Source organism: Solibacillus sp. FSL R7-0682 (assembly GCF_038005985.1).
In the GTDB taxonomy this organism is placed as follows: domain Bacteria; phylum Bacillota; class Bacilli; order Bacillales_A; family Planococcaceae; genus Solibacillus.
Genome location: NZ_JBBOUI010000001.1, coordinates 1,641,131 through 1,756,473, shown reverse-complemented (window position 1 = coordinate 1,756,473; position 115,343 = coordinate 1,641,131). Strand labels below are relative to the sequence as shown.

At 37.3% G+C, this 115,343-nt stretch carries 131 protein-coding genes and 5 pseudogenes (2 of these 136 running past the window's edge); 14 read left to right on the top strand and 122 right to left on the bottom strand.

The genetic code is table 11. The features are described 5' to 3' along the window. Nucleotides 1-713, bottom strand: partial view of a YhgE/Pip domain-containing protein gene (locus MKZ17_RS09010; RefSeq protein ID WP_340723405.1) — the 5' portion only. 442 nt of this gene lie to the left of the window's left edge; the window shows 713 of its 1,155 coding nt (coding positions 1-713); the start codon lies at nt 711-713; its stop codon lies beyond the left edge, outside the window. 351 nt (nt 714-1,064) lie between these two features. On the opposite strand from MKZ17_RS09010, the gene MKZ17_RS09005 reads away from it, so the two are divergent. Then, on the top strand, nt 1,065-1,475 hold the full coding sequence (locus MKZ17_RS09005; RefSeq protein ID WP_340723404.1) for a GNAT family N-acetyltransferase: 411 nt from the start codon (nt 1,065-1,067) through the stop codon (nt 1,473-1,475). A gap of 52 nt (nt 1,476-1,527) precedes the next feature. Here the strand turns inward: MKZ17_RS09005 and MKZ17_RS09000 are convergent, their stop codons facing one another. The 6 genes from MKZ17_RS09000 to MKZ17_RS08975 form a co-directional block, all read right to left on the bottom strand. Further along, the gene (locus MKZ17_RS09000; protein ID WP_340723403.1) at nt 1,528-2,004 is read right to left on the bottom strand and encodes a GNAT family N-acetyltransferase; all 477 of its coding nucleotides are present in this window, start codon (nt 2,002-2,004) and stop codon (nt 1,528-1,530) included. Between the two features lie 370 nt (nt 2,005-2,374). Beyond that, entirely contained in the window at nt 2,375-2,863 is a 489-nt protein-coding gene (locus tag MKZ17_RS08995) for a chemotaxis protein CheW (RefSeq protein WP_340723402.1), read from the bottom strand. Between the two features lie 11 nt (nt 2,864-2,874). After that, on the bottom strand, nt 2,875-3,984 hold the full coding sequence (locus tag MKZ17_RS08990; RefSeq protein WP_340723401.1) for a M20/M25/M40 family metallo-hydrolase: 1,110 nt from the start codon (nt 3,982-3,984) through the stop codon (nt 2,875-2,877). A 50-nt stretch (nt 3,985-4,034) separates the two neighbouring features. Beyond that, entirely contained in the window at nt 4,035-5,024 is a 990-nt protein-coding gene (locus MKZ17_RS08985) for a hypothetical protein (RefSeq protein WP_340725527.1), read from the bottom strand. 57 nt (nt 5,025-5,081) lie between these two features. Next, nucleotides 5,082-5,771, bottom strand: coding sequence for an AIM24 family protein (locus tag MKZ17_RS08980; RefSeq protein WP_340723400.1), 690 nt, complete (start codon nt 5,769-5,771; stop codon nt 5,082-5,084). A 75-nt stretch (nt 5,772-5,846) separates the two neighbouring features. Next, nucleotides 5,847-6,572, bottom strand: coding sequence for an AAA family ATPase (locus MKZ17_RS08975; RefSeq protein WP_340723399.1), 726 nt, complete (start codon nt 6,570-6,572; stop codon nt 5,847-5,849). A 114-nt stretch (nt 6,573-6,686) separates the two neighbouring features. On the opposite strand from MKZ17_RS08975, the gene MKZ17_RS08970 reads away from it, so the two are divergent. The 3 genes from MKZ17_RS08970 to MKZ17_RS08960 all read left to right on the top strand — a co-directional run bounded on the left by MKZ17_RS08970 (nt 6,687) and on the right by MKZ17_RS08960 (nt 9,598). Further along, nucleotides 6,687-7,073 (top strand): general stress protein, encoded by a 387-nt coding sequence (locus tag MKZ17_RS08970; RefSeq protein ID WP_340723398.1) that lies wholly within the window; start codon nt 6,687-6,689, stop codon nt 7,071-7,073. A gap of 209 nt (nt 7,074-7,282) precedes the next feature. Continuing rightward, entirely contained in the window at nt 7,283-8,947 is a 1,665-nt protein-coding gene (locus MKZ17_RS08965; protein ID WP_340723397.1) for an FAD-dependent oxidoreductase, read from the top strand. A 156-nt stretch (nt 8,948-9,103) separates the two neighbouring features. Then, the gene (locus MKZ17_RS08960; RefSeq protein WP_340723396.1) at nt 9,104-9,598 is read left to right on the top strand and encodes a pyridoxamine 5'-phosphate oxidase family protein; all 495 of its coding nucleotides are present in this window, start codon (nt 9,104-9,106) and stop codon (nt 9,596-9,598) included. A 58-nt stretch (nt 9,599-9,656) separates the two neighbouring features. On the opposite strand, the gene MKZ17_RS08955 is transcribed toward MKZ17_RS08960, so the two are convergent. From MKZ17_RS08955 to mce, 3 genes are all read right to left on the bottom strand, one after another. Then, a complete protein-coding gene (locus MKZ17_RS08955; protein ID WP_340723395.1) occupies nt 9,657-10,373 on the bottom strand; it encodes a class I SAM-dependent methyltransferase in 717 nt (238 codons plus the stop codon). Between the two features lie 87 nt (nt 10,374-10,460). Then, a complete protein-coding gene (locus tag MKZ17_RS08950) occupies nt 10,461-12,008 on the bottom strand; it encodes an acyl-CoA carboxylase subunit beta (RefSeq protein WP_340725526.1) in 1,548 nt (515 codons plus the stop codon). Between the two features lie 14 nt (nt 12,009-12,022). Then, on the bottom strand, nt 12,023-12,436 hold the full coding sequence (mce, locus tag MKZ17_RS08945; RefSeq protein ID WP_340723394.1) for a methylmalonyl-CoA epimerase: 414 nt from the start codon (nt 12,434-12,436) through the stop codon (nt 12,023-12,025). Between the two features lie 244 nt (nt 12,437-12,680). Between mce and prli42 the strand changes: the two genes are divergently transcribed. Continuing rightward, complete coding sequence (prli42, locus tag MKZ17_RS08940; RefSeq protein WP_008404197.1) at nt 12,681-12,776, top strand: stressosome-associated protein Prli42; 96 nt, start codon at nt 12,681-12,683, stop codon at nt 12,774-12,776. 27 nt (nt 12,777-12,803) lie between these two features. Here prli42 and MKZ17_RS08935 read toward each other — a convergent pair whose 3' ends face one another. The 10 genes from MKZ17_RS08935 to MKZ17_RS08890 all read right to left on the bottom strand — a co-directional run bounded on the left by MKZ17_RS08935 (nt 12,804) and on the right by MKZ17_RS08890 (nt 25,376). Next, complete coding sequence (locus MKZ17_RS08935; protein ID WP_340723393.1) at nt 12,804-13,769, bottom strand: aromatic acid exporter family protein; 966 nt, start codon at nt 13,767-13,769, stop codon at nt 12,804-12,806. Between the two features lie 74 nt (nt 13,770-13,843). Further along, nucleotides 13,844-14,284, bottom strand: coding sequence for a BrxA/BrxB family bacilliredoxin (locus MKZ17_RS08930; protein ID WP_340723392.1), 441 nt, complete (start codon nt 14,282-14,284; stop codon nt 13,844-13,846). An 83-nt stretch (nt 14,285-14,367) separates the two neighbouring features. Next, entirely contained in the window at nt 14,368-15,453 is a 1,086-nt protein-coding gene (gene meaB, locus MKZ17_RS08925; protein WP_340723391.1) for a methylmalonyl Co-A mutase-associated GTPase MeaB, read from the bottom strand. Then, nucleotides 15,453-17,603: a methylmalonyl-CoA mutase gene (scpA, locus tag MKZ17_RS08920; RefSeq protein ID WP_340723390.1), complete on the bottom strand. Its 2,151-nt coding sequence runs from the start codon at nt 17,601-17,603 to the stop codon at nt 15,453-15,455. Before scpA ends, meaB begins: the two co-directional genes overlap by 1 nt. Then, the gene (locus MKZ17_RS08915; protein ID WP_340723389.1) at nt 17,600-19,291 is read right to left on the bottom strand and encodes a methylmalonyl-CoA mutase family protein; all 1,692 of its coding nucleotides are present in this window, start codon (nt 19,289-19,291) and stop codon (nt 17,600-17,602) included. Before MKZ17_RS08915 ends, scpA begins: the two co-directional genes overlap by 4 nt. Before the next feature lie 120 nt (nt 19,292-19,411). Further along, entirely contained in the window at nt 19,412-20,737 is a 1,326-nt protein-coding gene (locus MKZ17_RS08910; protein ID WP_340723388.1) for a dihydrolipoamide acetyltransferase family protein, read from the bottom strand. Between the two features lie 18 nt (nt 20,738-20,755). After that, the gene (locus MKZ17_RS08905) at nt 20,756-21,739 is read right to left on the bottom strand and encodes an alpha-ketoacid dehydrogenase subunit beta (protein ID WP_340723387.1); all 984 of its coding nucleotides are present in this window, start codon (nt 21,737-21,739) and stop codon (nt 20,756-20,758) included. Beyond that, nucleotides 21,739-22,749 carry a thiamine pyrophosphate-dependent dehydrogenase E1 component subunit alpha gene (locus MKZ17_RS08900; protein ID WP_340723386.1) on the bottom strand — a complete coding sequence of 337 codons (1,011 nt, stop codon included), beginning with the start codon at nt 22,747-22,749 and terminating at the stop codon, nt 21,739-21,741. The genes MKZ17_RS08905 and MKZ17_RS08900 overlap by 1 nt, the downstream gene beginning before the upstream one ends. A 76-nt stretch (nt 22,750-22,825) precedes the next feature. After that, nucleotides 22,826-24,238: a dihydrolipoyl dehydrogenase gene (gene lpdA, locus MKZ17_RS08895; RefSeq protein WP_340723385.1), complete on the bottom strand. Its 1,413-nt coding sequence runs from the start codon at nt 24,236-24,238 to the stop codon at nt 22,826-22,828. A gap of 43 nt (nt 24,239-24,281) precedes the next feature. Next, the gene (locus MKZ17_RS08890) at nt 24,282-25,376 is read right to left on the bottom strand and encodes a Leu/Phe/Val dehydrogenase (protein WP_340723384.1); all 1,095 of its coding nucleotides are present in this window, start codon (nt 25,374-25,376) and stop codon (nt 24,282-24,284) included. 369 nt (nt 25,377-25,745) lie between these two features. Between MKZ17_RS08890 and MKZ17_RS08885 the strand changes: the two genes are divergently transcribed. Beyond that, the gene (locus tag MKZ17_RS08885; protein WP_340723383.1) at nt 25,746-25,979 is read left to right on the top strand and encodes a DUF2627 domain-containing protein; all 234 of its coding nucleotides are present in this window, start codon (nt 25,746-25,748) and stop codon (nt 25,977-25,979) included. A gap of 90 nt (nt 25,980-26,069) precedes the next feature. On the opposite strand, the gene MKZ17_RS08880 is transcribed toward MKZ17_RS08885, so the two are convergent. The 12 genes and pseudogenes from MKZ17_RS08880 to ahrC form a co-directional block, all read right to left on the bottom strand. Beyond that, the gene (locus MKZ17_RS08880) at nt 26,070-26,810 is read right to left on the bottom strand and encodes a glycerophosphodiester phosphodiesterase (RefSeq protein WP_340723382.1); all 741 of its coding nucleotides are present in this window, start codon (nt 26,808-26,810) and stop codon (nt 26,070-26,072) included. Further along, nucleotides 26,810-28,381, bottom strand: coding sequence for a DUF342 domain-containing protein (locus MKZ17_RS08875; RefSeq protein WP_340723381.1), 1,572 nt, complete (start codon nt 28,379-28,381; stop codon nt 26,810-26,812). The genes MKZ17_RS08880 and MKZ17_RS08875 overlap by 1 nt, the downstream gene beginning before the upstream one ends. 121 nt (nt 28,382-28,502) lie before the next feature. Beyond that, a complete protein-coding gene (locus MKZ17_RS08870) occupies nt 28,503-28,901 on the bottom strand; it encodes a hypothetical protein (protein ID WP_340723380.1) in 399 nt (132 codons plus the stop codon). 384 nt (nt 28,902-29,285) lie between these two features. After that, on the bottom strand, nt 29,286-29,663 hold the full coding sequence (locus MKZ17_RS08865; RefSeq protein ID WP_340723379.1) for a PH domain-containing protein: 378 nt from the start codon (nt 29,661-29,663) through the stop codon (nt 29,286-29,288). Nucleotides 29,664-29,757: 94 nt separating this feature from the next. Continuing rightward, on the bottom strand, nt 29,758-30,111 hold the full coding sequence (locus MKZ17_RS08860) for a hypothetical protein (protein WP_340723378.1): 354 nt from the start codon (nt 30,109-30,111) through the stop codon (nt 29,758-29,760). Between the two features lie 221 nt (nt 30,112-30,332). Beyond that, nucleotides 30,333-31,598 carry an erythromycin esterase family protein gene (locus tag MKZ17_RS08855; protein ID WP_340723377.1) on the bottom strand — a complete coding sequence of 422 codons (1,266 nt, stop codon included), beginning with the start codon at nt 31,596-31,598 and terminating at the stop codon, nt 30,333-30,335. A 28-nt stretch (nt 31,599-31,626) separates the two neighbouring features. Beyond that, nucleotides 31,627-31,725 (bottom strand): annotated as a pseudogene (locus MKZ17_RS20580) (DUF2812 domain-containing protein); the annotation flags it as partial. Nucleotides 31,726-31,779: 54 nt separating this feature from the next. Beyond that, entirely contained in the window at nt 31,780-32,334 is a 555-nt protein-coding gene (locus MKZ17_RS08850; RefSeq protein WP_340723376.1) for a hypothetical protein, read from the bottom strand. 441 nt (nt 32,335-32,775) lie between these two features. After that, complete coding sequence (gene spo0A / locus MKZ17_RS08845) at nt 32,776-33,567, bottom strand: sporulation transcription factor Spo0A (protein WP_340723375.1); 792 nt, start codon at nt 33,565-33,567, stop codon at nt 32,776-32,778. 359 nt (nt 33,568-33,926) lie between these two features. Next, entirely contained in the window at nt 33,927-34,853 is a 927-nt protein-coding gene (locus tag MKZ17_RS08840) for a SpoIVB peptidase S55 domain-containing protein (protein ID WP_340723374.1), read from the bottom strand. A gap of 118 nt (nt 34,854-34,971) precedes the next feature. After that, a complete protein-coding gene (recN, locus tag MKZ17_RS08835) occupies nt 34,972-36,666 on the bottom strand; it encodes a DNA repair protein RecN (protein WP_340723373.1) in 1,695 nt (564 codons plus the stop codon). A gap of 16 nt (nt 36,667-36,682) precedes the next feature. Then, nucleotides 36,683-37,132, bottom strand: a complete 450-nt coding sequence (gene ahrC, locus MKZ17_RS08830) for a transcriptional regulator AhrC/ArgR (RefSeq protein ID WP_340723372.1) — start codon at nt 37,130-37,132, stop codon at nt 36,683-36,685. 318 nt (nt 37,133-37,450) lie between these two features. Here ahrC and psiE point away from each other — a divergent pair, with 318 nt between their 5' ends. Continuing rightward, on the top strand, nt 37,451-37,888 hold the full coding sequence (psiE, locus tag MKZ17_RS08825) for a phosphate-starvation-inducible protein PsiE (protein WP_340723371.1): 438 nt from the start codon (nt 37,451-37,453) through the stop codon (nt 37,886-37,888). Nucleotides 37,889-38,034: 146 nt separating this feature from the next. Here the strand turns inward: psiE and MKZ17_RS08820 are convergent, their stop codons facing one another. The 50 genes from MKZ17_RS08820 to MKZ17_RS08575 all read right to left on the bottom strand — a co-directional run bounded on the left by MKZ17_RS08820 (nt 38,035) and on the right by MKZ17_RS08575 (nt 85,047). Next, nucleotides 38,035-38,853 carry a TlyA family RNA methyltransferase gene (locus MKZ17_RS08820; RefSeq protein ID WP_340723370.1) on the bottom strand — a complete coding sequence of 273 codons (819 nt, stop codon included), beginning with the start codon at nt 38,851-38,853 and terminating at the stop codon, nt 38,035-38,037. A 6-nt stretch (nt 38,854-38,859) separates the two neighbouring features. Then, entirely contained in the window at nt 38,860-40,755 is a 1,896-nt protein-coding gene (gene dxs / locus MKZ17_RS08815) for a 1-deoxy-D-xylulose-5-phosphate synthase (RefSeq protein ID WP_340723369.1), read from the bottom strand. Between the two features lie 89 nt (nt 40,756-40,844). Then, nucleotides 40,845-41,729, bottom strand: a complete 885-nt coding sequence (locus MKZ17_RS08810) for a polyprenyl synthetase family protein (RefSeq protein WP_340723368.1) — start codon at nt 41,727-41,729, stop codon at nt 40,845-40,847. A gap of 6 nt (nt 41,730-41,735) precedes the next feature. Next, on the bottom strand, nt 41,736-41,960 hold the full coding sequence (gene xseB / locus MKZ17_RS08805) for an exodeoxyribonuclease VII small subunit (protein ID WP_340723367.1): 225 nt from the start codon (nt 41,958-41,960) through the stop codon (nt 41,736-41,738). Then, nucleotides 41,960-43,315 carry an exodeoxyribonuclease VII large subunit gene (gene xseA, locus MKZ17_RS08800; protein ID WP_340723366.1) on the bottom strand — a complete coding sequence of 452 codons (1,356 nt, stop codon included), beginning with the start codon at nt 43,313-43,315 and terminating at the stop codon, nt 41,960-41,962. Before xseA ends, xseB begins: the two co-directional genes overlap by 1 nt. Nucleotides 43,316-43,496: 181 nt before the next feature. Continuing rightward, nucleotides 43,497-44,360 (bottom strand): bifunctional methylenetetrahydrofolate dehydrogenase/methenyltetrahydrofolate cyclohydrolase FolD, encoded by an 864-nt coding sequence (folD, locus tag MKZ17_RS08795; protein ID WP_340723365.1) that lies wholly within the window; start codon nt 44,358-44,360, stop codon nt 43,497-43,499. Between the two features lie 119 nt (nt 44,361-44,479). Next, nucleotides 44,480-44,866 (bottom strand): transcription antitermination factor NusB, encoded by a 387-nt coding sequence (gene nusB, locus MKZ17_RS08790; protein ID WP_340723364.1) that lies wholly within the window; start codon nt 44,864-44,866, stop codon nt 44,480-44,482. A 471-nt stretch (nt 44,867-45,337) separates the two neighbouring features. Next, the gene (glpK, locus tag MKZ17_RS08785; RefSeq protein ID WP_340723363.1) at nt 45,338-46,828 is read right to left on the bottom strand and encodes a glycerol kinase GlpK; all 1,491 of its coding nucleotides are present in this window, start codon (nt 46,826-46,828) and stop codon (nt 45,338-45,340) included. Next, entirely contained in the window at nt 46,828-47,637 is an 810-nt protein-coding gene (locus MKZ17_RS08780; protein ID WP_340723362.1) for an MIP/aquaporin family protein, read from the bottom strand. Before MKZ17_RS08780 ends, glpK begins: the two co-directional genes overlap by 1 nt. A 17-nt stretch (nt 47,638-47,654) precedes the next feature. Next, entirely contained in the window at nt 47,655-49,292 is a 1,638-nt protein-coding gene (locus tag MKZ17_RS08775; protein WP_340723361.1) for a glycerol-3-phosphate dehydrogenase/oxidase, read from the bottom strand. Nucleotides 49,293-49,425: 133 nt separating this feature from the next. Further along, on the bottom strand, nt 49,426-49,830 hold the full coding sequence (locus tag MKZ17_RS08770; protein WP_340723360.1) for an Asp23/Gls24 family envelope stress response protein: 405 nt from the start codon (nt 49,828-49,830) through the stop codon (nt 49,426-49,428). A 128-nt stretch (nt 49,831-49,958) separates the two neighbouring features. Continuing rightward, complete coding sequence (locus tag MKZ17_RS08765) at nt 49,959-51,038, bottom strand: mechanosensitive ion channel family protein (protein ID WP_340723359.1); 1,080 nt, start codon at nt 51,036-51,038, stop codon at nt 49,959-49,961. A gap of 216 nt (nt 51,039-51,254) precedes the next feature. Next, nucleotides 51,255-52,388: a M20 family metallopeptidase gene (locus tag MKZ17_RS08760; protein ID WP_340723358.1), complete on the bottom strand. Its 1,134-nt coding sequence runs from the start codon at nt 52,386-52,388 to the stop codon at nt 51,255-51,257. A 65-nt stretch (nt 52,389-52,453) separates the two neighbouring features. Next, a complete protein-coding gene (locus MKZ17_RS08755; RefSeq protein WP_340723357.1) occupies nt 52,454-53,458 on the bottom strand; it encodes an ABC transporter ATP-binding protein in 1,005 nt (334 codons plus the stop codon). After that, nucleotides 53,455-54,441, bottom strand: coding sequence for an ABC transporter ATP-binding protein (locus tag MKZ17_RS08750; RefSeq protein WP_340723356.1), 987 nt, complete (start codon nt 54,439-54,441; stop codon nt 53,455-53,457). Before MKZ17_RS08750 ends, MKZ17_RS08755 begins: the two co-directional genes overlap by 4 nt. A gap of 12 nt (nt 54,442-54,453) precedes the next feature. Then, nucleotides 54,454-55,374 (bottom strand): ABC transporter permease, encoded by a 921-nt coding sequence (locus tag MKZ17_RS08745; protein ID WP_340723355.1) that lies wholly within the window; start codon nt 55,372-55,374, stop codon nt 54,454-54,456. A 13-nt stretch (nt 55,375-55,387) separates the two neighbouring features. Further along, complete coding sequence (locus MKZ17_RS08740) at nt 55,388-56,302, bottom strand: ABC transporter permease (protein ID WP_340723354.1); 915 nt, start codon at nt 56,300-56,302, stop codon at nt 55,388-55,390. 60 nt (nt 56,303-56,362) lie between these two features. Next, complete coding sequence (locus tag MKZ17_RS08735) at nt 56,363-57,919, bottom strand: ABC transporter substrate-binding protein (protein WP_340723353.1); 1,557 nt, start codon at nt 57,917-57,919, stop codon at nt 56,363-56,365. Between the two features lie 247 nt (nt 57,920-58,166). Continuing rightward, complete coding sequence (locus MKZ17_RS08730; RefSeq protein ID WP_340723352.1) at nt 58,167-59,468, bottom strand: NCS2 family permease; 1,302 nt, start codon at nt 59,466-59,468, stop codon at nt 58,167-58,169. Nucleotides 59,469-59,667: 199 nt separating this feature from the next. Then, nucleotides 59,668-60,138 carry a hypothetical protein gene (locus MKZ17_RS08725; protein ID WP_340723351.1) on the bottom strand — a complete coding sequence of 157 codons (471 nt, stop codon included), beginning with the start codon at nt 60,136-60,138 and terminating at the stop codon, nt 59,668-59,670. Between the two features lie 25 nt (nt 60,139-60,163). Further along, nucleotides 60,164-60,382 (bottom strand): hypothetical protein, encoded by a 219-nt coding sequence (locus MKZ17_RS08720; protein WP_340723350.1) that lies wholly within the window; start codon nt 60,380-60,382, stop codon nt 60,164-60,166. 277 nt (nt 60,383-60,659) lie between these two features. Further along, nucleotides 60,660-62,018, bottom strand: coding sequence for an acetyl-CoA carboxylase biotin carboxylase subunit (accC, locus tag MKZ17_RS08715; protein ID WP_340723349.1), 1,359 nt, complete (start codon nt 62,016-62,018; stop codon nt 60,660-60,662). A 15-nt stretch (nt 62,019-62,033) separates the two neighbouring features. After that, the gene (gene accB / locus MKZ17_RS08710) at nt 62,034-62,534 is read right to left on the bottom strand and encodes an acetyl-CoA carboxylase biotin carboxyl carrier protein (protein ID WP_340723348.1); all 501 of its coding nucleotides are present in this window, start codon (nt 62,532-62,534) and stop codon (nt 62,034-62,036) included. 189 nt (nt 62,535-62,723) lie between these two features. Beyond that, entirely contained in the window at nt 62,724-63,260 is a 537-nt protein-coding gene (locus MKZ17_RS08705) for a SpoIIIAH-like family protein (protein WP_340723347.1), read from the bottom strand. Then, nucleotides 63,257-63,637 (bottom strand): hypothetical protein, encoded by a 381-nt coding sequence (locus tag MKZ17_RS08700; RefSeq protein ID WP_340723346.1) that lies wholly within the window; start codon nt 63,635-63,637, stop codon nt 63,257-63,259. Before MKZ17_RS08700 ends, MKZ17_RS08705 begins: the two co-directional genes overlap by 4 nt. Nucleotides 63,638-63,702: 65 nt before the next feature. Continuing rightward, nucleotides 63,703-63,837 (bottom strand): hypothetical protein, encoded by a 135-nt coding sequence (locus MKZ17_RS08695; RefSeq protein ID WP_340723345.1) that lies wholly within the window; start codon nt 63,835-63,837, stop codon nt 63,703-63,705. Then, entirely contained in the window at nt 63,834-64,745 is a 912-nt protein-coding gene (locus MKZ17_RS08690; RefSeq protein WP_340723344.1) for a stage III sporulation protein AE, read from the bottom strand. The genes MKZ17_RS08695 and MKZ17_RS08690 overlap by 4 nt, the downstream gene beginning before the upstream one ends. Nucleotides 64,746-64,747: 2 nt before the next feature. Then, nucleotides 64,748-65,122, bottom strand: coding sequence for a pyruvate formate-lyase (locus MKZ17_RS08685; protein ID WP_340723343.1), 375 nt, complete (start codon nt 65,120-65,122; stop codon nt 64,748-64,750). Next, a complete protein-coding gene (locus tag MKZ17_RS08680; RefSeq protein WP_340723342.1) occupies nt 65,123-65,332 on the bottom strand; it encodes a stage III sporulation protein AC in 210 nt (69 codons plus the stop codon). It abuts the gene before it with no gap. Between the two features lie 178 nt (nt 65,333-65,510). Beyond that, nucleotides 65,511-66,212, bottom strand: a complete 702-nt coding sequence (locus tag MKZ17_RS08675) for an SRPBCC domain-containing protein (protein ID WP_340723341.1) — start codon at nt 66,210-66,212, stop codon at nt 65,511-65,513. Then, nucleotides 66,199-66,525: a metalloregulator ArsR/SmtB family transcription factor gene (locus MKZ17_RS08670; RefSeq protein WP_340723340.1), complete on the bottom strand. Its 327-nt coding sequence runs from the start codon at nt 66,523-66,525 to the stop codon at nt 66,199-66,201. The genes MKZ17_RS08675 and MKZ17_RS08670 overlap by 14 nt, the downstream gene beginning before the upstream one ends. 147 nt (nt 66,526-66,672) lie before the next feature. Continuing rightward, on the bottom strand, nt 66,673-67,686 hold the full coding sequence (locus MKZ17_RS08665; RefSeq protein ID WP_340723339.1) for an NAD(P)H-dependent flavin oxidoreductase: 1,014 nt from the start codon (nt 67,684-67,686) through the stop codon (nt 66,673-66,675). Nucleotides 67,687-67,862: 176 nt separating this feature from the next. Continuing rightward, the gene (locus tag MKZ17_RS08660) at nt 67,863-68,687 is read right to left on the bottom strand and encodes a sugar phosphate isomerase/epimerase family protein (protein WP_340723338.1); all 825 of its coding nucleotides are present in this window, start codon (nt 68,685-68,687) and stop codon (nt 67,863-67,865) included. A gap of 22 nt (nt 68,688-68,709) precedes the next feature. Continuing rightward, entirely contained in the window at nt 68,710-70,473 is a 1,764-nt protein-coding gene (locus tag MKZ17_RS08655) for a thiamine pyrophosphate-binding protein (protein ID WP_340723337.1), read from the bottom strand. A 12-nt stretch (nt 70,474-70,485) separates the two neighbouring features. After that, nucleotides 70,486-71,913, bottom strand: coding sequence for an aldehyde dehydrogenase family protein (locus tag MKZ17_RS08650; protein WP_340723336.1), 1,428 nt, complete (start codon nt 71,911-71,913; stop codon nt 70,486-70,488). A gap of 87 nt (nt 71,914-72,000) precedes the next feature. Further along, nucleotides 72,001-72,957, bottom strand: coding sequence for a hydroxymethylglutaryl-CoA lyase (locus MKZ17_RS08645; protein WP_340723335.1), 957 nt, complete (start codon nt 72,955-72,957; stop codon nt 72,001-72,003). Beyond that, nucleotides 72,958-74,163 carry a CaiB/BaiF CoA transferase family protein gene (locus tag MKZ17_RS08640; RefSeq protein WP_340723334.1) on the bottom strand — a complete coding sequence of 402 codons (1,206 nt, stop codon included), beginning with the start codon at nt 74,161-74,163 and terminating at the stop codon, nt 72,958-72,960. Nucleotides 74,164-74,207: 44 nt separating this feature from the next. Further along, nucleotides 74,208-75,491, bottom strand: coding sequence for a TRAP transporter large permease (locus MKZ17_RS08635; protein ID WP_340723333.1), 1,284 nt, complete (start codon nt 75,489-75,491; stop codon nt 74,208-74,210). A 19-nt stretch (nt 75,492-75,510) separates the two neighbouring features. After that, entirely contained in the window at nt 75,511-75,987 is a 477-nt protein-coding gene (locus tag MKZ17_RS08630; protein ID WP_340723332.1) for a TRAP transporter small permease, read from the bottom strand. A 66-nt stretch (nt 75,988-76,053) separates the two neighbouring features. Next, the gene (locus MKZ17_RS08625; RefSeq protein WP_340723331.1) at nt 76,054-77,106 is read right to left on the bottom strand and encodes a TRAP transporter substrate-binding protein; all 1,053 of its coding nucleotides are present in this window, start codon (nt 77,104-77,106) and stop codon (nt 76,054-76,056) included. Nucleotides 77,107-77,189: 83 nt separating this feature from the next. After that, nucleotides 77,190-78,017: an MBL fold metallo-hydrolase gene (locus MKZ17_RS08620; protein WP_340723330.1), complete on the bottom strand. Its 828-nt coding sequence runs from the start codon at nt 78,015-78,017 to the stop codon at nt 77,190-77,192. Beyond that, a complete protein-coding gene (locus MKZ17_RS08615) occupies nt 78,004-79,035 on the bottom strand; it encodes a LacI family DNA-binding transcriptional regulator (protein WP_340723329.1) in 1,032 nt (343 codons plus the stop codon). The genes MKZ17_RS08620 and MKZ17_RS08615 overlap by 14 nt, the downstream gene beginning before the upstream one ends. Nucleotides 79,036-79,056: 21 nt before the next feature. Next, on the bottom strand, nt 79,057-80,061 hold the full coding sequence (locus MKZ17_RS08610) for a zinc-dependent alcohol dehydrogenase (RefSeq protein ID WP_340723328.1): 1,005 nt from the start codon (nt 80,059-80,061) through the stop codon (nt 79,057-79,059). A gap of 578 nt (nt 80,062-80,639) precedes the next feature. Beyond that, a complete protein-coding gene (locus MKZ17_RS08605) occupies nt 80,640-81,062 on the bottom strand; it encodes a hypothetical protein (protein WP_340723327.1) in 423 nt (140 codons plus the stop codon). Between the two features lie 11 nt (nt 81,063-81,073). After that, the gene (locus tag MKZ17_RS08600) at nt 81,074-81,490 is read right to left on the bottom strand and encodes a tetratricopeptide repeat protein (RefSeq protein WP_340723326.1); all 417 of its coding nucleotides are present in this window, start codon (nt 81,488-81,490) and stop codon (nt 81,074-81,076) included. 20 nt (nt 81,491-81,510) lie between these two features. After that, a complete protein-coding gene (locus tag MKZ17_RS08595; protein WP_340723325.1) occupies nt 81,511-82,362 on the bottom strand; it encodes a pre-toxin TG domain-containing protein in 852 nt (283 codons plus the stop codon). A 228-nt stretch (nt 82,363-82,590) separates the two neighbouring features. Beyond that, nucleotides 82,591-82,932, bottom strand: coding sequence for a hypothetical protein (locus MKZ17_RS08590; protein WP_340723324.1), 342 nt, complete (start codon nt 82,930-82,932; stop codon nt 82,591-82,593). A 748-nt stretch (nt 82,933-83,680) separates the two neighbouring features. Then, the gene (locus MKZ17_RS08585; protein WP_340723323.1) at nt 83,681-83,962 is read right to left on the bottom strand and encodes a hypothetical protein; all 282 of its coding nucleotides are present in this window, start codon (nt 83,960-83,962) and stop codon (nt 83,681-83,683) included. Nucleotides 83,963-84,079: 117 nt separating this feature from the next. Further along, on the bottom strand, nt 84,080-84,562 hold the full coding sequence (locus MKZ17_RS08580; RefSeq protein WP_107897757.1) for an antitoxin YezG family protein: 483 nt from the start codon (nt 84,560-84,562) through the stop codon (nt 84,080-84,082). A gap of 2 nt (nt 84,563-84,564) precedes the next feature. Next, nucleotides 84,565-85,047 (bottom strand): DNA/RNA non-specific endonuclease, encoded by a 483-nt coding sequence (locus tag MKZ17_RS08575; protein ID WP_340725525.1) that lies wholly within the window; start codon nt 85,045-85,047, stop codon nt 84,565-84,567. A gap of 334 nt (nt 85,048-85,381) precedes the next feature. Between MKZ17_RS08575 and MKZ17_RS08570 the strand changes: the two genes are divergently transcribed. Next, nucleotides 85,382-85,621 (top strand): hypothetical protein, encoded by a 240-nt coding sequence (locus tag MKZ17_RS08570; RefSeq protein ID WP_340723322.1) that lies wholly within the window; start codon nt 85,382-85,384, stop codon nt 85,619-85,621. Here the strand turns inward: MKZ17_RS08570 and MKZ17_RS08565 are convergent. After that, nucleotides 85,613-85,738: pseudogene (locus tag MKZ17_RS08565) on the bottom strand (recombinase family protein); the annotation flags it as partial. The gene MKZ17_RS08570 and the pseudogene MKZ17_RS08565 sit on opposite strands and share 9 nt — an antisense overlap. A gap of 181 nt (nt 85,739-85,919) precedes the next feature. Here MKZ17_RS08565 and MKZ17_RS08560 point away from each other — a divergent pair. After that, nucleotides 85,920-86,093: a helix-turn-helix domain-containing protein gene (locus MKZ17_RS08560; protein WP_340725524.1), complete on the top strand. Its 174-nt coding sequence runs from the start codon at nt 85,920-85,922 to the stop codon at nt 86,091-86,093. Nucleotides 86,094-86,395: 302 nt separating this feature from the next. On the opposite strand, the gene MKZ17_RS08555 is transcribed toward MKZ17_RS08560, so the two are convergent. The 18 genes from MKZ17_RS08555 to imm48 all read right to left on the bottom strand — a co-directional run bounded on the left by MKZ17_RS08555 (nt 86,396) and on the right by imm48 (nt 97,880). After that, on the bottom strand, nt 86,396-86,812 hold the full coding sequence (locus MKZ17_RS08555) for an immunity 70 family protein (protein ID WP_340723321.1): 417 nt from the start codon (nt 86,810-86,812) through the stop codon (nt 86,396-86,398). Nucleotides 86,813-86,825: 13 nt separating this feature from the next. Further along, the gene (locus MKZ17_RS08550; protein WP_340723320.1) at nt 86,826-87,626 is read right to left on the bottom strand and encodes a pre-toxin TG domain-containing protein; all 801 of its coding nucleotides are present in this window, start codon (nt 87,624-87,626) and stop codon (nt 86,826-86,828) included. Between the two features lie 153 nt (nt 87,627-87,779). After that, nucleotides 87,780-87,956, bottom strand: coding sequence for a hypothetical protein (locus MKZ17_RS08545; RefSeq protein WP_340723319.1), 177 nt, complete (start codon nt 87,954-87,956; stop codon nt 87,780-87,782). A gap of 400 nt (nt 87,957-88,356) precedes the next feature. Further along, a complete protein-coding gene (locus MKZ17_RS08540; RefSeq protein ID WP_340723318.1) occupies nt 88,357-88,785 on the bottom strand; it encodes an SMI1/KNR4 family protein in 429 nt (142 codons plus the stop codon). 1 nt (nt 88,786) lies between these two features. Next, nucleotides 88,787-89,848, bottom strand: coding sequence for a pre-toxin TG domain-containing protein (locus MKZ17_RS08535; protein WP_340723317.1), 1,062 nt, complete (start codon nt 89,846-89,848; stop codon nt 88,787-88,789). A 46-nt stretch (nt 89,849-89,894) separates the two neighbouring features. Beyond that, on the bottom strand, nt 89,895-90,104 hold the full coding sequence (locus tag MKZ17_RS08530) for a hypothetical protein (RefSeq protein ID WP_340723316.1): 210 nt from the start codon (nt 90,102-90,104) through the stop codon (nt 89,895-89,897). After that, nucleotides 90,104-90,235 carry a hypothetical protein gene (locus tag MKZ17_RS08525; protein ID WP_340723315.1) on the bottom strand — a complete coding sequence of 44 codons (132 nt, stop codon included), beginning with the start codon at nt 90,233-90,235 and terminating at the stop codon, nt 90,104-90,106. The genes MKZ17_RS08530 and MKZ17_RS08525 overlap by 1 nt, the downstream gene beginning before the upstream one ends. 509 nt (nt 90,236-90,744) lie before the next feature. Beyond that, a complete protein-coding gene (locus MKZ17_RS08520; protein WP_340723314.1) occupies nt 90,745-91,065 on the bottom strand; it encodes an immunity protein Imm33 domain-containing protein in 321 nt (106 codons plus the stop codon). Continuing rightward, nucleotides 91,062-91,592, bottom strand: a complete 531-nt coding sequence (locus MKZ17_RS08515) for an ankyrin repeat domain-containing protein (protein ID WP_340723313.1) — start codon at nt 91,590-91,592, stop codon at nt 91,062-91,064. The genes MKZ17_RS08520 and MKZ17_RS08515 overlap by 4 nt, the downstream gene beginning before the upstream one ends. A gap of 16 nt (nt 91,593-91,608) precedes the next feature. Continuing rightward, nucleotides 91,609-92,316, bottom strand: a complete 708-nt coding sequence (locus MKZ17_RS08510; RefSeq protein ID WP_340723312.1) for a GH-E family nuclease — start codon at nt 92,314-92,316, stop codon at nt 91,609-91,611. Nucleotides 92,317-92,355: 39 nt separating this feature from the next. Beyond that, complete coding sequence (locus tag MKZ17_RS08505) at nt 92,356-92,904, bottom strand: T6SS immunity protein Tdi1 domain-containing protein (protein WP_340723311.1); 549 nt, start codon at nt 92,902-92,904, stop codon at nt 92,356-92,358. Nucleotides 92,905-92,920: 16 nt separating this feature from the next. Then, the gene (locus MKZ17_RS08500) at nt 92,921-93,838 is read right to left on the bottom strand and encodes a polymorphic toxin type 15 domain-containing protein (protein ID WP_340723310.1); all 918 of its coding nucleotides are present in this window, start codon (nt 93,836-93,838) and stop codon (nt 92,921-92,923) included. 153 nt (nt 93,839-93,991) lie between these two features. Then, nucleotides 93,992-95,221, bottom strand: coding sequence for a PoNi-like cognate immunity protein (locus tag MKZ17_RS08495; protein ID WP_340723309.1), 1,230 nt, complete (start codon nt 95,219-95,221; stop codon nt 93,992-93,994). A 170-nt stretch (nt 95,222-95,391) separates the two neighbouring features. Beyond that, nucleotides 95,392-95,853, bottom strand: a complete 462-nt coding sequence (locus MKZ17_RS08490) for an Imm30 family immunity protein (RefSeq protein WP_340723308.1) — start codon at nt 95,851-95,853, stop codon at nt 95,392-95,394. A gap of 14 nt (nt 95,854-95,867) precedes the next feature. Then, on the bottom strand, nt 95,868-96,866 hold the full coding sequence (locus MKZ17_RS08485; RefSeq protein ID WP_340723307.1) for a pre-toxin TG domain-containing protein: 999 nt from the start codon (nt 96,864-96,866) through the stop codon (nt 95,868-95,870). A 17-nt stretch (nt 96,867-96,883) separates the two neighbouring features. After that, complete coding sequence (locus MKZ17_RS08480; protein ID WP_340723295.1) at nt 96,884-97,123, bottom strand: hypothetical protein; 240 nt, start codon at nt 97,121-97,123, stop codon at nt 96,884-96,886. After that, nucleotides 97,123-97,503: a hypothetical protein gene (locus MKZ17_RS08475; RefSeq protein ID WP_340723306.1), complete on the bottom strand. Its 381-nt coding sequence runs from the start codon at nt 97,501-97,503 to the stop codon at nt 97,123-97,125. The genes MKZ17_RS08480 and MKZ17_RS08475 overlap by 1 nt, the downstream gene beginning before the upstream one ends. A 284-nt stretch (nt 97,504-97,787) precedes the next feature. Next, the gene (gene imm48 / locus MKZ17_RS08470; protein ID WP_340723305.1) at nt 97,788-97,880 is read right to left on the bottom strand and encodes an Imm48 family immunity protein; all 93 of its coding nucleotides are present in this window, start codon (nt 97,878-97,880) and stop codon (nt 97,788-97,790) included. Here imm48 and MKZ17_RS08465 point away from each other — a divergent pair. The 5 genes from MKZ17_RS08465 (at nt 97,842) to MKZ17_RS20575 (ending at nt 100,886) form a co-directional block, all read left to right on the top strand. Beyond that, complete coding sequence (locus MKZ17_RS08465) at nt 97,842-98,189, top strand: hypothetical protein (RefSeq protein WP_340725591.1); 348 nt, start codon at nt 97,842-97,844, stop codon at nt 98,187-98,189. The two genes, imm48 and MKZ17_RS08465, sit on opposite strands and share 39 nt — an antisense overlap. 72 nt (nt 98,190-98,261) lie before the next feature. Continuing rightward, the gene (locus MKZ17_RS08460; RefSeq protein ID WP_340722996.1) at nt 98,262-98,456 is read left to right on the top strand and encodes a hypothetical protein; all 195 of its coding nucleotides are present in this window, start codon (nt 98,262-98,264) and stop codon (nt 98,454-98,456) included. Further along, nucleotides 98,453-98,806 carry an IS66 family insertion sequence element accessory protein TnpB gene (tnpB, locus tag MKZ17_RS08455; RefSeq protein ID WP_340722997.1) on the top strand — a complete coding sequence of 118 codons (354 nt, stop codon included), beginning with the start codon at nt 98,453-98,455 and terminating at the stop codon, nt 98,804-98,806. Before MKZ17_RS08460 ends, tnpB begins: the two co-directional genes overlap by 4 nt. A gap of 65 nt (nt 98,807-98,871) precedes the next feature. Further along, complete coding sequence (gene tnpC / locus MKZ17_RS08450; protein WP_445326942.1) at nt 98,872-100,419, top strand: IS66 family transposase; 1,548 nt, start codon at nt 98,872-98,874, stop codon at nt 100,417-100,419. Then, nucleotides 100,407-100,886, top strand: a complete 480-nt coding sequence (locus MKZ17_RS20575; protein WP_445326905.1) for a Mu transposase domain-containing protein — start codon at nt 100,407-100,409, stop codon at nt 100,884-100,886. Before tnpC ends, MKZ17_RS20575 begins: the two co-directional genes overlap by 13 nt. Before the next feature lie 103 nt (nt 100,887-100,989). Here the strand turns inward: MKZ17_RS20575 and MKZ17_RS08445 are convergent, their stop codons facing one another. The 21 genes and pseudogenes from MKZ17_RS08445 to MKZ17_RS08350 all read right to left on the bottom strand — a co-directional run. After that, nucleotides 100,990-101,424 (bottom strand): SMI1/KNR4 family protein, encoded by a 435-nt coding sequence (locus tag MKZ17_RS08445; RefSeq protein ID WP_340723304.1) that lies wholly within the window; start codon nt 101,422-101,424, stop codon nt 100,990-100,992. 25 nt (nt 101,425-101,449) lie between these two features. Then, on the bottom strand, nt 101,450-102,247 hold the full coding sequence (locus tag MKZ17_RS08440) for an HNH/ENDO VII family nuclease (protein WP_340723303.1): 798 nt from the start codon (nt 102,245-102,247) through the stop codon (nt 101,450-101,452). 201 nt (nt 102,248-102,448) lie between these two features. After that, the gene (locus tag MKZ17_RS08435) at nt 102,449-102,583 is read right to left on the bottom strand and encodes a hypothetical protein (RefSeq protein ID WP_340723302.1); all 135 of its coding nucleotides are present in this window, start codon (nt 102,581-102,583) and stop codon (nt 102,449-102,451) included. Nucleotides 102,584-102,797: 214 nt separating this feature from the next. Further along, nucleotides 102,798-103,934: a suppressor of fused domain protein gene (locus MKZ17_RS08430; RefSeq protein WP_340723301.1), complete on the bottom strand. Its 1,137-nt coding sequence runs from the start codon at nt 103,932-103,934 to the stop codon at nt 102,798-102,800. A 7-nt stretch (nt 103,935-103,941) separates the two neighbouring features. Further along, complete coding sequence (locus MKZ17_RS08425) at nt 103,942-104,259, bottom strand: AHH domain-containing protein (protein ID WP_340723300.1); 318 nt, start codon at nt 104,257-104,259, stop codon at nt 103,942-103,944. Continuing rightward, nucleotides 104,256-104,564, bottom strand: coding sequence for a hypothetical protein (locus MKZ17_RS08420; protein WP_340723299.1), 309 nt, complete (start codon nt 104,562-104,564; stop codon nt 104,256-104,258). Before MKZ17_RS08420 ends, MKZ17_RS08425 begins: the two co-directional genes overlap by 4 nt. 10 nt (nt 104,565-104,574) lie before the next feature. Continuing rightward, a pseudogene (locus tag MKZ17_RS20570) lies at nt 104,575-104,667 on the bottom strand (hypothetical protein); the annotation flags it as partial. A gap of 135 nt (nt 104,668-104,802) precedes the next feature. Continuing rightward, nucleotides 104,803-105,188 (bottom strand): annotated as a pseudogene (locus MKZ17_RS08415) (hypothetical protein); the annotation flags it as partial. Nucleotides 105,189-105,255: 67 nt separating this feature from the next. Then, a complete protein-coding gene (locus MKZ17_RS08410) occupies nt 105,256-105,480 on the bottom strand; it encodes a hypothetical protein (RefSeq protein WP_340723298.1) in 225 nt (74 codons plus the stop codon). A 525-nt stretch (nt 105,481-106,005) separates the two neighbouring features. Continuing rightward, entirely contained in the window at nt 106,006-106,488 is a 483-nt protein-coding gene (locus tag MKZ17_RS08405; protein WP_340723297.1) for an antitoxin YezG family protein, read from the bottom strand. Continuing rightward, nucleotides 106,481-107,587, bottom strand: a complete 1,107-nt coding sequence (locus tag MKZ17_RS08400; RefSeq protein ID WP_340723296.1) for a DNA/RNA non-specific endonuclease — start codon at nt 107,585-107,587, stop codon at nt 106,481-106,483. Before MKZ17_RS08400 ends, MKZ17_RS08405 begins: the two co-directional genes overlap by 8 nt. A gap of 17 nt (nt 107,588-107,604) precedes the next feature. Next, nucleotides 107,605-107,844 carry a hypothetical protein gene (locus MKZ17_RS08395; protein WP_340723295.1) on the bottom strand — a complete coding sequence of 80 codons (240 nt, stop codon included), beginning with the start codon at nt 107,842-107,844 and terminating at the stop codon, nt 107,605-107,607. Then, nucleotides 107,844-108,002, bottom strand: coding sequence for a hypothetical protein (locus MKZ17_RS08390; protein WP_340723294.1), 159 nt, complete (start codon nt 108,000-108,002; stop codon nt 107,844-107,846). Before MKZ17_RS08390 ends, MKZ17_RS08395 begins: the two co-directional genes overlap by 1 nt. A gap of 192 nt (nt 108,003-108,194) precedes the next feature. Continuing rightward, nucleotides 108,195-108,900: pseudogene (locus MKZ17_RS20565) on the bottom strand (SMI1/KNR4 family protein). A gap of 271 nt (nt 108,901-109,171) precedes the next feature. After that, a complete protein-coding gene (locus MKZ17_RS08380) occupies nt 109,172-109,846 on the bottom strand; it encodes a hypothetical protein (RefSeq protein ID WP_340723292.1) in 675 nt (224 codons plus the stop codon). Continuing rightward, a complete protein-coding gene (locus MKZ17_RS08375) occupies nt 109,843-111,126 on the bottom strand; it encodes a pre-toxin TG domain-containing protein (protein ID WP_340723291.1) in 1,284 nt (427 codons plus the stop codon). The genes MKZ17_RS08380 and MKZ17_RS08375 overlap by 4 nt, the downstream gene beginning before the upstream one ends. Next, a complete protein-coding gene (locus MKZ17_RS08370; protein WP_340723290.1) occupies nt 111,126-112,670 on the bottom strand; it encodes a contractile injection system protein, VgrG/Pvc8 family in 1,545 nt (514 codons plus the stop codon). The genes MKZ17_RS08375 and MKZ17_RS08370 overlap by 1 nt, the downstream gene beginning before the upstream one ends. 37 nt (nt 112,671-112,707) lie before the next feature. Next, nucleotides 112,708-113,115 carry a DUF4280 domain-containing protein gene (locus MKZ17_RS08365; protein ID WP_340723289.1) on the bottom strand — a complete coding sequence of 136 codons (408 nt, stop codon included), beginning with the start codon at nt 113,113-113,115 and terminating at the stop codon, nt 112,708-112,710. 64 nt (nt 113,116-113,179) lie between these two features. After that, nucleotides 113,180-113,761, bottom strand: coding sequence for a serine protease (locus MKZ17_RS08360; RefSeq protein ID WP_340725523.1), 582 nt, complete (start codon nt 113,759-113,761; stop codon nt 113,180-113,182). Further along, the gene (locus tag MKZ17_RS08355; RefSeq protein ID WP_340723288.1) at nt 113,758-114,891 is read right to left on the bottom strand and encodes a pentapeptide repeat-containing protein; all 1,134 of its coding nucleotides are present in this window, start codon (nt 114,889-114,891) and stop codon (nt 113,758-113,760) included. The genes MKZ17_RS08360 and MKZ17_RS08355 overlap by 4 nt, the downstream gene beginning before the upstream one ends. Before the next feature lie 47 nt (nt 114,892-114,938). Then, nucleotides 114,939-115,343 carry the final stretch of a hypothetical protein gene (locus tag MKZ17_RS08350; RefSeq protein WP_340723287.1) on the bottom strand. The gene runs 1,020 nt beyond the window's last position, so only the last 405 of its 1,425 coding nucleotides appear in the window; its start codon lies beyond the right edge, outside the window; the stop codon is at nt 114,939-114,941.

The following is a 115,343-nucleotide window of genomic DNA, read 5'->3' as shown; positions in this document are numbered from 1 at the left end:
ATTAATGCTACTAATTGTACATATATGAATAGTTTTGTCTTGCTTGCTTTTCCTCGATTTGCTTTAAAAGATCCTACTAATTGCATACCGGCAATCATTGCACCGACATAGCTTGCCATTGTTAAAAACATTGGAAGCATATTGTTGTGCATCCCATCCGGCACATCATTCATAATGACATAGTTACCTATATAACTCGTTTCAATTTGTTTGGCCATCTCGGCAGCCTGCTCTTCTGGAACATTTACATTCATTAAAATCCCTTGTGCTGTTTGCTGTGAAAAATTAGCACTTAATTGGTTATTTATTTCCCCTACAATCGAACTCATCGCAGACGGTACCATTGTTGCAGTCGCTTCATTTACCGTAAAATCAAGACTTGCTGATTGACCACTTTGTGCATTGGCAGTGAAATTTTCTGGAATATGAATTACAAGCGCTAGCTTATTTTTTTCTAATTCCTTTAGTGCTTCACTATTTGATAGTTCGGATTCTATTGTTTTAAATGGTAGACTTTCACTTAACTGCTCCGCTATTTGACTTCCTGTTTTTCCATTATCATCATTGACAATGGCAATTTTTAATTCATCCATATTGCCTGGTAACGCTGTGTAACCCGGTAGAAATATGCCTAGCATGGCGATTGCATAAAATATCCCCATAAAAATTGATGCAATTGCACCCTTTGACCTTAAAAACTGTGTAAATTTCACTAATAATGCTCCTTCATGTTAACATTCGTAAAAGTACTTTGAACAAAGTACTTCGTGTTAAGCATAATACAATATTAATATAATAAAAGTCAAAAAAATGCACACACTAATTTTTAAATAAGGAACGAAAGATCTTTAAACCAGAATACTATTATTATTTAACAAAGTAGGTTTTTTGGAAGAAGGAAATACTGATTTAAATGTTTAATTCATAATTAAAAGGAGGAATAAAATTGATACAGCAGAACGAGTTAACTATAAGACTAATGAATCATCATGACTTTCATTTAATGGCTAAATGATGAGAGGGTATTAAAATTCTATGAAGAGCCACCTACGGATTTAGATAGAGTGAATCGAAAGTATGGCCCAAGAGTTGATGGTGAGCATTATGTAACACCTTGTATAATTGAATACAGAGATAATCCAATAGGTTATATGCAATATTATGAGATACAGGAAACTGAATTAATTACATATGGTTATAAGGACGAGCAAAATATTTACGGAATAGACCAGTTTATCGGTGAAACGGAGTTATGGGGTAAAGGAATAGGAACAAAAATGATACAACTAATGTTAAATTACCTTTGTGAGAATGGGGCTTCAAAGGTTGTATTAGAGGTCAAAAGCAATAATTGTAGAGCAATATCAAGCTATACAAAATGTGGTTTTAAGAGAATCAAAGAACTAAACAACGATCTAGTTTTAATGGAATGGATAGACCCTTCTAATTCAACAAAATGGCAATTAATAGAATAAGAAAGAGCCTCCTATTCCGCAATACAGCACCCTTTCACGGAGTAACGGGAAATTAAAGTTGCAATACGGTTATTGGCTCATTGTCACAGATTTCTCCATTATCTCGAAAACCAAAGCTTTCATAAAGCTTTTTAGCTGCGATGTTATCTGTTCCATATGGAATCCAGCAGTAGCTTGCAGGACCTGCTGGAAAGGTACGTATAAATTCCAAGATTTTTTCCATAGCTTCCCGACCGTAACCCTTGTTCTGATATTGCTTGTCAATCATAAGTCGTAAAATGCAATAACTATCATCTACGATTGACGGGAGTTCATATCCAGTATTTCCATAAGTTAGCATAACAAAACCGACTGGCTGTTCATCCGCGTATATAGCAAAAGGAAATGGGTGTCCCCCATTGGTTGCAAGAACATAGCACAAGGCTACACTTGACAGATTGGACGCAACGAAGCGGCGTTGATCTTCTGAAACTTCCAGGTTAAATATTGCGCGTCGGTTTTCTAATGTAATTTTTCTAAGCTCAATCATGTATGATCCCCCTATTAAAGATGACGCCCTTAATATTAACAGATAATGGAATTATATTGAATGAAATTTTTTACTGTTGTCAAATGAAAAAAACGAGAGTGGGACATAAGTAGAAATCTTTTGTATTTAGCGGAATTTGGATAATAAAAATAAACTTTATTTGAATTGGTTGAAATGAAGGGCGACTCCGGCGGGCAGCACGACGCCTGAGACTACAGGCTCAGGCCGTGCCCGTGGAAAGCGACCGGGAACGAAATTCAAATTTACACGCATCAAAAAAATACAACTTTTCTCCTCACCTCAAAGAAAAATTGTATTTTTATTTTATCACGGCTTCATTTAAAGTTTGCGTCATTAAATGATGGTAGATTTACTTTGCTATTTCTTCCTGCTCATTTTCCAACATTTTGTACAGGTAATCGATAATTTCCCGAATCCCTTCTAGTGAGTTCACTAAAATAACTGGATCTACACAAGAAATCATACGGTCTTCTAAATTTGCAACAGCTGTGAAATATTGTGTTTTTGAGTAATTGACTAAACCTAGTTGCTTTAAGTCATTTTCAGCAATATCAAGAATTTCTTTTGCCTCTCCTACAAGTAAAGCATAGTTGATGACATCTGTTGATAAAACAATAACCTTCGATTCGTTTCCACTAGTTGGTCGATTATATAAAATTCGTTGGAAATCGATGACTGGTGTTAATTCGTTACGAATTCTAGTAAAGCCTAATAAATATTCTGGTAAATGTGGAATGGGGGTAACGCGTTCTAATTTTTCAATTGACACAACTTGATCAACTGGAACCGCATATTCTTCATTTCCACAAGTAAATACTACTGCTTTTTCAAAACCCATATGGTCACCTCTTATTTGACTGTTTGAATAATAATTGCTTCTAATAAATCAGCTAATTTTTCTAGTTCCTCAATTGGCATTCTTTCATTAGTCGTATGAATTTCTTCATACCCTACGGATAAATTTACTGTTGGAATACCAAAGCCAGCAATCACATTTGCATCACTACCGCCACCTGAAATACCTAATTGTGGTGTACGATTAACTGCTTCTACTGCAGCCTTGGCAACTTGTACTACCTTGTCTTCTTCCGTAACTCGGAAGCCTGGATACATAAGCTTCACTTCAACTTCAGCACGGCCCCCATTTTCTTTTGCTACACGCTCAAAAGTTTCCTTCATGTGCGCTGTTTGAGCCTGTAATTTTGCTTCATCAATCGAACGGGCTTCCGCAATAATTGTTACTTCATCACAAACGATATTTGTTGCCTGGCCGCCTTCAAAGCGACCGATATTAGCCGTCGTTTCTTCATCTAAACGACCAAGTTTCATTTGTGCTATTGCTTTTGCGGCTAATGTAATGGCAGAAATACCCTTTTCCGGCGCTACACCTGCGTGTGCTTTCTTCCCAATTACTTTTGTAAATACTTTCGCTTGGAATGGAGCAGCTACGACAATGCCACCAACTTTTCCATCACTATCAACAGCGAATCCGTATTTAGCAATAATTTTTGATGGATCTAATTCCTTCGCTCCAACTAATCCACTTTCCTCACCTGCTGTAATAACAAACTGGATTGTTCCGTGCTGTATATTTTTCTCTTTCACTCGTCGTGCCATTTCAAATAAGGCTGCCATTCCTGCCTTATCATCTGCACCTAAAATCGTTGTACCATCTGAGTAAATATAGCCGTCTTCACGAATTTCAGGCTTAATTCCCTTTCCTGGGACAACTGTATCCATATGTACAGTGAAGTATATTGGCTCAATTGACGCATCCCCATGTAATGTCGCAATAATATTTCCCGCGCCATGCCCATTACGAGTATGTGCATCATCTTGGTATACTTCAAAGCCCATTTCTTCTAACTTTTCGACCAAAATTGGGGCGATGATTTCCTCGTGCTTTGTTTCCGAATCAATTTGAACAAGCTCTAAAAACTCTTCTACTAAACGACTCATCTATGAAAAACTCCTTTAGAAATAACAAATTTACGCTTTATTTTACTCCTCTATTTTTGAAAAAACAATGAAATGTCATTTGCTCCTAAAATTTCTTCTTTTTCTTTTACTAATTCCTTCTCCTTACGTAATGTAAGACTTAGTTTTTGTTGCAGCTCTTGGATTGTATTATTAACATCGTCTTGAACTCTTGAAATTTGATTAATTGATGTTAAAATTTTCGAGTGAATTGACCAATCAGTGAAAATATTATCGAAGAAATAATCGGTAAACTTCACAAATCCATCTATATCAATTTGCAAAGCTCCGTGACGTATTTCCTTTATGTCCAATAGTTCATTACTAAAACGTTGCAAGGCCATTTGCGCACGATGCAAATAACCATTGGATTCGTCCAATTTCCCTTGCTTCAACGCTGTTACCATGAAGCCTCCCCCTAAAAATGTATCCCATGTGGAATAGGATTCTGCCTCATGCAGTGCGTAGCCAGCATCGGTTAACGCACTTAAAGCGATGCGTCCTGCTTCAATTGCTTCATGAATCTCCTTAATGAGCTGTTTAAATAACAGCTCCTGTTCAGCAATAGCAGTTAACTTTTCCGCTAATTGTGGCGCATGTTGCATAACATAAAATTGCTTTTTATTTTCGATACGCTTCAACTCTTGTTCGACGAAAGGCTCATGAATCGCATTAAGCTTTTGGAGTATATCAACTAAATCATCCTGTAAATCCTCTAAAGTTAATTGAGCTTCCACAAGTTTTAATTCTTTTACTGCCACAACATCTAACTGTTGTTCAATTAATGCATCTTTCTTTCCTGTCCATTCTCGAAATAAATTCACAAATGAAAAGCCCTCAAGCTTATTTAATTCTTTTTGAGCGTATTTTATATCAAGCTGGTAACGTTCAATGTCACGCTCAGCATGAACGATTAAACGTTCCACCGTCTCTTTTTTCGTCTTTAATTTTTCAGCCTCCATTAATTGTAATCGATAGCTTTCCGTTTGCGCCTGTAATTGTTGCCATTCCAATGATAACACCTCTTTCACACAAAATATTCCGACTAGTCAATCCACTAATTTAGGCTCTTTTGTAAATCAACTTTTTTCAAAATAAACTTCTTCAAACGGTTGAATGATGACAAACCCTTCACCCGAAAAAGCCATTTGAATTGATTCACTACTGCCTCTACCAATTAAAGTACGAAACGTAATATCCGTTACAAATTCAGGCTGTAAATTGCCGCTCCATGCAACCGTTGCATTTGGATCGGTATATACCGGTTCCCCAGGCTCTACGAGTAATGTTAATGGCTCAAAATGAGTTGTAATCGCCACTTTACCTTTCCCTTTAAGCGTTACATTAAATAAACCGCCTGATAGTATCCCTGCCATTTTCCGCATGAGCTTAATATCCCAATCAATCGACTTTTCAAAGGCGAGTAAATCATTTCCGTTTACACAAAGACTTTCGTTATACAACTCAAAAATAGTAACCTTTTTTCCTTGGTCAGCTAAATAAAGGCGTCCTTCCCCCTTCGCACGCATTAAAGATGTCCCTTCACCAGTTAATGCCTTCTTGAACATTTTCGACATCCCATGCTCGAGCATCCGCTCACGTTCAAATTTAATATTTCCTACATAGGCAATCATAGAACCCATTTTTGCCCATACTTCACCGTTTAAGTTCACCTCAAGCACGCGCTCCGTTTCTAACTCAAAAAAGTCATTCTCCATCTGATCTTGCTGGGTAGTTTTTACAAATTCACTTAACGAATAATTTCCCATGTGCTAACGCCCCCTTTATACAGATATACGAGTGGAGCGTGGAATTTGATTCGAAATTTTCTAAATTTATAGTTATTATTCTTCAAATAACTCCTTAAGCATTTTATCTCGGTGCTGTAAAAAATAAGAAGTTACTTGATAATGCTCGGTTTGTTCATAGGTCACTTGTTCAATGCCTCGCTCATCAAATTGGTAAATGACTGCATCAGGATAACCAAGTAATATCGGTGAATGAGTAGCGATAATAAACTGTACATTCTCCTCCTTTACTAAGTCATGGATCAGTGTTAAAAATGCAAGCTGACGCATTGGAGAAAGTGCTGCTTCTGGCTCGTCTAGCAAATAAATCGCATTGCCATTAAAACGGTGTTGAAATAAAGAAAAAAAAGATTCCCCGTGAGACTGATGATGTAGTGACTTACCTCCATATGCTTTATAACCGGTTAAGTCCACCTCATCAATGTGAGAGGCAAATTGATAAAAAGTTTCTGCTCGGAGAAAAAAGCCGTTCGTTACTTTTGGCCACCAAGATAGCTTTACGTAGTCCCCAAGGGCCGAATCAGATTTATGTACTTCATAAGCTCGGAAATTTTGTGTACTCCCTCCCGCTGGATTAAAGCCGATATTTTCAGCAATTGCTTCGAGTAATGTCGATTTACCTGCACCATTTTCACCAACAAAAAACGTAACTGCCGCATCTAAATTAAGCTCCTCCATACTCCTTACAAAGGGGATGGAAAATGGATAATCCACATAGTTTAAAATTTGATCTTTCTTTAGCCTTACAGATTTTAAAAACATTCTTATCCTCCATACGGTTTTTCCTTTATTTTACCATGGAGCGTACTTCGATTAACTACCCAATCCCTTTAAAATCCATTAAAATGATTAAAAGCATATAAGGATGTGAAAAAAATGGAATATCGACGTGAAATTGCATTTGTGTTTTCTATTGAAGAAGCGATCGAAAAACTAAACATCATCAGGGGGCATGGCTTTTCTGAGTTTGACATTCACATTTTTTCAAAGGACATTCGCCCATTGCAATCAATAAAAATGAATACAGATATTCACATTCATGTAGCAGGTAACTTTCTCGATCAATTGCTTAGTATCTTACTAAATCAAAATATTTATGAAATCAGTTTACGTAATATGAATCTCTCTTCCGAAGAGATGAGACATTATGGACACGGCATTGAACAAGGTGGCATCTTTATTATTGCGCAACACGATTACCCGCTGGATAAGGAACCGAAGAAAGCAAACGTTGCATGGAAAGTTTCCAATGTGACGGATTAACAACTACTAAATACAGCTTTTCTATAACTATTATGCGTTCAAAAAAGGGGCGCATTTTTTTATTTCCAACGCAATAATTGTGCAACTGTCCGTTAAAATATTGAAACACTTTTGAGAAAAAGAGCATGAATTAACTAGTTGAATAATATGATAGTTGCGATAGCTTTAAAAAAATGGAAATTTATTATTCAAGAAGGAGGTCATAAATAATGCGTTGGAATTATGAATATGACGTCGTAGTTATCGGTTCAGGAGCATCAGGGTTTGCAGCGGCAATTACCGCTAAAAATGAAGGTTTAACCACCCTTTTAATCGAAAAAGAAAAGCATTTTGGTGGTGCATCCGCCCTATCTGGAGGTGGGGTGTGGATTCCTAACAATCGTTATTTAGTAGAGGCCGGTGTTTTTGATTCCTATGAAGAGGCAAAAAAGTATTTAGATGCAACAGTTGGAAATATTGTAAGCGATGACATAAAGGAAACCTACTTAAAAAAAGGCGTGGAAATGCTTGATTATATGCATGATTTAAGTCAACACATGCGCTTTTCTTACGCAAAAAATTATTCAGATTATTATCCTACTTTAGCAGGTGGGAAAGGAACTGGTCGTTCCATTGAGCCTCTCATAATTGATCTAAATAAATTAGGCGATTGGAAGAATTTATTGCTTAAACCGACGATTGATACAAAAGGTTTCGTCATGACCGGACAGGATTTTGTAAAGGTAAATATGATTACACGAACGATGGCGGGTAAAGCACGATCCCTAACATTAGGCTGGAGACTAGTCAAGCACTTATTACTAAAAAGGAATTATGCAGCATTAGGACAAGCACTAATTGCTCGGTTGGCCTTAACATATAAGGAATTAAATGGTGAGCTTTGGATTGAAACGCCGTTCGTTGATTTTGTTTACGAAGAGGATAAGGTCACTGGAATTAAAGCGATCAAAGATGGGAAGGAAATTTTGATTAAAGCGACTAACGGGGTTATTTTTAGCTCAGGTGGTTTCTCCAGAAATCAAAAGCTTCGTGAACGTTTTTTACCTGCTCCGCAGAAGACGGAATGGACAAGCTCCCCTGTTGGTCAAACAGGTGATATTATTTCTCCATTTGAAAAACTTGATGCAAAATTTGGCTTAATGGACCGGGTATGGGGTGCTCCGTCGATTATCGACCATGAAGGAAGACCATTTTTCTTAGTAGCGGATCGTGGGATTCCGAATATGATTATTACGGATCAAAATGGAAATCGTTATGTTAATGAACCAACCCCTTACCATGAATTTGTCGATAAAATGTATGAGCATAACGAAAAAACAGGTGGAAAAGCCATTACATCCTGGATTATTTTAGATGCTCGAACGAAAAAACGCTATCTTTTTGCTGGACTGTTCCCAATGCAGGACTTCCCTAAGCCATATTACGAACACCAAATCGTCTATACCGCGCAAACCGTAAGTGAACTGGAAGAAAAATTAAACATACCTGCAGGCAATCTAGTAAAAACAATCGAGCGCTTCAATGAATTTGCACGAAATGGGAAAGATTTAGATTTCCATCGAGGGGAAACGCCTCATGATACGTATTATGGCGACCCAACATTAAATAATCCAAACTTACTCGAATTAAATCATCCTCCGTTTTATGCATTAAAAGTGTATCCCGGTGATATTGGGACAAAAGGTGGTGTCGTCATTGATAAGGACGCACAGGTTATACGGGAGGATGGAACAGCGATTGAGGGTGTGTATGCATGTGGAAACTGCTCAGCTTCGATTATGGGACAATCTTACCCAGGACCAGGTGCCACGTTAGGACCGGGTATGACGTTTGGCTATTTAGCTGCACTACATTGTAAAAATAAAAAAAATTAATGAAATCATAGTTCAGCATCCCGATAGTTTTCCTAGTCGGGATTTTTATTATGCATAAGAAACGATTAATACAGGAAAATCATAGACCGTATATAAATTCCATGTTTAAATATTCCCCATTCGTGAAATAGTTGAATAGAAAAGGAGTGATCCACAATGAATCATGAATCAAATTCAGCCGCCTTTGAAACATTAAAAAAAATTATTGAAAATGCAAAGGTAGCAATGCTTGTTACTATTAATGACGAAGGGAAACTAGTGTCTCGCCCTATGCAACTACAGGAAGTAGAATTTGATGGGGATTTATGGTTTTTAACAGCCAAAAATACCGAGAAATATGATGAAATTAAGCATAACGATGAAGTTAACGTTATTATTGCCGACAAATCCTACGCCTCATTAAGTGGTAATGCGGAAATTGTTGACGATATAGAGCGAAAGAAGAAATATTGGAATAAAGCATATGAAAAGATGTTTGGCATGGACTATACAGACCCTAACCTTACATTAATTAAAGTTCATATCGATTCAGCAGAATATTGGGATACAGGTGCAACTATAAAATCAGTTGTAAACATGGTGAAAAAAATAGTTGGTAATGAAGACCATGCAAATTCCAATAGTAGTACAAATCAAACTTTAGATATGTAACAAGCATAGTAAAAACAGCCTTTCTTATGCATAAAGGCTGTTTTTTAATGTTAGGCGATTATTTTATACAATGAAAAATGAATGAATTTGATGTGTTTGTTGCGCGTTCAAACTGCGCATCTCCATAGTTTACAATGTCTGAAAACCCAACTTGAGTTAATGAATGATGTAATGCTTCTTCTGTTCGAAATTTTAACTGCATTTTAACTTGGTCTAAAATCTCATTTGTAGTAGCATTTTTTACGGTTTCATAGAAGGTAAAGACCCCATCTACATAGTCTTCATAGTGAGTAAGTATTTTTAGAGATTCCCCACTTTTTTCATCTACTACGTAATCTGGTGTCGTATCAAGCTGCCAGCTTTCCCAAACTTTTGTAAGGGGGTTCCGAGTATCAAATATAAAGTGTCCTCCCGGCTTTAGAGAATTATAGACATCAAAGATTACTTTTTCCCAGCTTTCATCGGTCAGAAATACTTGTGCAACGTTGGCTGTCATAATAACAGTATCAAAGCTATTCGATTGTAAATACGTACTATCACCAACAACCCATTCCACCTGTTCGTCAAATCCTTTTGTTTTTGCAATTTCTATTGCTTCTTCATTTGGATCAACGGCTGTAATTTGATAACCCGCTTCGGCAAAATACCTTGTTAAACGACCAGTACCACATCCTAAATCAGCCAACTTTTTTACATTTATTCGTTCTAAAAGCGCTAAAAAGAATTCATCATATTTACTAAAACTGTTCACTTGGTCATATACAGAAGGAATCATAACTTTTCCTACTTTCTTTTTAGATTGAATCCATACTAGGCAGAAAAAGCGTACAATAAGTATTCCTTACTGTACGCCTTGTAAAAATCAAAGTGGAATATTGCCGTGTTTTTTGTATGGGCGATCTTCCTGCTTTGTTGATAGCATATCTAATGCTTGAATTAATTTAATACGTGTTTCACGTGGGTCGATTACATCATCTACCATACCACGTGATGCTGCCACATAAGGGTTTGCGAATTTTTCTTTGTATTCTTCAATTTTGGCGGCACGTGTTGCTTCTGGATCTGCTGATTTTGCAATTTCACCTGCATGGATAATGTTTGCTGCACCTGCTGCACCCATTACCGCGATTTCAGCGTTCGGCCATGCAAATACTAAGTCAGCACCAATTGCTTTTGAGTTTAACGCAACATATGCCCCACCATATGCTTTTCGTAAAATAACTGTAATTTTCGGTACAGTTGCTTCTGAATAAGCATAAAGGATTTTTGCACCGTGACGGATAATACCACCATGCTCCTGCTTAACTCCTGGGAAGAATCCAGATACATCCTCAAATGTAATTACAGGTACGTTAAATGCATCACATGTACGTACGAAACGTGCTAGCTTGTCAGAAGAGTCGATATCAAGTCCACCTGCTAGGAATTTCGGTTGGTTACAAACTAATCCAACTGATTCTCCAGCAATACGAGCAAATCCTACTACGATGTTTTTCGCAAACTCTTTTTGAACTTCCATGAACGAGCCTTCATCTACTACTTGTTCTACAACTTTACGCACATCATAAGATTTTGTTTGGTCGATTGGCACAACATCCACTAACTCTGAACGGTAGTTGTCGCCTTCTGGAGCTAGTTGCTTCGGTGCTTTTTCTTTGTTGTTTTGTGGTAGGTAAGAAAGTAATTGCTGAATTTGAGCAATTGCCGCCTCTTCGTTTTCAGCGCGGAAGTGTGCATTACCCGAAATAGCATTATGCACTTTTGACCCACCTAAGCCTTCAGAAGAAATCTTTTCACCTGTTACGGTTTCAATAACTTTTGGTCCAGTGATGAACATTTGAGATGTTTTGTCGACCATTAAAATAAAGTCTGTAATTGCTGGTGAATATACCGCGCCGCCTGCACATGGCCCCATAATAACTGAGATTTGTGGAATCACACCAGAGTAAATCGAGTTACGATAGAAAATATGACCATAGCCGTCTAATGAAAGTACGCCTTCTTGAATACGTGCACCGCCAGAATCGTTAATTCCGATAAATGGTGTTCCGTTTTTAGCTGCTAAATCCATGACTGCTGCAATTTTTTTGGCGTGCATTTCCCCAAGTGCACCACCAAATACAGTGAAGTCCTGAGCGAATAAGTAAATGTTACGACCATTAATTTTACCAAAACCAGTGACAACACCATCACCAGGTCCTTCTAATTTTTCCATACCAAAGTCTACAGTACGGTGTGTGATGAATGGGTTAATTTCAACGAATGTACCTTCATCTAATAACATTTCGATACGCTCACGAGCTGTCATTTTACCCTTTTCATGTTGCTTTTCAATTCGTGAATCGCCACCACCTAGTTGGATTAATTCCTTACGATCATAAAGCTCATTGATTTTGTCAAACATATCCATTGTAACTGTCATTATTATTTGTCCCCTTTTTTGCTTTTATCACATAATTCATAAAGTACACCATACGAGTCCTTTGGATGTAAAAACGCTACTTCCGCACCACCAGCCCCAGGACCTGGCTCGTCAGATAATAAACGAACACCCTTTTCACGAAGTTCTGCCATGCGCTCACGAATCCCCGTTACGCCAAATGCAACATGGTGAATACCTTCTCCTCGTTTTTCTAAAAAGCCATGAATTGCACTTTTTTCACTCATTGGCTCTAATAGTTCAATTTTCACGTTACCAGCATCAATAAATGCTACCTTCACTTGCTGTGACTCTACTTCTTCTACTTTTAACAATTTTAAGCCTAACGTTTCTGTGTAGTATGTAATCCGTTCTTCTATATTGCGGACTGCGATACCAATGTGATCTACTTTTTCCACGATTATGACTCCCCTAATAAAAATTTAATAATTTCGAAAATGTACGAATATTTTGCTAAGGCAAAAATCCAGGTCCGAATACGGCTTTGGGCTTTTACAAAATGCTTTTACCGAATTTGTGACATCCGTCGGAGACATTTTGCTTCCTTTGGTAAATAGACATGCCTTTCAGAAGTAAAATGTACTTGAGAATTCCTTGAGATTTGATAAACTAGTACTAGTTCACCATGAAGGAGCGAAAAAAATGAGCAACAAAAAGTTTCAGAAAATAGTCGTTTACTCAATGGTTGTGATTATGTTAATCTCAACTGTTGCAATGGGTGTCGCAGCAATCATGTAGCGGATGTTAAATTTTAACATCCGTTTTTTATTTCAATCCTCTAAATCCTCTAAACGATTGTTTAATTACTAGATATTCATCCATCTCTTCAATAAACTGATACATCGCTGCCATCGCTAAAAAGGTTTCATGATCTTTAGGCAATGGCATCTTTGCAAACTCGTCTTTTACGTTGTCCAACTTCTCTAAGAAATGATTGGCGGTATTGCCAGAGTGAACATGCTCACTTACATCTTCTAAAAAAGCCGCTATTAATGGTGCTTGTTCGGTCATTACAGGCAAAGCAGTAATTTTCGGTAGTACACGCTCAATTATTTCTAGCTGCTTTTCACGCATATCAAAATACACATAATAAATATTATCTTTACGCGTTAAGTGATTTTGTACATCTTGGAATGCGAGTGCCTTTGCAGCATCCAGCACCTTTGCCGCTTCAATTAGTTCCTTCCCATCCCACATCGTATCGCCATTTCGTAAATAACTGGCAATTTCTGCTAGTATTTTTTTGTATAAATGTTCGATTTTTTCACGATGATTATTTAGTTCCTTACTAATATCTGGCATATACATATTCACTATTAAGCCCATACCGAATCCAATTGCCATTAAAGCAATTTCATTTATAAATAAATCCACTGTAAAGTTTGCCGTTAAAAATATATGCATCATAATAACCGCACTTGAGACAAAGCCCTCTGCTACTCCAAGCGAGACAATTGTTGGAATAAAGAGCAATAAGACAATGCCTAATACAATTGGCGAATATCCGAATATTTCGAAAAATATGAATGCATATGTCATGCCGACAAGACTTGATATGATGCGTGTATACACAGCATGCACGGATTTGCGTTTTGTTGGTTGAATGCAGAGAATTGTTAAAATACCTGCTGCAGTAAAAAATTGTAGATCAAAATAGCTCGCGATCGCTATCGCAATAGAAGTGCCGAGCGCCGTTTTAAGTGTACGATAGCCGATTGAAAATTTCTTCATATCGGAAATACTCCCCATTTCATTAGGAGTGATTGGGGTTAAAAAACTAACCCCGCACACTAACAGTTAATCTCTTAAACTTCTTCGCAATATTCTTCGAAGTTGCCTTGTAAGTTTGTTACGACTGACATTGGGTCATGACCTTCGATTTCATAGCGACCTACTTCTGCTACTACTTGTCCATCTTTTAATAAAACAAATGATGGTGATGATGGGATATGATCTTCACCGAATAAGTAACGTGCAGCAGCAGTTGCTTCTTTGTCTTGTCCTGCAAATACTGTTACTAAATGGTCTGGACGCTTGTCATAGTGGACAGCTGCCCCTGCTGCTGGACGAGCGATACCGCCTGCACATCCACATACAGAATTGACCATTACTAATGTAGTTCCTTTACGTTCAAAGGCTGCCTCTACATCTTCTGGTGTGCGAAGCTGTTCGTAGCCTGCTGCTTCCATTTCTGCACGAGCAGTGTTTGTAATTTGTTGCATAAATAAATCATAGTCCATATTCATAAGCTTTTTAGCTCCTTTCAAAGTTCCCTATTATCATAGCAAGGTTACTTCCGAACTGCAAAGACCAGTGATTACAAAACCCGCTATTCTTTTTCGTCAAATAGCGCGTTTACACCTTGTGTGACAGTTAAGCGTCCATGAAGGATATCTTCTTCCAATGAACGGACTTGTTTTTTTCGCTCCGAATTTTGATAAAACGAGTCAATTAATTGGTCGGTAATCATTGAATGGAACCAGTCACGCGTTTGCTCATGGCGTCTAATTGACCAATAATTTGTATCCTTTCCCGTTTTTTCGAAATCCATTAGCATATTCCAAACATCATCAAGCCCTTTTTTCTCCAACGAAGAAACGGTTAAAGCTGTACTCATCCAGCCTGGTGTTGCTGGCTGTAAAAAATGAAGGATTTGCTTATATTCTTGCATCGTACGACGTGCAAAACGGACATTGTCACCATCCGCTTTATGCACAACGATACCGTCAGCAAGCTCCATAATTCCCTTCTTCATCCCTTGTAGCTCATCCCCTGCACCGGTTAATACAAGCAATAGGAAGAAATCGACCATACCGCGTACATATGTCTCACTCTGGCCAACACCTACTGTTTCTATTAAGATAACGTCATAGCCAGCCGCTTCACAAATAAGCATCGTTTCACGGGATTTTTTATGAACACCACCTAATGTACCAGCACTTGGCGATGGGCGAACAAACGCATTCGGTTGACGAACGAGCTCTTCCATCCGAGTTTTATCCCCTAAAATACTTCCACCTGACAAAGACGAACTTGGGTCGATTGCAAGGACCGCAACCCTTTTGCCCATTTTACAAAGCATCGTACCAAACGCCTCGATGAACGAACTTTTTCCAGCACCTGGTACCCCTGTTATACCAATACGAATACTGTTGCCTGTATAGGGCAATAGCTCCTGTAGTAATTTCTGAGCGTCCTCTTTATGTGCACTGTTCGAACTTTCAATGAGGGTAATTGCTTTTGCTAAGGAAGTGCGATCACCTACGCGCACTTCCTTCGCTAATTTCGAAATATCAAGATGATCCTGCTTTTTTTTACGGAATTTTTTCGGGTTTGAATAGCTCATACCATCATGACCACCCTTCACACCTTCCATGACAAATAAAGCGCTCTGCTCTTGACTCGCTTTCGTCATTATTCTGCCACTTCCTCGTAGCCAAGCTTTTTATAAATTTCTTCAATAATTCGCATCGCTGAAACTGGGATAACAGATCCTGGTCCAAAGATGGCAACCGCACCGGCTTCATATAAGAAATCATAATCTTGTGCTGGAATTACCCCTCCACAAATAACAATGATATCTTCACGTCCAAGCTTTTTAAGCTCTGCAACAAGTTCTGGTACTAATGTTTTGTGACCTGCCGCTAAGCTTGAAACGCCAACACAGTGCACGTCATTTTCATTAGCCATTTGCGCTGTTTCTTCTGGCGTCATGAATAATGGTGAAATGTCGACGTCAAACCCTAAGTCGGCATAGCCTGTTGCGACAACTTTTGCACCGCGGTCATGACCATCTTGACCCATTTTCGCTACGAGAATACGTGGACGTCGACCTTCAGCTTCTAAGAAGTCCTCAGTCATTTGCTTTACTTCTGAAATCATTTCGTCATCAGAGAAGTTTGCAGAATACACACCTGAAATTGAGCGAATGATTGCTTTATGTCGACCTGATACCGCTTCAATTGCATCAGAAATTTCACCTAATGAAGCACGCGCACGTGCCGCATCTACTGCGATAGCAAGTAAGTTTTCCGAACCATCCTGTGCGGCTTTTGTTAAGCGTGCTAAATGCTTTTGCACTTCTTGTTCGTCACGGTTTGCTTTCATTTTTTCAAGACGATCAATTTGAGCTTCACGTACGATCGCATTATCGATGTCTAAAATGTCTAACGGCTCTTCTTCTGTTAAACGATATTTGTTTACGCCAACAATTGTTTCTGTTTTTGAGTCGATTTTCGCTTGACGTTTTGCAGCAGCTTCTTCAACCTTCATTTTTGGAAGACCTGTTTCGATTGCTTTCGCCATTCCGCCAAGCTGTTCGATTTCCTCGATCAATGCCCATGCTTTTTCTGTTAATTCTTCTGTTAATTTTTCTACATAGTAAGAACCGCCCCATGGATCGATTACTTTCGTCATGCCTGTTTCTTCTTGTAGGAAAAGCTGTGTATTACGTGCAATACGAGCAGAGAAATCTGTCGGTAACGCAATCGCTTCGTCTAACGCATTCGTGTGAAGAGATTGGGTATGACCCATAGCTGCTGCGTTTGCTTCGATTAATGTACGTGTCACATTGTTGAATGGATCTTGCTCTGTTAAGGACCATCCAGACGTTTGTGAGTGGGTACGTAATGCTAATGTTTTTGGGTTTTTCGGATTGAACGTTGACATCATTTGCGCCCAAATACGACGTGCTGCACGCATTTTTGCAATTTCCATGTAGTAATTCATACCGATTGCCCAGAAGAATGATAAACGTGGTGCAAAGGCATCAATATCAATACCCGCCTTTAACCCTGTACGTACATATTCAAGCCCATCAGCTAATGTGTATGCAAGTTCGATATCATTTGTCGCACCAGCTTCTTGAATGTGGTATCCAGAAATTGAAATCGAATTGAATTTTGGCATGAATTTTGCCGTATATTCGAAAATATCCGCGATAATTTTCATCGACATCGCTGGTGGATAAATGTATGTGTTACGCACCATGTACTCTTTTAAAATGTCATTTTGGATTGTACCCGCTAATTTGTCAGGAGTTACACCTTGCTCTTCAGCAGCGACAATGTAGAATGCCAAAATTGGTAATACTGCGCCATTCATTGTCATCGAGACTGACATTTGATCAAGTGGAATCCCGTCAAATAAAATTTTCATATCCTCGATTGAGTCGATGGCTACCCCAGCTTTTCCGACATCACCCTTTACTCGTGGGTGATCCGAGTCATAGCCACGGTGTGTAGCTAAGTCGAAGGCAACTGATAAACCTTTTTGCCCCATCGCTAAGTTTCGACGATAAAAGGCATTTGATTCTTCCGCTGTAGAGAAACCCGCATACTGACGCACTGTCCAAGGACGCGCAACGTACATTGTTGGGTATGGTCCACGTGTATTTGGTGCAATACCAGCAACGTCTTTCGTATGCTTAGCATCTTTAATATCCTCTGCATTATAAACAGATTTCACTTCGATTCCTTCATTTGTCATAAATGAGCCTGTTGAAGTTAGTTGCTCTTGACTTAATACGTCTTCGATAACAACAGATTCAAAATTTGCTTTTATCATTGTTGTGCCCCCTTCACGCTCACGACTACATCATTTAGCTTTTGAACGATGTTTTGACCGGCAAAAATAAAGCCGTTTAAGCCTGCAGTAAGCCATGCTGCTTCTTCTTCTTTATATTTACCCGCAGCATCAAGTACGATGGAAGCCTTTTTCCCTTCAAGTAAGACTGGAATTAACGCTTTTGTGTCATCATCTGTCGCTGCCACTACTACGTAATTAAAATCTGTTTTATTTAACCAAGCTTTTGCTTCTTCAATTGTTTGGAAGCCATCCGTTTGCTCCGCGACAACACCTGCAGTAGCAAAGAAGCCTTGAACAAAATCTGCACGTGGCTTATAGTTTTTCAACTGACCATAAGTTAAAATCGCTGGTTTTAAACCTACTTGCTTGAAGCTTGTACGTAAATCTTCAAATGGAATCGCTAGACGCTTCACCTCAGCAAACTGAGCGTTTTCTTCAGTTGCTAGCTCATCCACGGGATTGGCATAAATATTTGTACCGATTAATGAATGTTTACGTGTTTCTACTGCTTTAATTCGAGTAGCATACACTTCCTCGATTTGTGCGTTAATTGCTGCATACGCCTCTAACCCACCTACGTTTTCTATTTCTAAAAATAATGCCCATGCCGCCTTCACGTAATCCGCTGTTAATGACTCAACGAAATATGAGCCACCTGCTGGATCAAGTACATTTAACACGTGAGACTCTTCCTTCGTAACGAGGGACACGTTACGAGCAATACGCACGGATTGATCTGTTTCTTTCGTTAAACAATCATGTGGATGAACCGTAATTACATCAGCTCCACCGATTGCCGCTGAGAAGGCCTCGTTGCCTGCGCGTAGTAGATTTACATAAACATCGAGTTTCGAAAAGCTTCGGACAGATGTTTCAACTACTACTGGGACAGCGCTTGCTTCATTGCCGAATCCTGAAGCAAACGCTTTCCATAACACTTTAAATGCGCGAATTTTTGCAACTTCTGTAAAGAACTGCGTATCTACTGCAAATTGAACAAAGAATTTGTTTTCAAATGCTTTATAGTCCTGTGTTTCCTTAACGAGTTGAGAAGCTTGTGCTAATGCAATCGCTAACTCCTGTACAACATTTGCTCCATCATTATGGAATGGGATTGTATTTGCTACGTACGTACGCACGTTAGGATAGTCTTTTAAGTCCACATTTTCTGGTGCAACGATGTAACCTTTAACATCATTACGTATTGATACATCAATTTTATTGAAAACGCTTAACAAAGTATCGTCAGTTGATTGGATTGTAATTTTAAATGAATGTTCAGAAAAATAACCCGCTAATTTTGTAATTACATCTTCAGTCCACTCAAATGATGTTGGGCTGTTTATTGTAATTACTTGATTCCCCCGCGCTAAGCTTTCCTCCATATTTTTAAAAAAGCTTTCTGCATTTGTTCCTACAATTTGCTGTGCAATTTCAAAGCTTGTTGAATTAGAAAGCGTACGGATTGTCGATACTTGCTTGTCTAATTGCTCCCCTAATTTTTCAATTAAGCTTTCCTGCGTATAAAGTGGTTCTAATGTGATATTTTCAATCGTCTTCGTAAAAAGTGATTCAAACGGCTTTCCTTTTAACGCTTTGATTGCCTGTTCTTGCCACTCTCCATAACTAGCCGATTGAAATTCGATTTCTTTCATATTAGTTGACATGTGGACGCTTACTAGCTTCCCCCCTTGTTATAGTTCTGTACTACATTCTACACGAGAATGTTCTGACAATAAAGAAAAAAAAACAACGGAAGCCTTTATTTACAGGCTTCCGAGAGGTTTTTAGTAGACTGACATCTTCTGTTTATCGACATTTTCGAGTATATTTTTGACACGAGATAAGAATTTACCACAAATAAGTCCGTCTAAAATTCTATGGTCTAATGACAAACATAAGTTCACCATATAACGTGGAGCAATCATATTCCCCTGTACTATTACAGGTCTTTTTACAATACTTTCCACTTGCAAAATGGCAGCTTGTGGATAATTGATAATTCCCATTGATTGGACAGATCCAAAAGAACCTGTGTTGTTTACCGTAAATGTTCCACCTTGCATATGTTCAAGTTTCAATTGACCGTTCCGAACAATTTGTGCATATTCATGGATTTCTTTCGCGATTCCCTTAATCGACTTTTCATCAACATTTTTGATTACTGGCACAAAAAGTGCGTCCTCCGTAGCGACAGCAATTGATAAATTAATATCCTTCTTTTGTATAATTTTATCTTCTGCCCAAACAGAGTTCATCATCGGGAACTCCTTTAACGCTTGAGAAACAGCCTTTAAGAAGAAGGCAAAGTAGGTTAAGTTAAACCCTTCCTTTTTCTTAAATTCCGATTTAATGCTATCACGATATTCTACAAGTTCTGTTACATCTACTTCCATCATCATCCATGCATGCGGAATTTCATGTGTGCTTCGTAGCATGTTTTTAGCAATCGCCTTTCGAACTTGTGTTACAGGAATTTCGATATCACCTGTTGCACTTTCAATCAATTGCTGTTGCTTATCTTCCAGTATTGCCGAAGAGGAAACTTTTGATTCCTGTTCTGTCTGCATAGACATTTCATTATTAGTGTTTACTTGTTTCATCGGCTTTCCAGCTGCAACGTATGCTTCAACATCCTTACGGGTAATACGATTTTCTGCACCCGTACCGACAATTTGTGATAAATCTACATCATGCTTTTCAGCTAACATCAATACGGCTGGTGAATAACGACCTCCTTTACGCTGAGGTCGTTCTGCTTTTTCCGTTAATTTTGTCGGTGGCGTTTGTTCTTGACGCTGTATACCTGCATTTAAAATTGCCGAGCTAACATTTGAACTTTTTGGAGCTGGTGCAGCTGGAATATTTGCCTCTTCAACTTCGATCGAGCATACAACAGCACCAACTGGCAATGTTTCTCCCTCAGTTGCAATAAATTCTTTAATAGTCCCTGTAAAGGATGACGGAATTTCCGCATTCACTTTATCAGTTGTTACTTCCGCAATTGGATCATATTTATTTACTTTATCGCCTACTTGCACAAGCCAACGTTCGATTTTCCCTTCCGTTACACTTTCTCCAAGCTGAGGCATGAGTATATTTTGAATCGTCATAAAAATCCCCCCTTATACTTAAAAGGCTGCTAATTCACGAATTGCTCGTTCTACTTTTTCAGGATTGATCATGAAAAACTTTTCCATCGTAGGTGCATAAGGCATTGCAGGTACATCTGGACCTGCTAAACGTTTAATCGGTGCATCTAATTCAAAGAGGCAATGCTCCGCGATAATCGCTGCAACTTCACTCATGATACTGCCTTCTTTATTGTCTTCTGTAATAAGAAGCACCTTTCCGGTTTTTTGTGCGGCCTCAATAATTGCTTCTTGATCTAATGGATAAACTGTACGTAAATCAAGAATATGTGTTTCAATCCCATCCTTTTCAAGGCGTTCCGCAGCTTGCAGCGCAAAGTGTACTGCGAGACCATACGTAATTACTGTTACATCGTCTCCAGCACGTTTAATGTCAGCTTTTCCAATCGGAAGTGTATAATCATCTGCCGGAACTTCCCCTTTAATTAAGCGATAGGCACGCTTATGCTCAAAAAACAATACCGGATCTGGGTCTCGAATCGCTGCTTTTAATAACCCTTTTGCATCATAAGGCGTTGATGGAATAACGATTTTCAATCCAGGTGTTCCAGCAAATAATGCTTCAACGGATTGGGAATGATATAGTGCCCCATGAATCCCTCCACCAAATGGAGCCCGGACTACAAGCGGACAGCTCCAATCATTATTTGTTCGATAACGTATTTTTGCCGCTTCTGAGACGATTTGGTTCACCGCTGGCATAATAAAATCAGCAAACTGCATTTCAGCAATTGGACGTAATCCATACATGGCAGCTCCAATAGCCACCCCTGCAATTGCACTTTCAGCTAAAGGCGTATCGAGTACTCGTGCTTCACCAAATTGGTCATACAAGCCCGTTGTCGCTTTGAATACGCCACCTTTACGTCCAACGTCTTCCCCGAGAATAAAGACACGTTCATCACGTTCCATTTCTTCTTTCATCGCTAAGTTAATCGCATCAATATAAGAAATTACCGCCATTACGCATCTTCTCCTTCCGCATAGACATATTTCAATGCATGTTCTGGTGGTGCATATGCGGCATTTTCCGCATAATCTGTTGCCTCATTTACCAATTCCATAATCTTTTCATTTACAGATTGTAGTAAAGCATCATCTGCAACACCTTGTTCTTTTAAATACGTCTCAAACAATAAAATTGGATCCTTCGCTTTGCCTTCAGCAATATCTTCTGCTGTTCGATATTGTCGGTCATCATCATCTGAGGAATGAGCTGTCAAACGAAATGTTACCGTTTCAATTAATGATGGCCCTTCTCCACTTCTTGCGCGATCTGCAGCCTCTTTAACCACACGATACACTTCTAATGGATTTTTACCATCAACTGTTACGCCAGGCATCCCATAGCCGATTGCTCGGTCTGACACTTTTGCACAGCCTAATTGCCGATCTACTGGAACCGAAATTGCATACTGATTATTTTCAACCATAATAATGACTGGTAATTTGTGTACTCCTGCGAAGTTTGCCCCTTCATGGAAATCTCCCTGATTGGATGAACCTTCCCCAAGTGTTACAAAGGTAATAAAATCCTTTTGTTGCATTTTCCCTGCTAACGCCACACCTACTGCATGAGGTACTTGTGTCGTAACCGGGGATGACCCTGTTAAGATGCGGTTTTTCTTTTGCCCAAAGTGACCTGGCATTTGTCGTCCACCTGAGTTTGGATCCTCTTCTTTTGCAAAGGCGGATAGCATTAAATCTTTTGCTGTCATGCCAAAATGCAAGACAACTCCCATATCCCGATAATACGGCGCAATATAATCTTTAGAATTGTCGAGAGCAAAGGCAGCACCCACTTGAGCCGCCTCTTGCCCTTGACAGGAAATCACGAATGGAATTTTCCCTGCGCGGTTTAATAACCACATACGCTCATCAATACGACGTGCTAGTAACATCGTTTCATACATTTTCATCACATCTTCATCAGATAACCCTAATTGTTGATGTGTTAGTTTTATTTCACTCATTTCATCAACCCCCATTTGTTTCAATTCATAACGATAAGTTGATTGAACCCCTTTGTATTATCGCTTTAAACTTCTATTAAAAGTGGATCGCTTTCCCATCGATCGCTAATGCCGCTTCACCGATTACCTCACTAAGTGATGGATGTAGATGGATCATTTGCCCGATTTCCCACGGCGAGGCATTTAAAAACAACCCTAGCGCTGCTTCTGAAATTAAATCTGTCGCATGCGGTCCAATTAAGTGAACCCCAATAACATCGTTGCTCGCTTCATCTGCAATCAGCTTTACAAAACCATCTGTCTCACCATAGACCATTGCTTTTCCGATTGCTTTAAATGGAAATGTTGCCGTTTTCACATGGTAGCCTTCCTTATTTGCCTGTGCCTCAGTTAGGCCAACACTCGCTACTTCAGGATGACTATAAACACCACGTGCAATATTGGCATACTTGATTGGGATTAATTGTTCTCCCGCAATATGTTCAATTGCCCGAATTCCTTCATGAGACGCAACATGTGCTAATTGCATCCCACCAATAACATCTCCTATTGCATAAATATGACTTTCCTTCGTTTGGAAGTATTCATTTACGTCAATAAAACCCGTCTCTGTAGAAATTTCCGTATTTTCAATCCCGATATTTTCTACATTTGCTTGGCGACCAATTGATAATAGTAAGGCTTCTGCAGTTATATTTTCTTTTTCGGATAATGTAACGGTTACATCTTTACCTACAGCTATTTCTTTTGCATCAAATGACACATTCGTAAAGATTTTAATTCCGCGTTTTTTTAGAAGCTTTTGCATTTCAGCTGAGATCGCCTCATCCTCTGTAGGCAATAGACGATCTCCTATTTCTAAAATCGTGACGTCTACATTAAAATCTGCTAGCATCGAAGCCCATTCTACCCCAATTACTCCTCCACCAATAATGATGATCGACTTCGGTAATTTCTCAATCGTTAAAAATTCATCTGAAGTAAATACTTTTTCCCCATCTACTTTTAAACCATCAAGATGACGTGGCCTTGAACCTGTAGCAATGACAACATTTTTCGGGATTAGCATCTCATTTTCAGTACCGTCATTCATTTCGACTGAAATCGTTCCGGGCATTGGTGAAAATATCGAAGGTCCTAAAATTCGGCCGTAGCCGTTGTATACATCGATGTTTCCTTTTTTCATCAAATGCTGCACACCATTATAGAGCTGTTCTACAACCGACTGCTTACGTTGCTGTACCGCACTGAAATTGATTTCAATGCCGTTGATTTCGATCCCAAACTCATTTGCACGTTTTGATTGTGTATATACTTCTGCACTGCGAAGCAATGCTTTTGTTGGGATACATCCAGCATGTAAGCAGGTGCCCCCAAGTTTATTTTTTTCTACGATGGCTGTTTTCAAGCCAAGCTGTGATGCACGAATGGCTGCAACATAGCCCCCTGTACCTCCACCTAAAATGACGACATCATATTCTTTTGCCATGCCAAACACCCCTTTTCATGCAATAGAAAGAACTTTTATGATTTTAACGACCATTTAATATGTTTTTTTCATTTTGTAAAAACTGACTTCGTGATTTTGCGACACGAGCAATTCGCTCCTCCGCTAAGCGGTTAGCTGCTACATACGTTGGAATATTTTCTTGCTTTGAAATTGCAAAGATTTTTTCTAGGCTTGTATAAATCGTTTCTACTCGCTTCATTGCACGATCACGATTGTAGCCGTATAATTCATCCGCTACGTTAATTACTCCACCAGCGTTAATTACGTAGTCTGGTGCATATACAATACCCATTTCATGCAATGCTTTACCATGTTTTGATTCAGCTAATTGGTTATTTGCTGATCCTGCAATTACTTTTACTTTTAACTTTGGTAATGTTTCATCGTTAATCACTGCACCAAGTGCACATGGAGAGAAAATATCAACTTCTTGTTCATATATTTCATTTGGCGCTACAGCAGTTGCACCAAAATCATTTACTACACGCTCTACTGCATTTGGATTGATATCCGTTACAATTAGGTTCGCACCTTCTTTATGCAAGTATTCACATAAAGTGTATGCTACATTGCCTAAGCCTTGTATCGCGACAGATTTCCCACGAAGTGAATCATCTCCGAAAGCTTCTTTTGCCGCGGCCTTCATCCCTAGAAATACGCCATATGCTGTTACCGGTGAAGGGTTGCCCGAACTTCCAAATGCCGGTGAAATGCCTGTAACATAATTGGTTTCTTCGTGAATTAAATCCATATCTGCAACTGTCGTACCAACATCCTCAGCTGTAATATATCGACCATTTAGCCCTTGAATAAAACGACCAAGCGCACGGAACATTTCTTCATTTTTATCTTTAAATGGATCTCCAATAATGACCGTTTTGCCGCCCCCTAAATTTAAGCCTGCTGCAGCATTTTTATAAGTCATTCCACGAGCTAGTCGAAGAGCATCTTCGATAGCGGCTTCTTCAGAGGCGTAAGTCCACATACGCGACCCACCTAGAGCTGGACCTAACGTTGTATCATGAATTGCTATAACCGCTTTTAAGCCAGATGCTTCATCTTGGCAAAATACTAATTGCTCAAAATCATATTTCTGCATGTACTTGAAAATTTCCATAATACTCTTCTCCTTTTACAAAGAAAGCGCTTACTTTCTCGTTTTAATTATTTTATTCTACTTAAAGATAAATAGATATTTAAAAATGAATAATTTATTATCTTTAAATTTACAATACTTTCAATTATTCAATCACGCAACTATAAATAGCTAATTTTGATTAAGTTGGAAAATTCGGATAATTTAATAGGTTAATTGAATAGATTTTCATATTTAGAAGCACTTATTTTTTATTGATATTATTATCTTAATAAAGCATTTCGACTAGTATTCGACATAATTCTATTGTTTTTTATTGGAATTTTTGGAGTTTCCTTGACTTTGAAGATGACAATTGTAAAATGAACTTAGTTGTAAGGAGGGTTTTGAATGGCACGTTTCGTTGCGTTTATTATTCTTGTTATTCCAGCAATTATGATGGCTGCCGGGATTAAGTTTATGCGCGATACACTTTTCGGTGTTCTCATTCCACCATTTCCATGGATTTGGTTGCAATTTGTCGTAGGGATTATTTTCTTCGTAGTAGCCTTTTTATTTTTTGCAGGCTTCTTATTACATAGGGATCGCAAGCGTGGAAAAGTCGCACAAAAATGGCAAAAGTAATTTGAAAAGACAGCCTTTCCGGTTCTTTACCGTAATCGCTGTCTTTTTTCGTTAGTAAAACCTAATCGTTTTCGGTCTTAGCTATTTTTTTCAAACCCCGCGGTTGAAATCCACTTTATATTTTTGAGCTTTACGAACTTTATCTGGATAATCAGTTATCCAGCCTAAAACTGCAGGATGAGGATTTGCAAGATAGGATTCGTTGCCCTTTATCCCATAAAAGCGGATTCCAATTTTTGCTTCATCACAACAGTTTAAATATTGTGGCTTATAATACTTTTTATGTGCATGTATTACATCAAAACAGTTCTGTTTGCTTACATTGTGCCAATCAAATTTCTTCGTAACTAAAATCGCTGTTTCAATATCAGGACGCACTTCTTTTACCGTTTTTAATAATGAAGTGTGAAATGATGAAATATGACTGTTTTCAGGTAATTCGATTGTTCGCATTGTTTGACGGAGTACATCATGATTTTCAAGTATCGACTCTTTTAATTCGATGTTTAATGCCATTTTTTCTTTAGTCGCCCATTGAATAAGTTGTTGAAATGACATCATTCGCTGACGCTGGAATATTCGTTCCCATCTTGAGCCTAAATTGTATTTCATCAACTCTTCAGCGGTACAATCTGAAACTAACTTCCTTATCCCGACTAATCGTTTTAAATCTAAATCATGAAAAACGACAAAAATAGCATCCTTTGAAATTTGAAGGTCAATTTCAATACCATCTGCTCCAAGAGCCTTTGCTTTCTCAAACGCTTTTAAAGTATTTTCAAGTGCATAGCCCGATGCACCGCGATGCGCAAAAATTGGAATATGTTTCATTATACGTTCAACTCTCCAAATTCTAATAAAAATCTTCCATTCGTCATTTTTGATAATATAGTAGACTTTTTACCAATTTGGATATATGTACCTGGGTATGCTTCCTTAGTAACTTGGATTTCTTCTTTTCCTACACTTCGCAAATCATTCATCAATTGCTTAATTTCCCTGTCTAAGTTTGCAGCTGATTCTTTATTAGCTACTAATCGTTGCTTTGTTTGTTCAAAGGCAGCTATTTGAGGCTTTGTTAAATTGTTAACGACCGGAAGTACACGATTAATTTGGGACTCTGAATGTAATATGTCATCTTGCATTGATTTTAATAAAGCAGCTTTCGTTTGAATAGCTTCAAGCCCTTCTGCTTTATTTACACTATTAATAATTAATTCTGTTCTTCTTTCTAAACGATTACCAGAAACTGCAGTTACAATCGTATTTTTCGCAATAGCTGTTCCACCGATAATTTTACCTTTTCGCTCGTCCACGAGAATTGACTGCGCATTTATATTTGAACCTAATGCATAAAAGCCAATATGGACATCGTTTCCAGCTACTAAATTCGCTTCATTTACATGCTTTACGAAAATGTTCCCACTTGCCTCTACTCGCGTTTGACCTAGGCCGAATATTCCTCCACGAATAAAGACGTCTCCTTCAATCGATTTAATTAATTTTGCACCTGAAACCCCTTCAGGACCTTCGATTGAGATATCCCCTTTAGCAATTACCGTAAATCCAGCTTGCACCGTTCCTCGAATTGAAATTGATCCAGCAAAATCAATATTTCCTGTCTCAACGCCCACATCACCATTAATCGGTAAATGATGATTAACTCCGACCATTCCTTGATTTTCTTCTAATACCCCACTAATTTTTGAGCGGATAACCGTTTTCCCATTCTCTTCTACTTCATAGGCAGATTTACGGTCATATTTTAACGGCATATCTCGACCACTTTGAGCCGCTACTAGCTCATCATGGACATTTCGCCCAGGAGTGCCTGGTTGTGCATGAATTTTTTCACCTAACCAAGCCCCTTCCTCAATTTCATAAATGAAGTTCATGTCATAGTAATCAGCTTTTCCATCTTCACGAATAACAGGCTTTCGCTCTGGAATTTGTAAGTACGTTATTTTAGCATCTTCTCCTTTAATAGGAGGCGTACCTTGTGCAATTAATATTGCTTTACCGCATACAATCGATTCTAGCTTAATGTCTAAAATACCGTGCTTTATATTATGTTCATTTAAATGCTTCATTACATCTCGTTGGAAAGACTGCGCATTCGATCGAATGTGCTCCTGTGTTTCATAGACAAATAATGAAGCTGACATTTTATCACGGGAAACTTCTAATGTCATAGGCGGTAACCAAATTCCTATTTCTACCGGTGCAGTAGAAACCTCTAATAAAACCTTTTTCAATACGGCGAAGTTCGTTAATTTAATGCGAGGATTTAAGCGTACAATTGCATCAAAATCTTTTAACAAAAAACCAGTCTGTAATGTTGTTAAATAAACTTTTCCATTCTGCTCTGTAATTTCAAAAAAACGATTTTCAAAAAGGACCACGCATATCCTCCTCCCCATACAATACAGTATATACAATATTTAGAATTTTGTTTAGCTAAATATTGAATACATTTTGTGATAATTAGCAAATATTTGTACTATTCAATAAATGTTCTGCCTATTAGAAATTACTATTTTCAATTTCTTTCTTAAGCATCTGCTGTAACTTTATCAATTGCTGATAAATTTGCATAGAATCACGTAAATATTCCTCGTCTTTAGTCTCAATTGCTAGTATTACTTTCTCTATTAATTTCATATCTAGTTCAATTGATTGATTTAAGCGCCAATCTTGCTTTTCTTCGAATTGCACTACCCTTTTAACGTTTGTTAGTTCTTCTAAGTAGATTTCCAACATAAATTTGAGTCTTTCTAACTGTTGTATATTAAGCGTCCCAAGTATCAGTATATCACTATAACATTCTTCCCGCTGTAGTTCCAAATTCATAATATAATTCGTTAATGGGGTTTCTGAAGAATCAGAAGCAACGGAAGTAGTATTATCTACTTCTCGGGGCAAGAGAAAAAGTACCCATATAACTAAAAACAGTAATAATACAAATAATAAACTCCAGCTCTTCAACTAATTCACCTCAATTTAGGATAATTTTCTTTTACATTACCCTAGAAATTGAACATGTATGTAAAAAGAATATTAAATTACCATGACAAAAAAAGCGCCTAATCTATATTAGGCGCCTAAAAGGAATAATATGACTTATCGCATATTATTCTATGAAAGGAGGTAAAACTACATAAGAAATGTCTTACTGATTTAAGTAATACCCCTTTTTCGAAGAGGTTAAACGTTTTTTCAAAAAATTGTATTTAAATCCATAATGTCCACATAGGTTTTGTCTGTTATCCTTTAAAAACGAACAACAATGTCGATTTCGATCATGATTTATCCTATGACATATTTAGCTAACACACGCTGCACATCATAAATATTAGTCGATTTATTAAAGTTCTTCTGTAAAGGCGTCGCATTACCTGAAATCCAAATTTTAAGCTCTGCATCTAAATCAAATGTTCCAGCGGTTTCTACTGAAAAGTGAACAATACTTTTATATGGTATAGAAAGATATTCTGTTTTCTTGCCGGTTACCCCTTGTTTATCGACAAGAATTAAACGTCTATTTGTAAATATAAAGGTGTCTCGAATTACTTTATAAGCACTTTGGATACTTTCGCCTTCTACAAGTAATTTTTGTACATCTTTTTGCAGCGCTTCTAAATTAACTTCGCTTGCATTTCCCATCAATCCATTAAATATACTCAATGCCACACCTCATACCTTTTTTCATATTTTTCCCTATTATCTTATTGTTTAAACTAGCGGATTATAACTTGATTTTTGTGCCAATGTACACTCCTTACCAATCTGGTCCATCATATGAGTCATTCACTTTAAGAGTAAATGACTTCAGATTTAAATTGGATTTTTCAACTAATTCATGAAAGATTGATTTCACCCTATTTTGTTCTAATTCTGTTGCTTCTTTGTTTAATAAGATTATTTTCATTTGAATATTCTCTTTTGAATACGCTGCAATCAAAATTCTGTATTCATAACCTCTTCCCGATAATTCATTTTGCATCTGATTTATAATTCCAGGATCTCGATAGAGGAAATTCTCCATTTCCTCAGAACTTACTATAGATGGAATTTCAGAAAATTTTTCTTTAAACAAGGAATTATTAATAAAAAAGAAGGTTCCTACAATCAAAATTACTACGGTCCCCACAATAGTAACTCTATCCTTTTTCAGCTTCTACCCTCCTTTTTAATTTAAGGATATGACTGAATACTAAAAATATCCTACCTGATTACTAAATCGTCATAAAATGAAAATAGACGAATTTTTAGTGAATGGGCGTCCGATTGCTATATATCAAGAAAGTGATTGCTGCCTTTCCTTGTTTTATGCTTTGTACTTAATAAATAGTGCTATTCTATGACATTTGTTGGTGTTGCAACCTTTACAATTATAATACCGTCATATGCTTCATTCGGTATCATTTCAATCGTGTAAAACATCTTTAAAGTTTTGTACCACCACTGGAAATCATCCCCAACATTCGCCATTTTTTGTTCTTTCGAGATAATTTCAAACAACTCATCCGACTTACTAACTTTTTCAAAATCAACATAGAAAACATTTGACTCCGCTTCACTAAATGCATCAACTAAACCATTATGATTCTCTAGTGTATGAATTTGTCGATCACCAGAGCCACCATTCTTCGCCTGAAACTCGCTGCTGATAAAATCAGTACCAATTGCAAAGTATTCTTCACCATATAGCTCATCTAAATAATCTCCCATCGATTTGTAGCCAGCTAACGATGCAGACGTTTTTTCAATGTGCCCATTATGTCCGGTAATGAATAGTTTATCGTGACCTCGCTGTGCTTCAAATTCAGCAATCCATTGTAAATTATCCGCCAAATATTGATCGCGAAGCTTCGTATAATCTCCGTCGTTTAAAAATAACTGTGTACGCTGTTTCATGATTTGTGCGTATTGTAATGCAAAGAGATATGCTTCAGTAGATGATTGTTCCACGTAAAATACTTCATTTGCTTGTAGGTCTAAAATGATATTATCTATTGTTTCATCAAACTCGTTCAATTGTTCCGTCGTTAACTCGCGCATTGTATCATTTGACACATGTTCCAGCTGTAATGCATATTGCTTGAAAGCATCTGCATTCACAAGTTTATAGTAGTCAAATACGGCTTTCTTGCTATAGTCATACCGTTGCATATCATTTCCGTAAAAATAAACTTTCTTGTCCTCGTTCACGGTCTTGTTATAATCATGCATCCATTGAACAAGATCAATCATTTGTTCTGTCTTATAAATACCGTAATCTAGGCTGTTTACTACCTCTTCTGCAGTACCAGTTCCCTTTAAAATGAATTGATTAATTTGCTGTCCGGCTCCAAAATCACCTTCTAACACAAAAACACGGACATTTTCATTTTTTATAAGTACTTCAAAAACGTCTTTTTTCAACTGTTGAAATTCTATATTTCCATGTGTTGCCTCACCCAAGCCGATCACCTTTACATCATCGGGAATATCGATTTCTTCGATAGCTGATACGTACGGATCTATTTCATCAAGTGCTTCAGCAATCCCGCATCCACATAATAAAATACATAGAGATCCTGCCCCAAACAATAAAGAACCTTTTTTGAAAAACGTCATCATTAACCTCCAAGGATTATTCTTCTTTTTATTTTGAATCGTTTTGATAAGCTTTAATGAAACCGATACAAAAGAATACAGCCATAAGGGCGAGCAGTAGTCTTAAAAGGGCAAATGGTGTCTCAAAACAAACCGGGGCCCCTTTATACAGATCCAGCCGAAATCCTCAAGATATTTTAGGTTAATTACTTATCTCCCCAGAAAAATACCCATCTTCATACACGCCATCTTTCCACAAAATCGTTCCATTTGTATCATATGCTTCAATTTTCAATGGGTCTGGTTCCCCAGAAATTGCATTTTCTAAAGAATCAAATTTTACAAACCATCCTCTAAACCCTTCATTAGTCTCAACAATTGTTGCTTCTTTTTCTATTGTTTTTTGTTTTACAAGAACAGTTGTAATTTGTTTATTTGTAATAATTCCACCAAACAAAGTTATAGGTACTTTTGGATCATTAATCATTACCCAGTCAAAACCGTCATCTGGATTTATCTCACCGTTGGCAGTATTTGTCCAATATTTATAATCCAACTTTTTATATCCTATACGAAATCCGGATTCATCTTTATAGAATACAACTTCATAATCATCCTTTTGCTGTTTATCTAATATCTCTGTTGAGTTTGGATATGGAACACTTTCTAAAAATTCTTCTGTAATATTACTATTTGAAGTAAAAGAGCAAGCAGTCAGTAGCAGTAAAGGTATAGCAATTAAAAGTATTTTCTTCATTAACGATTCCCCCTTTTATGCAATTAAAAAATTATATGATTGACCATAACGTAAATAACAATATTTGTAAACTCCATAAACCGTATTACAATTCAATTCAAATTATCTAACGGAAAGACATTTGATTTATCCATATCGATTAAACCTTCACCTGATAATTGTGCCTTGCAAACGTGGCATTTCAAGTTTATTAAACTTACAAAAAAAATGTTACTCAATAGTATGGCCTCAGTTAAAAAATATTACGGATGGGCAGGTAGCGTCCCGTGCTTGGGGTAATTTTTAATTTGCTTTGCGTTGAAATAGCATAGATGTACAAAAAGACATAAAAACGCCCCCTTAAGCAGTCGTAAATAACTGTTTAAGAAGGCGATAATATAAACTAGGTTCACCGCATATTCTGCGCTAGCCTGTCCGCTATAAAGTCGGTCATACCAACGCTTAACTCGCGACAATTTCAATACGGATCTTGTCCGCAATCATGGCAATGAATTCTGAATTTGTTGGTTTTGACTTCATATGGTGAACTGTGTAACCGAAAAGCTCCGAAATATTTTCATAGCTTCCTCTGTTCCATGCGACTTCAATAGCATGGCGGATAGCACGCTCAACTCTCGACGGGGTTGTACTAAATTTTTTCGCAATTTCAGGATATAAAATTTTCGTCACAGACCCTAGAAGTTCAATATCATAATAAACCATTTGAATGGCTTCTCTTAAATAAGCGTAGCCTTTAATATGAGCTGGTACACCGATTTCTTTTATAATAGAAGTAATTGTTGTATCTAGTTGACGTTGATCAAGTTTTGTAACAGCATTCGGTTCTAAAATTGATTTCCTTTTTACTGTTTCTACTTTCTGACCAGCACAATGGAGGATTTTTTGTTCAAGTTGCTCAAATTCAAACGGCTTTAACATAAAGTAAGAGGCACCAAAGTCAACAGCTTGCTTCATGACATCTTCTTGTCCAAATGCTGTTAACATAATAACTTGTGTGTTGTAATGGCGTTCTTCTTTATGCATCGCTTCCAATACGGCAAGTCCATCTAAATGAGGCATTATTATATCTAGCAATAATACATCAATTGTATGTTCACTCAACATTTTTATACACATTTTCCCATTTGATGCAGTAGCTACAACTTCGATTTGTGGATGATTATTAAAATACATTTCCATCATTTTCACAAGTTCACGGTTATCGTCAACTATCGCAATTTTCACTTTCGTCAAACAAAATCCCCCTTTAATTGTTGTTGATATTCGAGCTGGCAAAGTCTATATAAACTTTCCCTAAACGAAAAGAGAGTTCATAATTCTCTTTTCCACGATTCGCTTTTACAATTTACAACGAAATTAGCGACATCACTATGTCTAGCATCCTCATTTTATTGCTTTGACTTTAGAGAAATTTCGACAGAATAAAGAAAATTCCTCTATAAAGCACAAAAATGAGTATGAAGTAATGTATTTTCTTTCTTTTTTGACATAGAAATATATGGGTTTACATTTGTCGAATTTACTTTATGTATATTGTAAGGTATAAAATAAGAAATGACTACACTTTTATGCAAAGTATAGTCAAAAAGTTATTAATTAGGGCTTTTTTTCAGCATCTCAACAAGTAGAATCCCGGCACCTTTTGTCGGTTCTTCGACAAACATATGGGTTACAGCTCCGACAAATTGGTTATCCTGTAGAATAGGACTGCCGCTCATTCCCTGAACAATGCCTCCAGTTTGTTGGATTAGCCTTTTATCTGTAACGTGGAATGTGAAGGTATTTCCTTCGTTTTTCTCTATTTTTATTTCAAAAGACTCCACTTTTTCACCATTTATACTCGTTAATAATTCAGCCTTTCCTTCTTTTAACTGTTCCGCATGTATAATTTCTAAAGGCTGATGCAAACTTTGGTGTAACGGTTGTTCCCATTTACCAAATATACCGTAAATATCATTACTTAACACAGTGCCTAGTGGTGATAATGATTTATCGACAATTGAGACTTTATATCCTGGTTGTCCAGGCACGCTCTTTTTCACTTGGGAAATCGATGCCTCAAAAATGGCTCCATCATAAAAAGCAGGTGGTTGCTTTAAAACCGAATCCATAATTTGGTGACCTAACGCTCCGTACTCCAATGTATCAGGATCAATAAAGGTTAAAGTGCCAATACCATCTGTTTCACTTTTTAAAAAGGGTCTTAAATGGGCAAGCTGATCTTTAGATACAGTAATTTTTCGTTTTTTTCCTTCTTTTTCGACTGTTAGCTCGACATCATCTTTTTGTTGAAATAGTGTATTTAAATCCGTTAACTCTTTGTTATTTAGACTTGTAATACGATCACCTTGCTTTAACCAATCACCTGATTCGAGCAACACATCATGCGATACAAACACATATGGCATTTGGAGCTGCACGCCAATGGAGTTCCCCATTGGAATCAATTCCTTTGCAAAGCTTTGTATCGGGAATATCAAGAGCATTAGCAACAACATGACAGGCATTTTTCGATTCATATCTCACCTCCTCTTCTTTGCTTACTATGTGATAAAAATGGGGAGTTATGAACGGAAATTTTTGTCCAACTTGAAAAAAGGCACCTAACATCTCATTGTTAGGTACCACTATTTTTTACTATTTAAGGAAAGCTTCTTTGCGTTCATTCGCCATTTGAATCAGTTCAGAGGCATGTTGTAATGTGAGCTCTGTTATTTCTGATCCACTCATCATACGACTAATTTCTTCGATACGTTGTCGCTGCTGCATTTCTGTAACTGTCGTAAACGTACGCTCTTGCTCGACTTGCTTTTTAATATAATATTGATGATCCGCCATTGCCGCTACTTGCGGTAAATGGGAAATACATAAAACTTGCGAGTTAACGGAAATTGCGGCAATTTTTTCTGCAATCGCCTGTGCGACACGTCCACTCACCCCAGTATCAACCTCGTCAAAAATGATGGATGTAATACCATTTGAGGTTGAAAAAATCGTTTTTAACGCAAGCATCATGCGTGAAAGTTCTCCTCCTGAAGCAACTTTTGGTAATGACTTCGGTGGCTCTCCAACGTTTGTCGAAATATAAAATGCGACAGCATCTTTCCCATTAGCGTCAAACTGATTTAATGGTTCAAAGTTGACGATAAATTTCGCCTTTTCCATATGTAGCATACGAAGCTCATTCATAATCGCTTCACTTAAATGCAATGCATTTTCTTTTCGTATGGCAGTTAATTCACGCGCTAGATTATTAAGCGTTTCTTCCATTTCTGCTAACAATTGCTCATTTTTTTGCATCGTTTCGTCACGATTCATTAATTGACTTAATTCTTCTTCAATCTTATCATAATACGCTAAAATTTCTTCGACAGTTGTCCCATATTTTCGCTTCATATTTTGATAGAGTGCTAAACGTTGCTCTACATCATTTAAGCGTTCCGCATCATACTCTAAATCATCCAAGGCGTTTTTAATTTGATATGCTGCATCTTGTAATGCATAAAAACTCGATGTCACGGCTTCTGATGACTCTTTAAAGATTGGATCAAGTACGACAATATCATCTAATGCATTCATCGCGTTACCGATTTTATCTAAGCCGTTTGAATCCCCTGAAATAGCTTCATAAGCCATATTTGCGCGTTCAAAAATTTTGTGAAAATTCATTAAACGTATACGCTCTTCATTTAATGCATCCTCTTCATCAACTTGAAGTGCAGCTTGTTCAAGCTCTTGAATTTGGAATTGATATAAGTCTATACGCTGCGCCATACGTTGCTCATCAATGCTTAATTCAGCGACTTCACGCTTTAATTGTCGGTATGCCTCATAAGCCTCATCATACTTATTTTTCACAGTTTCTAACTCATGCTGTGCAAAATGATCTAATAAATGAATATGAAATTTTTCATCCATGAGCTCTTGATTTTCATGCTGTCCATGAATGTCGATTAAGCTACCACCAATATCTCGTAAAACAGACAACGGAACAAGCTTCCCATTAACACGACAAATACTTTTACCAGATTCATTTAAATCCCGACGTAAAATAATTGTGCCCTCTTCGGCTTCAATCCCATGCTCGTCTAGCTTTAAAAAGATCGGGTGGCTGTCATCATTAATTTGAAATAACCCGCCAAGCTCCGCCTTTTTAGCACCATGACGAATAAATTCTGTCGACCCACGACCACCTGCTAAAATATTTACTGCATCAATGATAATGGATTTCCCAGCACCTGTTTCTCCAGTTAATACAGTCAAACCATCAAAAAAGCTAACTGTTAAGTCATCAATGATTGCAAAGTTTCGAATGCTTAATTCTCTTAACAAACCCATCCACCTCGGTTTATAGCATATCTAATAAACGATTTTTTATCTCTTCACGATCGTCCTCTGTACGACACATAATTAAAATTGTGTCGTCTCCACAAATTGTACCAAGCACTTCATTCCAATCTAAATGGTCAAGTAATGAACCAATTGCATTGGCGTTACCAGGTAAAGTTTTCATTACAAGGAAGTGAGAAGCTCCGTCGATTGATACAAATGCATCCGCTAATGAACGGTGCAATTTTTGAATTGGATTAAAGCGTTGATCAGCTGGTAAGCTGTATTTATATCGCCCATCTTGTAATGGGACCTTAACTAAATGTAGTTCTTTAATATCTCGTGAAACTGTAGCTTGAGTGACATTATAACCCGCATTTTTTAATTGTTCGACTAAATCATCTTGTGTTTCGATTTCGTTATTTGTAATAATATCGCGAATGCGAATATGGCGTTGTCCTTTATTCACCTGAGTCACCTCATAAATTATATTTACAAACTATGTATAATTACACTACCACTTGCATAAAGGAAATACAAGAAAAAACCGTACATACGTTCAAAAATCCTTTTTTATCAATGAATACAAGCTACTTTTACAAAAAGAAAATCATTTTTATTTCAAACAACCTGTTTGCAAACTTAAGTGTTTAATTGTCACTTTCCACTTATTTTCCATGTAATTATGAACGTAAACGGTTTCATTATGACATTTCCCGTAAAGGACTAAACTTCCTATTATTTTCCTGTTATAGTACATATTATAAAAAATGATTGGAGGGTTTTTATGGAGCAAAGACTAGCAAAAGTAAACAGTATCAATAAGATTATCCCAAGAGTATTGCAGATTATATTAAATGCGGGCTTAACGATATTAGCCTTTGTTTTATCAATATTGCTGCTTATGGAAATTGTAGAGTTTATTAATATTTTGTTTTCAACTAGTAAGAAAGATTACAAGCTTATCTTAGCTAACATCCTCATTTTCTTTTTATATTTCGAGTTTATAACGATGATCGTTAAATACTTCAAGGAAGACTACCATTTCCCATTACGTTATTTTATGTATATTGGCATTACCGCGATGATCCGACTTATAATTGTAGAGCATGATCACCCAGTGGACACACTTGTATATTCTCTTGTCATTTTTGTCCTGATCATTAGCTATTACATTATTAATATTACCCCACGTGAAAGACCTAATAATAAAAATTATAAATAACTACTACCTAATTCACATCGTTCTGCTTTCCCGTTTTTAAGCGTAGTAAATTCATTTCCTACACTACTTGTCTTTTCGAAACTAAAATTTCACTTAAAAACAAAAAAGCACAAGATATAGTCGGTATGACCTATCTTGTACTTTTTTTACTTTAATTGTGAATGTGCATCATTTACTACAGCATTGAACTCTGTAAATGATGGAACTTCCTCTCCGTCACGCGGATTGTAGAGATGGAATAAAAACTCGATATTCCCCTCTCCACCAGTGATTGGTGAGAACGACGCATCTTTTACGATAAAGCCAACTTCTGTAGCCATTTTAGCCGTTTCTTCTAAAACGGCTAAATGAACTTTTGGCTCTCGTACAATACCTTTTTTCCCAACATTTTCACGGCCTGCTTCAAATTGAGGTTTCACTAATGCCATAACATCGCCACCAGGCATTAATACCGTTTTTAGAACAGGCAAAATTAGTGAAAGCGAAATAAATGACACATCAATCGTCGCAAAATCTGGTAAGCCTTCGACTAAATCTTCTGGCTTTGTATAACGGAAATTTGTTTTCTCCATCACGGTAACACGCTCATCAGAACGAATTTTCCATGCGAGCTGGTTTGATCCTACATCAAGTGCGTAACAATGACGCGCACCGTTTTGCAACGCACAATCTGTAAAACCACCTGTTGAAGAGCCAATATCAAGCATTAATTTTCCTTCAACTGACATGTCAAAGATGTCTAACGCTTTTTCTAGCTTTAGCCCACCTCGTGACACATATTTTAAATCAGAACCTTTTACTTGTAGCGGTGCATCAATTCCAATTTTTTCGCCTGCTTTATCAATACGAACTTCATTTGAATATACAAGCCCCGCCATTATAGAACGCTTCGCTTTTTCTCGTGTTTCACATAAACCACGTTCCACTAGTAAAATGTCTACACGTTCTTTTGGTTGCTTTGTCATACTATTTTAAACCCTACCTGACTGTTTTTTCGGTACTAGCTGCTCAATGCGCTTCACCGCTTCTTCTGAAGTAACATTAATTTCTGCTAGTAGTAAATCTACATCGCCATGCTCGATAAACTCATCAGGAATTCCAATTCGGTCAATCGTTACATTACGGTAGCCATGATCGTTTGCAAACTCTAATACTGCACTACCAAATCCACCTTGAAGCATAGTTTCTTCAATTGTTAAAATCGGTAAATCTGTCTTCATAATGTCATGAAGCATTGCCTCGTCCATTGGTTTAATAAAGCGTGCATTGACAACACGTACACTAATCCCTTGTTCAGCCAATGTATTCGCTGCAGTTAGTGCCATCGAAATCGTCGTACCGAATGTTAAAATGACTGCATCATTACCTTCACGTAATATTTCCCATGAACCTATTGGCAAAGTTTTCATTTCGCTATCCATTTCGACACCTAAACCATTGCCACGTGGATAACGCATTGCAATCGGGCCATCATTATATTGTAGGGCTGTTTTTACCATATGCTGGCCTTCATTTTCATCCTTTGGCATCATTAAAACAATGTTTGGGATATGGCGTAAGAATGAAATATCAAATACACCTTGATGCGTTTCGCCATCAGCACCAACTAAACCTGCACGATCAATACCAATAAAGACATTTAAGTTAGGACGTGCAATGTCATGTAGTACTTGGTCATAGGCACGTTGTAAAAATGTTGAATAGATTGCTAAAAACGGCTTCATATGCTGTGTTGCTAAACCTGCTGCCATCGTCGTTGCATGCTGCTCTGCAATTCCCACATCAAAGAAACGACTCGGGTAATCTTTTTGAATCCCTTCTAGCTTTGAGCCTACAGGCATAGCTGGTGTTATAGCTACAATACGCTCGTCCTCTTTCATACATTTGCGAACGGATTCCGCCACTAAACTACTCCATGCTGGACCTTTTGCTGCTGATTTTACAAACGCACCCGTTTCAATTTTGTATGGACCTGTGCCGTGCCATGTACCAACTGTATCATCTTCAGCTGGTTTGTAGCCCTTCCCTTTTTTCGTAATGACGTGAACGATGACCGGACCTTCTACTTTTTTTGCATACTCTAAAGTTTTTTCAAGCACTTCAAAATCATGTCCATCGATTGGACCCAAATACTTAAAGCCCATCTCTTCGAAAAACACACCAGAAACAACTAAATATTTTAAGCTATCTTTTACTCGCTCTGCTGTTGCTGCTAGTTTGTCACCAACCATTGGAATTTTTAGCATTAATGATTCTAAATCTTCCTTTGCTCGTGAGTATTCTTTAGCGGTACGCAGACGACCTAAAACACTGTGCAATGCGCCTACGTTTGGTGCAATCGACATTTCGTTATCATTTAAAATAACGATCATATTTGTCTTTTCATGACCGATATGATTAAGCGCTTCTAACGCCATACCACCTGTCAACGCACCATCACCAATAATTGGCACGACAAAGTTTTTATCCCCTTTAATATCCCTTGCTGCTGCCATACCCATAGCAGCCGATAAAGAAGTAGAACTATGCCCTGTTTCCCACATGTCGTGTTCACTTTCAACTAACTTAGGGAAACCGCAAAGACCTTTAAATTGACGGAGCGTATCAAATTGATCCGCGCGACCTGTTAAGATTTTGTGGACGTAAGCTTGGTGACCCACATCCCATAAAAATTTATCCTTTGGACTGTTAAAAGCTTTATGCAATGCAATCGTCAATTCAACAACACCAAGATTCGGACCAATATGGCCACCAGTTGCTGAACACTTCTCGATTAAGAAAGCGCGAACATCTCCTGCTAGCGCCTCCAGTTGCTTTTTATTCAAGTCTTTTAAAAAGGATGGACTAGAAATTTTCGTTAAATCCATCTCATCCACACACCTTTTCATCAGTTTATTCACCATTGTGATTTTTCTATTATAACAATGTACAACGACAGACAAAAGTTTAACATACTTTAATTTGAACGTCTTACGATATACCCCGCAAATTGTTGTAGAAGGGAAGTATCAGTTTTTATGGATTGTAGTGCTTGTAGAGCGAATGTATAATGCTCCTCTAGCTTTTGTTTTGCCCCATCTAATGTAAGTAATGCTGGGTATGTACTTTTTTCACTTGCTACATCTTTTCCAGCTGTTTTACCTAATTGTTCAGATGTACCTTCAATATCTAAAATATCATCTTGAATTTGGAAGGCAAGGCCAATATGGTGTGCGTATTCTACTAATGCTTTACGATCTTCATTTGAAGCATCCGCTAATACTGCCCCAGACTCGATACTAAAGCGAAGTAATGCACCTGTTTTATTTACATGAACGGTTTCAAGTTCCTGTATATTTAATAAACGTTTCTCGCCGTCCATATCTAAAATTTGTCCGCCAACCATTCCTTCAGCACCTGCAGCAATACTTAGTAAATTAACTAATTCAATACGTTTTTCTGCTGTTACGTCTTCTAAACGTGCTAATACCCCAAATGCTAATGTATTTAACGCGTCTCCTGCTAATGTTGCTAATGCTTCACCGTAAACAACATGGTTTGTTGGTTTACCACGACGTAGTTCATCATCATCCATGCAAGGCAAATCATCATGAATTAAAGAATACGTATGAATCATTTCTACCGCAGCACCTACCTTGTAGCTTGCATGTAATGGTTTATTATACATTTCACAAACTGCAGCTACAAAAAGTGGACGAATACGCTTTCCTCCAGCCTTTAATGAATAAAGCATCGATTCTTTTAAATGAGCTGGTGCAGAAATTTTTTCAACAAGCTCAAACATAGCAGATTCGATTGTTGGAATATTTCGATCGATAAATTGCTTTAACTCGTTTCCCATTAGTTACTATTCTCCATTTCCTTGTTGGAACGGTTCTTTTTCACCGTTTTCACCAACGATTGAAATTAATTGCTGTTCGGCATTTTGAAGAGTATCATGACAAAGCTTCGATAGCTCCATCCCCTTTTTATATAAATCGATTGCTTCTTCTAAAGGTACATCGCCTTGTTCAAGCTTGCGAACAACCTCTTCTAATTCCGCCATCGCTGTTGCAAATGTAGGTTTTGCCATTATTCTTCCCCTTCCTGTCGCACGTGGGTTGATACAATTTTTGCTTTTGCATGACCATCATGGAATGTTACATCCAAAAGATCATTTTTTTGCAGCTCATGGATTGATTTTACTACGTTTTCATCTTTATACGCTACGCTAAACCCTTTACTCATGAGCGCTAATGGATTGAGTGCCTCTAACATTCGCAGTTGGTTTGAAAATGCGACTTTACTTTGTGCAAGTTGTTGTTGCATTAAGCGCTGTAAATACTCCTGTTTATGAGTTAATTGCTGCTTTGCATTGCTCAACTGATACTGCGGTGAAAAGAGCTTCATCTTACTATCAATTGATTGTAAGGTCGATTTTATATTTAGTACATATAATTTCGATGCATTTTGTAATGCCATATCACTTTGTAGGAGCTTTTCTATAAAAGGACGATATAATCGCTCAGGTGTTGCAAGTGGATACGAATTTTGTAATTTAGTTAAACGCGTACGTTCAAAGTTTAAACGTGACGTCATTACTTGATGCATAAAGGACTGCTTTTGTAGTATTTGTTGATACAGCTCTTGCTGATTTGGCACGGCCATTTCTGCTGCTGCAGTAGGTGTTGGTGCTCGAAGGTCTGCTACAAAATCCGCAATCGTCGTATCTGTTTCATGACCAACTGCGCTAATGATCGGAATACGACTTTCAAAAATTGCCCGGGCAACAACTTCCTCATTGAATGCCCATAAATCTTCAATCGATCCACCACCACGCCCGACGATTAAAACATCACATAATGCTTGGCGATTTGCTAAATATATATTTTCAGTAATATTAGGTGCTGCTCCTGCTCCTTGTACAAGCGTTGGATAAATTAATATCTCTGCTTGCGGATAACGTCGTTTAATCGTCGTACAAATATCTCGAATGGCAGCACCTGTAGTCGCAGTTAATACCCCAATTGTTTGTGGATATTGGGGTATGAGCTGCTTAAAGTTTGGATTAAAAAGTCCTTCCTTTTGTAGACGTTCCTTCAATTGATTGAACGCGACAAAAAGCCCGCCAATGCCATCTGGTTCCATCGATTGGGCGTATAATTGGTATGCGCCACTCGCTTCATAAACATTGACATCTCCGCGAATAAATACCTTCATTCCTTCTTCTGGCTTGAATGATAATTTGCTCGCTTGGCTTTTAAACATCGTCGCTTGGATACGCGAGCTGTCATCCTTTAATGTAAAGTAAATATGGCCTGAGCTGTGAATTTTAACATTCGAAAGCTCCCCGGTCACATAAACATCTCGCAAATGCGGATCGGCATCAAATTTTCGTTTTATATACTTCGTTAACGCTTTTACGGTTAAATATGAAGACGATGACATAGATGTTTACGCTCCTTTGCATTTTTTACCCATGAGGTAAATGAATTAATTAATATAAATGCGCTATTTAACGCATATCAAAACGTATGTATGTTCAAATGTCCATTATAAATGAACATTACTCTTTAAGCTAAAAATCACTATTTTGATCAAAACCAAAATAGTGATTTTTGAAGTTAGATTATTTCTCTTTACGTTCTAACTTTTTTTCCGCAGCTTGTACTGTGTTTTCTAAAAGCATCGTAATGGTCATTGGACCTACACCACCAGGAACTGGTGTAATATGTGAGGCAATTCCGTCTACTGACTCAAAATTAACATCGCCGCATAATTTGTTGTTTTCATTACGATTAATGCCGACATCAATAACAACAGCCCCTTCTTTCACATGCTCCTTCGTAATAAAATTCGCACGTCCAACGGCTGCAATTAATATGTCCGCTTGTTTCGTAAAGGATTGTAAATCTTTCGTTTTTGAGTGTGTATACGTTACTGTAGCATCCTTATGTAATAATAGTTGCCCCATAGGTTTTCCTACGATATGGCTACGCCCAACAATAACTGCATGCTTTCCAGCGACATCAATTCCTGAGTGTTCTAATAATTTCATAACCCCGTAAGGCGTACATGGCAAGTATGTATCTTGTCCTAACATCATTTTCCCAACACTTACTGGTGAAAAGCCATCGACATCTTTTTCCGGAGAAATTGTGGCGATTACTTCATCCTCATTTATATGTTTTGGTAATGGGAGCTGAACTAAAATACCGTGAATGTCATCACGTTCGTTTAAAGTACGAATTTGATCTAATAAAGTTTTTTCGGACGTATCCGCTGGTAGCTTAATTAATTCTGAAAACATCCCGATTGCATCACAAGACTTTTGTTTGTTTGCTACGTATGTTTTTGAAGCAGGATTGTCCCCTACTAAAATAACCGCTAAACCAGGTGTTACACCTTTTTCTTTTAAGGCTTCTACGCGAGTTGCGACCGCCCCTCGTATTTCTTGACCAATTTCTTTACCATTAATAATTGCACTTGACATGTTGTTACTCCTTCCAGTGATCACTACAATTTTAGAGACTAGCTTTCGCAAGGAAAACTAGTCGTCTCATTCAATCTTCATATATCTATCTAAACTAGACTCGCATACAGTTATTGATTTTATTGCTCAGTAAATTTCGAAAGTACACCATTGACGAATTTGCTTGATTTTTCATCACCAAATGTTTTGGCAAGCTCGATTGCCTCGTTCATAACGACTTTATTTGGTGTTTCTTGATCAAACAGTAATTCGTATATAGCAAGACGTAATACAGTTCTCTCAATTTTAGGTAGACGGCTTAGCGTCCATTTTTCTAATTTTTGCTCTAGCGCTGCGTCGATTTCTGCTTGTTTTTCAGTTGTTCCACGAACTAATTTTTCTAGAAAGGCGTTTGATTTTTGTTCTTCTTCAAGAACATGTCCAATTGCCTCTTCTACCGAAAGTTCTGTGCTATCTAACTGAAACAAAGCTTGCAACGCTTTTTGGCGCGCTTCAGTTCGTTTCATGATTAAAGCTCTCCTTCATAAGTAGCATTAGTTCCTATAATAGCATATTTTTATGACGCTAGCATCGTTTCACTGAAATATTTTGAAAGTAATATGATATATACGTTTTCTGCTTATAAAGGCAAAATTTTGAGAAAATACCTGACTGGTAAATGGAACTAATTATTTTCAATCTAATAACGTTTAAAGGGTTAAAAAAGTGTTATTTTTCTTTTAAAACACCTTTTTTACTAAGTTTTTGAGCGCTCCAACATTTTTATAACGATTATATGCACTTAAACGATTCAAATCTTCGTAATTTAGCATCGAATAATCAGTTACCAGTTCATATTCCTTATTATCATTTTATTCTCCTCTCCATTAAAACATAAATTAAATAACCTATACTCAATAAGGTAATATATTACAATTATTATACAAAAAACAGTCGACTTTGTTGAAAGATTCCAACAAAGTCGACTGCTCATCATTTTATTTAAATGCTTGTGCGGCCTTGACCGCTTTATGCCAGCCTTCGACGTATGCATCTCGGCGTGATTGCTCCATGTCGGGATCGAATTTTTGATCAAGCTGCCAATGCTTTTTCACTTCCTCGATATCCTCCCAAAAACCAACAGCTAAACCTGCTAAATAGGCAGCACCGAGTGCCGTTGTTTCATTTACCGATGGACGTTCGACCGGAACATTTAAAATATCCGATTGGAACTGCATGAGGAAATCATTCATGACCGCCCCTCCATCAACACGAAGCGTTTTTAAGTCAATACTTGAGTCCGTTTCCATCGCAGCGAGTACATCTAACGTTTGATAAGCTAACGATTCAAGAGTAGCACGTACGAAATGCTCTTTTGACGTTCCCCTCGTTAAGCCAAATACTGCGCCGCGCACATCACTATCCCAATAAGGCGTTCCTAACCCAACAAACGCAGGAACTACATAAACTCCATCTGTATCATCAACGCGTGTTGCATAGGCTTCGCTTTCTTCCGATTTTCTAAACATACGGAGTCCATCTCGTAACCATTGAATCGCTGAGCCAGCTACGAAAATACTTCCTTCTAACGCATATGTCACTTTCCCATCATAGCCCCATGCAATAGTTGTAAGTAGGCCATGTTCAGATTTTACCGCTTCTTCTCCAGTATTCATCAGCATAAAGCAACCTGTTCCGTAAGTATTCTTCACCATGCCCTTTTCATAGCAGGCTTGGCCGAATAATGCAGCTTGCTGGTCCCCAGCAATCCCTGCAATCGGTACAGTATGCCCAAATAAGTGCTTCCCTGAAATTTCTCCATAAATTTCCGAAGACGGCTTAACTTCTGGAAGCATTGAAGCGGGAACACCGAGAATCTCAAGTAACTCCTCATCCCATTTCAAATCAAAAATATTGTACATGAGCGTTCTTGATGCATTGGAATAATCGGTCACGTGCACAGCACCTTCAGTTAGCTTCCAGATGATCCACGTATCAATCGTCCCAAATAATAAATCTCCTGCTTCCGCTTTTTCCCGAGCACCATCCACATTATCTAATATCCATTTGACCTTTGTACCTGAAAAATACGCATCAATTAAAAGTCCAGTCTTATCACGGAATAATTCATTATGACCCGCTTCCTTTAACTCGTTACAAATTTCAGCAGTTTGACGTGACTGCCAAACAATTGCATTATATATAGGTTCACCTGTATTTTTATCCCAAACTACCGTTGTTTCACGTTGATTTGTAATACCAATCCCTTCAATTTGCGAAGCTTGTATGTTATTTTGTGATAATACTTTCGCAATTACAGATAATATGGAACTCCAAATCTCCTTTGCATTATGCTCTACCCAGCCAGACTTCGGAAAATGTTGTTTAAATTCTTGTTGGGAAACGTGGACTACATCCCCTTTTTTGTTGAATAAAATGGCACGAGAACTCGTCGTACCCTGATCTAATGCCATAATATATTTTTCCATTAAGCTATCCCCTTTTCAGCCGATTTTGGTTGTGTTAATTGCGCTCCTACTAATATAGCGATAAACACAACGGCAAATATCCAAAATGTTACCGTATTTTCTTGTAAGAAAAATTGCTTATAAAATAATGCGCCTGTCACCCCGCCAATAATCGGTCCTACAATCGGTACCCAAGCATAAGCCCAATCCGCATCACGCTTTCTTGGAATAGGTAAAATAAAATGGGCAATTCGTGGCCCTAAATCACGTGCTGGATTAATCGCATAGCCTGTTGGTCCCCCTAAGCTCATACCAATAACGATTACGAGCACACCAACAAGCATCGGATTAATTCCATCAGCCATAACATTTCCGCCTAACGCTAAAATACCTAATAACAATACAAAAGTGCCGATCATTTCCGAGGCAACATTTGAAAGTGGATGACGAATTGCCGGTGCTGTTGCAAAAATCCCTAGCTTTGCATTTGCATCATCGGTTTTGTCCCAATGTGGTAAATAAGCAAAATAAACGAGTACTGCACCAATAATTGCCCCGATTAGTTGCGCAGAAATATATATTGGTACGTCTTTCCATGGAAAATCACCAATCGTTGCAAAAGCAATTGTTAACGCTGGATTTAAATGTGCACCACTAAATCCTCCCACCGCATAGGCTGCCATCGCCACGCCAATACCCCAAGCCATTGTTATGACAATCCAACCACCATTTTCACCCTTTGAAAATTTTAACAAAGACCCCGCTACAACTCCACACCCCAGCACAATTAAAATCATCGTGCCGATTAACTCCGCTAAGAAAGCAGACACCCTATTTCCCCCTTTTCCTAAGTTGTCCTTGCATGTGTAATTGCTCTTTGTATTTGCTCCTTGTTCCGATCCTTTTCGTGCTGTGACCAGCCCAAGGTTGTTGCCATCTCGTCAATAACTAAATCTTTCATTTCTTGAACAAATTGAATATTAAACAGTAATGTCCCTGTTCTTCGCATAAAGAAATCTGTCGCTGTACAAGCCGATTCTTCATTTATTGCGTAATACAATTGCCCATAAACGATTGGCGGTAAGCTCCCTTCCGCCTTTTTAATATAATGAAATACTTTATCAACATTTGTTCCATAAAATTGTGCTAAATACCGACTTTGTTCCTCTGTTAGCCCAAGCTGCTGTCCCTCTACTGTGCGTTTTTGAACGAAGCTTTCGAAAAATTTCGAGCCATTTAAATCGCCACCGGATATCGGTAGGCTTTTTGTAATAGACCCTCTATAGTGCATATTATATTCGCTGTTTAACTGCTTCACGACAAGATCTACAATTTTTTCCGCCATTTTACGATAGCCAGTCAATTTTCCACCTGCAATCGTAATTAGCCCGCTTTCATTTTGCCAAATTTCATCCTTACGGGAAATTTCAGACGGTCCTTTTCCTTGCTCATGAATTAGCGGGCGCACGCCTGCCCATCCAGATTCAATTTTTTCCTCAGTTATATTTAGCTGAGGGAACATGTAGCGAATCGCTTGAAGTAGGTATGAACGATCTTCCTCTGTAATTGTTATTTCAAGAGGATCTCCTTCATAAAAGGTGTCGGTAGTCCCGACATACGTTTTACCATCACGTGGAATCGCAAATACCATACGTCCATCTTCTGTATCAAAATAAATCGCCTGTTGAAGCGGGAAATCATTCCCATCAAATACGAGATGGACCCCTTTAGATAAAATTAAATGCTTTTCATTTAATTCTCCATTTAGCTTACGAACATCATCTACCCAAGGCCCTGCAGCATTCACTACCTTTTTAGCCTTCACAACAACTTGTTCTCCGGTAAGCTGATCCTCCACAGTTACCTTAGAGAAGGCGACATTTTCAGAATCAATTGCAATCACCTTTAAGTAATTCATAGCTGTTGTACCGTAGGCAACAGCCGCTTTTATTACCTCTAGCGTAAGTCGGGCATCATCCGTACGGTATTCTACATATACCCCGCCCCCAAGTAAGCCTTCTTTTTTAATAAGTGGTTCTCGCGCAATCGTTTCATCCGCCGATAGCATAAACCGGCGCTCTCCTTTTTTTACGCCAGCTAAAATATCGTACACCTTTAGCCCAAGTGACGTTGTGAACGGACCAAATGTACCACCCTTATGAAACGGCAATAACATCCACACAGGAGTTGTGACGTGTGGACCATTTTCATAAACGATAGCCCGCTCTCTCCCTAGTTCTGCCACTTCTTTTATTTCAAATTGTTTTAAATAACGTAAGCCACCATGAACAAGTTTTGTTGAACGACTGCTCGTTCCCTCAGCAAAATCTTGCATTTCAGCTAATGCAACCGATAGCCCACGAGTTGTTGCATCAAGCGCGATCCCTGCGCCTGTAATCCCTCCGCCAATAACGAATAAATCAAAGGTTTCTTCACTCAATTTCTGTAAACTCTGTTGCCGATGTAACGCTGAAAAATTTGTCACCTTCATAGCCCTCCTCACATTTCAACTTATTATCTATACCCATTTTTTTATGAAAAATTAAACACAAATTAAAAAAAGGTAATGCAGAATTGACAAAACGTCTTCTGCATTACCTGTTTCAAATAAAAAAATATTATTCTGCGTCTTTTACTGTTTCGAACTGAATACCTGTAATATGGATATTCACTTCACTCGTTTCGATTGATGTCATATTTAAGATGGCTTGACGAATAGTTGATTGAACATCCTTCGCCACTTTTGGAATCGCATATCCGTATTTTACTGTGCAAAATACATCAATAACAATATTACCGTTCTCTGACATTGCTGATTTAATTCCTTTAGAATGCACTTTTTTACCAAAACGTTCAGCTACACCTGAAGCAAAGTTTCCGCGAGTAGATGCAATGCCTTCTACTTCTGTAGCGGCTATTCCCGCAATTACTTCGATTACTTCTGGTGCTACTTCGATTTTACCTAGCTCCTCTTTTCCAACTGGAGTTGGTTGAACGAATGATACTGGTTGTTTTTCAGCCATATGTGAAACATCCTCTCTTATGTAAACTTGTGTATAAAGGTTTTCTAATACTATTACCTAAGTTTAGTATACTACAATTAGTGATGGGATGTACGGTTGAAAACTCGTTTTCCAAAAATAATTCCGACTTAGGAACTCGTATCATTCCATACAAATTGTGCTTGATTTGGTTCAACAAGTTGAATTTCATATTCCTTACAATAGTGCTGTGCTACAAATAATATATCCTGTCTCACCTGAAGCATTTCTTCTGAATCATTTGTTTTAACAAAATATCGAATTAAAATCCGATATGCACTTGGGCGTAATTCGTCGACTGCGACATGGATTATATTTTTTAATGTTTTAGGATGCAATGCAATTTGTTCGCGTAGCATTTCAAGAAACTGGATAATTGATTCCTCGCTATTGTCATTCGAAACAAATAAATAATGCTCTACTTTTCGCTGTGTGCGCTTCGATAAATTGTAAATTGGACGATTTACTAAATAGGAGTTTGGTACGTAGACGAGTCCCTTATCAGAAGTTTGAATGAGCGTACTGCGCAAATTTATATCTTCGATTGTACCATCAATTTTTTCATCCCCAGTCATCACCCAATCACCAATTTGAAAAGGCTTGTCGAGCACTACACTCATACCCCCAAAAATATGCGCTAACGTATCACGAATTCCAAAGGCCAACGCTACCCCTGTCAAACCAATCGCTGTTAAAAAGCCATTTAAATTAAAATTCCACAGTGATGCGATTGAAAACATCGCAATTCCCATCACTAGTACTTTACTAATACGTAAGAAAAAGGGCGTTAAAATATCCTGATCTTTCCCCGTCTCAAAGCGCTCTGGATTTTCCAAATAGAAACCTAATATGTCATACAGTGCTTTAAAGGCAAAAAATACATAAAACGAATTGATTAACATCCGTAATTTCACATTATCAAAAAGCCAAACCTCGACTAATAAAGAAAGCGCTATAATGAATAAACTAAAAATAAGCGCGTTGCGAAGTGATGGATATATATTTTTTGCCATATCACTCATGACCGGATGATTCCGTTTATCCAACTGCTTTGCACATTTCATAATGAGCGGTCGAATAATCCAACGAATCAAAGCAAATCCTACGATTAAAATACCTATAGCTACAATACCATCCTGCCATGTTGGCACCTTGATGGTTGGTATGAGCCATTTAATTGAATCCCACATATGTTCACCTAACCTACTTCATTCTTGCGCTAGCATCATATCACGCTTTCCATTAGATTACTATTATAAGCACTACACTACATATTCAACCCTCTTGTAGGACTAATAACGATTTTAAACTAAGGAATACTACATAAAAACACTAGCCAATCGTTCTATATGAACGTTCGACTAGTGTATGAAGTTTCATCATGTATATAATTTTAATATGAAATCCTAAGTGAAAACTTTATCCGTTTCAAGTTTCTTGGCCGTTAAACTTTCCATAAATTTCGCTAACAGTAACGTACGCTCCACTAACGAAGGTATTTCTAAATATTCTCTTTCTGAATGAGCAAAGCCACCAATCGGACCTAAACCATCAATCGTCGGAATTCCTAAAGCAGATGTAAAGGAGGCATCTCCTCCACCACCTGTTGCTACATCGGATAATTTTATTTCTAATTGCTCTGCTAATGAATAAATTCGTTCCAGTAATGCGATTGTTCCTCGATTTTTTTCCATTGGAGGGCGATTGATTGTTCCAAACAATTCGGTTTTCGTCCCAGGTACAAACGTTTCATTGCAAATTTCTTGTATCTTTTCTTCTAAAAATTCAGCTTGTTCCACTTTAGACGTACGGATATCTACACAAGTTTCTGCATAATCTGCAATTACATTTGCAGCCATACCCCCATGAATAATGTCGCAATTTACACTTATGCCCTCAATTGGTCTATTAAGCTTATGTAACTTAATAATTTTATGCGCAATTTCTTCAATGGCATTTGCCCCTTCTTCTGGTGCAATCCCAGCATGGGAAGCACGACCATGAACCTTGATAATATAATCACCACCACCTCTACGAGCACTCACGAGCGCACCATTTTCTCGAGCTGGTTCTAAACAAATACAACAATCTTTATCAAGTGCAACGCGTTCAATTAATTTTCTTGAAGTAGGAGAGCCAATTTCTTCGTCAGAATTAAAGAGTAACACAATGTTTTTTAAAACATCGTACTTCCCAGCATCAAGAAGTGCTTTTACAGCATAAATGATTGCTACATGGCTCCCTTTCATATCAATGACACCCGGACCATAAGCACGATTATGGGCAATAGTAAATGGACGTATGGCGGCCGTTCCCTCTTTATAAACTGTATCCATATGTGCAATTAACAATATGGATGGATTTACTGCATCTTTATGTTGAATAACTAAATGATTACCAGTTTTTTGTTGTTTGACTTCCTTCACTTCAAACCCTAAGTGTTCAAACTGTTGTCGAATTATTTGACCAACCTTGTTTACGCCTATTATATATTGACTCCCCGAATCCTGATTTACTAGTTCCTTCAATAAAGATAACATGTCAGTTATGCTCTTCTCTAAAAATCTCTCCATAATTAACGTAGTGGTTACTACTTTAGCACCTCTCATTCATTTTTGTCATGCTTCACTGGATAGAGGCAGGCTACATAATGACCTGGTTCTAACTCTTCTAACTCAGGCGTTTCCATTTTACATTTCTCTTGAACAAATGGACATCGTGTGTGAAAACGGCATCCGTTTGGTAAATCCACATTACTCGGAATATCCCCCTCTAATATTAATCGCTGACGTTGCTCTCGAATTTTTGGGTTAGGTAACGGTACTGCGGAAACAAGACTATTCGTATAGGGATGCATTGGGTTATTAAAAAGTTTGGCCTTTGTTGTAATCTCAATTATTTTACCTAAGTACATAACCGCAATTCGATCACTAATATATTTTACTGCTGGTAACCCATGAGCTATGAAAATAAATGTTAATTGAAATTCCTTTTGCAACTTTAGTAGTAGGTTTAATATTTGGGCTTGTATGGATACATCCAACGCAGATACAGGTTCATCACAAATAATTAGCTTTGGTTTTAACGCTATTGCTCGAGCAATTCCGATGCGCTGCCTTTGTCCTCCTGAAAATTCATGGGGATAACGTAGTGCATATTCTCTTGGCAAGCCTACCGAATCCATCAATTGATAAACAAGTTCCTGACGTTCCTTTTTAGTTTTCTTCGCATGTGTTTTTATCGGCTCCCCAATAATATCAATGACACGCATACGTGGATTTAAAGAGGAAAACGGATCTTGGAAAATCATTTGTATATCAGCACGGCATTTTCGTAGCTGTTCCTTGGACATCTCATCCATATTCTTACCATTAAAGATAATTGTACCGCTCGTTTTTTCTAATAAATGAAGCAGAAGATTTCCCGTTGTTGATTTACCACAGCCGGATTCTCCAACGATACCTAGCGTTTCACCTTCGTATACGTGAAAAGAAATGTCGTCAACTGCCTTTAAATATTTCTTTTCCTTAAAGCCTTCTTTTATTTCAAAATACTTTTTTAAATGCGCTACATCTAATAAAACCTTTTTTTCAACTAAAGATGACGTCATCCAGTCTCCCCCTTTTTGCCTACAAGCCAGCAGCGTACTTGGCGCCCATCGGAAAGTTCGGTTAATTTCGGCTCCTCTTTATAGCATTGATCAATTGCTACTGTACAACGTGGGCAAAATTTACACCCAAGAGGCATATTATCCATCGTCGGTACTGTCCCAAGAATCGATTTGAGTTGCTCATCTTCTATAAAAAATTTAGGTGTACTATCTAACAATCCTTTCGTGTAGGGATGCAATGGTTGTTCAAAAATTTTATAAACATCTGCACTTTCCACTACTTGCCCACAGTACATCACTACTACACGGTCTGCCATTTCCGCTACAACCCCCAAGTCATGGGTAATTAATAAGATGGCTGTCTGATCTCCTTTTGAAAGGTTGCGCATAAGATCCAAAATTTGTGCTTGTATTGTCACATCAAGTGCAGTCGTTGGTTCATCGGCTATAAGTAACTTTGGATGACAAGAAAGAGCCATCGCGATCATCACTCGTTGACGCATCCCACCACTTAAAGTATGAGGATACGTGTTATATACTTTTTCTGGTCGAGGAATCCCTACATGCCTTAACATGTCGATTCCTTTTTCTTTTGCTTTTTTCTTATCTAGTTTTTGATGTAATCGAATCGTTTCGGAAATTTGATTGCCGACAGTAAACAGCGGATTAAGCGCTGTTAAAGGCTCCTGGAAAATCATTGCGATTTCATTTCCTCGAAGATTGCGGTATTCCTTCTCACTTATTTTCATTAAATCTTTATTTTTAAACTGAATTTTCCCTTTTCGTACTTCACCTGGTTTTTCAATCAACCCCATTATGGACAGTGATGTAACACTTTTTCCTGAGCCAGATTCTCCGACAATGGCGAGTGTTTCTCCTTCACGAATATCGAAAGAAACCCCGTTAACAGATGGGACGTCTCCAGAGCCCGTCTTAAAATATGTGTGAAGATCCTCTACTTGTAAAATTACTTCTGATTGCATACAAAGTCCCCCTTAGCTTCTCCCTTGTGAACGTGGGTCTAGAATATCGCGTAACCAGTCTCCTAAAAAGATAATCCCAAGTACGGTAATTGTAATGGCTATTCCAGGTAATGTGGCGAGCCACCAGCTTGTTGCAATATAATCCCGCCCGTCACTTAAAATTCCTCCCCATGATATCGTTGGCGGTTGAATTCCTAAGCCAAGAAAGCTTAGCGAAGCCTCTAAAATAATCGTCGATGCGACACTCAATGTGGATATAACAATAAAGGATGACATCACATTTGGTAATACATGTCGGAATATAATAATCGGACTTTTCACACCAATTGAGCGTGCAGCTTTTACATATTCACGCTCCTTAATGGAAAGTGTTTCGCTTCGTACAATGCGTGCATAGGCAACCCAATTGGTCACGCCAATAACAATAATTAAGGTTGTAACACTTGGCCCAAATACTGCTAAAAATACTAACGCAAATAGAATATTAGGAATTGCTAGAAATGAATCAACTAATCTCATTAAGAGCATATCTACTACACCGCCATAGAAGCCTGAAACGAGCCCTACAAATATGCCAATAATACCGGCTAATACAACAGAAGAAATTCCCACCAATAGCGAAACTTGGGAACCATAAATAATCCGGCTTAAAATATCTCTCCCTAAATTATCCGTCCCTAATAAATAAGCTGGATCATTGCCTTCAACCCAAAAAGGAGGCTTCAACATCATTGCTGGGTTCATCGCTTGTGGATCGTAGGGTGCTAATACTGGAGCAAAAACCGCAATAATAACGACAAATAAAACAATGATAAAACCAACTAAACCTGTTTTACTTTTCCATAAGGAATGAAGGAGTTTTTTTAAGGCAAATTGTTTTTTAGGTTTGGTGTAGTGCACTTCTTCTTTTACTTCTAATACTTGATTGGCCATATTGTCTCCTCCCTTAATACTTAATACGTGGGTCTAGCACACGATATAAAATATCCGCAAATAAGTTCGTCATAATGACGAGGATGGCAATGACAAAAACACTTGCTTGAACGATAGCCATATCTCGTGTATTCACAGCTTGAATTAGTAATTGACCAAGTCCTGGCCAAGAGAATACCGTTTCAGTAATTAACGCTCCTCCTACTAACGTTGATATTTGAAGAGCTGTAATCGTCACTACAGGTAGTAATGAATTTCGGAATGCATGTTTATAGATAACGAAAAATTTGTGAATCCCTTTACTTTTTGCAGTTCTTACATAATCCTGGTTAATAATTTCAACCATGCTTGAACGAACAAGCCTCGTCATTTCTGCGCCAATCCCCGTACCTAACGTAATTGCCGGTAAAACTAAATGTTGCCAACTACCATATCCTGATACGGGCAACATACCTAATGTGACTGAGAAAAGCAAAATGAGCATGATCCCTAACCAGAAATTTGGCATCGCCTTTGCGACTACTGACGTACCAGTGATAAATAAATCAAATACTGTATTACGTTTTGTCGCAGACCAAATTCCAAATGGGATAGCGATGATAATTGCAATCACTAGAGATGCAAAGGCTAGTTCTAATGTGGCCGGTAACCGTTCAAGAACTAACGGAAGAGCTGCTGTGTTATAGCGAAACGAGTCCCCAAAATCACCTTGCAGTAAATTCAACATATATGTACCGTACTGTACGATGAAGGGATCATTTAGCCCTAGCGCTTCCCGTAGATTTTCAATATCCTCTTGGCTAGCATCCTCTGGTAGCATTAACGCAACAGGATCTCCTGCAACAAAAACTAACGTAAAAACAATAAATGAGATAATAAGTAAAACGGGTATAATTTCTAGAAGTCTTTTTAGCAAAAACTTTAGCATTGGTCCACCTCCAAAAATAGAAAGACCAGTGATCAATATCAACTGGCCCTCTACATTCCATTATTTTAATGACATGTTTGGTGCATATAGCATTTCGTCAGAAGAAGGCGTAAAGTCTACTCTGTCATTGACACCAACATTAATTTTCTCGAGATATAAAAATACATATGGTACATCCTCTGCGACAACTTTTTGGATTTCTTGAATTTGTTTTTCTCGAGTTGTAGGGTCCATATTCACTTTAGATTGAGCTAGAAGTTCCTCCACTTGTTGATTTTCGTAATCTGTATGCCCTTCATTACGAGCAGCATTAAACCAGTCAACCGCATATGCACCGTCAAACATGGAATTTCCTAAGCCTAATAAATACATGTCTTTATTTTCATTCGCATTTCGCATTTGAACGAAACTACTCCATTCCATAAATTGCAGGTTCACTTTAATTCCCACTTGGCTTAACATTCCGACAATTAACTCTGCTACTTCAGCATCCATTAAGTAACGACCTTTAGGCGAATGGAACGTCATTTCAAAGCCATCTGGATAGCCGGCGTCTGCTAATAATTGCTTTGCTTTATCTACATCATAGTTATAGCTGTTATATAGGCTCGGTTCATGTCCAAAATTACCTGGTCCTACCATTGATCGCACAGGAATCCCTGCTCCTTTTAAAGCGATTTCCGCTAACGTTTTATCATCAATTGCATAATCAATTGCTTGGCGAACCTTTACGTCAGCGGTTGGATAACCATCAGAGGCACGAAGATTTAAAAATATCGTACGGTTTGAAACTTCTTGCTTTAAGCTCGTTCCATCGTTATTATTCACACGATCCCAATCTGCTGGTGGAATATTCGTTGCTATATCAACACCACCAGTTAATAGCTCTGAAACTCTTGTTGAATTTTCAGGAATGATTCGGAAAGTGACCGTATCCCACTCCTCGACTGCCCCTTGATAATAATCATCAAATCGCTCAAAAACGATTTTATTATCGCGCACCCATTCCACATATTTATATGGTCCTGTACCGATAGGATTTTCTAAGAAATGATCCCAACCGTTTTCTTCAATATATTTTTTCGGTAACATCCCCGAACCTAAACGAGACAAACGGTGAATTATCGATGGCTCAGGAGCTTTCGTAATAATTTGCACTGTCAGAGGATCAATAATTTTAACTTCTTGAATTTGCTTATAGTTTGCATGCTCCTGAAGCGTGTCTGTTTGTGCTACGCGCTCTAAAGTGAACTTCACATCCTCAGCTGTAAATTCATCACCATTATGAAATTTAACCCCTTTTTTTAATTTAATTTCAACGGTTTGGTCATCTAAAATTTCATAAGACTCCGCCAACATTGGCTGTAGTTCATTGTTTTTATCTCGTTTAAACAAATAATCAAACATATGCTGATGGATTGACTCCGTAGAGGTGTTGTTATGATCATGAATATCAAAGCCAACCATGTCACTACCTATGGCGATTATTAAATCTTTATTATCATTTGTAGGTGTGTTTCCTCCACTTTCGCCTCCTTCTGAAGACTCATTTGTACTACAAGCAACCAAAATTAGCATCAACGAAAGTAATAGTATTGCAAATATTTTTTTTGACATGAAATATCCACCCTCCTGCAAAATATGATTTATATAAATATTGTTAAAAACTAAAAAATTAAATATTATTGTTAATATTTTCATACAATCGCCCATTAAATGCAACAACATTTTGAAAATTTAAAATATTTAGAGTTTTGAAAGCGTTTGGTTGAAACGAAAGGAACGGGTACATTAGATTACAATTTCATGCAAAAAAACCAACATTTCGATTACTCAAAATGTTGGTTTTCACTTTTTATTGTTGTTAATGTGGCATGAATACAAGTTGAATGACGAATAACAGAGCAAATAAATAAACTAACGGATGAACTTGACGTCCTTGCCCTTTAAATAACATTACTAATGGATAACTAATAAAACCTAACGCTATCCCTGTTGAAATACTTGATGTTAACGGCATCGTTAAAATTACTAAAAATGCTGGGAAGGCTACTTCAAATTGATCCCAATCGATTTGTTTAACAACGCTAATCATTAAACTACCTACAATGATTAAAGCAGGAGATGTAATCGCCGCAACCGTTGAAAGTGATCCTACTAGTGGTGCAAAAAATGATGCGACGATAAATAATACTGCTACCGTCAAGGAAGTTAAACCTGTACGGCCACCAGCTGCTACACCAGCTCCTGACTCTAAATATGCAGTTGAAGGACTAGTCCCAAGCATTGCACCAGTTGTCGTTGCCATAGAATCGGCTAATAACGCTTTACGTGCACGTGGAAGTTTGTTATCTTTCATCAATCCTGCTTGCTTTGCTACACCAATCATTGTTCCTGTCGTATCAAACAGTGTAACTAAAATGAATGAAAAGACAACACCATATAGACCATATTCAATGACTTCTCGGATTGCAGTAATCGGATTCCACACTAAAATGCCGTCTGGCAAATGTGGCATTGCCATAACTTTATCGATATGTAGCTGATTTGTTAAAACTGCTACGATTGCTGTAATAATCATCCCAATAAATAAGGCACCATTTACGTTTCGTGCCATTAACGCAACTGTGACAGCTAGTCCAAATAATGTTAATAACGTGCTCGGCGCACTTAAATCGCCTAGCCCAACAAAATTTGTTTCATTAGCAACAACAATTCCTGACATACGAAGCCCAATAAAGGCAATAAATAAGCCAATTCCTGCTGTAATAGCCAGCTTTAAGTTTTCTGGAATTGCAACAATTAGCTTTTCACGAAGCGGTGACAAACTAATAATAATAAATAAAAGTCCTGCTACAAAAACTGCTGAGAAGGCAGTCAAATAATGAATTTGTCCATTTGAAGCAAGTACGACTGTATAAGTAAAATATGCATTTAAGCCCATTCCAGGAGCAACTGCAATTGGATAATTTGCACATAGAGCCATCCAGCCTGTACCTATTACAGTAGCGATAATTGTCGCCATAAATACTTGCTCAAGTGGCACTCCTGCATCAGCTAATATAATTGGGTTGACAATAATGACATAAGCCATCGTTAAAAACGTCGTTAATCCCGCAAATAACTCTTTTTTCACTGTAGTTTGATTTTCCTTTAGTTGAAACATGACAATCCCTCTTTCTGAAAAACACGAACATTTTAAAAGAACTTTATTATAATATTCGTTTATTGAAAGTTTTGCAATATTTTTATCACCGAGAAGAAAAAGTTGTAATTATCTTATTATTCTAAACAAAACAAAAACCCCTATTCTCATACGAAAGTAGGGGTTCAATCGAATTGTTTTAAATGTACACATGAAGTAATTAATTAACGAATTCCTCTTCCACAGAAATGACCTTGCCATCCTGTACATCTACCCAAAATGGGGTTTTTATTGGCATATTACTGTCACCGTATAAAAAGTGTTTAAATTCTTCTATATTTGTTGTCGTGTATTTTTTGTCTTCCTCTTCGGTTACAAATAAATTTCCTGTATCAAAAAAAGTAAACTTCGTCTGCTCATCTATAGTGAAGGATTGTATTTCCTCTGATTCGTTATGAATATAATACCCATTTGGCATATCACTTTCAGTTAACCCTAACTCCTCCATTCTTTCCTTATCATCTTGTTTTATGAATTCAAAATCATCTAACTGAATGTTGTTTCCATCTAAAGCAACATAACCAATATACTTTTCACTGTCTTTAGACACGTATTCATTACTTGAATCTCTACACCCACTTATAAGTAAAGTAAGTAGGCTAATCAGGATAAAAGTGAGCGTTTTTTTCATTTTCTTTCCCCTTTATAACTAGTAATTACTTTAAAATTGAACTTTTTGGCATATAGAACGAAGCATTTTCAGTTTTATGTACTACATCTTTTCTTTCTTGAGCTCCGTGTTCCGTATATTTAATTGTCGTACTATCGCCATAAGTAACTAATGCTACATCGCTTGTATTATTCCAATACATAATACTTCCCTCAAAAACTTTACTTTTATTCGATTCCTTATATAAGTACCCTTTATTTGTCATATATATGACAACTCCTGTTGATCAGTTATAGCCTGTTCTAAACCAATGATCTCCAGGCCACCCACCCCAAATAGCGTCCCAATACCATTTTCCAGCTTAATCTTGTGGAATACCCCCAGCATTTGCTTTACATTATATATTTATATTTCCCTTTCAAGGTAATTTCCCCCTAATTGTTTTTTACACCATTCTACTCATGCAAAAAGGCCCCCTAACTGGTTAAGTTAGAAGACCTATAATTAAAATTTTTATATTATTTTCTCAAATAACATATCTATTATTTTTTTGTGTTTAAAATATCGTTCTCTTCAAGGAATTTCGTGTTGAATTTCGCTGATTGGAACACTTCATTGTTCATTAATGCTTGGTGGAAAGGAATTGTTGTGTTGATTCCTGGGCCAGCAACTTCGAATTCTGATAGTGCACGATTCATTTTAGCGATTGCCTCATCACGCGTATCTGCATGAACGATTAGCTTCGCTACCATAGAATCATAGTATGGTGGAATTGTATAGCCCGCATATACTGCAGAGTCTACACGTACCCCATAACCACCTGGTACAACATAAGTATCTACTGAACCAGCTGAAGGCATGAAGTTTTTGTATGCATTTTCAGCATTAATACGACATTCAATTGCCCAACCATTGATTTTAATATCTTCTTGTTTAAATGGAAGTGCTGCACCTGAAGCGATTTTTAATTGCTGTTGAACAAGGTCTACACCCGTAATCATTTCTGTTACTGGGTGTTCTACTTGGATACGTGTGTTCATTTCCATGAAGTAGAACTTGTCTTCTTGGTAATCGTAGATGAACTCAATTGTACCTGCACCTTCATAATTACAAGCTTTTGCAGCCTTCACTGCGGCTTCACCCATTTGAGCACGACGCTCTTCTGATAAAGCTGGAGAAGGTGCTTCCTCTACAAGCTTTTGCATACGGCGTTGAACCGTACAGTCACGCTCACCTAGGTGAACAACATTACCATGACTATCAGCTAAAACTTGAATTTCACAGTGACGGAAGTACTCAATAAATTTCTCTAAGTAAACACCAGGGTTGCCGAATGCCGCTGCTGCTTCTTTTTGAGTAATTTCGATTCCTTTTACTAACTCTTCCTCTGTACGAGCTACACGAATCCCTTTACCGCCACCACCGGCTGTTGCCTTGATGATTACTGGGTAACCGATATTGCTCGCCCATTCTTTACCTGTTTCGATATCAGGTACGATGCCAGTACCAGGAACTAAAGGAACATTAGCCGCTTCCATTGTGTCACGTGCTACGTCTTTAATCCCCATGATTTTAATTGCATCTGAGGAAGGACCGATAAATTTAATGCCAGCGTTTTCACAAGCTTCAGCAAAAGCTGCGTTTTCTGCTAAGAATCCGTAGCCCGGATGGATGCCGTCTACACCTGTTTTTTGTGCTACCCCAAGCACAGCTGGGAAACTTAAATATGAGTCTTTAGATAATTTAGGACCGATGCAATACGCCTCATCAGCTAATTTCACATGTAACGCTTCTGCGTCAGCCTCAGAATATACTGCAACAGTTTGAATACCTAGCTCTTTACAAGCACGGATAATACGTACTGCAATTTCGCCACGGTTTGCAATCAATACTTTTTTCATTGGTAATCGCGCTCCTTATTCAGCTTTTACTAGGAATAGAGGTTGACCATATTCTACTAATTGGCCATCTTTTACTAAAATTTCTACGATTTCACCTTTAACTTCAGCTTCAATCTCGTTGAATAATTTCATTGCTTCAACGATACATACGATTGATTCATCGCCCACTTTATCGCCAACCTTAACGTAAGCTGGTGACTCTGGATTTGGAGCTTGATAGAACGTACCAACCATTGGAGATGTGATTTTATGTAGATCTGCAGTATCTGCTACTGGTGCAGCCGGTGCTGGAGATTCTACTTTTGGTGCTGGAGCTGCTGGTGCAACTGGTGCTGGAGCCGCTTCCACTTTTTCTACTACTGTTTGTACTACTTCTTTTTTAGGTGCTACGACTTCCGTAACGCCACCCTTTTTCTTTAATTTAACCTTTGCTCCATCAGCTTCGTACACGAACTCGTCAATTGACGAAGCATCTACTAACTTAATAATTTCACGGATTTCTTGAACTTTGAACATTGTTACTTCTCCCCTTAATCAATATTATAGTACATGAGTTATTTTATAATTTTTCTGATTATTTTTAAATAGTTAAATTGAAATAGCATAAAACTAGTCATAAATTAGAGCAAATCTATGTTAAAACACCAAAAGTTCGCACCAACTGCTATATAACACATACAGAATTCACATCATGATGTCAGGCATTTAATTGTAAGGTTGGAAGTCCACTGTCACTTTCACATTTTCCTCCATTTCAGAGAGGATTGTATGCATAATTTCACTTGCTTGCTGGTTCGATGATTCATCAGACATAACAGATACTTTAACATTTGAATCTTCAATTCGAACAAGTGCATCTGAATAACCCATTGATTTAATAAGCATTTCTAACATCGCTTCAGAGGAATCCAGTTTAATCAATTTATCCATTTCATCAAAGGCAGCATTTTTCTCTTCAGCAGTGTAATCTGCCGATGCAACCTTTTGTGTTAGTTGTTCACGTAATTGGCTTCTTTTATTATCGATTTCTAGGCGCATTTCTTGGAAAAGATCGCTTTCTGAATTAACCGTTTGTGTTGTACTTTGATTGACACCTAAAATTTCTGTATTATCAAGTGCGTCATCTGTAAAAATTGTCATAAAATTTGGTGTCGGATTGTCTTCAAAAATGTAAAACACAGAAATTACGGCAACTAAGCTTACTAATGTTAAAAACCAAACTGTTCGTTTTTTTACCTTCACTTTTCTTCCTCCTCCATTTGCATTGGGACAATTTGAATACGATGTGTAGGAATTTGTAGTACATTCCCTACTGTTTCTTTCAACATTCTCTTCACTTGCGCTTGATGCGCACCTTCTGCCACGATAATGACTCCAACTAAATTCGGTTGTTGTGATACAGCTAAAAACTGACTTTTCTCTACAGCTTGTTCATAATGAAAATATACTTGAACTTGTCCTACTGAATGAATCTCACTTAATAAGGCAGCAAGTTGCTGTTCCGTTGTCTTTTTGGATTGTCCATCGTCAGTTGCTGTTGATAAAAAATAAAATATCGTGACAATTACAATAATGCTACCTACTAATAGTAATGAGCGATTTGTTTTCCTCTTTTCCACATATTTGCGCCAAACGCCACCTTCATTTTCAATTTTCATCACAATGTATGAGTATTAGGGCAATATTATGCAAATAGTGAAAGAATATAGCTCGACACTGTTAAATAAAGTGCCAATTTCACATAAACATGCCACTCTTTTTCCTCTGCAAATACTAGTAAACTACTGCCTAACAACACTAACAACAATATCTCTATCATGGTGAGCCCCCCATTGAAAGTTGCATTAAAACGACACATAATAGCACAATGAAAATTATAGAAAAGCCAAGCAGTAATGCGACTGCACAGAGCACAAACAATGTCTTACCAACATCGTCGAAGAGACTACTTATTCGATTATTGGAGAAAGGCTCCATCATCGCACCAATGACTCGAAATAATAAAGCATGGAGTAACAATACGACAGACGGATAAAACGCGGCGCTCCATACGATTACTAAAAAGCTAAGCCCAATAAATGTTGATACCGTTGATTGTGTCTTCTGGAAAAATGATAATCCTTCTACAATTAAGTTCCCTATTAACGGGATATTTTGCTCAATTAATTTTTTGATAGGCGATTTCACTGCATCATTTAATTGAAAAAAGGCCACTCCCGAAAAGGTTAAAATAGAGGTCAACCCTAATACCGAGGCGATGATGACGCTCAATACGGATGACCTTATTAAATCGGCAGCTTTTGAGAAGGATATCGCTGGATAAATTTTTGTACACACATCTAAAATTAATGCCAAAATTAACGTAGGAATTAGTAATTTTGTGCAAACGAATAAAATGACCTGGATAAGAAAAATAATAATTGGATTCCATGCAATAACCGAAAATACGGACTGCACTGCGATAAGCATTGTTGTGAGAACGGGAATAATGGCTATAAAAAAATTTTGCATAACGAGGATTAGTTCGGTTAAGACGACGAATGCATCGACTACTTTTTCAGAGAAGATCACGATAAATAGCAAAATAAATAACTGCTCGATTAAGACGGACTGCTGTGGAATGAGTGCAAGTAGGAGCAAATACAATAATACATAAAGTGCGGCATAAATAATGGAAGTAATAAGAGAATCAATAGGCTGGGAAAACATCGAAAGAAAAAAGTCCATAGCTAAAACCTTTCAAGCAAGTTTACTAACGTACGAAATGCTGGTTCAAGTAATGTCAGCCAATAACTAACCAGTACGATTCGAATCGATAATTGGACAGCTGTAACAAAGGATTCGTATTCCAATTGATCTAATAGTGAACAAATGAGCTCACTTAATATTAGTAAAAATGCTGTAAATAATAGCCCTTTACTATAAGGGACTTGAGTAAAAATTTGTGCTAGTTTCTGCCATAAGGGTATTAACTGACGTAAAATAATAAACTGAACAAAAATAAAAAAAGCAATGACGACGATAATGGCATGTAGCTTGTCCATGGATTGTTTGATTAATACTAATAGCACAACAAAGATGATGCTTGCAAATAAGCTAATCATCTAGCTTATGCCGGTTAACCATTGGAAAAATATGACGATTTCTTGGAAAAACAGGCGTAAAAATCGAATCAATTCCACAGCCATATACATGTACGCTACAAAAAAGAGGAAAAATGAAAATTCTTTTTTTCCAATTTGCTCAAAAAAGATGTGAAGAAGTGCTATTACTAAGCCCACACCTGCGACACGTAGCACATCCTGCAACTCCAATAAAGCCCTCCTTCCTTACCGAAACTATATGCGCCTCCCTTTCATTTCATCACTATTTAAAATAAAAAGGGAACATAAAAAAACTTAAGTTCAATAGGACGAACTTAAGTCAAAACATAGATTGAAAGGTGATTTCTAGTGTTTATCAATTATTTAATTTTCAAAAAATAAAAAACCACTAATAATTTACAGGATAAGGCTCTACAAAACACTTTACCACTTGATTCTCCCGTCTTCTTTCTATAGTAAACGTAACGAGTTGGTTCAATTCTTTTTTGCAAAGCAACCGTTCAAATGATTCATAGCCAGCGATTTCATCTTGATCGATTGCATGTATAATATCATCCGGTAAAATACCTGCAGCTTCTGCCACTGAACCTTTTTTAACATTCAATACTTTCGTTCCACGTGATCCTTCATAATTTGTTGTATGCGTAATACCAATCGATCTCCGCCACATGTTTGAACGGTTATCCAAATCTAATTCATATACACTTTTTAGATTTTCTAGAAATTGAGCGGTACCAAACAACATATTTTCCTTACTTGCTTCAGACATTTCCTTAAAGAAGTTACTTTCATATTCGATACTAACTTTAATACCATTTTCAACTTGATCTAATGAAGTGATAGTCTTAAAGCTTTGATCCATACTTTCAAGTACAAAACGTTTCATCTCTTCAATTTCTGTAAAGATACCTTCTGATGTGGCACCCCACCCATGATTTAAAAAGCCCCTTCCACCTATGCAAAAATCCATTTCTGCATTTTTAGTATACCAACGATTCAAATGTTCGGGCTTAGTTAAAGCATCCCACACTACTTTTAGGGGGGCATTCACAACAATTTCTCTCTTTACAGAATCCTTATTCATTTTCATCTGGAAACTCTCCTTTTTCTACATAATCTTTTAAACTTACGAGTTGATGATCAAGTAGTTCTTCGATGTATAGTTTCATTTGTTGGTAAGTTTGCTGAAGATGGCTGGAATTGAGTGAATATATACGATATTTCCCCTGTAATCTTTCCGATATGAGTTTTTCCTCCAACAAAATCGTCAAATGCTTCTTAATTGCTGGTTGAGAAATATTAAATGCCTCCACTATATCCTTTTGGCTTTTGTCTCCCTGCTTAAGTATTGTTAATATTTGACGTCGTGTAGGGTCACTTAAAGCTCGATAAATATCAGACATTGACTTACTTCACCCCTAACATATAACCTTTTAGTTATATTAAGAATACTAACTAAGGCACCATGCAGTCAAGAATATTCTGAAAAAAATAAAAAGAAGATAAATCCCGATATATAGGCATTTATCTTCTCGTATGATTAATAAATATTAAGCATTCAATCCTAATAATTCATCAACAATGTCCTGTACAGAAGCTTGTTTTGCTAAATAACTTTTTTCACCCATCCACAAAGATAAGTATTCCGGTTTATTTTGTCTTGCACTTTCTTTTCGAATATCTAGTGTCAAATAGTGCTGGATTGGATATGGTGCAACGACTGCATCCTTTAATTGCTCTGTAAATTTATTTTTCAGACCACGAGCATATTTCCCGGTAAATGCTCGAGTTAATGTTGTTGCCTGCTCTTTGGAGTTTAAAATGGCTTGCTTATGTACGTTGCTTGCTTCACACTCATTAGCCGTTAGTAAAGCAGTACCTACTTGAACCATACTAGCACCAAGACGCAACATTAATTGGACATGCTCTGGTGTCATAATACCGCCAGCTGCAATAACTGGGATCGACACTTCCTTCACGACCCGCTTCACTAGTTCTTCTGTAGGTAGCATTTGTAACGGCTCTGTAAATGAACCACGATGACCCCCAGCTTCACCACCTTGAACAACAACAGCATCTAACCCTGCCTTTTCTACCGCCTGTGCTTCTTCTACTGTAGTAGCTGTGCCAATTAAGTAAATTTGGTGGTCTTTTAATTTTGCAATGGTAGTTTCATTTGGAAGTCCAAACGTAAAGGAAACAATTTCAACACCTTCATCCAAAATTGCCTGAACTTGTCCATCAAACACTTCTGTTGACACGACACGTTGCGTATTTGGAATGCCTAATTCCTCGTAAATTGGCTGCAGCGCATCCCGCGCATTTTGCAATACCCCAATATCAATCATCGGTTCTTCTTGAATAAATAAATTGACACTAAAAGGTTTGTTAGTTAAACGCTTCACTTGTTGAATAAACTGTCTTGTCTCTTCTCCATTTAAGTATCCAGCTCCAATTGAACCTAATATTCCATACTCACTACAAGCTGCTACAAAATTCGGAGATGTTATGCCTGCCATAGGCGCTTGAATGATTTTCTTTTCTACAGCGATTTTCGAAATCATAAAAATTCACTCCTTTTCTTGATTGTACTTTGAAAACTATTGTTTGGCTAGATATGGTATTATTTCCTGCTTCTAATAATCAACCAATTTTAAAAGCCGTCCCAAAAGCAAATGCTTTTAGAACAGCTTTTTGATGTCTCCCCCATCGATGAGACTTTTCTATTAATATAACTTGTTCAACCAATTTCCCGATATTTATTATTAAAATATGCTTTAGCAGATTGTAAACAATTCAAGGCAAATTGCTCTGGCTTCATTTTATTAGAACGTTCCAAATTTGGTGTTTCAATAGACATCGGCACATTTGGTAAAGCATTTACAATTGAATGAATATCAATACCACCCTCTCCAATATATAACCGTTCCTCACGTAAAATTCTGCGCATTTCTTCTTCACTTGTCGGAATTGAAAGTTGCGCATCACATAAATGAATAAAATGGACCCACTCATCTGGTATGCTATGAAGCTCGGAAATGGGTTCACGCGAACGGTGGAAATGATGAATATCTACTAGTAATCCTTTATTGGAAGCATTCGTTTGTTCAAGAATATGCCGAATTCCAGCAATTGTTTTCACGGAACTAATAGGTACTGCCTCTAAATCTACCGACATATTATATTGACTAGCGATTTCACATAGTCGCTCATATTGTTCTATAGCAAAAGTCTTATCTTCCGTCCAAATACTCGAAATTACATGCTTCGCTCCTAAAGTAGCAGCAATCTCCATTTCACGCTCATATTTTACTAGATCCATACCTTCATAAATTTTTGCTAATTCAACATCTAAAAATTGTATAGTCGTATTTTCAAAAGCTTCCTTTGTTTCCTTATAGAGCACAGCATTATCCGCTAGCGAATAATCCGGCTCGTTCCCTAGATTCATGCAAATTGTACGTAAGCTAACAAAATCATACCCTGCTTGATCAGCTACATAAATTAATTGTGGTGGAGTTAACTTTAACAATGTCAAATGAGAAATAGAATATGTTTGCTTCATTTCCATACTCCTCTTTTCATTATTAATTCACTGAAACGTGATGCACTTTTTTATCCGGAGAATAAATATCCATTATGTTCCAGTGTCCAGCTGTAGGAACAGGGTTGTTTTGCATAGCAACATCAATGACAACGGGCTTATTTAAACGAATGGCATGATCTAATGCAGGTTTAAAATCTTCCGCTCGCTCAATTTTTATCCCTTCCACTCCATAAGCACGAGCAATTGCTGCATAATCCGGTGAGTAAGGCTCGTTGTCAATTTTAAATAATGTGCCTAATGTCGTATCAAAGTGTGCCTTTTGTAAACCAGCAATTGTTCCAAAGGCGAAATTGTTCATAATGACCCAAATAACTGCTATATTTTCTTCTGCTGCTGTCGCTAAAACGGCTGGATTTTGCCCAAAGCCTCCGTCCCCAACTAATGAAATAACTACTCGATTAGGATGTGCAATTTTTGCTCCTAATGCTGCTGGTGCGCCGAAGCCCATAGTTGCAAAGCCTCCCGGAGTCAATATTGTTCCTGGCGTTAATACATCAAATTGTTGCCCAACTCCGTTTTTATTCCAGCCAACATCTGTCGTTATAAATGCATCGTTTGGAATTACTTCACGTACATCGGCCAAAATCCGTTGTGGTTGCATTGGGAAAGCATTATCTGTTTCAAATTGACGATTACTTTCTTTAAATTCCCTTTTATTTTTTGCGATTTCTTGTTTTAATGCTTCGTTTCGTTTTCCGTTTGGATATACTTCCTTTGCTGCAATGAGCAATGCCTCTAAAGATTCCTTTACATCCGCTACTACTCCAAGCTCTACTGGATAATTGCGTCCAATTTCGGTCGGCTCAATATCTATTTGTATTAATTTTGAAGGGGGTATTTGGAATGTGTAATGATCTTCCCACGAGCTACTATCTGCTTCTTTAAAGCGTGTTGCCAGTGCTAAAATAACGTCGGCTTCTTTACATTTTTGATTAATATATTCTGTCCCCCAGAAACCCGTCATACCAAGTGCGAGAGGATGCGCATCAGAAATCGCACCTTTGCCCATTAATGAGTACGCAACGGGGATTTCAAAATGATTAATAAAAGCTTTTAGCTGTTCAGATGCTTGCCCTAAAAGTACACCACCACCTGCGATTATTAGTGGATTTTTTGCTGTTGCTAACCGATTGATAATTTCAATCGCAGTAGTATGCTTCATCGTTGATTTTTCAAGAACTTTCGTATTTCGTTTTTGACGTTCAAACCATTCTTCGTCTATTTCCTTCGAAAAAATGTCCATTGGTACATCAACTAATACAGGACCTGGGCATCCAGATTCAGCTAATTGGAATGCTTTTTCTAAAATTTCTGGGAATAGATGTGGACTATCTACACGCCATGCTCGTTTAACAAAGGGTTTATAAATTTCAAATTGAGTTGCATCACCGTGCATATTCACTTCTTGATGTGGATGCTTTCCGTAATAATGTGTTGGCACATCGCCTGCAATAACGACCATTGGTGTACAATCCAGTGCTGCATTTGCAACCCCTGTTGCCGCGTTTGTTAAACCTGGCCCTAAGTGGCTTAGTACGACAGCAGTTTTTTTCGAGGCACGGCCATAGCCATCTGCCATATGCGCAGCAATTTGCTCATGACGTGTACTAATAAATTTTATTTTTTCGCTACTTTCTAAAGCTGACAAAACCGCGATATTTGTATGTCCACATAAACCAAAAATATGTTGTACGCCACGGTCTTCTAAATATTTGACGAGCTGCTTTGCAATAACTTCCGCCATTGTTATTCCTCCTTAAGTTCGAATTACAATCATTTTCATTTCGGTCATTTCCTGAATCGCAAAACGTGGACCTTCTCGACCAATTCCACTCTTTTTTATGCCTCCATATGGCCAGTGATCTAATCGATAATTGGATGTACCATTCACTACAATGCCTCCTGCTTCTAATTGTTTAGAAGCTTGTAGAATATGCTGAAAATTATTAGTGAAAAGACCGACCTGTAAACCAAAGTCCGAATCATTCGCTTCGGCAACCCCCTCTTCAAATGAAGAAATCGGAATTATACTAACGACTGGTCCAAAGACTTCTCCACAAACAACTTTCGCGGTTTTTGGTGGATTTAACAGAACAGTAGGTTGTATATGTGCCCCTTTTTGAATACCACCTGTTAAAATGCTAGCCCCCATATTTTTAGCTTCTTCTATCCACTCCATAATTCGATGTGCAGTTGCTTCATTGACGACTGTCCCTACATCTGAAGTAGGATCTAATGGATCTCCGCATTTTAGCTGTTCCACTTTCTCTACTAATTTTTCAGTAAATTGAGTTAGACATCGTTCATGTACATAAATTCGTTGTACTGATATACAACTTTGCCCTGAGTTGCTAAAGCCCGTTTGTGCACACATTGTCACAGCCCGATCGATATCTGCATCTTCATCTACAATCGTCGCAGCATTGCCACCTAGTTCAAATAACTGCCTTTTCAATCCCGCTTCTTTTGCAATATAGTTCGCTGCTATTAAGCCACCTGTAAACGATACGACATGCACCCGATGATCTTGGACAATTTGTTGGCCCGGTTCTACCCCACCTAATATCAATTGGACAGCATTTTCAGGTAAACCAGCCTCTAATAAAAGCGCTATAAATTGTGAAGCAATTAACGCTGCTTGCGGTGCCGGTTTTAAAATAGTCGCATTTCCTGCGGCAAAGGAAGGACCAATTTTATGACAAATTAAATTTAACGGGGCATTAAAGGGTGTAATGGCAGCAACTACGCCAACTGCTACTCGAAATGTAAGTGCATGAGAGTTCGTCCCGCGCTCCGATGCTTCACCCGTTATTGTTTCACCAATGACGTACTTTGCTGCTTCTGCGGAGAGCTTTAATGTTTCGATCGAACGAGCAACTTCATCAAGTGTGTTTTTTAACGGCTTTCCTACTTCTAATGAGATTAACTTAGCAAAATATTCTTTTCTCTCAGTCATTAATGTTGCCGCACACTCAAGTACTTTCACTCGCTCATATACTGGTATTTCCGCTAATTGTTTTCGCGCATTAAAAGCACTCTGTAATGCCCGTTCTGTATCCTCTGATGTAACTTCAATTTGATAACCAATCACTTCATTATTGTAAGGATTGATAATATCCATTTTCTTGCGACCTTCTTCAGTAAGCCAGCTACCATCCACATATGGACGAGCTAATTGCGTCATCTTCGTCACCTCTACAAAATTATTAAACTTCTTTTCACAATATATAAATTCATTACGAATCGCTAAATTGGAACGATACAATTCTTGCTAATGAGAAATTTTATTTTGCCCTTTCGGTTTTTCGCTCAATTGTGCGTTTGGCCCCGCTTGCAACATATAACTCGATTTATTATCTGTTTTATGAAGCAATTGCTGTACATTTTTAGCAACCCCAATTATTTTTAATAAATCAATTCCCGTTGACACACCCATTTCTTCAAAGCCATGAACTAAGTCTTCGGTTGCAATATTACCTGTTGCACCTGGTGCATAAGGACACCCCCCTAACCCTGCAACAGAACTATCAAAATGGACGATTCCTTCTTCCCATGCTGCTACCGCATTTGCAAAGGCCATCCCTCGAGTATTGTGTAGGTGCAATGAAAAAGTTGTCGTTGGAAATAGCTGTTTTAATGTTCGTAAATAACTTTTTACTTGATATGGATTTGCCATTCCAGAAGTATCTGCTAGTGATACTTCGTAAATGCCCATCTCGTTGTATCGTTCTAATAGTGGTATTAATTTCTCTATTTGCACAATTCCTTCATACGGACAACCGAAAGCAACGGATAATGAGCCTCCAACCTTAATACTGTTCTTTGCAGCAAGCTCTACTATCGGCTCTAGCTTTCGCTGTGCTTCCTCCGTGGTAGCATTCGCATTGGATAAACTATGTGAGTCTGTAGCAGATAACATTAATTTAAGCTTTTGGATGCCGACTGCAATTGCCCGTTCTGCACCTCGTTTATTTGGAACGAGTGCTCTTAAATGGACACCTGCAATCTCACGTGCCTGTATTACAACCTCTTCGGCATCTCGCAATTGTGGAATAGCTTTTGGGTGTACGAATGATGTAATTTCCATCGATTTAATACCGGTATTAGCTAGCTGGTGAATAATATCCAGCTTTGTTTCTGTTGCTATCCAATTATGTTCTGCCTGAAATCCATCCCTCGGTGCCACCTCACAAATTTCAACTACTTTGGGCAAATCAAATTTTGACAATCAAATCACCTCTTCTTGCTTTAATTGTTCAATCTCCTCTTCAGATAAGCCTAGTGAAAGATAAATTTCCTCATTATGTTCCCCTAGCTCTGGTGCACGATGCCGAATTGATCCAGGTGTTTTTGAAAAGTTAGGAACTACACCAGGTACTTTTACTTTTCCTAAACGTGGATGCTCTACTTCCACAATATTTTGGCGCGCTTTATAATGGGGATCATTGAAAATATCTGCGATGCTTAATATCGGACTAATAGGCACACCATGTTTATCTAGAATTGCCTGTAATTCCAACAATGTAAGCGTTTTAATATATCCTTTCACAATGGCCTGAACTTCTTCATCATTTTGCAAGCGAACAGCATTCGTATAAAAGCGTTCATTCTTTAACATATCTAACCGCCCCATCGCCTCCGCTAAACGATTAAACGTGGAGTCCGTACTGCAAACTAATACAACATACTTTCCATCTTTTGTTTCATACGTACCAGCTGGGCTCGAATGTCCTGCTAATCCAGGAGAGCGTTCCCGAATCTTTTCATTTTGATCATACTCGGCGATTAGAAACTCTAGCATTCTAAAAATAGCTTCGTATAAGCCCATTTCAACAACTTGCCCTGTTCCATTTGGCGTTGCATCACGATGATATAAGGCTGAAACCGCAGCGAAGGCTGTATATACACCTGCAATATAATCAAGTAATGAGTATGACGGGCTCACAGGTGGCCGATCTGGATACCCTTGAAGATATGTGTGACCACTATATGCAGTACATGGAGTACCAAATCCTGCCTTCTTTGCATAAGGTCCTGTTTGCCCATAGCCAGAAATCCGTACCATTATTAAATTCGGGTTAACTTCCTTCATTACGTCGTAGCTTAAACCCCATTTTTCCAATGTACCTGGGCGAAAATTTTCTATTAAAATATCAATATCTTTTATAAGCTTCAGAAAAATTTCTTTTCCCTTTTCACTATGAATATTTAAGGTAATCGATTTTTTATTGCGAGCAAGCCCTGGCCATCGCAGTGCCTCTCCATCCTTCCATGGTCCAACCGTTCGAAGGGTATCCCCTTTCTTTGGTAGCTCTACTTTTACGACTTCAGCGCCTAAATCAGCAAGTAGCGTCGCCCCGAAAGGCGCTGCAATCATTGTTGAAATATCTACTATTTTTATGCCCGTCAATGGACCGTTATTTATAGCATTCATCCTAGAGCCTCCCTCTACTTTTATCATGTACTACGATACTTTTATTACTTCATTAACCAGTCTGCTGGTACTGTTATTAGCTCTGGGAATAGCATTAATAGTATTAATAAAAGGACATATGTAAGTATGAATGGCCATATCCCCTTTGTTAATTGCCCCATTGTGAGTTTTGAAACACTGAGCGAGACATTCAAGACGGATCCAACTGGCGGTGTAATTAATCCAATTGCTCCATTTAAAACTAATAAAATCCCAAAGTAAACTGGATCTACTCCAGCAGCGACTAGCATTGGTAAAACAACTGGAACAATAATTAAAATAATTGGACCCGTATCCATAATCATTCCTAGTAATAGGACGATGAGCATAACAAATGCAATTAGTAGTAATGGTTGATTATTAATTGGCCCTAAAAGTTCAGCGAGTTGTTGTGGAACATTTGCAATGGTAATAACCCAAGCACCAGCCATCGCAGCGGCAACCATGAAAATTACAACACTTGTTGTTTTTGATGCATTTACTAAAACTTTTCCGATATCTGATAGTTTCATTTCTCGGTAAATAACTAAGCTTACAAATAAGGCATAAAATACTGCGACCGATGCTGCTTCAGTTGCGGTAAAAATACCACCTCGTAAACCAACGATAATAATAACGGGTAAGAAAATGGCCCAAATGGAACCTTTAATTGCTGCAAAAACTTCCGCAGTAGATTTTTTCGGTAAAACTTGAATCTCTTTATTACGTTTTACGAGAATAAACCATGTAACCGCCAACCCAACTGCCATCAAAAAGCCTGGGAAAACTCCCGCCATAAATAAGCGAGTAATGGATACATTCGCAATTACCCCATACATAATTAACGAAATACTCGGTGGAATTAATAAAGCAATGAGTGATCCTGAAGCAATTAAGCCCATCGATTGCCCTTTATCGTATCCACCTTTCACCATCATCGGTAACAAAATCGCCCCTAGTGCAGCAGCATCAGCTAATGCAGACCCCGATAATCCGGCAAATATTATACTTGCTACAATTACTACATAACCAAGACCACCTTTTACATGACCGAAAATGGCTAACCCTAAATCCACTAAACGCTTACCAATCCCCCCTACATTCATAATTTCACCAGCTAGAATGAAGAATGGCACAGCAATTAGCGGGAAACTTTGTGCGCCTTTCATTAAATTTTGCGCTACAATCGTTGCACTATATGAATCGATATAGAACATTAAGAAAATTGTAGCTAACAATAAGCCAAAAGCTATTGGTACACCAATAATTAATGCTCCAAGTAATACCCCTAAAAAAACAATTACGGACATACGCTATGCTCCTTTCAAGCTAATCCTTCGACATATCTTGATTGTTTGTCTTTTTGAAAATTTCAATCGTTTTGCCAATTGTCAACACCGCAATACAAATGCTTAAGAAAAGCCCTACCGAGTAGACATATGATTGGGGTATACCTAGAATTGGAGTTGTCATAACGTTGTTTTCCTTCACTAGCTGTAAACTTCCTTGGAACACAATGATAATGACAATTAGAATAATGACGTTGCTGCAAATAGCTAATATTTTCTGCCAAACAGGTGAAACTTTTGAAATTAACACATCAACCTTAATATGTGAGTTTTCCTTAAAGGCTTGGATTGCTCCTAAAAATACAAGCACCATAAATAATATTTGGCTAAGCTCAACTGACCACGTAATGCCAGAACTAAAAACATAACGTAATACAACATTTAAAAATACTAATATCGCCATGATTCCTAACGAGATTGCCATAAAAAAATCAATCATCCGTGAAACATACTTCATGTTGATGCCTCCGATTCTCTTAAGAGATACGTAGCGCATCAACATCAACATGCGCTACGTTAAATTTTATTTTGCGAGTTCAATTACTTGATTATAAAGCTCCTCACCAATTACTTTTTTGAACTCATCGTAAACTGGGGCTGCTTTATCAATCCATTGCTGTCGATCTTCATCAGAAAGCTCCGTAATTTTCACCCCGTTTGCTTCAATATTCGCAATCGCTGCATCTTGTTGATTTAGTGTTTCTGCACGCATATTATCACTTCCAACTTTGATGGCCTCTTGCACAATTGTTTGCTCTTCAGGTGTTAATGAATTCCAAAACTTATCCGAAACTACGACAAATCGTGGCATTAATAAATGCTCTGTACGTGTCATAAATTTTTGTACTTCAAAAAACTTGGATGAATTAATAACATTGAATGGATTTTCTTGGCCTTCCACAACATTTGACTCTAACGCGCTATAAAGCTCTGAGAATGAAATGGCCGTAGGATTTGCCCCTAGCTCCTTCCAAAACTTAACTTGCAACGCATTTTCTAATGTCCTAACATTTAAACCCTTTAGATCATCTGGTGTTCGAACTTCTTTTTTATTGTTTGTTAAGTTTCGATATGTTGCATCTAAGTAACCTAACCCCACTAAGTCATATTGTTCTAAAGATTCAGATAATTTATCACCAATTTCGCCATCCATTATTTCATAAGCAACATCTGACGATTTAAATAAGAATGGAACGTCATAAATGTTAAATTCCGGATTTAACGATGCAATAATTGTTGTAGACATAGCCGATGCTTCGATTGTGCCTGATCGTACTCCTTCTAAAGCTTGCACATCTCCCCCAAGTTGTCCCCCAGGGTAAAATTGAACATCAATTGCTCCGTTTGTTTTACTTTCAATAATTTGCTCTACTTCATAAAATGGTTTAAATGCATCTTCCGCAGCTGAGAAAGCAAATTTCAGTACCTTTGCATCTTTTGCAATTTCAGTTTGCCCAGCATTATTATCTGATCCCACATTCGTGTCTGCATTTGTTTCGATTGTCTCGTCATCCCCACATGCCGCTAACAAACCTACTAAAATTACACTTGATAATCCTAATTTCCATTTTTTCATCAATCATTATCCCCCTTTATTTTGATGCTCACGAAACATTCCTTCAACGATATGGAAACACCACCACCTTTAAATGAATTCCTTTATTTCTTTAACGTATATTTCTCACCAATGCCTAAAATATGAAGTCTTTTATTGTTTACTACTCCATCTTTTAGTTCATATGGATTGGCATTAAAACAAGGTTTATCGCTTTCGTATGTCCCCCAGTGAATGGGAATTAATTCGGCTAATATTTGTTGATTTGCTAATTGAACTGCACCCTCTTTCCCAAAATGAAAAGGGTCGTTTGAAAAATCAATTAGTAATAAGTCAACAGGCCTTTCATTTAAATGTTCGGGTAATAAAATCGAATCACCGGGATGCCATATAATACCGTCCTTTGTCGTAACTTTATATCCCGTGCAGTCATCAATCGTATAATAGTAGTCATAAAGAGTAGGTTTATTTTTATGCCAAGGATGATCGGCTAACGTCATTTCAATTACGAGATCATTTATGCGAAACGTGTCTAATTTTTCATGTGCAAATATTTGATTATCAGTAATTCCATTGGCGATTAAATGATTTTTAACAAATTGAGTGCAATGAATTGGCGATCCTGTTTGCGCTAATTGCTTATAGCTCGCAATACCAATATGATCTTCATCCGCATGTGTATAAAAAATGGCATCCACCATTGGAACCGCTTCCATTTGAATAGGTACCTGCTGAAACATTTTCACTCCATTACGTTGATTAAAATACATTCCGTCTATTTGGATTTGATCTAAATCTGGGTCAATTAAGATGGTTGTGCCATAGCTATTAATGAGTACCCCCGCAGACCCGAGCCAATATATGGACGTGTCCTGGTTATATTGAAAAGCTTTTTCCGTCAATAATTGCATTTGGGGGCTAACGGCTTGCATAGTACTCTCCACCTTTACATGTATCCCGAACAACAAGTTCTGGCTGTAGGATGATTCGTTGCCGTTCTATATTTTCATTATTTAATCGATTTTTTAAAAGCTCTGCCGCATGATTTCCGATTTCACTCGGAAATGAAGAGACAGTTGTTAAAGCTGGTGAAAACCAAGAAGATTCATTTGTATTATCAAATCCAATTAATGCAATGTCTTCTCCAACCTTAATCCCTGCTTGTCCTAATCCAAGCATCACTCCATGCGCAATTAAATCATTAAAGCAAACAATGGCAGATGGTCGATAGCCTGTAGCTAACATATTAAGTACGGCAGATTTACTAGCCTCTCTTGTCACATCTGTTTCTAAAATTGTCGTACGCTCTATATCAATTTGGGATTCCTCAAGTGCTTTTTTAAAGCCGATCATTCGTTGCTGCCATGCAACAGAATGAGCATGACCACCAATAAATGCAATATTCGTATGCCCTTTTTCAAGTAAGTGCTTAGTTCCTAAATACATTCCTTCTTCATAATCAATCCCTATATAATCATGTCGAATATCTAAGTTTTCTCGCACCGCCATAACTACTGGAATATCAAGATGATTAATTAATTCAATCGATTTTTCTTTAATGTTTGAGACAGGACATATAATCATGCCAGATACTCGATGTTCGAGCATTCTACCTATTAGCAAATTTTGGCGATCTTCATCATCGTAAGTAGTTGCTAAAAACACGGTATACCCTGCATCTTCAAGCGCGGTATGTAGTGCTTTTAATAGATCCGTATAGTACGGGTTCCCGACATCCGTTATAATAATTCCAATTGTCGTCGATTTTTGAGCCCGCATATTGGCAGCCATTCTATCATACACATAGCCAAGCTCGCGCATGGAGTTTAATACCTTTTGTGTCGTACTCGGTTTAATTTTTGGACTTTCTTGAACAACTAATGAGGCTGTTGAACGAGATACACCAGCATGCTTTGCTACGTCATTCAAGGTAATTCTTCGTTTTTTCATTTGCATTCCAGCACCAACTTTTCATCTGTTTTCGTCATCAAAGGAAATGAGCACCTTCCCATACTTTCCTGAACATGCATCTTCGTAAGCTTTTTTGAAATCCTTTAAAGGATAAATTTTGCTAATAATGTGGTCTACTTTCATGTTTGGATCTGACAAAACTTCAACACTCTTCTCAAAATCTTCTGGGAAATCATAAATAATCGATCCATAGATCGTAACTTCACTTCTTACAAGCTTTGTTACGGGCATTGTTGCTTCAGGGGTTAACCCTATTAAAATAATTTCACCACCTGGTTTTACGATATCGAATGCCTGTTCCACCGAACTTTTCACACCTGCACATTCGATAACTAAGTCAAATTTTTGGTTGCCTACTTGATGTGGAAGACAAACGTTTAATTGTGGCTGCGACTGTTGAATATGATCTAGCTTTTGTTGCTGTACATCAATGACCGTTACCACTCCCCCATAAAAATGCGTAAGTGAGGCTGCCAGCATTCCTTCGGTACCGCAGCCGATAATCGCAATACTTTGGCCTTTTTCAATGTCTATTTTTTTTATGGCATGTATAATAACTGCGAATGGTTCTGTTAAAGTAGAACGTTCCAATGAAATGCCATCAGGTACTGGTAATACGTATTTTGTATCGATACAAAAATGAGAAGAAAAGACGCCATCTACGTTGACTCCTAAAGATTCTTTATGTAAACAAATATTGCGACGTCCCCTTTTGCAATTTTCACATTGATCACAAAAGCTATTTGGCACGATAATTACTTTGGAACCAATTTCGTATTTTACATCTTGCCCTTTCGCAATCACTTCTGCAACAACCTCATGTCCAGGAATAATTGGATATTTTGCATGCGCAAATTTCCCATTGTATACGCTTACATCTGAACCACATATACCACCGATAATCGGCTTTAATTGCACTTCTGTATTTTTTAACTTGTATTGTGAAGTCATCACTTCTTTAAGCGCTATGCTTTGTGGATTATCTATTTGTAATGTTTTATACAAAATAATGCCTCCTACATGAAATTGAAAAATTGGAACGTTCCAATTTCAACGCCCCTACTTTTCTGTATTATTACATGTATGTTCTCGATAATGCAATATTTTTCTAATAAAGCATTTTATTTCGTTGAGACTCTTAGATTGAAAGAGTTTTGCATTGGTTTTTAAGTATTTGAGGATTGAGTTAGACAGAAACAATAGTTAATTTATTTACTTAGAAAAAATCAGTATAAAAGAGTTTTTTTGAATTAGGTTGGGTTGAATATCTGAAAGAAAAACATTTATAGAGGGAGAATTATGGAAAAATCCGTAAGTGCAGTTCATAGCTATATGTTCAGCTATGTATCTGCATTTTCACTTTATATTTAATCTCACCGGTCATATAAACACGTAAAAATGATGAATGTGGTACATCCTTATAATCTATTACAAACTTATCTATCGATTATAATAGTACTTAGGTTTATGTAACAAATATAATAGAGTGCAAATAAATAATATTTTTGCACTCTACTTTACAATTAACTTTTACTTTTATTTATACTTTCAATTAATCTTTTTGAATACATTTAGCTACACCCTTAACTTTTAAAAAATTTAAGGTACTTAGTATTCTGGGGATTACCGAAACATCTGCCTTCTGATTTTTTATTGGCAATACTAAAAAATTCTTTTGCTGTTTCTAAATCATTTAATTCAAATGCTACTTTACCTGCAATAAATTCCTTATCACCTGAATCTATACGTGCAAATCCAGTTAAAAAAATTTGCTCTGACCACACCTTTGCTTTTTTTAAATCATTTATCATAAAACAAGTGGAAATAATATCCTTTACTAAATGGTAACTCTCTTCACAATAAATTCCTTTCGGATTAGGTATTATATCCCAAGCTTTCTCTAAGTTTAAAATAGAATCATTATAGTTACCTTTATTAAATTGTTCATTACTTATTTCTAAAAGTCTTTCAAACTCTTCTTTAATAGGTGATTGTAAAATAGCCATTTTTATCCTCCTCAAATTATATCCTTAATCAATTCAAAATATTTATCATCTTCATCAAAAAAGATTTTATAGCCTTCTAGAATATAAGCTCTTAACAGATATTCCTTAGCTTTATCATGCTCCCCACACTCGAATAAACTCTCTCCAAGTCTCAATAAAATGAATGGATTTGAATTACCATCTGGGCAGTTTAATGCATTATATAAATTACTTTTTGCGTTCTCATAGTCAATATTCATAAAATAGGTATCTCCTAATGCTGTATAAATCCATGTACTTGTTTCCCAGGTATTCTTCGGTAACGGAACCAAATCCAACGCAGTTGAATAGTACTTTATCGCTTTGTCATATATTCCTTTTTCAGCCATAGCATTGCCTGCGTTACATAATTCCACAATTTGGTCATATACTTGATCGTTAAGTTCCAATATTAATTTCCTCCCTTTAATTATTTAATTGGTGGTAAGTAAGTTTCATTTAACTTTGCACCTGCAGATCGATTCAGACTATAGTGATCTAATTTGTAATTTTTGGAATTTAACATCCACTCTCTAACCTCTGGGGACTTCGCTCCATAATATCTACCTGAATTGTTCCACCATGAGACTGCATCGGTTAAATGAGCCATATCGGCTTGATCTATAGGATACCATTTATTATCGCTTGCCATAAATTCTGTTTCATCATCACGATTTGTACGAATTTTTGGTGGATCTTCTTTTTTCATTCTCTCGATTACTTCTTTACCAGTTTTCGAGCTTTTTCCAGGTGTACTACCCATATATTCCAAACGTTTAGATAGGCCACTTGGTTCAGGTAACCCGACTTCTTTGTTACTTGCGTATTTCCCGTCAGGTGTGCGCCATTTTCCATTTACATCTTGATAATAACCCTTAGGAACATTACCCGTGCCCTTAGTATTTTGATTAGTTTTCGCAGGTGATGACGGTGCTTGCTGCTTTGTCGGATTCGTTGGTGTTGGGGACTTGGCCAGATTTACTGTTTTAGTTTTTGCTTTGCTACTTGATGTAGCTCCTGAAATAGCCTTTGCACCTAGTTTTGCACCATGTTTTACACCTTTTACTAAAGGTCCGCCTAAAATAGCAGCGGCTGATGCTCCGCGCTCCCAGCTTTCCAGCTTTCTACCGGTGATCGGATCTCTTCCAATTGCCGCTTCTACCAATGCTTTCGCATTTCCTACTATCGGAATGAAGTCTAATCCTGCTGAGATTACCCCTTTGTAGCCGCCCTCTTTAAAGGACGTGTACGCAACGGCCACTTTTCCGCCGACCTTTGTCATTACCTTTTTCGTATCTTTTATGGCCGTTTTTACATTCTGTTTTGCTTTGGTTACGATGTTTTGTTGTCTATTTAATCATCCGTACATTAAATAATAAGAATGGTGGTAGTTAGAATTTCTAACTACCACCATTTTATCATTCTTTCCATTAAACTTACTTTACCTCTTGAAGGTTAACTTTATAAGATTCTTCATATTCACATCGGTGTGGCCTGCACCTTATTATCTTTATTCATCCTCTTCTACTAAAATGTCATCCATTCTTTCTCTATCTTCTTCAATTTGTCGTGACATTTCAAAGCTATTTATAAAATGTTCAAGAGGTAATTCCTCTTTATAATCTTCATCATGTTCAAAAAGCTTGAATTTCGCATTGAGTTTAATTAAATCTCCGACTAAATCTTTCATTTTTTCCATCTCACTATTATTTACATAATCAACTTCCATAAGAGGACTATCATTATTAATACGAGTTTTAATGTCTGAAAGACCTAAACCTGTATGTTTCTTGATAGTCATTAATAAATTACTAGAACTCCCAGATTCTAGTTTTATATAGATTCTAGTCATAGCCAACTCCTCCTTCTAAAACTTTTATACCTAAATTTAAAATTCCTCCGGAAATGACAAAAATAGTGCAGGACTCTGTACAAATTCTTTGCACTAGTCTGCACTTTTATTTTGCAATAAACACTTGTCGCCTGTTATAGACAATCGAGTGCTTTAAGTTTATAAATCTTCTAAGTTTATTAATATATTTGAAAGTTTTATAAGTTATTTTTATATCGACAGTATGACATCTTTTATACTACTTGGCAAGTGAACGTTTAAACCCTTTAGTTTGATTAATCTCGTGTTTTTCGTCCATATGACATCCATAAGTGGTCCTTGTAAGTAAAATGTCATCTCGCCTATTCTCGCTCTAATTTGCCATAATATTAGAATAACGCTAATACTCCTTGATGGTATAACCTTCATGAGTTTTTAATTCAAAATCAAGGATATCTTTAACTGTATACGATTTAAAAACCATTATATCCTTGTTTATATCCACGAGCTTGTACAATCTCTTTAGTTTATTGTCAATGCCATGTCACAAGCCCCTCTCCCATATAAAATGTCATCTCGCCTAGTTATCGTATTTTTTCACAAACTAAGTATTAAAACATGATATCTTGAGAGTACAACCATTATGAGCCTTTATTTTTAAACAATCTGTTTTTTTCTTTCCACTGCAAATATATCTACATATATGTTTATTTTCAACTTCATAGTTTACAATTCAATATATAAAGTTGATACTGAACGTTTTAATACTCTACTTATTTAATAATCGTTGTTGTTCTTGATACCAAAATTCTTTAACTCCTTTATCCCTTCTTTTAGCAAATTTTTTATTCCAAATGTAGTCTGCATACTCTTGTTTTGTAATAGTTCTATTATCAACTTTATCTTTTAATTCTTTCATTTTCTTAGAACTCATTTGTTTTGGCGTAGTTGGATGCTCATTTAAATCTAGCCCTTTTGTTCTCTCTGCTATAACATTTTTTGCTTCTTTTACATGAGGGATATAAGAAATTTTCTTACTAATTTTGGACATACAAACAAGGCTTATTCCTCCTCATAGTTTAAGTTGGAATAAGCCTTTGAAAGTTTTTCAAGTGTTTATTGTATTGTAAGACCTTGTCACTAAAATTGTAATTCTAGTCTTAATTTTTTAAGTATTATTTCCTTCAAAGTTGTTTAGATATTCTTCCAAGAATTTTTTATCATCTTCATCCTCTGGTAAAAGATTTAGATACTTGTGCTTCCAAATAATTTGTCTTTCGTAATCGTCAGCTTCAGACAAATCTTCGTAATCATAATTAATTTTAAACTTACCATCACTATTGAAAATCATTGTAAGATTTGTCCAAGGCTCTTGATCATTATTTTTAAATTCGTACCATAGCTCCTTTAAATCATCCAATAATTGTCTCCATAATTTCTTATAATCCTCTTTTTCTATTTCGTAAAGGTCTGGGATATTATGACTGTGTACAGGCGTCCTACCGTTCTCAGGATAATAATAAAAGAATGCGGTACGTACATCCTCAGTAATTTCACCGTATACATAAACCTCTGACCATTCTTCTTGTATGGTTTCTATTACCGTCTGAGCAATGTTATTATAAATGCTTCCTAACTTATTTTCATCCATAGCTACTTACCTCCAGGTTTATTTTCAAACTCTTTAAGCTGCCAATCGCCCTTGCCAATTTTGTATTCTATATCAAAACTAACCGGTCTTTGTGAATCACCTTTGTAAATCGGCTTTATTTTCACCTCTACCGTCTTTCCTTTTTCTAGCTGTTTTGCCCACATGTTCTCTAGTTTTTTCCACTCTCCTTTATTGAGGTTACCATTCATAGGCACAAGATTATCCAGACTACCTGAACCTTTAAAAATACTTGCAATCAAATGACCGCCCTCATCATCTGGCAAACGATCTTCTCGGCCCGCTACTTTTTGTGCATGATTATTTCTTTTCCCTTTACCCAGTTCAAGGTTACCTTCACAACTTAAAATACGACCTTTACTATCTGTTTTATAAGTATGGCCTTCTTTAGTAGTATATACTACATTCTCCTTTAATACCTTTCTACGTCCATCTTTAGTATAATGATCTCCATACTTAACTTTGATAGGATCTTTACCTGTACCCTTAGTATTCTGTTTAGCTTTCGCAGGTGGTGCCGTTGTTACACTTGCTTCCTTCTTTGCCTGAGACGGTGCTTGCTGCTTTGTCGGATTCGATGGTGTTGGGGACTTGGCCAGATTTACTGTTTTCTTGCTACTCGATGTAGCTCCTGAAATAGCCTTTGCACCATGTGTTTATTGCAAAATAAAAGTGCAGACTAGTGCAAAGAATTTGTACAGAGTCCTGCACTATTTTTGTGCGTAAAAAAAGACTTGCCAGTCACCCCAAGTCCCTCTACTCTTTTAGGTGTCTAATCCAAAAAGTGGAGGTAAAGAAAGGATGCTAGCAATGTCTGAAGTTAATTGTATCAAAACATTACGAAATGAAAAAGGACTATCTATTACCGAAATTGCCAATACAATGCAAGTGAATTGGCGCATTGCCAAAAAATATGGCGATGGAGATCAATTGCCACAAGAGAAAACTCATTTGAAAACGGGCATGATGTACGACGAAGAATGGGGAGAAATCGTAATTGATTGGTTAGAAGAGGATTTAAAACTCAAGAATCAAGCGTAAAAGCGTGTATCCTTGAGTCTGACAATACGCTTTAATTTCATCTTCTTGGTAAGCAAGACTGTATCCATCCCTTGCTTGTCCTTGCGTGGATACTCGAATATATCCGATAACTTTCATGATATTTCCCCCTCCTTTACGCTAATTAGGATTAACGTAACGCTTAGCCACTATATTTATTATAGATTCATTGTATGCGGCTTTAGCGATACATTCAACCCCTTTACCGATACAAATTTGTAGTGTATCGTAAACGTAATATGAGAAAGAGAAAGGGAATCACTATGCCTATTTCAATCAAATCTTGAAAGAACGAGACCTTTCACAACGTGAATTGGCACGTATGACAGGGCTTCGCCCCAATACAATCAGCCATCTTTGTTCAGACAATGTGGACAGGGTTTATCTAACAACGATAGAAACGGTATGCAAAGTGCTAGAAATCAACATTCAGGAGTTAATCGAGGTGGAGTAACCTCTCGATAAAGTAATCGTTCTTTTGTACGCAATAGTTGCGAAAAATTTAATAAGTAGTGAGAACAAGGATTAGTTATTGGAGAGTTGTAATGATTGTAACTAATAATAATGTGGATATTTACTGAGATGAAAAACGTGAATTAGGTTGTAAATTTTATATTTGTTGTACGTACTATAATATTTGGTAGGAATACTTATTGGGTTTACATATAATATCCTATTATTCTACAGAGATAACTGTCTATTCGGCACTCCGTATCATAAAAAACCATGGGAAAGTTCCCCATGGTTTAAACTTAGTTAAAGTTTATGAAGTTTCATATCACATTTATCTTCTTCTGCTACACCCATCGCTGTAAGTATTACTTCAAAAAATGTTTTACCATCAGCTGTTGCAAAATAATTAGCAAGACTAGTGACTTTTGGACTTATTGTCTCCCCCCATGGTGGTTTTATTGATACATCATCAATATCCCATACAATATGTTCTGGAGGGAACTTTGTTAATTGCTGTTCAATTTCAATTAAATTAGTTTTTGCGACAGTGACATCATTAAAACTTAATTTGTTATTATATAATTCATTCATCAATAACGGGTATTTCGTCCCCCATCCATCTTTCTCCAGATGATATGAGATTGTTGAAAAGAATGAATGTACAAAATCGCTATGCCCTAATTCGTAATAAAAACAATCTACTAATACTCCTACTGCCATCTAAATTACACCTCTAATCCATTTTATAAATAATTTCTGGTACACCATTTGTTCTTTCATTTATTTTTTGTTTAACATCCCTTAAAACATCCCTTGAGACATTTTGTCCCCTAACATCAATAATAACAGTTTGTTTAGTGTTTTCAGGTAAATCACTCATCCGTTTGTTTACTTGCTTTGAAACATTTCTAATTAAGTTACTTCTCCCAGAAGAAGTAGTCAAGTTATAATTCTTAACTTCTATACTATGACCATTTATATAGAAATCTGGTCTCGAACTATTTTTAGTGCCATGACTTACTTCCTTACCATCCTTATATGATACTTGGTCACGATATCCAGGATATTCTTTTCCTACATCAATTTCAGACTGTCTCCATGACGGTCTAGTTTTATCTATACCCTTAGCATTCTGATTAGATTTCGCAGGTGGTGCCGTTGTTGCACTTGCTTCCTTCTTTGCCTGAGACGGTGCTTGCTGCTTTGTCGGATTCGTTGGTGTTGGGGACTTGGCCAGATTTACTGTTTTCTTGCTACTTGATGTACCTCCTGAAATAGCCTTTGCACCTAGTTTTGCTCCATGTTTTACCCCTTTTACTAGTGGGCCGCCTAAAATAGCAGCGGCTGATGCTCCGCGCTCCCAGCTTTCCAGCTTTCTACCGGTGATCGGATCTCTTCCAATTGCCGCTTCTACCAATGCTTTCGCATTTCCTACTATCGGAATAAAGTCTAATCCTGCTGAGATTACCCCTTTATAGCCGCCCTCTTTAAAGGACGTGTACGCAACGGCCACTTTTCCGCCGACCTTTGTCATTACCTTTTTCGTATCTTTTATGGCCGTTTTTACATTCTGTTTTGCTTTGGTTAGAACGTTCTGTTGTCTATTTAATCATCCATACATTAAATAATAAAAATGGCGGCAGTTAGAATTTCCAACTACCACCATTTTATCATTCTTTCCATTAAACTACTTTACATCTTGAAGCTTAACTTCATATAGATCCTTCATATTCACATCAATTGGTAGTAAAGCATAATAATATTGATCATTATCTATTATAAATTGAACCAATTTAGTTATTGTTGGATTCCAGAAATCTTTTATACTTGATTCGTAATCTTCCAAATCTTTTAACCATCGCAAAAACAATTAAACTTCCAAAGAGATTTTTCTGTTCATTGGCTTCTTCATACTCTTGTAAATGGTACCAGATTTATATAGATATAAAATAGCACTCTTGATGGTCTAGCCTTCATGAGTTATTATTCAAATTCAAGGATACCTTTAATTGTATAAAATTTAAAAACTATTATATCCTTTTTTACCACCATGAGCTTTGTCATTCTCGTTAGTTTGTTAGCCATTCAATGTAGTAAGTACTCCTGCCATGTAGAATGTCATCTCGCCGAATTCTCGTTCTTTTCTCGTTATCCCCGTATTAAAGTAACTAAAGGTACAGCCTTCAAGAACTCTCGATTTTGAAACCTACTATTTCCGCATCAAGGTTTTAAGTATATATGAATTATGTTTTATTGAACGATGATTAACAATTAAAATAAGCCTTCAAGAACTCAAAAAACGATGACCAAGTTTCCTTTAACTCCCCTTTTAAAAGCATTTCATCTCCACCCTCAAAATTAACTATATAAACTTTATCAGTTAAAGTCTCCAGAACTAATACAGCATTAGCTGACATTTCACTTAAAACCAGATACTGCTTCGGAAAACCATGTTCTTTTCTAGAAATAATTGTGTATGTTTCAATATTATTTTCTTCATCTGATATATCTAGTAATTCAAAGGGTACATGCTCTTCCCAAAAAGGTCCTGCATACTGATTATAAAATTCTTGGAAAGTATCTGATACGTCTACACCTAGCCTTATTAAAGCATCCTTCACTAGATTTCTATCATCACGTTTATATATTTCTTCTCCAAGAACTTCATCTAGTCTACCAGGCAAAATACTCATATTATTTTCCTCCTAAAGCTTCTTCTCCTCGTGTTTTCCAATAATTAATAGAATCTACTTTTTGAAACGCTCCTCTAGTTGTTTCATCCATTGGATAAAACGGATTTAACTTTCCTTTATAGGGATGTAGTGGAGCTCTTTTAGCATTACTGATATTATGGTACCTAGTTGAAGCTTCATATAAAGGTCCAACACCTTTTTGTTGTGAATGATGCAATGTTGCTACACTACCTGCATCATCAAGAATAGGAGCAAGACCGTGTTTCGCAGATGCTTCAGCATTTGTTAACCCGCGACCTTTTTTAGCCCCTTTTGTTCGGACCATATCCCAATCAATATCTCCTCTTTGATATACTTTATAAGTAAATCCTGTGCCATCCTTACCTGCATTATACTCTACACTTCGAGTAAAATATTTATTATTCTTATAGTCCTTTAGATGTTGATAAGTTTCTTTACTCGTACCCTTAGTATTCTGATTAGCTTTCGCAGGTGGTGCCGTTGTTGCACTTGCTTCCTTCTTTGCCTGAGACGGTGCTTGCTGCTTTGTCGGATTCGTTGGCGTTGGGGACTTGGCCAGATTTACTGTTTTCTTGCTACTTGATGTAGCTCCTGAAATAGCATTTGCACCTAGTTTTGCACCATGTTTTACACCTTTTACTAAAGGTCCGCCTAAAATAGCAGCGGCTGATGCTCCGCGCTCCCAGCTTTCCAGCTTTCTACCGGTAATCGGATCTCTTCCAATCGCCGCTTCTACCAATGCTTTCGCATTTCCTACTATCGGAATAAAGTCTAATCCTGCTGAGATTATCCCTTTATAGCCGCCCTCTTTAAAGGACGTGTACGCAACGGCCACTTTTCCGCCGACCTTTGTCATTACCTTTTTCGTATCTTTTATGGCCGTTTTTACATTCTGTTTTGCTTTAGTTACGGCTTTCTTCGCGGTCTTTTTGACCTGTTTTGTTGCGGCTTTCGTTGCCTTTTTGACGGTTTCGGCTGCTTTTTTAGCTGTACTTTTTACCTTTTTAGCTGCCTTTTTCGTGGCCAGTACCGCTTTCTTCACTGCCTTCTTTACTTTTTTTACAATCTTTTTTTGGACAGGTTATTTTTTATTTTTCGGGCCTTGGTGTAGACTTTTCCGATCTTTTTCTTAGCTTTTTCTTGACCTTTTTGACTGTTTTTTTCAGTTTCTTTTTGGCAGACTTTACTTTCTTTTTAACTGTTTTTGATGCCTTTTTCACCTTTCCTACGACAGGGATACGGCCTAAGGCGCTTCCAATTGCACTAAAAAATCCTTTTCCTTTTTTCTTCTTGGCCATTAGACATCACCCCCGGTTAGGGGAATCATGCCTAATACATCGAGCGCTGAATCCAGGTATTCATCATCGTCGTCTTCGTCATCCGCTGCTTCTGATACCGAAACAGGACCTTTCACAGAGCCTTCCATCATCACCAGTTCTCCCTGCATATCGGTCACGCTGTCTAGCACTACACTACTTGACCCACACGTAAAACTGAGTGATTCGGTTGCACTTAATGCAATGTTTTACCTGATGAAGAAAATATGCTGATTTTATTAACTAATAAATAAGTAGGGCGCAAATGATTTTCGTGATGTAGTTGCTTATTTAGTAAAAGAGGAATTAGATTCGTCGGTGGAGATTCAAAGTAGTTCGCCTAAAACAATATCTAAGATAACCATTTCTAAGCGATCAACGAATACTTAAACAACAATTTTAGGAGGCACTACAAATGTATAAAACCATAACAGTAATTTAGAAGTGTTATTTTTATTTATAATCATACAGTTATAGTCAAAAACCTTGAAGGGCGTAAAGCACATCAAGGTTTTAAAAATGTTTCTCCAATCCAATAGCATATTTTCATTTTTTTCTTTTCAGTCTATATTGATGTTCATAAAATTTTTATTTGAACAAGTAACCAATCTATTTTATTTTCTTAAAATATTACCTTTTCTCCCGAATCAGTATAAACAAAATACTTATTATTATTTTCACTTACTAAGGTGATATCTGTCCCCATTGGCATATCAAAAATATTTATAATTGCAGGTTCTATCTCAATAATAGTTCCCCAATCGCAAATTGACATATTCGATGGGGCTGCAAGAAATTCATCTGTATCAATATCAGATAAAAATCTCCACCCATTATCAATGTCATTTACTGGTTTTTCTTTAATACACCATTTCAAATTCCCTAAATTGTTTATAATATTTTTTGATACTACGCTACCACCTAATCCACTACTCTTTTTCAAATAATCCCCTCCATGGCTTTTTTCATTTCCTCTGTTCCACGTTCTTCAATTAATTGTTTTAATGAAATTCCATGTTTATTTACATCGTTAAAATTTGGCCGTTTTTCTAAACATTTTACTATTAAATTAATCCCTTCCCAAGTGCGTGTTTTTAATACTTCATGACATAGTGAAAATACTGCAGTATTGGTAAACTTTTTATCCTTTAAATTTAAATCAACACCCATTTTAACCAATCTATATGCCAAATCAATGGCACCATTATAGTTGATATTTGCAGCTAAATAGTGTAATTCATTAAATCCTTCGTTTGAAATGATATTTACATTTGCATTTTCATCTAGTAAAAAATTTGCTATATCAAACTTTCTACTAATTAATGATTTTTGAAGTAAACTAATACCGTTTTTATCAACAGAGTTTACTACCTCTTCAATACTTTTTTCTTCAAGATTTAACTTTCCCAAAAATTGATCAAGATTTCCAAACTTTATTATTGTCCAATAATCGGCTTTGTTTATATCCATTTACAACATCTCTTCCTTATTCATACTTGTGACTTCGGTTAGTACTTGGAAGTTCTGGTCTATAATTTGAAGGATTTCTATACCATTCTAAGAATTCTTTTTTTGTAATGGTATCATTCATAAACAATTCATGAACTTCTGAATATTTTTCTCCTGGAATATGTCCCATATCCCATTGGCCATTTCTACGAATTTCGACTCCTGTTGGGTCATAAACTTTACCATCAATAGGATCTTTAGCATTTTCCCACACTTGTTCAACTTGTTCTTTTCCATAACTTGGCCTACTTTTACTATATGGCTTTTTCTTTACAGCTTCATCAGTCCTATTACCCTGCTCCTTAGATTTCGCAGGTGGTGCCGTTGTTGCACTTGCTTCCTTCTTTGCCAATGACGGTGCTTGCTGCTTTGTCGGATTCTTTGGTGTTGGCGAATCGGCCAGATTTACTGTTTTAGTTTTTGCTTTGCTACTTGATGTAGCTCCTGAAATAGCCTTTGCACCTAGTTTTGCACCATGTTTTACCCCTTTTACTAGAGGGCCGCCTAAAATAGCAGCGGCTGATGCTCCGCGCTCCCAGCTTTCCAGCTTTCTACCGGTGATCGGATCTCTTCCAATCGCCGCTTCTACCAATGCTTTCGCATTTCCTACTATCGGAATGAAGTCTAATCCGGCTGAGATTACCCCTTTAAGTCTTATTGGTTGAATGATAGGTTCATTCGGCACTGGTTAGCCCTTTTTATTCGAATCTAATCTCCGCCGTCATTATTCAATCGCTCCCATCAATTCAGTAATCATTTGAATGTGTTCGAAAATACGTACTTTTTGTAAATTTTCTACTTTTTCCGATCCACCCAAGCCTAATAAAGGGACATAACCAAAACCATCTTCATAGGTAGGAATCCCTAACTTATCTACAGCTTCTCCATATTGAGCCCAATCCAGATGCCTGTTGCAAAAAGCCTCATCCAACAAATCAGAAAAAAACAAGTTAAAACTTGTAGGGATTATTGAAAAGTTTCCTTTTCGGTATTTCACTAATCTTAAATATTTATTTTCCTCAAATGTGATAATATCACACATGGATGTAGTAAATATCGGAATAGAAACTCCACTTCGGAAATACGAGATATTTAACAAATCCATATAATCATCTGGATTTATCAATTTTAAATAACCATTTTTAATACTACCCGTTCCAAATTGCTCCCATATCTTTAATAAGTCATTTGGTACTTTCCCTCGATATTTTTCTATAGTATTAGCTTGAATTTTCCCATATGGCATAAAGTCACTAAAAAAAATATTGTTCATCTACATAATCTCCAATTCACTGTGTTAATTTTACATTTAAATATGTGCTCTTCTTCTCTGCCTCGGACATTCCCTCAGCCGCTTTTTTAATATGCTCATCAACAGCATCAATTCTATATTTCCATTGCGCGCCCAATGATGAGTTTACTCGCCTGTCACCCATTCCATCAATTAACGAAGGATTTCCGCCTGCTATTTGATCAGGATTGTGAAGAGCAGCTTGAGTATCCATCCATTTCGACGCTTCTTTCTCAGCTGCTTCAGAAGAGAGTCCCTTTTCTCTTAATTCTATAACTTTATCAGTATATGCTTGTTCTCTAGCAGCTTGTTGAGCTAAATTACCTTCTACAGCTCTGCCCTCGTCTATATATTTTTGTCTATTCTTCAAATACTCGTCAACTGTAAGTTTGTTCATGCCCTCTTCCTGAGCTTTCAGTTGCCTTGTAAATTCAGCAGAATCATGCTTTGGATTATAATTAAACTTAACTAAAGTTTCAGGAATCCTCTTAATATTACCCGTACCCTTAGTATTCTGATTAGCTTTCGCAGGTGTTGCCGTTGTTGCACTTGCTTCCTTCTTTGCCTGAGACGGTGCTTGCTGCTTTGGTGGATTCGATGGTGTTGGGGACTTGGCCAGATTTACTGTTTTCTTGCTACTTGATGTAGCTCCTGAAATAGCCTTTGCACCTAGTTTTGCACCATGTTTTACCCCTTTTACTAGAGGGCCGCCTAAAATAGCAGCGGCTGATGCTCCGCGCTCCCAGCTTTCCAGCTTTCTACCGGTGATCGGATCTCTTCCAATTGCCGCTTCTACCAATGCTTTCGCATTTCCTACTATCGGAATGAAGTCTAATCCTGCTGAGATTACCCCTTTGTAGCCGCCCTCTTTAAAGGACGTGTACGCAACGGCCACTTTTCCGCCGACCTTTGTCATTACCTTTTTCGTATCTTTTATGGCCGCTTTTACATTCTGTTTTGCTTTGGTTACGATGTTTTGTTGTCTATTTAATCATCCGTACATTAAATAATAAAAATGGCGGTAGTTAGAATTTCCAACTACCACCATTTTATCATTCTTTCCATTAAACTACTTTACTTCTTGAAGCTTAACTTCATATATATCCTTCATATTCACATCAGTTGGTAGTAAAGCATAATAATATTGATCATTATCTATTATAAATTGAACCAATTTAGTTTTTGTTAGATTCCAGAAATCTTTTATACTTGATTCGTACTCTTCCAAATCTTCTTTATAATCGAATTGGACTATATAACCTTTTTCTACCATCGCAAAAACAATTAAACTTCCTAAGAGATTTTTCTGTTCATTGGCTTCTTCATACTCTTGGAATTGGAACCAGATTTGGTCTAGCCCCATTATTTCCTTGTATTTTTCATAGAAGTTACTATCAGCCATCCCCTCATAATCATGGATGAGTTCGTTGACAAATGCATGCCATTTTGTAGGGATAATCTTTTCTATTAACGGATTATTTTCTATGCCTTCTATTATTTCAGTCTGGTCAATCTCCTGCTCACAAATTAATTCATTGAGAGAGATCGGTTTAAATTTCATTGAATTCTTGTAATGCGCCAAATCATATGGATAGTGATTATTATTGATTAAGCTTGTATCATCCAGTTCAAGTATTTTGGCAAGGGCTGCTGTTTCAAAGCTCCAAAATCCTACATAGCCAGGTTCTTTATGAGCATTTTTCCATTCATAGTCGTAATGCCCTTTAAACCATTCCTTCTCCATATACTTTTGTAATCGTTTAGAGGCTTCTTTTTTATCGGTTTCTGCAAGTTTGATAATTTCTCGTGTCTTTGCGTAGGGGTTTTCTTTATAATAATCATTGGTGATTTTACTATAGCCAATATCACTAGCGCATAATAAACAATCAAGTAACTCATCATTAATTCCCTTTTTCTCAGCTAACTTACCTATTTTTTCTATGTTCACTTTATCTGTTTCTAATAGGATTCCTAAAGAAAGCGTCCAAATTATATATATATATCCAATTTTTCTATCCCCTGTTTGCTCTAAATCATTAATTGCATTTTGAAAATCTTGTTCAAATGCACTTATGTCTTCCCCTAAAGAATACTTCGCAATAATATCCTCTATCTCATATATAAAAATCCTTAAATATCTCGCTTCTATAATACTTTTATTGTCTTTGGATTTTCTTTGAATACCATTTTTAGTATCCTCCTCCAGATTTATAATTTCCTTCCTTTTTTCATCAATAAATTCTTTATGATATTCAATTCCTTCTCTACATTTTTCTTCTATACAAAGATGATCTCTCATTATATTTAATTCCTCCATGACTCTAATTAATACTAAATTATTTGATAAAAAATCATTTAGTGTATACTAACCTTACATAAGTCAATATTATTATGAACAGTTTATTCGAAACTGGGTAGTAGATTAAAAAACCACCTTAAAAGGTTTTTAGCCAAATAAGGTGGTTATAATTATATTGCTTTTAATACTTCATCTACAGAATTGCTAAACATATTTGGGTCTTCACTTTTTATATCTCTTAATAAGTTTATTATAATCTCTTTTGACTTGTCATCGAGTTTAGATAGTACAACACCGTATATTCTTCTTACTTGTTCATGATTTAATATTCTGTAATGTAAAACTTCCATCCATTCTCTTGCCCTATCAATAACACTTGGGACAGCTAATGCTATTAAATATAACCCTTCTTCAATATTTTCTTTATAGAGATGCTCTATACCATGTACTAATCCGAACATTATTTCATATTGTTCTGTATTATCGTCAAATCCCATACATAATCCTGTAATAACTGATTTATCCCCTAAACCAATGAGATTACTTAATGCTTCTTCAAAATCTGATATTTCTTTTTGAGATTGTAAAAGTCTATTTGTATAGACTTTATTTAATTCTGATTTCATATCCATACACTCCACCTCACTTACTTATTAAATAACTCAGGATATAATTCTCTATTCTTTCTAATTGTATTTATAAGACCCTTTCTTATTTCAGGTGTGTAGACACCGTCCTTCATATATATCCTTCTTGCGTCTAATATATCATTAGCAAGAGCATCACGGTTACTTAGGTTTAAATATTCTTCTAATTTATTTCCATTTAATCCATAAGTATATGTTTCTCTATGCCTTCCGCCTACTCCTGGGTGAGGTTGTTCCATATTCATACTAACACCATCGTTCCTTTTTACACCTGCTTGTTTCATCTTAGCAGCAGAAGGCATATGATGTGGTGTTATATTATCAAATGCTGTACCTTGTTTTGCAAGTTCCTTAAATGTCCCTACTTTACCTTCTGTAGGTAAAAGAGGATTACCTATACCCTTAGTATTCTGATTAGCTTTCGCAGGTGTTGCCGTTGTTGCGCTTGCTTCCTTCTTTGCCAATGACGGTGCTTGTTGCTTTGTCGGATTCGATGGTGTTGGGGACTTGGCCAGATTTACTGTTTTCTTGCTACTTGATGTAGCTCCTGAAATAGCCTTTGCACCTAGTTTTGCACCATGTTTTACCCCTTTTACTAGAGGGCCGCCTAAAATAGCAGCGGCTGATGCTCCGCGCTCCCAGCTTTCCAGCTTTCTACCGGTGATCGGATCTCTTCCAATTGCCGCTTCTACCAATGCTTTCGCATTTCCTACTATCGGAATGAAGTCTAATCCTGCTGAGATTACCCCTTTGTAGCCGCCCTCTTTAAAGGACGTGTACGCAACGGCCACTTTTCCGCCGACCTTTGTCATTACCTTTTTCGTATCTTTTATGGCCGTTTTTACATTCTGTTTTGCTTTAGTTACGGCTTTCTTCGCGGTCTTTTTGACCTGTTTTGTTGCGGCTTTCGTTGCCTTTTTGACGGTTTTGGCTGCTTTTTTAGCTGTACTTTTTACCTTTTTAGCTGCCTTTTTCGTGGCCAGTACCGCTTTCTTCACTGCCTTCTTTACTTTTTTTACAATCTTTTTTTGGACAGGTTATTTTTTATTTTTCGGGCCTTGGTGTAGACTTTTCCGATCTTTTTCTTAGCTTTTTTCTTGACCTTTTTGACTGTTTTTTTCAGTTTCTTTTTGGCAGACTTTACTTTCTTTTTAACTGTTTTTGATGCCTTTTTCACCTTTCCTACGACAGGGATACGGCCTAAGGCGCTTCCAATTGCACTAAAAAATCCTTTTCCTTTTTTCTTCTTGGCCATTAGACATCACCCCCGGTTAGGGGAATCATGCCTAATACATCGAGCGCTGAATCCAGGTCTTCATCATCGTCGTCTTCGTCATCCGCTGCTTCTACAACAGAAACCGCAGCCTTTACAGCGCCTTCCATCATCACCAGTTCTCCCTGCATATCGGTCACGCTGTCTAGTACTACGCTACTTGACCCACACGTAAAACGGAGTGATTCGGTTGCACTGAAAGCTATCGTCTTCGCTGCAAAATTTACGTCCTCATTCGCTGTCACAACGATCGAATGCTTACTATGTATCGTGATGCCACTATCCTGATGAAGTTGAAGAAAAACAGTACTGAATTTAATGTAACAAAAAATAAGTAGAACACAAACGAATAAATATTTCATTTGCGCTCTCCCTTTATTCAATGCTTGGCATATCCACTAGCGGAATCAGATTATACATCCTTATAATTTTTATCCAAATAGCTGTTTACACTCCAGAGTACCTCTTTCATTTTAACAATAGCAAAAAGCCAATAGCGATAATGCTATTGACTCCCTTTAGTAAGACATATTTCCGAAAAGGTTCTTAAGAAACTTTCAAAATAATAACTAACCATGCCCATCATATGCTTTACCCATTTAATCTAGTAAAATAGCACATACTATCTTAATTCAAATTTAGGTTTCTAGGTTTCTGCTTTAACAACTTCAATAATATCATGGAAATCTCGTGATAATTCTTGATTTTTACCATCTTTATATATATAATATCCTTCCAAACCTCAATGGATTTACCTAGAACTAAATATAGCAGTGGAAAAGTAAATGCCCGATTCGCAGCTTTTGCCAAAGACTTTGGTTTTAAAGTGAGGCCATGCATTGCAGGTAAGCCACAAACAAAAGGAAAAGTAGAAACTCAAATGAAATTTCTGGACGAAATTCATGCTTATCAAGGTCAATTGACCTTAGCAGAACTCTACCGCTTTATTGAGAAATTAATGAATAGAGTAAATCAATCTTTACATCAAGGCTCAGGTAAAATACCTGTATTTGCATTAGAAAAAGAAAAAAGTTCCGTAAGCCCGTAATCAAATAACGCATATAAAGCGCTAGGCACCTCCGGTACGATAGACGTATCAATCAAAGGAGGTGCCATTCTTATGCCCGCAAACAAATTGACCATTGTTCCCGTCAAACTTGATCCTCTTCCAACTGAAGCTTCTTCGTTTCATTCTTCTCAATACAATGCTGCACCAGGTTGTGTGATTAAAACCGCTGTAGCTGAAATAGCTTTCTTCAATGGCGTAGATGAACGCATCATCCAAACTATTATGAAGGAGCTGAAAAATCGATGAAGCGTGATTTTACGAGCGTACAAAACATCTATATTATTTGCGGGAAGACCGATATGCGCAAAGGCATCGATGGTCTCGCAACGCTGGTTCAAGATTCTTTCGAATTAGATCCGTATAGCGATTCTATTTTTCTCTTTTCAGGATGGAGTAAGGACCGCTATAAATGTTTGTATTTTGATGGAGATGGCTTTGCCATGCTTTACAAACGATTGGATAATGGTAAGCTTCAATGGCCAAAAGATGAAAATGAGGTGCGAAGCCTTTCACAACAGGAACTGCGCTGGTTATTAGAAGGATTATCTTTACAACAGCCGAAGGCCATTGCGAAATCTGCAAAAGGTGTCTTTTAACTACATCATCAATAGTGGTATAATTACCCATATATAAAATTGGACGGAATGTGGTGAACGATTTGATGCCTGTTAATCAAAAGCAAGAAGAACAAAACGAACGTATTATTCGATTACTTGAGCAACAACTAGCTCAGTCAAATCGACAAATAGAAGCCTTAACAGAGCAAGTTCGCCAATTAACAAAAGCGTTATATGGCTCTAAATCGGAGAAAGCCAAGTATCAAGCTCCTGATGGACAAGTCTCTTTATTTGAAGACGATCCGTCTTTTAATGAACCTGAGCAGACAGAAGAACAAAGCACCGATACGGTTAGTTATACGGTTACTCGTAAAAAGACAAATAAAAAACGAAATGATTCGTTTCGTGAGGATATTGAAATTGAAGAAATTCATCATCACCCAGCCAACTTAGCTTGTGAGTGTTGTCAGGGGGAAATGGTAGAATTCAGTTCTACGTTGATACGTGAAGAGGCGAAATTCATTCCAGCTTCCCTGAAGCGCGTGCAGCATTTTGAACATGTGTATGAGTGTAAATTGTGTAAAAACGATGCCCTACGAAAAGCTCAAATTAAACGTGGTAAAGCACCACAAGGTGCTATCCAAAGAAGCATTGCTGGCCCAACTGTTTTGGCCAAGCTTATCTACGATAAGTTTATTCAGTACTTGCCTCTTTACCGTCAGGTAAATGAATGGGAACGCCATGGCCTACATACAAACGATAAAAATCTTTCCAATTGGGTAATACGTGTGGCAGAAGATTGGCTTCAACCACTTTATGATTTGATGAAGCAGCTATTAACGGCAAAGTCTGTACTGCATATCGACGAAACCTATGCACAAATAATCAAGCGTTCTGATGGAAAGCCAGCTCAATCAAACGCTTTTAATTGGGTATGTCGCAGTGTACAAAGTGAAGGCCCTATTATCGTTTTATTTAAGAGTGCTCTTTCTCGAGGGCGAGCTATATTAGAAGATTTAATTAAGGGATTCAAAGGCACTGTCATCTGTGATGGGTATTCAGCTTATGGTCAATTACCGCACGTTCAATTCGCCAACTGTTGGGCGCATGTACGCCGTTATTGGCTAAAAGCCGATAGTAAGAATGGCCGAATAGGCGTGCAATATTGCGATCGGTTGTTTCATATCGAGCGTCAAATCAAACATCTTTCAGCGGAAGAGCGCGTGAAAGCTCGTCAACAAGAAGCAAAACCGATTGTCGATGAATTTTTCGATTGGATTGATCGTTCGCCTTTCTTCGGCAAAAATGCTATTGCGAAAGCAGCTGAATATACATTAAGCCGTTCATCTGAGTTAAAAGTTTTCCTTGAAAATGGGGACGTTGCTATTGATAATAATCCCGCTGAAAATGCGATTCGTCCAAATGTCATTGGTCGCAAAAACTGGCTTTTCTCTGTGAGTGAAGCAGGTGCGAAAGCGAATGCCATTTGTTTAAGTTTGGCCGAAACAGCCAAAGCAAACGGAATTGATTTTTATCAGTATCTGGTAAAGCTGATGACGGAATTACCTAATGTCCCGTTTCATCAGCAACCAGAGATTTTACATAATTACATGCCTTGGTCGGAAAATATTCAAGCCACATGTGCAAAATAGCCAGCTATCTGAAAAAAATTTCAGATAGCTGGCCGATCGTCGTGCGTACCGTGAAGGTGCGCTATTTTTTTTATATTTCGGGCTTACAAAGTTCCTTACTTCCACTACCAGCAGAAAAGATAAGGAACTTATACCGTATCAAGCATAAGCTTGTACAAGTTAACACATCAAGTATGGTTTCCTACAAAGCCAACCAGTATTCAGTCCCCACTAAGTACATTGGCCAAAAAGTTGGAATACAAATACATGATGATCAATTATGGATTTATTATAACATGGAGTGCATTGCGCAACATCCACTATCGAATAGAAAATTAAATATACGTCCATCAGATTATAAAGAAACGTTGATGATTTCTGCACCTCATTATCTAGATATTGATACTTTAGCGAAAAACAACCTAAAAACGCCCTGCTTTTTTAAATCACTAAGGGGACGTGAAATGATTTACTATCATTTCAATTGACATTTTCAGCAGTCGCTTTCACTTACTGTTTCGTTTACTCCCATAGAAAATTGCCATAATCGCTACTAACCAGATATTTAAAAACTAGTAATCATTCCAGCTTTTATAAATTCTCAATAGCATCATTAAATCTTTCATATAGGTAATTATATAAATTTTTATAATGTTTTTTTCCTATACCACTAGCTTGATCCCAATCAATTATAGGACATTCATTATTATTCATTTGTGCAGTATCAAAACAATATACATATTCATCTATATTTTCAATAACAACTAAATTATTAGGCAACCCATATTCTCTTAAACTTAGTGTAGTATTAACAACTTGTAACGACTTATCTAAACCAACACCTTGTATTAATACTCCATTTATACCACCATAACCATATTGACTTAGAAACCATTTATAACTTTCTGGCAACTGGACATTGAGTTCCTTTTCAATCTCATGGATAAGCTCCTCTGTAACCCCTCCAGTAAAAAAAAACTCATCTTCTTGACTTATAATTAATTCTTCTACATCTTGTCTATTCATATAATAGCCTCCTTAATAAATAAAACTAATCTAAATTATTCGCCCTCCAACGCCAGTATTTACCTCTAAAATTCTTGTACTGCTTATCTAGAATCTCATTATTCCTAAAACTATTTCCATCCTCAGTGAGCACATGCAGAGTAAAATAGTACTGTTTGTGTTTTGTATACTGTAATTCTACTACAGGACCTACTTCTTTTTGAATTGTATGATGTAGTTCTATTGGATACCCATCTGAACCAATTGGAGCGTTACCTAACTTAGCTCTCTGGCGATTTGTCAAACCTGTAGAAGGATCAAAGTAGTCCCAATTAATTTCGTTATTCTGATATATTCGTCTACTCACATCCCTTGTTTGACCCTTTACCTTTACATTCCCCTCATAGTAAACAACCTTGTATTTATCACTCAGCCATACAGGATTAGTTTTCCCCGTACCCTGCCCCTTAGATTTCGCAGGTGTTGCCGTTGTTGCACTTGCTTCCTTCTTTGCCTGAGACGGTGCTTGCTGCTTTGTCGGATTCGTTGGCGTTGGGGACTTGGCCAGATTTACTGTTTTCTTGCTACTTGATGTAGCTCCTGAAATAGCCTTTGCACCTAGTTTTGCACCAAGTTTTACCCCTTTTACTAGAGGGCCGCCTAAAATAGCAGCGGCTGATGCTCCACGCTCCCAGCTTTCCAGCTTTCTACCGGTGATCGGATCTCTTCCAATTGCCGCTTCTACCAATGCTTTCGCATTTCCTACTATCGGAATGAAGTCTAATCCGGCAGAGATTACCCCTTTGTAGCCGCCCTCTTTAAAGGACGTGTACGCAACGGCCACTTTTCCGCGACCTTTGTCATTACCTTTTTCGTATCTTTTATGGCCGTTTTTACATTCTGTTTTGCTTTGGTTACGATGTTTTGTTGTCTATTTAATCATCCGTACATTGAATAATAAGAATGGTGGTAGTTAGAATTTCTAACTACCACCATTTTATCATTCTTTCTATTAAACTTACTTTACCTCTTGAAGGTTAACTTACTATAGATCTAAAATCATTGCCTTCGCATTTTCTACTACTGGAATAAAGTCTAACCTTGCAGAGATTACCTCTTTATAGCCACCCTCTTTTAAGGATGTATACTCAATGCCAACTTTTTCGCCAACCTTTTTCAAAGCCTTCTTCGTATACTTTACAGCAGCATTGAAATTTGTTTTGCTTTGGTAACGACTTACCTAATTCTATAATAATGAAAGTTATCAAGAAACAATAAACGGCTTAAAGCATTATTATTTCTACTGTCTACTTGGCAGGGGCAATTCATTAATAAATACTGGTATAATGATTTTCACATAAACCAAGTTTAAAAAAAATAAAAAACGCTTTTGTCTAACCGTTCAAACCGATGTTTTTCCTTTTTATATCAAGTACATCTGATACACCATTTTCATCGTATTTTTCTATTAAATAATCATATCCTTTTTGTAAAGCTATCTTTCTTTCTTCTTCATATATAGGTAATAGAGTATAAAAATCAATTACTCTATTTTCCAAATTCACAAAACCTCCTCCTACTTCAGATTTACTTATCAAAATACATGATAATGCTGTATTAGAAGCAAATGGCATTGGAGGATCCCCATTTGGAAGAACGACCCCTGCCTCTAACCATCCATCATATGAATGGGGGATATGAGCGACCATTCTTAACCACTTTAATGGCCAAAAATGAACATTATCCCCCATTTCATCTTTGCTTATCGGCCAATTCGCAGGTAACTTGAGTACTAATTCTGCATATCTAGAACCTACACTTTCTTCTGTTTCGTCCATTGCAACATCACTCATCCCTGTAGTCACAAGAGTGATAAAATCACGATCCTTCGTTGGCAGTATTATTTGAATATCAACCGTTACTTTACTACCAAGGACAATTTCACTAATTGTATGATAAATGGGACCAAAATGTTCTCTTATATAATCTAAAATCTCATTTGTTTTATTTTGCGCAGTATCTTTATACTCTTCTTTTTTAGCAGAATCCAATAAATTAGCTATTTCTTTTTGCCCTCGTTCATGTGCAAATGCTAATGCATCCATATTTTTCATAGATTCTCCTGTGTACGTAACATGAATATCAATTCCATTTTCAATGAGAAGTTTAACAATATCTATATGTCCACCACGAATCGCTGCAAACAATGGGTTCCTTTCTGGTTCGCTCACATCTATTTCAGCTCCATTAGACAATAGACATCTAACAATATCAATATGTCCTTCTGAAGCCGCTACGTTAATTGCTCCACCACCAAAAACACCCCCGCGTTTATTTATGTCAGCACCTAAGTCTATAAGTCGCTTGACTATTTCAAGCTTTCCATGTGTAGCTGCAACATGTAGCCAAGTTCCAAATGTTGTAACCATATTCATGAGTTCCATATCTGAACCAATTAACTCGACTACTCTTTCAACATTATTTTGTTTGATAGCTGTACGAATTTCTTTAATTAGCTCAATATTTCCCATATTATCACTATCTCCTTGTAGCGGCTAAGTCACCTAATTCTTTAAACCTTTGAACCATGTCATCTCGGTCACCGCCATGATTTTTTACTTCTTTAATATTATCTACTACTTTTAGTGCATCAATACTATGTTGTCCTTTAACTCTATTTGGTGCCCAAGTTAAATTTTCAATGCCGAAAATTGGGTCTATGTCATACTCTCTTAATATTTTTTGCCCTTCCTCAACAAGCTCTTGTTGAGATTTTCCAAGACCTTTCTTAAATAGAATGTGATGTGCGTGGGGGTCTTTCATTCCTTCAGGTGAATCACCAACTTGGGTTTTCAAATATTTTCCGAAATTGAAATTATCAATATTAACATCACTTTTCTTGCCTTCACCCGTACCATTATTATTTTGATTAGTTTCCCAGGTGATGACGGTGCTTGCTGCTTTGGCGGATTCGTTGGTGTTGGGGACTTGGCCAGATTTACTGTTTTAGTTTTTGCTTTGCTACTCGATGTAGCTCCTGAAATAGCCTTTGCACCTAGTTTTGCACCATGTTTTACACCTTTTACTAATGGTCCGCCTAAAATAGCAGCGGCTGATGCTCCACGCTCCCAGCTTTCTACCGGTAATCTGATCTCTTCCAATTGCCGCTTCTACCAATGCTTTCGCATTTCCTACTATCGGAATAAAGTCTAATCCTGCTGAGATTACCCCTTTGTAGCCGCCCTCTTTAAAGGACGTGTACACAACGGCCACTTTTCCATTCTGTTTCACTTTGGTTAGAACGTTCTGTTGTCTATTTAATCATCCATACATTAAATAATAAAAATGGCGGTAGTTAGAATTTCCAACTACCACCATTTTATCATTCTTTCCATTAAACTACTTTACTTCTTGAAGCTTAACTTCATATATATCCTTCATATTCACATCAGTTGGTAGTAAAGCATAATAATATTGATCATTATCTATTATAAATTGAACCAATTTAGTTTTTGTTAGATTCCAGAAATCTTTTATACTTGATTCGTACTCTTCCAAATCTTCTTTATAATCGAATTGGACTATATAACCTTTTTCTACCATCGCAAAAACAATTAAACTTCCTAAGAGATTTTTCTGTTCATTGGCTTCTTCATACTCTTGGAATTGGAACCAGATTTGAACTAGTCCCAGAAGTTACTATTAGCCATAATCTCATAATCATGAATTAGTTTGTTGACAAAAACATGGCATTTTGTAGGAATAATTCTCTCTAGTAACGGATTAACCATTCCTTTTACGTTGGTCGCCTCTACCAAAATAATGAGTAATGCTCTGGCATTGTCTCAATCCTTAGGGTATGTAAGTGGCCTTCTGTTTCTCTAAAGTTTTTAAAATATAGATGAATCTATCATCGTCACTTTTCCGCATGTGCAATTCATAGCTATATGTTCCACTATAAATCTTCATTTTCACTTTATATTTCTGCACTCCAACCATATAAACACGTAAAAATGTTGAATGTGGTACATCCTTATAATCAATAACAAATTTATCTATCGAAATCTCTATTTCCATCGTCTGTTCTTCCCCTTGTATGATAGTACTCTTATAAAATTTAACACTTAGTACACTAATTAAATAATCGTGATATTTCCAATTTACGTATTTAAACATGCAAAAAAGCACTTGTCGCCTGTTATAGACAAGTGCTTTATGTTTATAAATTTTATAAGTTTATTAATATTTGCAAGTTTTATAAGTTAGTTTAGTATTGACAGTCTGACATCATTATTGACACATGGCAAGTGTAACGTTTAAACCCTTTAGCTTGTTTTATCTCGTGTGTTGTTACTAATACAATCAATAAAGTGGCCCTTGTAAGTAAAATGTCACATCGCCTATTCTCGCTCTTATTCTTCTTGATGGTCTAGCCTTCATGAGTTATTAATTCAAATTAAGTCCTTGATAAACAAGTTAAAAATAAGTGTCTATGATTGTTTTTTTGTTAAGTATAAATCGAGAAATTTTAATTGGTAGTCTTTATACCGACACTATAGCCACTCTCATTTGTCCGCTTACCATTTTGAATTATTAAAATACCTATTTTTCTTTATTTTTAATTGTCTGAAGATACTTTTCTAGATGCTTCTTCCCTGAGTTACTTTTTGGAACAATTCCCATATTTTCATATTTCCATATTGTCGCTATTTCATGGGGGTCAGCATTTGACAGATCGTCATAACTAAAATCTATTTTAAACTTTCCTGTGTTATTAAAAATCAAAGTGAAACTTGTCCATGGCGCTTCATTATTATCGATAAACTCTCTCCATAACTCTTTTATACTATCTAGCAATTGATGCCATTGTATGGAATACTCCTCTTCACTTATGGTAAAGAGCTCGGTGATATCATGACTACAAATAGGTTTATCACTACCTTTAGGATAGTAATAGAAGTCAGCTGTTTGAGAACCGTCATTCACTTCGGCATAAAGATATACTTTTAACCACTCCTCCGGAATTGTATCTATTATGATTCCGACTATTTCTTGATATAATCTGCCTAACTTTTCATCATTCATCTAATTTTCCTCCCTGGACATTATCAAATCTCTTTTTCTCCCAACCATCTTCACCAATTTTATACTTAATTTCAAAACTATCTGGACGTTTTGAATCGCCTTTATAAATAGGTGTTATTTTTACTTTCACTTCATCTCCTTGTCTAAGTGCGTCAGCCCACGAATTCTCAAGTTTTTTCCATTCACCTTTATTTAGGTTACCATTCATTGGAACAAGATTATCTATATTACCAGAACCCTTGAAAATACTTGCAATCAAATGGCCACCTTCATCGTCAGCTAGGCGATCTTCGCGTCCCACTTTCCTTTGAGCATAATTATTTCTTTTCCCTTCACCCAGTTCCAGGTTACCTTCACAGCTTGAAATACGTCCTTTACTGTCTGTTTTATAAGTATAACCTTCTTTAGTAGTGTATTCTACATTCTCCTTTAACACCTTCTTACGTCCATCTTTCGTATATTGATCTCCATAGTTTACCTTGTTAGGAGCTTTATCCGTACCCTTAGTGTTCTGATTAGCTTTCGCAGGTGGTGCCGTTGTTGCGCTTGCTTCCTTCTTTGCCAATGACGGTGCTTGCTGCTTTGGTGGATTCGTTGGTGTTGGGGACTTGGCCAGATTTACTGTTTTCTTGCTACTCGATGTAGCTCCTGAAATAGCCTTTGCACCTAGTTTTGCACCATGTTTTACACCTTTTACTAAAGGTCCGCCTAAAATAGCAGCGGCTGATGCTCCGCGCTCCCAGCTTTCCAGCTTTCTACCGGTGATCGGATCTCTTCCAATTGCCGCTTCTACCAATGCTTTCGCATTTCCTACTATCGGAATGAAGTCTAATCCTGCTGAGATTACCCCTTTGTAGCCGCCCTCTTTAAAGGACGTGTACGCAACGGCCACTTTTCCGCCGACCTTTGTCATTACCTTTTTCGTATCTTTTATGGCCGTTTTTACATTCTGTTTTGCTTTAGTTACGGCTTTCTTCGCGGTCTTTTTGACCTGTTTTGTTGCGGCTTTCGTTGCCTTTTTGACGGTTTTGGCTGCTTTTTTAGCTGTACTTTTTACCTTTTTAGCTGCCTTTTTCGTGGCCAGTACCGCTTTCTTCACTGCCTTCTTTACTTTTTTTACAATCTTTTTTTGGACAGGTTATTTTTTATTTTTCGGGCCTTGGTGTAGACTTTTCCGATCTTTTTCTTAGCTTTTTTCTTGACCTTTTTGACTGTTTTTTTCAGTTTCTTTTTGGCAGACTTTACTTTCTTTTTAACTGTTTTTGATGCCTTTTTCACCTTTCCTACGACAGGGATACGGCCTAAGGCGCTTCCAATTGCACTAAAAAATCCTTTTCCTTTTTTCTTCTTGGCCATTAGACATCACCCCCGGTTAGGGGAATCATGCCTAATACATCGAGCGCTGAATCCAGGTCTTCATCATCGTCGTCTTCGTCATCCGCTGCTTCTGATACCGAAACAGGACCTTTCACAGAGCCTTCCATCATCACCAGTTCTTCCTGCATATCCGTCACGCTGTCTAGCACTACGCTACTTGACCCACACGTAAAACGGAGTGATTCGGTTGCACTAAATGCAATGTTTTACCTGATGAAGAAAATATGCTGATTTTATTAGCTAATAAATAAGTAGGGCACAAATGAAAAATAATTACATTTGCGCCCTACGATTATTCCCTACTGTCTATAAATTGTCTCTTTATCTAGTTACATTTCAAAGCCAATTACAATCCATTCATCTACATAACTCCAAAAACAGATATTATATTTGGGCTTTAATTTTGCAGACCAAAATGTACCTTTGTTATCAATACAATTAGTGTAATCTATAGCTACGTAACTTCCCATACCATTAGAGAAAAAACCAAACGATGAGTCTAGGTTGATTTTTATTGGTTCTTCTAAATCATCAATAATACTCCATTCCAGATCCTCGTCCCCAAGATATGTTACCGATTCAAGCGGAACTAGGCCCATTGATTCACTCGCATAGTAATAAAAACCATCATGAATATTTTCGTAAAAACTTCGAATTGAAGTAGGTATTTTATTCCACGATTCCTCTAATTCTATGTTTTTTTGTGCTTTCTGAGGATTACGCCCTTCATAATACATTATGTTTCCTTTGGAATTTCTTATAGTGTATAAAATCGAATAAGCTCCCTCAACATCCATAATTTCAATATTTATAAGATGTTCATTTAGATAAGAGATTGTGTTTCGTAATTCAATCCCTACATTTTTTTCCCATACGTTCAGAAGTAAATCGATTCTTCCTTTAATATCGTCATTATAAAATAGTTTTCTCCATTCAATTGGTATTTCATTATCATCCAGTCTACTAATTTCATCGATTGTTAATATTCGGACATTTTCATTGTACTTTTTTTAAATAAGTAAGTTTTTGATCCATCTACTCATCATCTCCCTTTTTTGTTCAAATCATTAAAATCATCGATCTGTTTCTGTAACTGATCCTTGTTCTCACTTTATCCAACTACCTTTTACGCTCTTAAATATCATTTTAGTATCTTTTCTAACAGTAAGCATTTTCATGTGTCATATCTGACCATCATTATGAAATATACGTCCCATCACTTTTTCGTATAAGTAAATAACCTTGAAAGTCATATAGCCAATCAAGGTTAAATAACTAATCAACATTGGGTAACCATAGTAGTGGTCTACTTATCCCAATTTACCCCAATCTCTTCAAACGATACCATACTTTCACTCAAGCCTTCAGAACTTTCAGTTCCAATTAATTTAATTTCATTTTTTGTCAAAGTGATGATTCCATGAGAATTATTTATTTTTCTCTCATATATGGACTTTAACAATTCTACTTGTTCGGAAGTCATCTCATAATAATCTCGCCAAGCTCCAATTGCAGCGTCTTTATCCATAAACTGCTTCTCTAATAAATATCCTCCACATTGAACTATTCTAACAATATTATCATTTGAAGTGATAGTATCATTGTCACCCCAAATTCCAGTCGTGATAAATGGTGAAATTGTGCCATCTTCATCCTCTTCAAGAAGATATTCTAAAGTTTCATTCTTAGCCAACTCAATGATATCTTTTGGTGCACCTGTAAAAAAATCTATAGCTGTAGGGATATCAATTCGGGGAAAATTTTCATTTCGAAATGCCCCAACAAAATAATTATTTTTGAAAGTAATAGTTCCTCTTCCTCCCGAATCATCGACAACACTATAGTTATCACCATCCCATGAATGTTCATATGATAATTCAGGATAATGAGCAACCATTATTGCATGTGCTACCGATGCAAGTATACAACCACTCCATAAATTATTTTTATTTAATTGACTATTTAGTATTATAGGCTTCATTTTTTTCTCCTTTTTGTTTTAGTTGGTGATGTTATCGTACTTGACTTATCAAGTTCCGAGGGTAACTTATTTGATTTTTCTCTATTTTCTTTTCGAGATAATACTTGTGCATTACTGTAACTGTTAGTGCCACCTTTATCTCTAGGTATAACATGATCGATTTGCCATTCATTCGGATCAGGTGTAACACCTTTTTTACTTTTTTGAGGTTTAGTTAAAATTTGACCTGTTTGATCAGATTTAACCACCCCCCCGTTTTGTTTCATATTTTCATCAATTATCTTTTTCTTTTGAGCTGCAGTAAAATTCTTCCCAGAACCTACATGTTTGGAATCTATAAGATGTGAATAAGGTCCACTTCCTATTTGTGGGTTACTTTTCTTCTCAGCTTGATGTTTTTGTGGTTTTTGAGGTTTACCCGTACCCTTAGCATTCTGATTAGCTTTCGCAGGTGGTGCCGTTGTTGCGCTTGCTTCCTTCTTTGCCAATGACGGTGCTTGCTGCTTTGGTGGATTCGTTGGTGTTGGGGACTTGGCCAGATTTACTGTTTTCTTGCTACTTGATGTAGCTCCTGAAATAGCCTTTGCACCTAGTTTTGCACCATGTTTTACCCCTTTTACTAGAGGGCCGCCTAAAATAGCAGCGGCTGATGCTCCGCGCTCCCAGCTTTCCAGCTTTCTACCGGTGATCGGATCTCTTCCAATTGCCGCTTCTACCAATGCTTTCGCATTTCCTACTATCGGAATGAAGTCTAATCCTGCTGAGATTACCCCTTTGTAGCCGCCCTCTTTAAAGGACGTGTACGCAACGGCCACTTTTCCGCCGACCTTTGTCATTACCTTTTTCGTATCTTTTATGGCCGTTTTTACATTCTGTTTTGCTTTAGTTACGGCTTTCTTCGCGGTCTTTTTGACCTGTTTTGTTGCGGCTTTCGTTGCCTTTTTGACGGTTTTGGCTGCTTTTTTAGCTGTACTTTTTACCTTTTTAGCTGCCTTTTTCGTGGCCAGTACCGCTTTCTTCACTGCCTTCTTTACTTTTTTAACAATCTTTTTTTTGGACAGGTTATTTTTTATTTTTCGGGCCTTGGTGTAGACTTTCCCGATCTTTTTCTTAACTTTTTTCTTAACCTTTTTAACTGTTTTTTTCAGTTTCTTTTTGGCAGACTTTACTATCTTTTTAACTGTTTTTGATGCCTTTTTCACCTTTCCGACAACAGGGATACTGCCTAAGGCGCTTCCAATTGCACTAAAAAACCCTTTTCCTTTTTTCTTCTTGGCCATTAGACATCACCCCCGGTTAGGGGAATCATGCCTAATACATCGAGCGCTGAATCCAGTTCTTCATCATCGTCGTCTTCGTCATCCGCTGCTTCTACAACAGAAACCGCAGCCTTTACAGCGCCTTCCATCATCACCAGTTCTCCCTGCATATCGGTCACGCTGTCTAGCACTACGCTACTTGACCCACACGTAAAACGGAGTGATTCGGTTGCACTGAAAGCTATCGTCTTCGCTGCAAAATTTACGTCCTCATTCGCTGTCACAACGATCGAATGCTTACTATGTATCGTGATGCCACTATCCTGATGAAGTTGAAGAAAAACAGAACCTTCAGTAGCCGTCAACGTGACGGATTGAGGATCTAGCTTTATATGCTTCCCCTTCGTTGTTCCCCAGTAAGACGTTTTCGAATCAGCTATTTTAGGGTTGGTGTCTCCCCCTTTTCGTACACTTTGCCGAACAAACGCTGACTTCTCATCGTTCGTTGGAATATGAAGTTGCACTTGGTCGCCTTCTTCTGGTGGACTATAAAAGCCACTATGCCCCTCTGCACTATATGGAGTCGCAACGGAAAACCAGGCTGCCTCTTCCTTTTTTTGTTCGGAATCAATCGATAAATGCAGTTGGACACGGTCTTTCTGAATTGCTAATACAGTTCCTTCAATTGACGTCCCCGCAAGGAGCGGAATAGTTCGTCGCTGTTGGCGAACACCTGATTCTGGAAGTAACTGATAGTCAAAGCTTAGAACTCCTTGTTTCATACGAGCGATTGACCGCGCAACAACAAGTTCCTTCTTTTGAAACAGCACACGAGCCCCTAGCATCAACGGTTGGTGAGATTCTACACTATACGTCACCATGTTGGATTCAACAATCGGACGCTCCGAGTCATTGTGAACAATTTGCAAAAACTGTGCACGATTTTTAGATAAAGTGTAATTGGTTGCAGAAATCGTTTCGACACGTCCTTCGGGTAGGCCAAACCAAAACTTCGGTTGTTCTGCATCAATTGCTGGTATAAGGACGGTACGAAAATGCGAAGCCATTCGTTGAAGAAATTGCCAGTCCGTCTCCTGATATTGTAATATACATTGTTGCAGAGGTGTAGCTTTTGACACGGTGTCAATCACATCTGCCCCCGGATATTCAGTTAGAACTTGTTGCATCATTTTACTATATAACATTTGGGCGTGTTGGAAGGACCTTTCCCGCCGCTTACAATCCAATTGAAACGTTGCAGATACAGCTTCTATCTTAATTTGATAGACGCCTCTCACCATTTGGACAGCCACTTCCGTTACATAGCCTTTAAAAAGAGCTTGGCCACGACGACCATCTTTTTTTTGATACAGTTCTATACGATCCGTCGCACTAGCCTTTTGTAAACTGCTAGTCTTCTTCGCATCCGGGATGAATCCTATTATTGATAACCTTGCATGGTCATTTACCGTTTGTATTAGACAGAGATCATGCAACGTTTGTACCTCATAAGGGGATACGAGCTCTAATTCGCCGTACCCAATTACTTCATAATACGTGTTCACATGCCTTCCCTTCCTTTCTCAGGAGGATGATTTTAAATTACTCTTGGCCATCGTCTTCTACTCGAATTGTCCCGCAATAAAGACACATATTTGTCGATTGATTCGTCAATGCAGGATAATTTTCAATCAATTGATCCATCTTCCCATTAATCCATGGCATTGTAACCACAGGCGTACATGGTTGAGGCGTCAGAACACCATTATTAGCCGCGGTAGCTGCTGCAACGATTGGGTTCGCTAAAGAAGAACATAAACCGAAAGGCTGAATATTGACTTGAGGTTTAAAATCCATCGTATTCATTTGGGCTTTGTTTTTTGTGTACACACCATGACTAATTGGCATCTTCAAAGTGCTCGATTGATCGCCCTTTGAACATGACAATTTGGCTCCTGCTACTACATAACTTCGTTGCTCGTCACCTTTTGTTTGCATTTCTTCTGACATTGAAAACATCCTTTCTTCAAGAAATGTACAATCATCTCACTAAAAACGTATCAAGCTTCTACATTTATATGTTGACGAAAATGTCATTCCATTTGCCCTCTGTTTGTACTTTCACTAACCGTAAGCCTCGATAGGATCTGCGTAACATACTTTCTGCTAGTTCAACATTGACAAGGATGAAATCTTCTTTAATCCCATCAATTTTAAAAAAAGTATATGGAGCAGCTAACGCCTCATCAATGACAAGCTTCTTCACCGTTCCATCTAGATGGAACTCTGTTTTAGGTGAAAGACACGCTACTTTCGGTGGTACGACCATCCAATATAACGTTTGCTTTATTTTAGGTATATCTACAAGAACTAACGGTTTGAAAGGCATTCGTGGGTTATATTTCTCTACAAGTTGTTTTAAAGGATCTGCTAATAAAGGAATTGGTCTACTAATAAAATCGATATAGTCCTGTTCCGGTTTATCTAATACTGGAAACTGACTATCAATTGCGTCTAGCTCACTCAGGTGTTCGACCGTTAACCATTCTTTCTTTATTGTTTGAGTGATTCCTACCGGTTCTACAGCATTTAAAATACGTTCATCTTGAGATAAAATAAAATAATTCATTGTTGAATCTCCTTCTCCATCACTCATTCTTTCCAAATGATACTAGCTCCCTGTATAGGATCAAGGGTTACATGTTCTTGCGCTTCCTTAGAGAACATGGCATTTGCCAAATTAGCACCTGTAAAATTTACATTGTTTACATTTGCTCCAATGAAACAAGCACCTCGTAAATCAGCTAGTTCAAAATTTGCACCTTCTAAATTTGCACCTGTAAAATTTACAGGTAAGTAGCCTGGAATTTCCCAGCTTTCACGATTTTGAAGGCCACTCGCCCCCTGTACATGCTGTAAATTCACTCCTTGCATTTGGCTATGACTAAAATTCGCCTCATGAATCGTACTAAAGCTTAAATCCGCATTTAGTAATATACTTTCGCTAAAGTTAGCACCAATTAATAAACTCTCTTGCAGCTGACTTCTTTTTAAATTAGTTTGTTGAAAGAATCCATATCGAATATCAATTCCTTCATAATTACCGGAAGACAAATTCAATTTACTAAATACTTCATACGGATACTCGTCCTCTAATTTTTGCTCTAGCCAAGCTTTTATTTCGTCGCTATCTTTTGCTGTGAAATCTTCACTATAGACAACCTCATTGACATCTAAATATTCACCAATACGAATTTCAAGTTGTAGTTCTCGATTTAAAGACATGTATTCTGCACATCGCATAATAGCAGGAAGGGCATAGCGAGCTAAACTAATGACATATTGATGAAAATAATTCACTTCATTTAATTTAATGGATTCAATATCAGCAAGTGTAATCGCACCTGCAAAGGTTTTACTATAGACAGTGAGTTCATCAATAAACTGTTCGAAAAATCGAAATGCCCAAGTAGCATCATAAGTTGCGAGAATAGGTTGCATATCAAAGAACCACTCTTCATCGGTTCCTTCCACCAAATAAATATATTTCTTCTCTAGCAATGCTGTTCGCAGTAAAGAAAAAGTAATATGTGCAATCGGTCCCTTTTTTTGTTGTTCTTGTTGCTGCTGTAACTGTTGGCAAATACGCTGGAAAGCTTTTCTAAAATCTTCTGCAAGCGAATCCTTTGAAGCTTGAAAATAGTCTTCTAATGCGAGTAAGTAGTTTAGCCTTCTTTTCTCTACCTCGGTTTCATAAAAATGCTGTAAAATTTCTTGTGTTTGCATAGATGTCTCCTTCTTTCCCAATTTTAAGAGGTCTATGATGGTGCCTTTTAATTGGCTTTTACTTCTTTACCAAAGATTTGCACATTCCCATCCATGACGATTTTACTGTCCTTACATTTCAATGAGATTTCGTCCTCAGCTGTTAAACTTATTTTTTTACTCGCATTCACAGTAATATCTGCCTCTGAAATAAATTGAACGGCTTTCTTGCTAAAAATCTCAATACCGCTTTCTTCATTTAAACGTACAAAGATATCTCCATCTTGTGCCGTAATAACAACTTCAGTCGGACTAATCTTAATCTCTTTGCCAAAGGCTGTTCGGTAATATTTCGTTGAAGGATCGTCCAATTTATTCGTTGCACTACTGTCGCGATTTTTTCGGATAGAGCTACTCGCAATCCCTTCCTCTTCAAGATTGGTTGGGAAATAAATATGGACAAAATCATTTAC

What these genes read in the sequence shown, in the direction of transcription:
- MKZ17_RS08635 (WP_340723333.1), bottom strand. Translation starts at nt 75,491, where the DNA reads ATGTCCGTAATTGTTTTTTTAGGGGTATTACTTGGAGCATTAATTATT.
- nusB (WP_340723364.1), bottom strand. Translation starts at nt 44,866, where the DNA reads ATGAAACGAACTGAAGCGCGCCAAAAAGCGTTGCAAGCTTTGTTTCAG.
- MKZ17_RS08880 (WP_340723382.1), bottom strand. Translation starts at nt 26,810, where the DNA reads ATGAAACATATTCCAATTTTTGCGCATCGCGGTGCATCGGGCTATGCA.
- MKZ17_RS08885 (WP_340723383.1), top strand. Translation starts at nt 25,746, where the DNA reads ATGGCACGTTTCGTTGCGTTTATTATTCTTGTTATTCCAGCAATTATG.
- MKZ17_RS08970 (WP_340723398.1), top strand. Translation starts at nt 6,687, where the DNA reads ATGGAATATCGACGTGAAATTGCATTTGTGTTTTCTATTGAAGAAGCG.
- MKZ17_RS08850 (WP_340723376.1), bottom strand. Translation starts at nt 32,334, where the DNA reads ATGAAGAAAATACTTTTAATTGCTATACCTTTACTGCTACTGACTGCT.
- lpdA (WP_340723385.1), bottom strand. Translation starts at nt 24,238, where the DNA reads ATGGCAAAAGAATATGATGTCGTCATTTTAGGTGGAGGTACAGGGGGC.
- MKZ17_RS09000 (WP_340723403.1), bottom strand. Translation starts at nt 2,004, where the DNA reads ATGATTGAGCTTAGAAAAATTACATTAGAAAACCGACGCGCAATATTT.
- MKZ17_RS08570 (WP_340723322.1), top strand. Translation starts at nt 85,382, where the DNA reads ATGCTAGCAATGTCTGAAGTTAATTGTATCAAAACATTACGAAATGAA.
- MKZ17_RS08655 (WP_340723337.1), bottom strand. Translation starts at nt 70,473, where the DNA reads ATGGCGGAAGTTATTGCAAAGCAGCTCGTCAAATATTTAGAAGACCGT.
- MKZ17_RS08380 (WP_340723292.1), bottom strand. Translation starts at nt 109,846, where the DNA reads ATGAAGCCTATAATACTAAATAGTCAATTAAATAAAAATAATTTATGG.
- MKZ17_RS08625 (WP_340723331.1), bottom strand. Translation starts at nt 77,106, where the DNA reads ATGAAAAAATGGAAATTAGGATTATCAAGTGTAATTTTAGTAGGTTTG.
- MKZ17_RS08395 (WP_340723295.1), bottom strand. Translation starts at nt 107,844, where the DNA reads ATGGCCAAGAAGAAAAAAGGAAAAGGATTTTTTAGTGCAATTGGAAGC.
- MKZ17_RS08965 (WP_340723397.1), top strand. Translation starts at nt 7,283, where the DNA reads ATGCGTTGGAATTATGAATATGACGTCGTAGTTATCGGTTCAGGAGCA.
- MKZ17_RS08720 (WP_340723350.1), bottom strand. Translation starts at nt 60,382, where the DNA reads ATGACAAATAAAGGGTACTTATATAAGGAATCGAATAAAAGTAAAGTT.
- MKZ17_RS08745 (WP_340723355.1), bottom strand. Translation starts at nt 55,374, where the DNA reads ATGGCCAATCAAGTATTAGAAGTAAAAGAAGAAGTGCACTACACCAAA.
- MKZ17_RS08750 (WP_340723356.1), bottom strand. Translation starts at nt 54,441, where the DNA reads ATGCAATCAGAAGTAATTTTACAAGTAGAGGATCTTCACACATATTTT.
- MKZ17_RS08950 (WP_340725526.1), bottom strand. Translation starts at nt 12,008, where the DNA reads ATGGATATGTTTGACAAAATCAATGAGCTTTATGATCGTAAGGAATTA.
- MKZ17_RS08770 (WP_340723360.1), bottom strand. Translation starts at nt 49,830, where the DNA reads ATGGCTGAAAAACAACCAGTATCATTCGTTCAACCAACTCCAGTTGGA.
- MKZ17_RS08620 (WP_340723330.1), bottom strand. Translation starts at nt 78,017, where the DNA reads ATGCAAGCCGTTAGCCCCCAAATGCAATTATTGACGGAAAAAGCTTTT.
- MKZ17_RS08740 (WP_340723354.1), bottom strand. Translation starts at nt 56,302, where the DNA reads ATGCTAAAGTTTTTGCTAAAAAGACTTCTAGAAATTATACCCGTTTTA.
- accC (WP_340723349.1), bottom strand. Translation starts at nt 62,018, where the DNA reads ATGAAAAAAGTATTGATTGCAAACCGTGGCGAAATTGCAGTACGTATT.
- MKZ17_RS08615 (WP_340723329.1), bottom strand. Translation starts at nt 79,035, where the DNA reads ATGAAAAAACGAAGAATTACCTTGAATGACGTAGCAAAGCATGCTGGT.
- MKZ17_RS08735 (WP_340723353.1), bottom strand. Translation starts at nt 57,919, where the DNA reads ATGTCAAAAAAAATATTTGCAATACTATTACTTTCGTTGATGCTAATT.
- dxs (WP_340723369.1), bottom strand. Translation starts at nt 40,755, where the DNA reads ATGGATTTAACGAAAATTTCTAGTCCATCCTTTTTAAAAGACTTGAAT.
- MKZ17_RS08630 (WP_340723332.1), bottom strand. Translation starts at nt 75,987, where the DNA reads ATGAAGTATGTTTCACGGATGATTGATTTTTTTATGGCAATCTCGTTA.
- tnpB (WP_340722997.1), top strand. Translation starts at nt 98,453, where the DNA reads ATGAAGCGTGATTTTACGAGCGTACAAAACATCTATATTATTTGCGGG.
- MKZ17_RS08495 (WP_340723309.1), bottom strand. Translation starts at nt 95,221, where the DNA reads ATGAGAGATCATCTTTGTATAGAAGAAAAATGTAGAGAAGGAATTGAA.
- glpK (WP_340723363.1), bottom strand. Translation starts at nt 46,828, where the DNA reads ATGGAAAAATATATTATGGCATTAGATCAGGGTACGACGAGTTCTCGT.
- MKZ17_RS08605 (WP_340723327.1), bottom strand. Translation starts at nt 81,062, where the DNA reads ATGGCTATTTTACAATCACCTATTAAAGAAGAGTTTGAAAGACTTTTA.
- MKZ17_RS08955 (WP_340723395.1), bottom strand. Translation starts at nt 10,373, where the DNA reads ATGATTCCTTCTGTATATGACCAAGTGAACAGTTTTAGTAAATATGAT.
- MKZ17_RS08475 (WP_340723306.1), bottom strand. Translation starts at nt 97,503, where the DNA reads ATGAAATATTTATTCGTTTGTGTTCTACTTATTTTTTGTTACATTAAA.
- MKZ17_RS08990 (WP_340723401.1), bottom strand. Translation starts at nt 3,984, where the DNA reads ATGAGTCGTTTAGTAGAAGAGTTTTTAGAGCTTGTTCAAATTGATTCG.
- MKZ17_RS08890 (WP_340723384.1), bottom strand. Translation starts at nt 25,376, where the DNA reads ATGGAAATTTTCAAGTACATGCAGAAATATGATTTTGAGCAATTAGTA.
- MKZ17_RS08410 (WP_340723298.1), bottom strand. Translation starts at nt 105,480, where the DNA reads ATGGAAATAGAGATTTCGATAGATAAATTTGTTATTGATTATAAGGAT.
- MKZ17_RS08905 (WP_340723387.1), bottom strand. Translation starts at nt 21,739, where the DNA reads ATGGCGGTAATTTCTTATATTGATGCGATTAACTTAGCGATGAAAGAA.
- meaB (WP_340723391.1), bottom strand. Translation starts at nt 15,453, where the DNA reads ATGACGAAAGCGAGTCAAGAGCAGAGCGCTTTATTTGTCATGGAAGGT.
- MKZ17_RS08685 (WP_340723343.1), bottom strand. Translation starts at nt 65,122, where the DNA reads ATGATTAGCTTATTTGCAAGCATCATCTTTGTTGTGCTATTAGTATTA.
- MKZ17_RS08650 (WP_340723336.1), bottom strand. Translation starts at nt 71,913, where the DNA reads ATGACGCAATTAGCTCGTCCATATGTGGATGGTAGCTGGCTTACTGAA.
- MKZ17_RS08975 (WP_340723399.1), bottom strand. Translation starts at nt 6,572, where the DNA reads ATGTTTTTAAAATCTGTAAGGCTAAAGAAAGATCAAATTTTAAACTAT.
- MKZ17_RS08460 (WP_340722996.1), top strand. Translation starts at nt 98,262, where the DNA reads ATGCCCGCAAACAAATTGACCATTGTTCCCGTCAAACTTGATCCTCTT.
- MKZ17_RS08505 (WP_340723311.1), bottom strand. Translation starts at nt 92,904, where the DNA reads ATGAACAATATTTTTTTTAGTGACTTTATGCCATATGGGAAAATTCAA.
- MKZ17_RS08660 (WP_340723338.1), bottom strand. Translation starts at nt 68,687, where the DNA reads ATGAAGCAAACATATTCTATTTCTCATTTGACATTGTTAAAGTTAACT.
- MKZ17_RS08900 (WP_340723386.1), bottom strand. Translation starts at nt 22,749, where the DNA reads ATGAGTGAAATAAAACTAACACATCAACAATTAGGGTTATCTGATGAA.
- MKZ17_RS08675 (WP_340723341.1), bottom strand. Translation starts at nt 66,212, where the DNA reads ATGAAAATGAATAAGGATTCTGTAAAGAGAGAAATTGTTGTGAATGCC.
- MKZ17_RS08365 (WP_340723289.1), bottom strand. Translation starts at nt 113,115, where the DNA reads ATGTCAGAAGAAATGCAAACAAAAGGTGACGAGCAACGAAGTTATGTA.
- MKZ17_RS08820 (WP_340723370.1), bottom strand. Translation starts at nt 38,853, where the DNA reads ATGACAAAGCAACCAAAAGAACGTGTAGACATTTTACTAGTGGAACGT.
- MKZ17_RS08665 (WP_340723339.1), bottom strand. Translation starts at nt 67,686, where the DNA reads ATGATTTCGAAAATCGCTGTAGAAAAGAAAATCATTCAAGCGCCTATG.
- MKZ17_RS08690 (WP_340723344.1), bottom strand. Translation starts at nt 64,745, where the DNA reads ATGGACTTTTTTCTTTCGATGTTTTCCCAGCCTATTGATTCTCTTATT.
- MKZ17_RS08550 (WP_340723320.1), bottom strand. Translation starts at nt 87,626, where the DNA reads ATGACAAAGGTCGGCGGAAAAGTGGCCGTTGCGTACACGTCCTTTAAA.
- MKZ17_RS08405 (WP_340723297.1), bottom strand. Translation starts at nt 106,488, where the DNA reads ATGAATGATGAAAAGTTAGGCAGATTATATCAAGAAATAGTCGGAATC.
- xseA (WP_340723366.1), bottom strand. Translation starts at nt 43,315, where the DNA reads ATGTCATCGTCTTCATATTTAACCGTAAAAGCGTTAACGAAGTATATA.
- MKZ17_RS08840 (WP_340723374.1), bottom strand. Translation starts at nt 34,853, where the DNA reads ATGAATCGAAAAATGCCTGTCATGTTGTTGCTAATGCTCTTGATATTC.
- MKZ17_RS08810 (WP_340723368.1), bottom strand. Translation starts at nt 41,729, where the DNA reads ATGGGAAACGAGTTAAAGCAATTTATCGATCGAAATATTCCAACAATC.
- MKZ17_RS08585 (WP_340723323.1), bottom strand. Translation starts at nt 83,962, where the DNA reads ATGTCCAAAATTAGTAAGAAAATTTCTTATATCCCTCATGTAAAAGAA.
- MKZ17_RS08360 (WP_340725523.1), bottom strand. Translation starts at nt 113,761, where the DNA reads ATGAGTGATGGAGAAGGAGATTCAACAATGAATTATTTTATTTTATCT.
- scpA (WP_340723390.1), bottom strand. Translation starts at nt 17,603, where the DNA reads ATGATAAAAGCAAATTTTGAATCTGTTGTTATCGAAGACGTATTAAGT.
- MKZ17_RS08670 (WP_340723340.1), bottom strand. Translation starts at nt 66,525, where the DNA reads ATGTCTGATATTTATCGAGCTTTAAGTGACCCTACACGACGTCAAATA.
- MKZ17_RS08500 (WP_340723310.1), bottom strand. Translation starts at nt 93,838, where the DNA reads ATGACAAAGGTCGGCGGAAAAGTGGCCGTTGCGTACACGTCCTTTAAA.
- MKZ17_RS08995 (WP_340723402.1), bottom strand. Translation starts at nt 2,863, where the DNA reads ATGGGTTTTGAAAAAGCAGTAGTATTTACTTGTGGAAATGAAGAATAT.
- MKZ17_RS08755 (WP_340723357.1), bottom strand. Translation starts at nt 53,458, where the DNA reads ATGACGTCATCTTTAGTTGAAAAAAAGGTTTTATTAGATGTAGCGCAT.
- MKZ17_RS08855 (WP_340723377.1), bottom strand. Translation starts at nt 31,598, where the DNA reads ATGACGTTTTTCAAAAAAGGTTCTTTATTGTTTGGGGCAGGATCTCTA.
- MKZ17_RS08430 (WP_340723301.1), bottom strand. Translation starts at nt 103,934, where the DNA reads ATGGGAAATATTGAGCTAATTAAAGAAATTCGTACAGCTATCAAACAA.
- MKZ17_RS08725 (WP_340723351.1), bottom strand. Translation starts at nt 60,138, where the DNA reads ATGAAAAAAACGCTCACTTTTATCCTGATTAGCCTACTTACTTTACTT.
- MKZ17_RS08355 (WP_340723288.1), bottom strand. Translation starts at nt 114,891, where the DNA reads ATGCAAACACAAGAAATTTTACAGCATTTTTATGAAACCGAGGTAGAG.
- MKZ17_RS08640 (WP_340723334.1), bottom strand. Translation starts at nt 74,163, where the DNA reads ATGAATGCTATAAATAACGGTCCATTGACGGGCATAAAAATAGTAGAT.
- MKZ17_RS20575 (WP_445326905.1), top strand. Translation starts at nt 100,407, where the DNA reads ATGTGCAAAATAGCCAGCTATCTGAAAAAAATTTCAGATAGCTGGCCG.
- MKZ17_RS08930 (WP_340723392.1), bottom strand. Translation starts at nt 14,284, where the DNA reads ATGAATATGGACTATGATTTATTTATGCAACAAATTACAAACACTGCT.
- MKZ17_RS08960 (WP_340723396.1), top strand. Translation starts at nt 9,104, where the DNA reads ATGAATCATGAATCAAATTCAGCCGCCTTTGAAACATTAAAAAAAATT.
- accB (WP_340723348.1), bottom strand. Translation starts at nt 62,534, where the DNA reads ATGTTCAAAGTTCAAGAAATCCGTGAAATTATTAAGTTAGTAGATGCT.
- MKZ17_RS08590 (WP_340723324.1), bottom strand. Translation starts at nt 82,932, where the DNA reads ATGACTAGAATCTATATAAAACTAGAATCTGGGAGTTCTAGTAATTTA.
- MKZ17_RS08910 (WP_340723388.1), bottom strand. Translation starts at nt 20,737, where the DNA reads ATGACGATTCAAAATATACTCATGCCTCAGCTTGGAGAAAGTGTAACG.
- MKZ17_RS08695 (WP_340723345.1), bottom strand. Translation starts at nt 63,837, where the DNA reads ATGATAGAGATATTGTTGTTAGTGTTGTTAGGCAGTAGTTTACTAGTA.
- prli42 (WP_008404197.1), top strand. Translation starts at nt 12,681, where the DNA reads ATGAGCAACAAAAAGTTTCAGAAAATAGTCGTTTACTCAATGGTTGTG.
- MKZ17_RS08445 (WP_340723304.1), bottom strand. Translation starts at nt 101,424, where the DNA reads ATGAATAGACAAGATGTAGAAGAATTAATTATAAGTCAAGAAGATGAG.
- MKZ17_RS08915 (WP_340723389.1), bottom strand. Translation starts at nt 19,291, where the DNA reads ATGTCAACTAATATGAAAGAAATCGAATTTCAATCGGCTAGTTATGGA.
- MKZ17_RS08375 (WP_340723291.1), bottom strand. Translation starts at nt 111,126, where the DNA reads ATGGCCAAGAAGAAAAAAGGAAAAGGGTTTTTTAGTGCAATTGGAAGC.
- MKZ17_RS08515 (WP_340723313.1), bottom strand. Translation starts at nt 91,592, where the DNA reads ATGGATATAAACAAAGCCGATTATTGGACAATAATAAAGTTTGGAAAT.
- MKZ17_RS08480 (WP_340723295.1), bottom strand. Translation starts at nt 97,123, where the DNA reads ATGGCCAAGAAGAAAAAAGGAAAAGGATTTTTTAGTGCAATTGGAAGC.
- MKZ17_RS08490 (WP_340723308.1), bottom strand. Translation starts at nt 95,853, where the DNA reads ATGGATATGAAATCAGAATTAAATAAAGTCTATACAAATAGACTTTTA.
- MKZ17_RS08765 (WP_340723359.1), bottom strand. Translation starts at nt 51,038, where the DNA reads ATGTGGGATTCAATTAAATGGCTCATACCAACCATCAAGGTGCCAACA.
- MKZ17_RS08540 (WP_340723318.1), bottom strand. Translation starts at nt 88,785, where the DNA reads ATGAGTATTTTGCCTGGTAGACTAGATGAAGTTCTTGGAGAAGAAATA.
- MKZ17_RS08935 (WP_340723393.1), bottom strand. Translation starts at nt 13,769, where the DNA reads ATGAAGAAATTTTCAATCGGCTATCGTACACTTAAAACGGCGCTCGGC.
- MKZ17_RS08730 (WP_340723352.1), bottom strand. Translation starts at nt 59,468, where the DNA reads ATGTTTCAACTAAAGGAAAATCAAACTACAGTGAAAAAAGAGTTATTT.
- xseB (WP_340723367.1), bottom strand. Translation starts at nt 41,960, where the DNA reads ATGGCAAAACCTACATTTGCAACAGCGATGGCGGAATTAGAAGAGGTT.
- tnpC (WP_445326942.1), top strand. Translation starts at nt 98,872, where the DNA reads ATGCCTGTTAATCAAAAGCAAGAAGAACAAAACGAACGTATTATTCGA.
- MKZ17_RS08980 (WP_340723400.1), bottom strand. Translation starts at nt 5,771, where the DNA reads ATGGGAAATTATTCGTTAAGTGAATTTGTAAAAACTACCCAGCAAGAT.
- MKZ17_RS08760 (WP_340723358.1), bottom strand. Translation starts at nt 52,388, where the DNA reads ATGTTATCTTTATTGAAGGAACTAGTAAATCAGGATTCGGGGAGTCAA.
- MKZ17_RS08530 (WP_340723316.1), bottom strand. Translation starts at nt 90,104, where the DNA reads ATGGCCAAGAAGAAAAAAGGAAAAGGATTTTTTAGTGCAATTGGAAGC.
- MKZ17_RS08525 (WP_340723315.1), bottom strand. Translation starts at nt 90,235, where the DNA reads ATGATGGAAGGCTCTGTGAAAGGTCCTGTTTCGGTATCAGAAGCAGCG.
- MKZ17_RS08580 (WP_107897757.1), bottom strand. Translation starts at nt 84,562, where the DNA reads ATGGATGAAAATAAGTTAGGAAGCATTTATAATAACATTGCTCAGACG.
- psiE (WP_340723371.1), top strand. Translation starts at nt 37,451, where the DNA reads ATGGAGCAAAGACTAGCAAAAGTAAACAGTATCAATAAGATTATCCCA.
- MKZ17_RS08595 (WP_340723325.1), bottom strand. Translation starts at nt 82,362, where the DNA reads ATGACAAAGGTCGGCGGAAAAGTGGCCGTTGCGTACACGTCCTTTAAA.
- MKZ17_RS08555 (WP_340723321.1), bottom strand. Translation starts at nt 86,812, where the DNA reads ATGGCAGTAGGAGTATTAGTAGATTGTTTTTATTACGAATTAGGGCAT.
- folD (WP_340723365.1), bottom strand. Translation starts at nt 44,360, where the DNA reads ATGTCAAGTGCAATTATTAATGGTAAAGAAATTGGTCAAGAAATACGA.